Source organism: Phenylobacterium sp. GW821-FHT12F10 (assembly GCF_058806695.1).
On record NZ_JBXAPY010000004.1, the window covers coordinates 56182 to 163238 of the forward strand.

Here is a 107057-nt window from a genome sequence, read left to right on the forward strand (position 1 = left end):
GCAGCGACAGGCCCAGTCCGGAAAAGGCCGCCCGCACCCGTTCGCGGCTCTCGCCGACCGCCTTGTCGCCGAGCCCCACCAGGATGAAGGCGAACTCGCCGCCGGTGAGCTGCACCTCGACATCGACGCGGCGGGCCTCGACCCCCTGGAAGGCCATGGTGACGACGCGCGCGGCCATGTCTCACGTCCTCAATTTGAGCATGATTTATCCACAACCCCAGCACGCGGCGCGGGTCGGATCAAGAACAAAAAAGGAACCTAATGGGAAGATGAGATGATTCCGTCACCTAGGACGGTCTTCTCACCTCACAAGCTAGACCGTGGCGCGAAGGGCTTCAACCCGTTCCCACATCACCACGGTGGCGTCGACGCCGGTGAAGCGCTTCAGGGCGACGGCGCCGGTGGGGGAGGTGACGTTGATCTCGGTGAGGAAGTCGCCGATCACGTCGATGCCCACGAACATCAGGCCCCGGCGCTTCAGCTCCGGCCCGATGATCCCGCACAGCTCGCGGTCGCGGGCGGTCAGCTCCACGGCCTCGGCCCGGCCGCCGACGGCGAGGTTGGAGCGGATCTGGCCGGCGCTGGGCACCCGGTTGATGGCGCCCACCGGCGCGCCGTCCACCAGCAGGATCCGCTTGTCGCCCTTGGTGACCGCCGGGATGTATTTCTGGGCGATCACCGGCTCGCGGCTGATCATCCGGTGCAGGTCCAGCATGGCGTCGAGATTGGGGTCGTCCGCCAGCAGCCGGGCCACGCCCGAGCCGCCGGCGCCGTTCAGGGGCTTGAGCACGATGTCCCCCTGGCGGGCGCGGAACTCGTAGATCGCCTCCAGGTCCGAGGTGATCAGGGTCGGGGGCTGCACGCCGGGGAAGGTGGTGACGAACAGCTTTTCCGGGGCGTTGCGCACCTCGGTGGGGTTGTTGACCACCAGGGTCTTGGGGTGGATGGCGTCCAGGAAGTGGGTGGAGGTGATGTAGGCCATGTCGAAGGGCGGGTCCTGGCGCAGCAGGACGACGTCGAACTCCGACAGGTCGCGCACCTCCCAGGGGCCGAACCGGGCGTGGTCGCCCTTCACGGCCTGGACGGTCACCGACCGGCCCCGCGCCGTCAGGGTCCCGGTCTCCAGGGCCATGCGCTCAGGCGTGTAGACCCACAGGCTGTGCCCCCGCTCCTGGGCCGACAACATCATCAGGAAGGTCGTATCGCCTTCGATATTGATCCCCTCGAGGGGGTCCATCTGCACGGCGACCTTCAAAGACATGGGCGGGCTTCCTGAACGGCTGAGGGGTCTCAGATAGTTCGGGGGGACCCGATGCGCCAGCGCCGAGAACGTGACAGCCTGACGTGGACTGGTTCAGGCGCGCGTCAGGCCGCAAAATTCAAGGCGGGGTTCAGTTCAGCTTCAGGCGCACCCGTTCGCGATGGGCCCGGGCGGCCAGGGCCGCGCCGCCGTCCAGGGAGGAGGCCTGGGCCAGGGCCTGCAGGGCGCCGGCCAGGGCTCCCTGGCCCTCGCGGGCGGCGGCGACGTCCAGCCAGGGGCGGTGATCCAGGGGGTCCAGCAGGGCCCGGCGCAGGGCGGCCCGCTCGGCCCGCGCGAAGTCGCCGGCCGCCGAGGCGCGGGCGAAGATATTGTTCTGCAGCCGGATCAGCACCGCCCGGTCGGGAGCCGGGGCCATCAGCCGGTCCAGCCGGTCGGCGACATTGGGGGTGAGGCCCGCGTGCAGGGCCCGCCGCGTCAGCTCCGAGGGCAGGACCACCCGCCCCTCCGCATAGGGGTCCAGGGCCAGCGGCCCCTCCTGGGTCTCGATGCGCAGCAGGAAGTGGCCGGGGAAGTCGACCCCCTGGACGCTCAGGCCGCACCGGCGCGAGACGTGCAGGTAATAGACCCCGAGCGCCACCGGCAGGCCCTTGCGCCGCTCGGCGACGGCCAGGATGTCGGCGTTGTCGGGGTGCTCGTAGGTGAAGAGGTCGCCCCCCAGGCCCAGGTCGCCGGCCATGGCCTCGGCCAGGGCCTCCTCCGGGCTTTCGCTCGCCAGGCGCTGGGTCAGGCGGTCGACCCCGGCCTCGCCGAGATCGCGGGCGGCCTGGGCGTCCCGGCTGGGATCCTCGTGCAGGGCGCAGGCGATGGCCGCTTCCAGCAGGGGAAAGTCCCCGTCAACGCACTGACCCGCCTGGGTCAGATAGGTCTCGGCGTCCTCACGAGTCATGCAGACAAAACCCTTACGCGCCTCTCCAGGCGTCGGGACTATGTCTCGGAAGTCTGCCGGGCGCGAGGGCGATCAGGTCCAGGCGCACCGCGGCCTTCTGCAGCGCCGGCCGCCGAGCCGCGAGGGTCGCCCCGGCGCGGCGCAGGCGGGCCCGCTGATCGGCGCTCACCGCCTCCAGGGCCGCCAGCATCGTGGTCCTCTGCTTGACCTCCACCACCGCCAGGACCCCGCCGCGCAGGGCCAGCAGGTCGATCTCGGCCTGGGGGGTCTTCAGGCGGAAGCCCAGGATGCGGTAGCCCTTCAGCATCAGCCAGACCGCCGCCCAGATCTCCGCCCGCCGGCCGGAAAGCCGCGCCGCCGCGCCCCGGGCCTGGCGGATCGGGGTCACGGCCTGTCCGCCTTCAGCTCCATGGCCCGGCGATAGAGGTCGCGGCGGGGCAGACCCAGGGCCTTGGCCACCTCGCCGGCGGCGTCGGCCGTGCCCAGGCGCTCCAGGGCCTGGCGCAGGGCGGTGTCGACATCGGCGGCGGTGGCGGCCTCCTCCCGGCCCGGACCCACGACGATGACGAACTCGCCCTTCGGCGCGGAGAAGCGCTTGTCGGCGGCGAGCACGTCCAGGGGCGCGCGGGTGACGGTCTCGTAGAGCTTGGTGAGCTCCCGGGCCACGGCGGCCTCGCGGGGCCCGAAGACCGCGGCCATGTCGGCCAGGCTGGCGGCCACGCGGCTGCCGCCCTCGAAGAAGACCAGGGTGGCGCGCAGGCCGGCCAGCTCCTCGAGGAAGGTCCTGCGCGCCGCGCTCTTGGGGGGCGGGAAGCCGGCGAACAGGAAGCGGTCGGTGGGCAGGCCGGCCACGGAGAGCCCCGCCAGCAGGGCCGAGGCGCCAGGGATCGGATAGACCGGCAGGCCCGCCGCGATCGCCTCGCGGGCCAGGCGGTAGCCGGGGTCGGAGACCAGGGGCGTGCCCGCGTCGGAGACCAGGGCCACCCGCCCACCCTCGCCGAGGATCTGCAGGGCCTTGGGCCCGGCCCGGTCGGCGGAGTGCTCGTCATAGCGCTCCAGCTTCTTGGACAGGCCATAGGCGGCCAGCAGCTTGCCGGCCACCCGGGTGTCCTCGGCCAGGACCAGGTCGGCGGCGGCCAGCACGTCCAGGGCGCGCAGGGTGATGTCGCGCAGGTTCCCGATCGGCGTGGCCACCAGATAGAGGCCCGGCGCCAGGGGCGCGTCGGACAGGGCGGGGGGCGGCGGGCGGGGGGACATGGGCCAAGGCTTCGCCGGTCAGGGCCCCGATGGCAACCCTTCAGGCCAGGGCCAGGCGGCTGGTGACCCAGTTCAGCACCAGGCGGCCGGCCGGGGTGGCGCGCAGGCGGGCGGCGTCCGGCGCGATCAGCCCGGCCTCCGCCAGGTTCGCGACCTCCGGGGTCTCCGGCGTCAGCCCCAGGGCGGCCAGCTCGGCGAAGGGAACCCCCTCCTCGATCCTCAGGCCCGCCAGCAACCGCTCCTCGGCCGCCTGCTGGGGGGTGAGGGTCTCCCGCGTCGACCAGCCCAGGCCGCTCTCGGCGACCTTGGCGATGTAGTCGGCGGGGCGGGCGGCGGCGAAGGTGGCGGTGCGCGCGCCGTCGAGCGTCAGGCGGCCATGGGCGCCGGGGCCCGCGCCCACATAGTCCTGGCCTCGCCAGTAGACGAGGTTATGCCGCGAGCGGGCGGCGACCCCCCGGGCGTGGTTGGACACCTCGTAGGCGGAGAAGCCCGCGGCGGTGAGGGCGTCCTGGGTGACGTCGAACAACTCGGCGGCCAGGTCTTCCCCCGGCGGGACCAGGGTCCCGCGTTTCACGGCGCGGTCGAAGGCGGTGCCGGCCTCGATGGTGAGCTGGTAGGGCGAGAGATGCTCGGCCCCCAGGTCGATGGCCTGGGCCAGTTCGGCGCGCCAGGCGTCCGGGGTCTGGGCGGGGCGGGCGTAGATCAGGTCCAGGGACAGGCGGGGAAAGACCCGGGCCCCCAGGGCCGCGGCGCGGCGGGCCTCCTCGGCGCCATGGTTGCGGCCCAGCATCGCCAGGCTCGCGTCATCCAGGGCCTGGACCCCCAGCGACAGGCGCTGGACGCCAGCGGCGGCGAAGCCCGAAAACCGCCCGGCCTCGGCGTCGGTGGGATTGGCCTCCAGGCTGACCTCCAGGTCGGCGGCCGGGGTCCAGAGGCTGGAGCACAGGGCGATCATCTCGCCCGCCCAGTCGGGGTCCATCAGGGAGGGCGTGCCGCCGCCCAGGAAGATCGAGGTGAGCTCGCGGGGGCCGGTCAGCTCGCGGTGGCGGCGCAGGTCGGCGAGGATGGCGGCCTTCAGGGCGCGCTGTTCCTCCCCCCGGCCGCGGTCGCGCAGGACGTTGAAGTCGCAATAGGGGCAGATGCGGGCGCAGTAGGGCCAGTGGATATAGACCCCAAGCGGCGTCAAAGGATGGCGGCCTTGAGCTTGGCGAAGGCCAGGGCCCGATGGCTCATGGCGTCCTTGGCGGCGGGCGCCATCTCGCCGAAGGTCTCCTGGTGGCCCAGGGGCGTGAAGATGGGGTCATAGCCGAAGCCCAGGGTCCCGCGCCCCGGGAAGGTGAGGGTTCCGTCGATCCGGCCCTCCACCACCACCGCGGGGCCGTCCGGCCAGGCGACGGCCAGTGCGCAGGTGAACCAGCAGGAGGGGTCCTCCGATCCCGAGGCCTCGACCCGTTCGGCCACCTTGCCCATCGCCAGGGCGAAGTCCTTCCCAGGTCCCGCCCAGCGGGCCGAGAAGATGCCCGGCGCCCCGTCCAGGGCGGCCACCGACAGGCCGGAATCGTCGGCGAGCGCGATCAGGCCGCTGGCCTGGGCCGCCGCGCGGGCCTTGAGCAGGGCGTTGCCGGCGAAGGTGGTCTCGGTCTCGTCGGGTTCGGCCAGGCCCAGCTCGCCGGCGCTCACCAGGGGAAACCGGTTCTCCAGGATGGCGGCCAGCTCCTTGAGCTTGCCCGGGTTGTGGGTCGCCACCACCAGCCGCGCGCCGGGTTCGAGCTTGAGCGCCATGGGAAGATCTCCGGTTTCGTCGGGACGGCGGACCATAGTCGCGCGGCGTGACCCGTTCAATTGCAAGGGGTTGGCGCACATGTCGGTCGCCGCGGATGGAACATTACGAATGTTTCATATCGTTTTTCGATAATTTCCTTGATCGAAAAGCGATGCGTCCGTATTGACTAACGACATGGACGGCGACCGGCCGCCCGCACACACAAACAACCGCCCCGGCGGCCAAGATGGAGATGAAGAGATGTTTTCGCCCGTGATGACCTGGATGGACCGCGCCCTGATGCGGGTCGTGGTGGTTCTCGCCGCCCTGCCGGTGCTGGCCTTGGTGACCGAGGCCCTGGTCCGCTAAGCTCCCATGCTGAAGTTTGACGCGTCCCGCCGCCAGCCGCCGCGTTGGCGGCGGAGCCATCCGAGCGGGGAGATAAGGTTGATGCGCGCCCTGGGGCCCGGCTCGGTTTCGAGCTTCCTGAAGATCATCCTCGATGTGGTCTATGTCGCCCTGTGGATCGGGATCGGCGTGGTGGGCCTGCTGATGCTGGCGGCCCTGCTGCTGAGCTTCAATCCCGACCTGATCGGCCGCCTGTCCCTCAGCGTCGAGGGCGCCAAGGTGATCAGCCGCGGCCCGGTCCTGGCCGGCGGCCTGCTGGCGGCGGCCCTCTACATGGCCGGCCTGCAGGTGATCGTCGCCCGCCTGCGTCAGATCTTCGCCACCCTGACCGCCGGCGACCCCTTCCATCCCGACAATGTGCTGCGCCTGCGGGTGATCGGCCTGGCGCTCGGCAGCCTGGAGCTGGTGCGCTACTGCGTCCGCTTCGCCGGCCAGTGGCTCGACCTGGCCCAGACCAAGGACAGCCAGGGCCTCAGCCTGACGGCCTGGTTCTCGGTCCTGGTGGTGTTTGTCCTGGCCGAGGTGTTCCGCGAAGGCGCGCGCCTGCGCCGCGAAGCGGAGCTGACGATCTAATCATGCCCATTCGTGTCCTGCTCGACCGCGTGCTGCTGGAACGCCGCATGTCGCTCACCGAACTCGCCGACCGGGTCGGCGTCACCATCGCCAACCTGTCGATCCTGAAGACCGGCAAGGCCCGCGCCGTGCGCTTCTCCACCCTGGCGGCCCTGTGCCGCGAGCTGGATTGCCAGCCCGGGGACCTGCTGCACTACGAACCCGGTCCCGCCGACGACCTGCCGGACGACGACGAGGGCGGGTAACGGTGGCGTGATGTCGCAGTGCGGCATGTTTTTGCGCGCGCAAGTGCAAAAAACACGACTGAGCACCGCTTAGATATTGCCAGGTAAGGGCTGGGCTCCTATATGCACTGCAACAATTGCTGCGTTGCACAAAGGAGCTCCCCATGGCTCGCGCCCTTGAGAACCTGATCGACCGCCTGATGGCGCCCTTCGCCGAAGAGCTGGCCCGCCTGCCCGCCTCGGCCTTCCGGCAGCTGCTGAACGGTCTCTAAGTTAGTAACCCGCCGCCTTCGGGCGGCGGTCGCGTTCGAAACAGGCGGCCCCCCCAGGGCCGCCTGTTTTGCGTTCCGGCGTCCTACTTGCGGGCCGCGGCCTCGAGCTGCAGTTCGCAGAGCTCGCCGATGCCCTTGCGGGCCAGGGCGAACAGGGCCTCGAACTCGCCCTGGCTGAAGCCCCGCTTCTCGCCGGTGGCCTGGATCTCGACGATGTCGCCGGACCCGGTGAGCACGAAGTTGGCGTCGGCCTCGGCGTTGGAGTCCTCTTCGTATTCCAGGTCCAGGACCGGGGTCCCGTTGTAGATCCCGCAGGAGATGGCCGCGACCTGGTCGGTGATCGGGTCGGCGGTCACTAGCCCTTCCTCCATCAGGTAGTTCACCGCCCGGCGCAGGGCGATCCAGGCGCCGGTGATGGCCGCCGTCCGGGTGCCGCCGTCGGCCTGCAGCACGTCGCAGTCGAGCGAGATCTGGCGCTCGCCCAGCAGGGTCGGGTTGATCACCGCGCGCATGGAGCGGCCGATCAGACGCTGGATCTCCTGGGTGCGGCCCGACTGCTTGCCCTCGGCGGCCTCGCGGCGGCCGCGGGTGTGGGTGGCGCGCGGCAGCATGCCGTACTCGGCGGTGACCCAGCCCTGGCCGCGGCCGCGCATGAAGCCCGGCACCCGGTCCTCCACGCTGGCGGTGATCAGCACCTTGGTGTGGCCGAAGGTGATCAGGCAGGAGCCCTCGGCGTAGCGGTTGACCCCGGTTTCGATGGTCACGGCGCGGAGAAGCTCGGGGGTACGGTCGGAAGGGCGCATGGGAAGGGCTCGGATAAGAGCGCGACGTCTTGCGCCGCAGTGGGTCGGGCTTATCCTAGATCATAGAGGTTCCGTCCATGGTTCTGACCTGCCCACGCCACCAACCTTGACCAGCTCGCTGTTGACCGGCGGGCCGTCGCTCGCCGAACTGGACGAGCGCGCCCGCGACATCTTCCGCCGCGTCGTGGAAAGCTATCTGGAGACCGGCGACCCGGTCGGCTCGCGCACCCTGTCCAAGGGCGGCGTCCACCTGTCGCCAGCCTCGATCCGCAACACCATGCAGGACCTGACCCAGCTTGGCCTGCTGGGGGCGCCCCATGTCAGCGCCGGGCGGCTGCCGACCCATGCCGGCCTGCGGCTGTTCGTCGACGGCCTGATGGAGGTCGGCGATGTCGGCGAGGAGGAGCGGCGGACCATCGAGGCCCGGCTTACCGGCCGCGGCCAGACCTTCGACGACGCCCTCAACGAGGCCAGCGCCATTCTGTCGGGCCTGGCCGGCGGGGCCGGGGTCGTCGTCACCCCGGTGCGCGACGCCGGGGTCAAGCACGTGGAGTTCGTCTCGCTCTCGGCCGACCAGGCCCTGGCCGTCATGGTCTTCGACGACGGCGCGGTGGAGAACCGGCTGATGTCGCTGGCCGCCGGCGTCACCCCCAGCGCCCTGCAGGAGGCGTCCAACTTCCTCAACACCCGCCTGCGGGGCAAGACCCTGGTGGAGGCCGGCCGCGAGATGCGCACCGAGCTGGAGGCCGCGCGCCGCCAGCTCAACGAGACCGCCGCCCGCCTGGTGGAGGACGGCCTGGCCGCCTGGGGCGGGGGCGAGGTGGCCGAGCGGGCCCTGATCGTGCGGGGCCGCGGCAATCTCCTGGCCGACCCGGAAACCCTGGAGGACCTCGAGCGCGTTAGAATGCTGTTCGATGATCTGGAGCAAAAGGAACAGCTCATCGGTCTGCTAGACGGGGTCAACGCGGCCCAGGGCGTGCGCATCTTCATCGGGGCCGAAACGCGACTGTTTTCGCTTTCGGGTTCCGCCGTGATCGCCGCGCCCTATATGACGGGCCGACAGAAGGTGCTGGGCGCGATCGGCGTGATCGGTCCGGCCCGGCTCAACTATGCCCGGGTCATCCCGCTGGTGGACTATACCGCCCGCGTGCTGTCCCAGGTTCGAGAACGCGTGAAGGATTGAACATGTCCGACGATCAAACGCCGGCTGAAGAGCTCAACGAATTCGCCGATGCGGCGGTGGACCAGATCGAGGCCCTGAAGGCCGAGGTCCAGGGCCTGAAGGAACAGGTGCTGCGCTACGCCGCCGAGGCCGAGAACACCCGCCGCCGCGCCGAGCGCGAGGCCAATGACGCGCGCGCCTACGCCATCCAGAAGTTCGGCAAGGACCTGCTGGGCGCGGCCGACAACCTGGCCCGGGCGCTCACCGCGGCGCCCGCCGACAGCGCCGACACGGTGGTGAAGAACTTCGTGGTGGGCGTGGAGATGACCGCCAAGTCCCTGCAGAGCGCCTTCGAGAGCAATGGCCTCAAGAAGATCGAGCCTGACAAGGGGACCAAGTTCGACCCCCACCAGCACCAGGCGATGATGGAGCAGCCCTCCACCGAGGTGGCCGGCGGCGGCGTGATCCAGGTGCTGCAGCCGGGCTATGAGCTGCTGGGCCGGCTGATCCGCCCGGCCATGGTGGTGGTGGCCGCAAAGGGCTCCACGGGTCCGTCCCCCGGCGGCGAGCCGACCGGCGCGACCAATCCGTACGCCGCTCAGGACGCCGCCCACGGCGACGACGACGCCGGCGGGGCGGTGGATACGAAGGCCTGATCTGACCGCTCATCCCGGCGGAGGCCGGGACCCAGGTCGTAGGTCACGACCTGGGATGCTGTCCTGAATGCGGTAGATGAACCTGGGCCCCGGCCTTCGCCGGGGTGAGCGGGGTCTTTTAAGCCTTCGCCTCGGGCTTGCGCATGCGGATCAGGCCTTCCTGGGTGACCGAGGCCACCAGGTCGCCCTTGCGGTCGAAGATCGAGCCGCGCACGAAGCCGCGGCCGCCCGACGCCGAGGGGCTGTCCTGGTGATAGAGGTGCCACTCGTTGAAGTTGGACGGCTTGTGGAACCACATGGCGTGGTCGAGGCTGGCCGACTGCAGGCCCGGCGTCTGCCACTCCACCCGGTGCGGCCGCATGGCGGTCGAGAGCATGTTCATGTCCGACGCATAGGCCATGATCACCTGGTGCATGTGCGGGTCGGTCCCGATCGGGGCGCGGCAGCGGAACCAGACGCTGTTCTCGGCGGGCTTGGGGCCCTTGTTGAAAAAGGGGTTGCCGTCGACGGCGCGCATCTCGATGGGCCGCGGGCGCGACATCATCTTGCGCATCTCCGGCGGGGCCTTCTCCAGCATCTTCTTCTGCTGCTCGGCCTCGCTGGGCAGGTCGTCTGGGCCGGGCACGTCGGGCATCGGCGCCTGGTGCTCGAAGCCCTCCTCCACCACCTGGAAGGAGGCGGCCAGGTTGAAGATCTGCTTGCCGTTCTGGATGGCCACCACGCGGCGCGTGGTGAAGGTGCCGCCGTCGCGGGAGCGGTCGACGTCGAAGACGATGGGAATCTGCGGATCGCCCGGACGGATGAAGTAGCAGTGCAGGGAGTGGCAGACCCGGTCCTCGACCGTCTCATAGGCCGCTAGCAGCGACTGGCCGATCACCTGGCCCCCGAAGATCCGGCCCGGACCCATGGACGGACTGACGCCCCGGAACAGGTTCAGCTCCAGGCGTTCCAGCGACAGGGTCTCGATCAGGCTCTCGGGCGTGTCCATATGGGTCTCGAAATATGCTGCAAGTGCGAAAGGCGACGGATTAGGCCCATAGGGCGGCTCGGGCAAGGCGGTAGAAATCCCCGCCCGCATGGTCCAAAAGCCGCAGATGTCCTTCGACGCCACCGTCCTGACCATGTTTCCCGAGGCCTTTCCGGGCCCGCTCGGCGTCTCGCTGATCGGCACGGCCTGGCGCGAGCAGGGGCTGTGGACCCTGGAAACGGTGGACATTCGGCAATTTTCCAAGGATAAGCGCGGCTTCCTCGACGACACCCCTGCGGGTGGCGGTCCGGGACAGGTGATGCGAGCGGACGTCATCGCCTCCGCGCTGGACAGCGTGGAGCGGCGAGGGCGGCCGCTTTTATATATGAGCGCCCGGGGCAAGCCCCTGACCCAGGCGCGCGTGAAAGAGTGGGCCGCCGGTCCGGGACTGATCGTCCTGGCCGGCCGGTTCGAGGGGGTGGACCAGAGGGTGCTCGACGCCCGAGGGTTCGAGGAGGTCGCCGTCGGCGACGCGGTGCTCGCCGGTGGCGAGGCCGCGGCCCTGGTGACGATCGAGGCGTGCGTACGGCTGGTCCCGGGTGTGTTGGGGCAGGCCGAGAGCTTGAGTGAAGAAAGCTTCGAGGACGGGCTCCTCGAGCATCCGCAATATACGCGACCGCGGACGTTCGAAGGCCTGGATATCCCCGAGGTGCTGCTGAGCGGCCATCACGCCCTGGTGCGGAAGTGGCGGGCTGAGCAGCGAGAAGAGACGACGCGGAAGCAGCGGCCGGACTTGTGGGCGCGGCGAACCGCCAATCAACAGCCAAAGGGCGATTAAGCCCGAAGACCCAAGGACGAAGCGATGAACATCATCCAGCAGCTCGAAGACGAAGAGCGCCAGCGCCTCCTCGCCACCCGCACCATCCCGGACTTCCAGGCCGGCGACACCCTGCGCGTGAACGTGAAGATCAAGGAAGGCGAGCGCGAGCGCGTTCAGGCCTATGAAGGCGTCTGCATCGCCCGTCAGGGCGGCGGCATCAACGAGAGCTTCACCGTCCGCAAGATCTCCTTCGGCGAAGGCGTGGAACGGGTGTTCCCGACCCACTCGCCGATGATCGAATCCATCGAGGTGAAGCGTCGCGGCGTCGTCCGTCGCGCCAAGCTCTATTACCTGCGTGACCGTCGCGGGAAGTCGGCCCGGATCGCCGAACGTTCCTACACCGGCGGTACGGCCAAGCCCGACACCGTGGCCCCGGCGGAAACCGCCGAGGACTAGGTCTTCGGACCTTACGAGTTTCAAGCGGCGGCCCTGGCGACGGGGCCGCCGTTTTCGTTTCAGCCCTCCACCCACGCCTTCCATGCCTTCATCACGGGGGAGAAGTCGGTGGGCTGGGTCGCGTACTGCAGGACCTCCTCATCGAAGGTCACCCAGGGCTGGGCGCTCGAAACCCAGAAGGCCGAGACCGGATGCAGCCAGCTGGTGTCGTCCAGCGTGCCGGGGCGGATGGTGAGGGAATGGGGGCCGCCCGGCGGCTCGGTGAAGATCCGGGTTCCACAGCCGGGGCAGAACCGCTGCGGGATCACCGTCCCGGACGCGGCCTTGCGCAGCCAGGTGGCGGGCTCGCCATGGGTGATCTCGAAATCCTTGCGGAACACCGGCATGGCCATGGAAAACGCGCTGGCCGTCAGCTTCTGGCAGTCGGTGCAGTGGCAGGTGTAGATCGCGATGGGCGGCGCGTTCAGCCGGTAGCGCAGGGCCCCGCAGGCGCAACCGCCGGCGATGGGAAAGCTGGGAAGCCGGCTCATGCGGGGGGCCTTTCAGGGTATTGCGGCAGGCCGTCGTCCAGCTTCAGCCAGGGCAGCCTGGTGCTCGTGAAGATGTGCATGTTCGGCGCGAGCGCGTTCGGATCGTCCAGGGTCGGCAGGCTGATGGCGATGCGAGCCGGTGGGTCGTTCGGCTGGCTGAACACCAGGGTCCCGCAGCGGGCGCAGAAGCGGCGCATCACCCGCTCGGAGGTGGGATGGTCCAGGGTCTGGCCGGAGATCGTCACCTCCTTGAGGGCGAACATGGCTCGGGCGAAGAACGGTGCGCCGCCGGCCTTCTGGCACAGGGTGCAGTGGCAGCAGCGCACGTTCAGCGGCTCGCCGCGCGCGTCATAGCGGACCTGGCCGCAGAGGCAGCCGCCCGTCAGGCTCACCGGCCCTTGCCCAGATAGTCGGCGAACCCCGCCGCCAGGTGGTCGAACATCAGCCGCATGCGCCGGCTGCCCTTCAGGTTCTCATGCATGGCGATCCAGCATTCGAGCTCGAAGGAGAAGGCGTTGGCCAGGACCGGCACCAGGCCGTCGCGCCGGGCGATCTGGTGCTGCACCCCGCCGATCCCCATGCCGGCGCGGATGGCGGAGACCTGGGCGGCGTCATTGTCGGTGCGGAAGGCGAAGACATCGCGGGTGATCGGCCGCGGGAAGTCGATGCCGGCCAGGGCCTCCAGGGCCGGGCGCTCGCGGTCGAAGCCGCAGAGGGTGTGGTTCTCCAGATCCTCCAGGCTCTCGGGCATGCCGCGGCGGTCGATATAGCCCTGGGTGGCGTAGAAGCCGACGCCGAGCATGCCGATCTTGCGGGCCACCAGGGCGCCCTGGGTGGGCCTGGCCATACGCACGGCGATGTCGGCGTCGCGGCGCGACAGGTCCTCGATCTTGTTGGAGAGCACCAGCTCGATGGAGATGTCGGGATGCCGCTCCATGAACCCAGCCAGAATCTGCGGCAGGACCTCGACGCCGACGATCAGGCTGGCGGCGATGCGGATCGAACCCTTCTCGCTGTCGGCCGAGCCCGAGGCGTCGCGCGCGGCGGCGGCGGCGGCGGCGTGCATCTCCTCCAGGTGGGTCTTCAGGCTGATGGCGAGGTCGGTGGGGGTCAGGCCGCGGGGGCTGCGCAGGAACAAAGGCGCGCCCAGCTGCTGCTCCAGGGCCTCGATGTGCCGGCCGATAGTGGGCTGGGTCAGGCCCCGGGCGCGGGAGGCCGCCGACAGGCTGCCGGCCTGCAGCACGGCGTGGAGGCTCTGATAGAGGTCCCAGGTCGGATCGCTCATGCGTCTATGAATAGCTGAGTCACGGATATCCGCAATTTCGTTTGACCTCCCGGTCGCCGATCCTGGGCCTCTGAACAGGAGATGGCGACATGGCGACCTCAGACAAGACCGCCCTGGTGATCGGGGCCACGGGATCGGTGGGCGGTGAGGTGGCCGCGGCGCTGCTGGCGCGGGGCTGGCGTGTGCGCGGCCTGCACCGCGATCCGGCCCGGGCGGCCCGCGAGGCGGTGGGTCTGGAGCGCATCGAATGGGTGAAGGGCGACGCCCCGTCGGCGGCCGAGGTGACCGCCGCGGCCGACGGGGTGAAGGTGATCGTCCATGCCGCCAACCCGCCGGGCTACAGGAACTGGGCGGGCCTGCTCCTGCCGATGATGGAGGCCAGCATCGCCGCGGCCAAGGCCACGGGCGCGCGGATCATCCTGCCGGGCAATGTCTACAACTACGGGCCCGACGCCTTCCCGACGATCACGGAGGACGCCCCGCAGAACCCGAGGACCCGCAAGGGGGCGATCCGGGTGGCGATGGAGCAGAGGCTGCAGGCCGCCGGGGTGCGGAGCCTGGTCGTGCGGGCCGGCGACTTCTTCGGCCCGGTGAGCGGCTCCTCCTGGCTGACCGAGGGGATGGTGGCCAAGGACAGGCCCCTGCGGTCGGTGAGCTATCCCGGCCCGCGCGAGATCGCCCACGCCTGGGCCTACCTGCCCGACCTCGCCGCCGCCATGGCGCGGCTGGCGGAGATCGAGGCCACCCTTCCCGATGTGGCGGTCTACAATTTCGGCGGCCACCAGATCACGGGCGACCAGCTGGTCGCGGCCCTGGAGCGGGTGGCGGGGCGGCGGCTGGCGGTGAAGCGGATTCCCTGGCTGGCCATGCGGGCGGTCGCCCCCTTCGTGGAGACGCTGCGGGAGATGCTGGAGATGCGCTACCTCTGGGAGACCGAGGTGCTGCTGGACAATGGCCGGCTGGTGAAAACCCTCGGCGCGGAGCCGCACACGCCCCTCGAAACGGCGCTCAAGGTCGCGCTTCAGGGTCAAGGTTGCCTGCCGATGGACCAAAAGGCCGCGGCCTGAGGCAAATCCTTGCGCGGGGGTCGCAGAAATCGTCGCCCCGCGCTGGACTTAGGGCCCCCTCCGACCCTACATGCCGCCCATGTCCGGCAAGACCCTTTATGACAAGATCTGGGACGCCCACGTCGTTGCGGAGCAAGACGGCGAGGCCATCCTCTATATCGACCTGCACCTGATCCACGAGGTGACGACGCCCCAGGCCTTCGCCGGCCTGCGGGCCGCCGGCCGCCCGGTGCGCCGTCCCGACCGCACCCTGGCGGTGGCCGACCACAACGTCCCCACGCAGGGCCAGGCGCTCGGCGTCGGCGCGGTGGCCGACGAGGAGGCGCGGCTGCAGCTCCAGACCCTGGAGCGCAACGTCAAGGACAACCGCATCGAGTTCTTCCCGATGGGGGATATCCGCAACGGCATCGTCCACGTGGTGGGCCCGGAGCAGGGCCGCACCCAGCCGGGCATGACCATCGTCTGCGGCGACAGCCACACCTCGACCCACGGCGCCTTCGGGGCGCTCGCCCAGGGGATCGGCACCTCGGAAGTGGAGCATGTGCTGGCGACCCAGACCCTGCGCCAGAAGAAGTCGAAGAACCTGAGGGTGACGGTCAACGGGACCCCGGGTCCCGGGGTCGGGGCCAAGGACTTCGCGCTGGCCATCGTCGGCGCCATCGGCACGGCCGGCGGCACCGGCTCGGTGATCGAATATGCCGGGGAGGCGATCCGCGGCCTGTCCATGGAAGGCCGCATGACCCTGTGCAACCTGGCCATCGAGGCCGGCGCGCGGGCGGGCCTTGTGGCGCCCGACCAGAAGACCTTCGACTACATGATGGGCCGTCCGGCCGCCCCCAAGGGCGCCTCCTGGGAGATGGCTCTGGCCCACTGGAAGACCTTCCAGTCCGACCCCGACGCGGTGTTCGACCGCGAGGTGGTGCTGGACGCCGCCGACATCGCCCCCACCGTCACCTGGGGCACCAGCCCCGAGGACGTGATCCCGGTCACCGGAAACGTGCCGGCCCCCGAGAGCTTCGCCACCCCCGACAAGCGGGCTTCCGCCGAGCGGGCCCTGGACTATATGGGCCTCACGGCGGGGCAGCCGATCACGGAGGCCAAGGTGGACGTGGTCTTCATCGGATCGTGCACCAACAGCCGCATCGAGGACCTGCGGTCCGCCGCCCAGGTGGTGCAGCACGCCTTCCTGAACGGCCGCCTGGTGGCGCCCCATGTGCGGGCCATGGTGGTGCCGGGCTCGGGCCTGGTGAAGGAACAGGCCGAGGCCGAGGGGCTGGACGCCATCTTCAAGGCCGGGGGCTTCGACTGGCGCGAGCCGGGCTGCTCGATGTGCCTGGGCATGAACCCCGACCGCCTGGCGCCCGGGGAACGCTGCGCCTCGACCTCCAACCGCAACTTCGAGGGCCGCCAGGGCCGCGGCGGGCGCACCCACCTGATGAGCCCGGCCATGGCTGCGGCCGCCGCCATCGCCGGCCACATCGTCGACGTCCGCGAGTTCCTGCCGTGATCACGGGCCTGGATCACATCGCGCTGGCGGTGAACGATCTGGACGCCGCAGTCGCCGGCTACCGCGCCCTGCTGGGCCGCGAGCCCAACTGGATCGGCGGCGACGGCGGGGCCCGGCACGCCTGGTTCCAGCTGCCCAACATGGCGCTCGACGTCATCACCCCGCACGGCGAGGGCGCCTTCGGCGACACCATCGCCAAGCACCTGGCCGAGCATGGCGAGGGGATCTGGGCCATCGCCTTCACCGTGGCCGACACCGCCGCCGCCCAGAAACTGGCCGAGCGCCGGGGCCTGCGCGGCAGCGTGCCTGGTCCCACCCGCTCGACCCATGACGACGGCCGCAAGCGCTACTGGACGACCTCGGCCCTGGACGCCGCCGACACCGGGGGCCTCAACATCCTGCTGGTGGACCCGCCCCGCAGCGGCGAGCCCTGGCCGCTGTCGCCCGCCATCGACGGCGAGGCCGCCGCCGTCAGCGAGCTGGACCACGTGGTGATCAACACCGCCAATCCGGACCGGGCCCTGGCCATCTACGGCGCCAAGCTGGGCCTAGACCTCAGGCTGGACCGGTCCAACGACCAGTGGGGCGTGCGTCAGCTGTTCTTCCGCTGCGGCTCGGCGGTGGTGGAGATGGGCGCCAGCCTGAAGACCCCGATGAGCGATGCGCCGGACCGCTTCGGCGGCCTGGCCTGGCGGGTCACCGACGCCGACGCCGCCCAGGTCCGCATCGCCGCGGCCGGCTTCGACGTCTCCGAGGTGCGCAAGGGCCGCAAGCCGGGCACCAAGGTCTTCACCCTGCGCGCCGGCCTCCCCGCCGCCCCGGCCCTCCTCATCCAGCAGAACGCCGAAACCGAGACCGCCTAGATGAAAGCCTTCACCAAGCTCGATGCGCGCATGGCCCCCCTGGCCATGGCCAATATCGACACCGACCAGATCATCCCCAAGCAGTTCCTCAAGACCGTGGAGCGCGAGGGCCTGGGCAAGGGGCTGTTCTACGACTTCCGCTTCGACGAGCAGGGCCGCGAGAAGCCCGATTTCGTGCTCAACCGCCCGGAGTACAGGGGCGCGGGCGTCCTGGTGGCGGGCGACAACTTCGGCTGCGGGTCGAGCCGCGAGCACGCCCCCTGGGCCTTGCTGGATTTCGGGATCAGCTGCGTGATCTCGTCCTCCTTCGCCGACATCTTCTACAACAACTGCTTCCAGAACGGCCTGCTGCCGGTGGTCCTGAAACCCGAAGAGGTCCAGGCCCTGATGGAGGAGGCCAAGGGCGGCAACCACCTGGTGACCGTCGACCTGGAGGCCCAGACCGTGGTCTCGCCGTCGGGCGCGGCCTTCAGCTTCCAGATCGATCCCCAGCGCAAGGCCAAGATGCTGCAGGGCCTGGACGCCATCGGCGAGACCCTGGTCGCCGCCAAGGACATCGACGTCTACGAGACCAAGCGCGCCCTGTCGGAGCCCTGGCTGGAGGGCGCATGACCCTGATCATCGCCGGCACGGTCCGCGTGCCGCCGGAGAACCTGGAGCGCTTCAAGCCCCACATGCTGGCCATGCTCACCGCCAGCCGGGCCGAGGAAGGGTGCCTGGAATACGCCTACGCCCAGGACGTGGCCGATCCCGGCCTGATCCGGGTCTACGAGGCCTGGCGCGACCAAGCCTGCCTCGACGCCCACTTCCAGACCCCGCACATGGCGACGTGGCGCGCCGCCTGGCCCCAGTTCGGGGTTGGCGACCGCAGGCTCATCGCCTACGAGACCGCCTCCGAGCGCGCGCTTTAAAGTTCTCTCCAAGGCTCCTGACATGACCGATCTCCTCCTCCTGCCGGGCGACGGCATCGGACCCGAAGTGACCGCCCAGGTGCGTCGCGTCGCCGAGGTTCTCGCGCCGGAGCTCACGATCGAGGAGCGGCTGTTCGGGGGCGCGAGCTATGACGCCCATGGGACCCCGCTGACCGACGAGGCCCTGGCGACGGCGAAGGCCTCCCGCGCGGTGCTGATGGGCGCGGTGGGCGGCCCGCAGTGGGCCGGGGTTCCCCGCGACAAGCGCCCCGAGGCCGGCCTGCTGGCCCTGCGCGCCGGCATGGAGGTGTTCGCCAACCTGCGCCCGGCCCTGTGCTTCCAGCCGCTGGCCGACGCCTCCAGCCTCAAGCGCGAGGTGGTGGAGGGCCTGGACTTCATGATCGTCCGCGAGCTCACCGGCGGCATCTATTTCGGCAGCCCGCGCTTCATCGAGGACCTGCCGGGCGGCGGCAAGCGCGCCGTCGACACCCAGGTCTACACCACCGCCGAGATCGAGCGGGTGGCGCGCGTCGCCTTCGAGCTGGCCCGCGGCCGCCGCAACAGGGTGACCTCGGCCGAGAAGTCCAACGTGATGGATTCCGGCCTGCTATGGCGCCAAGTGGTCACCGACCTCCACGCCCGCGACTACGCCGATGTCGAGCTGGAGCACATCCTGGCCGACAACGCGGCGATGCAGATCGTCAAGAATCCCAAGCAGTTCGACGTCATGGTCACCGACAACCTGTTCGGCGACATCCTGTCGGACATCTCGGCCCAGCTCACCGGCTCCCTGGGCATGCTGCCCTCGGCCGCGCTCGGCGTGGCGGGCAAGCCCGGCCTCTATGAGCCGATCCACGGCTCGGCGCCGGACATCGCCGGCCAGGGCGTGGCCAATCCGCTGGCCGCCATCCTGTCCTTCGAGATGGCCCTGCGCTGGTCCCTGGACCGCACCGACCTGGCCGACAGGCTGTTCGCCGCCGTCAACAAGGCCCTGGAGACCGGCGCCCGGACGCGGGATCTTGGCGGGACCCTGACCACGGTGCAGATGGGCGACGCGGTCCTGGCGGCGCTCTAGACCCGCCGGTACTCCAGCATCGAGCCGTCCTGGAGCTTGCCCTTCAGGGCGCTCCAGACGCCTGCCTCGTCATAGAAGTCGTCGATCTCCGCCTCGCCGCGCACCGCCCACTGGCGGGGGCCGACCTTGCGGGCCGTCACCTTCAGCAGCTTGCCCTCCTGGGGATTGAACAGGGGACCTGAGAAGACCTCCGGGTTCCAGTGGGTGAAGGGCCGCGCGCCCGCCGGGCCGTTCACCCGGCCCTTGGCGGTCTCGATGACGACGCCGCCCTCGGTGCGCCGGGCGGAGACCCGCTCGGCCTTGCCGTTGGAGTCGGTGGTGGTTTCCAGAGCCGTGAAGCGGCCTCCGGTCCAGCGCTCCACGGCATGGTGGCGATATCGGAACACCGGCACGGGGCCGAGCTTCACGGTCATGCGCACATCGGTGGTGACGGTGGGGGAGGCCGGGTCGCCCGAGAAGCCCATCAGGTGCTCGCCGATCCTGGTCCCGTTGCGCAGGACGGCGAAGGCCAGGCGGCGACTGGCGGGCGCGGCGGCGAGGGCGAGGCCGGGCAGGGCGGCCAGGCCGCCGGCGAGCAGGAGACGTCGATCGATCATGTCGGACCTACGGGCCAGACCCGGCCGCAGATGCGCTCAGAGGGTCAGCCGCCAGGTCTCCGACACCTGCTCGGGGCCAAGATCGGCGTGGGTCCAGGTCTCGGTCAGCTCGAAGCCGGCGGCGGCGTAGATGCCGCGGGCGGCGGTCAGGACCGCATGGGTCCACAGCACCACCTCGCGGTAGCCGGCCGCTCGGGCGAAGGCCAGGCACTCGGCCACCAGCCGCTTGCCCAGGCCCAGGCCGCGGGCGGCGGGGGTGAGCATCAGCAGGCGCAGCTTGGCCTGGCCGGGAGCCTCGCCCTTGACCAGGAAGATCGAGCCCAGGCGCTCGCCGCCGCGTTCGGCGATCCAGCAGCGCTCGAGGTCGGGATCGAAGTTGTCGAGGAAGTCGGCGCAGACCCGGGCGGTGAGCGACTCGATGCGGCTGTCCCAGCCATATTCCCGCGTATAGACCTCGCCGTGCTGGGCGATGATCCAGCCCATGTCGCCTGGCCGGTGCGGGCGCAGGATCACCTCCACGGTGGCGGGCGCCTCCAGCAGGCCCTGGATATCGGTCACCGCCCGGGTCAGGCGCTCGCGCTGGGGACCGTCGAGCCCCGCGATCATTCTGGCCACCACCTGGTCCGACGCCGCGTTCAGGCCCGCGAAGGTCTCTGCGCCCTTGGCCGTCAGGGTGACGGTGATGCTGCGCCCGTCCTCCGGGGAGGGGGAGCGGGCGGTGAGGGCCTCCCGTTCGAACCGCTTGAGGATCCGCGACAGATAGCCCGCGTCCAGGCCGGTGATCGCGCTGATCGCCTTCGGCGTCAGGCCGTCCGGCGCCTGGGCGATCTCGTAGAGCACCCGGCCCTCGGCGACGCTCAGGGGCGTGCCCAGATAGGCCTCCTCCAGCACCCCGATCCGGCGGGTGTAGAAGCGGTTGAAGCCGCGGATGGCGGCGATGGGATCGGGTGGGCTCGGGGTCATGGCGGGCTCCTTCCAGGCCCGAAGGGAACGACATGTATTTGACTGAGTCAACTATATCCTGGGCGCTTGCCAAGCGTCGCCGGGGGCGGCGATATCGTGGCCAGGATTGAGGGAATGCGCCGATGGCCCACTGGCTGATGAAGTCCGAGCCCGAGAAGTTCAGCTACCAGGACCTGGTCCGCGACGGGAAGACCGTCTGGGACGGGGTGCGCAACAACCAGGCCGCCCTCTATCTGAAGGCCATGAAGCTGGGTGACGAGGCCCTGTTCTACCACTCCCAGAAGGGGCTGGAGGTGGTGGGGATCTGCAAGGTCTCCCGAGAGGCCTTCCTCGACCCCAGCGATCCGGCGGGCCGATTCGTGGCCGTGGAGGTGGTTCCGGTCCGGGCGCTGAAGACGCCCGTCACCCTGGCCCAGATGAAGGCCAATCCGGCGCTTGCCGAGATGAAAATGTTCAAGCAGTTCCGCCTGTCGGTCTGTCCGGTCGAGCCGGCCGAATGGAAGGCGATCCTGGCCATGGCCGGCGAGGCCTGAGGATGGCGCGGCTCTGGGCCGGGCTGGGTTTGGCGGTCTGCCTGGCGGGCGCGGCCCGCGCCCAGCCGGTCGAGCCGGCCCCCGAGCCCCCGGCGGTCCCGGCCGCGCCGCCGGCCGCCTGGGCCCAGGCCTCCTCGATGATGACCCGGCTGCTGGAGACCGCCGCGCCGTCGAGCCTGGCGGTCTACACCACCCTGGCCGGCGATCGGGACAGGCAAGGCCTGTCGGTGGGCGCCCTGCAGTGGAATTTCGGCCAGGGGACCATCGCCGACCTGATCGACAGGGTGGCCGACGCCGATGCGCTGGCCGCCGCCGACATGCCCTTCCACGGGGCGGACTTCGTGAAATACGCCCGGCTGTCCCGCGATCCCCTGACCCGGCCCGAGGCCCTGGCCTGGGCCCGCTCGGTGCAGACGGACGGCGTCATCGACCCGGCCTTCGCCATCGAACTGGAGGGGTTCCTGGCCGACCCGGCGGTGGTCGCCGCCCAGGACGCCGGCGAACAGGTGTTTCGCGCCTCGGCCTGGAACCTGGCGACCCGCTGGGCCGCCACCCTGCAGAGCCGGCCCCAGCCGCGCTTTTCGGAATACGCCTTCTTCTACGACATGCGGGTTCAGGCCGGGGCCCGATACCTCGAGGAGATCGAGGCGGTGATGGCCAAGCTCGCCACCTTCAAGGCCGGGGAGACGCGGGATCTCGACTTCACCTCCCGGGCCCGCACGGCGGCGGCCTTCGTGGCCATGAAGAACGACACCCCCTGCGCCATCCCCACCGCCAAGCGGCCCAACCTGGCGCCGGGCCACGTCTGGGACGGTCAGGCCAACTGCGCGGTCTGGCGCACGATGATCGCGGACGGGGAGACGCAGGGGCCCGACCGGGAGCTGCTGGTCCTGGCCTTCCTGCGGGCCTATGTCGGCTCCGACGAGTTCGCGGTGAACCTGTTCAACCGCAAGGGCCTGTTCGCTGTCGGCCGCGGCCTGGCCAACGGCCGCTCCTGCGATTTCCGCCCCCTGTTCGCGGCCCTGGACGCCGGCGAAAGCGTGAGCGCCGACCAGGTGTCGGGGGCGTGTCGAGCCCCGAAGCCCGGGAAGGGCTAGGACGCCGCCGCCTTCTCCCCCAGGGGCACGGTCATCTGGGTCTGGATGACGATGGCCACCAGCTTGCCATCCTCGCCGGTGATGCGGGTCTGCCAGACGCTGGAGGAGCGGCCGATGTGCAGGGCGGTGGATTCACCGATCACCGTCGTCCCCTCCTTGGCCGAGCCCACGAAGTTGGTCTTGCTCTCGATGGTGGTGGTCCGCGAGCCGGCCGGCAGGTTGAGGAAGCCCCCCACGGCGCCGAGCGCGTCGGCGAAGGCCATGATCGCCCCGCCGTGCAGGATGTGGCCGGAGGTGCAGAGGTCGGCCCGCACCACCAGCCTGCCGATGACCTTCTCCTTGGAGGGGTCGGTGACCTCCACCCCCATCAGGTTGGCGAAGGGCATGCCGGTGTTGGGGGTCATGGGGTTTCCTCGTGAGTCGTTTTCTCGCCCGCCACGATAGGCGGCTGCGGCCCGCCGTCCATGACCTGGTGGGTCAGACAGCCGCGGCGGCGCGCGCCCAGCTTGCGATTTCGGGCTCAGGAGCGTAACGGAACGCTCCGCTTGAAGATGAGGAGAGACCCCGATGGGCTACCGCGTAGCCGTCGTCGGCGCCACGGGTAATGTGGGCCGCGAAATGTTGAACATCCTTGAGGAAGTTCAATTCCCCATCGACAAGATCCACGCCATCGCCAGCCGCAAGTCCATCGGGCTCGAGGTCGCCTTCGGCGAGAAGATCATCAAGTGCCAGGACATCGAGCAGTTCGACTTCTCGACCGTCGACATCGTGCTGATGAGCGTGTCCGGATCCTTCTCCAAGGAGTGGTCGCCGAAGATCGGCGCGGCCGGCCCCATCGTCATCGACAATTCCTCGGCCTTCCGGATGGACCCCGAGGTGCCCCTGGTGGTGCCGGAGGTGAACCCCGACGACGTGCTCTGGGCGCACAAGAAGAACATCATCGCCAACCCCAACTGCTCGACGGCCCAGCTGGTGGTGGCGCTCAAGCCCCTGCATGACCGGGCGAAGATCAAGCGGGTGGTGGTCTCGACCTACCAGTCGGTCTCCGGGGCCGGCAAGGAAGGCATGGACGAGCTGTTCGACCAGACCAAGAACGTCTTCGTCCTGGGGGCGACCCCGCCCAAGAAGTTCCCCAAGCAGATCGCCTTCAACGTCATCCCCTTCATCGGGTCGTTCCAGGACGACGGCTACACCGACGAAGAGCAGAAGATGTGGAACGAGACCCACAAGATGATCGACCCGGCCATCAAGCTGACGGTCACCTGCGTGCGCGTGCCCGTGATGGTCGGCCACTCCGAGGCCGTGAACATCGAGTTCCATGAGCATCTGGACGAGGACGAGGCCCGCGACCTGCTGCGCGAGAGCCCCGGCCTGATCGTCATCGATAGCCGCAACGATCAGGGCTACATGACCCCCAAGGAGGCCCAGGGCGAGTTCCCGGTCTTCGTCAGCCGCATCCGCAACGACCCCACCGTCGAGCACGGCCTGAACCTCTGGGTGGTGGCCGACAACCTGCGCAAGGGCGCGGCCCTGAACGCCGTCCAGATCGCCCAGCTCCTGCACGAGCGCGGCCTGATCAAGACCAAGCTTATCGCCTAGCGCCGAGACCGCCTCCTCTCCCGCAAGGCTGAGAGGAGGTGGGACCGCGACGCCCCGTCCGGACTCCGCGAGGGTTGGCGCGAAAGGCTCTTGCCGTCGCCGCCACGGCGCCTAGGTAAGCAACCCGCCGTCGCGCTGACGCTTCGAAAGCCCGCCCGTGACCGACTCCGCCCAGATCAACCGCACGGCGCTCGGCGCGGGCATCCTCTGCTACTTCATCTGGGGCTTCGTGCCCCTGGCCTTCCAGGCTATCGGCCACCTCGGCGTCGGCCCCTGGGAGACGCTGGCCCACCGCACCATCTGGGGCGCGCCGACCGCCCTGATCTTCGTGCTGCTGGCCAGGCAGTGGCGCCAGGCGGTGGCGGTGTTCCGCCAGCCCAGGGTGCTGGCCTGGCTCACCCTGTCGGCGGGGCTGATCGCCGCCAACTGGATCGTCTTCATCTGGGCGGTCAATTCCGGCCGGGTGCTGGAATCCAGCCTCGGCTACTACATCACCCCCCTGATCAACATGGCCGCCGGGACCCTGATCTTCCGCGAGCGCATGGATCGGATCGGGGTCGCCGCCATCGCCTTCGCCGTGGTGGGCGTGGTGATCCAGGCCGTGGCGCTCGGCCACCTGCCGCTGGTCTCCCTGGCGCTGGCCCTCTCCTTCGGCGGCTACGGGGTTGTGCGCAAGCAGGTGGCGGCCGACGCCCAGACCGGCCTGTTCATCGAGTGCCTGCTGCTGGCGATCCCCAGCTTCTTCTTCGTCCTGTGGCTGGAGCATCAGGGTGGCGGCCACTTCCTGGCCTCGCCCGCCACCATCGCCTGGCTGATCGCCTCGGGACCGATCACGGCGGTGCCCCTGGTGCTGTTCTCCTGGGCCGCCCGGCGGATCCCGCTCTCCTTCATGGGCTTCCTGCAGTTCATCGGCCCGACCATCGGCTTCGTGATCGGCGTCAGCCAGGGGGAGGCCTTCACCCCCCTGCGGGCCATCTCCTTCGCCTTCATCTGGGGCGGGGCGGCGGTCTTCACCTACGGCGCCTGGCGCCGCAGCCGCGCGCTGCCGAGCCCGGTGGTGGCCTGACCCACAGGGTCCTGGCGCAGATCCCCCGACCTAGGATCTGGGCCCCGGCCTTCGCCGGGGTGAGCGGACGTCATAAGGACCCGTACGCCGCCTCGATCAGGGCCTTGGGACGGCGGTCGCCGATCAGGTCCGTGGACTGGCGGTTCATGACATAGGCGCCGGCCAGGCCGGTCTCCGGGTCGGCGAAGACGCAGGAGCCGCCCCAGCCCGAATGGCCGAAGGTCTGCTCCCCCGGGCCCCAGACCTTCACCGGGGCGTTGCGCATGAACCCCGCCCCCCAGCTCATCTCGAAGGGCAGCACCAGGTCCTGGCCGCGGATGCGCTCCCGCGACGCCTCGGCGATCAGGGCCGGCGACAGGATCACCTCTCCGTCCAGCCAGCCGTCATCGGCCAGCGCCCCGAACAGGCGGGCCAGGGCCAGGGCGGTGGCGTGGCCGTTGGCCGACGGAATTTCCGTGCGCCGCCACTCCGCCTGGCCGCGGCCGCCGGCCGAGGACCAGGGGGTGAGGAAGGCCGCCCGCGTGGCCTCATTGATGTCGCCGAACCTGGCCGGGCCGTTGGGACGCTGCATGTCGGCGGCGCGGCCGTGCTCGGAATCCGGCAGGCCGATCCACAGGTCCAGATCGAAAGGGACCGCCAGGTCCTGGCGCAGGGCCGTCCCCATGGTCCGGCCGTCCACGCGGCGGAAGATCTCGCCGGCCAGGTAGCCGAAGGTCACCGGATGGTAGCCGCTGGCGGTTCCCGGCGGCCACAGGGGGGCCATGGCCGCCAGCTTGGCGCAGATGGCGTCCCAGTCGAACCACAGGGACGGCTCCATGGGATCGGGGAAGCCGGAAAGGCCGGCCTGGTGGCTCATCACCTGCTCGACGGTGATGGCGCCCTTGCCGGCCTGGGCGAAGTCCGGCCAGACGCTGGCGACGGTCTGGCCGTAGTCCAGCCGGCCTGAGTCCACCAGCCGGGCGATCAACAGGGCGGCGATGGCCTTGGTGCTGGAGAAGATGGTGGTGAGGGTGGTGTCGTCGAAGGCCCGGGTCCGCTGGCGGTCGGCATGGCCCGCCCAGAGGTCCACCAGCACCTCGCCCCGGCGGACCAGGGAGAACCGCGCCCCCAACTCCAGGCCCTGCTCGAAGTTGGCCTCGAAGGCCTCCCGGACCGCGAAGAAGGCCGGGGCGCAGGTTCCGGAGATCTCGGTCAGGCCAGACGCTCCATGCGCACGGTGGGGGAGGCGGCCTTCAGGCGCTGGGACATGGCCACGATGGGCAGTTCGGCGACGTTCCAGATCTGGGCGGCGCTGATGGTCTCGGCCACGCCGCCGACCGCGCGGGCGAGCGCGTAGGAGGTGGTGAGCCCATCGATCAGGGCCGCGCCGAACAGGGCCGAGAGCAGGTCGCCGGTGCCCTTGGGGGCGCTATCGGCCCGCGGGTGGGCGGCCAGCCAGGCCTCCTTCTTGTCGGCGTAGATCACCCCGATCTCGCCGCCGCGCTGCACCGAGGAGACCATCACCGGCCGGCCGAGCAGGCGGGCGGCGTGCAGGGCCTGGGTGGGATCGCGGGTCTCGGCGCCGGTCATGCGCTGCAGCTCCCAGGCGTTGGGGGCGACGATGTCGGCGCGGGGGACCAGGTCGCTGATCACCGCCTCGGCCACGTCGGCGGCGACATAGAGCCCCTTGCCGGCGTCGCCGATGGTGGGGTCGATGATGATGATGGGCTTGCGGGCGCCGGTCTCGCGCGGGGCGGCGCGCACGGCGTCGATGGCCCGGGCCGCGGCGCGCACCTGGGCGGCCGACGCGAAATAGCCGGTGAGCACCAGGTCTGTCTGGGCGAACAGGCCATTGGCCTCGATGCCGTCCAGCATCCCCTCGATGGCCTCGACGGGCACGGCGGCGCCGCCGGGCGCCCCCCAGCCAGGGTGGCGGCCGTAGAGCACGGTGGGGACCACCATGGTGTCGATTCGGAAGGGCGCCAGGGCCTGGGCCTGGGCGGCGCCCCCGACCCGGCTGGCGGCGACATGACTGGAGATGACAAGCGCGAGCGGCATGGCCGGTTTGTTAGCCGAGGGCTTGGAGCCGCGCTAGCTGTAGAACGAAAACGTCATCCCCCGGCGCTTGGGGGGCTCGGCGGACTGGAGATACGCCGGCGCCGGGGGATGACGAAGGTCGAACGCCTAGTAGCGGTAGTGGTCGGGCTTGAACGGCCCGGCCGTGGGCACGCCGATATAGTCGGCCTGCTCCTTGGAAAGCGTGGTCAGCTTGGCGCCGAGCTTGCCCAGGTGGAGCATGGCCACCTTCTCATCGAGGTGCTTGGGCAAGGTATAGACCTTGGTTTCGTACTTCGCGCCATTGGTCCACAGCTCAAGTTGGGCGAGCGTCTGGTTGGTGAAGGAGGCGCTCATCACGAAGCTGGGGTGGCCGGTGGCGTTGCCGAGGTTCACCAGACGGCCTTCCGACAGCAGGATGATCTTCTTGCCGTCGGGGAATTCGACGTGGTGGACCTGATCCTTGATCTTGTCCCACTTGAAGTTCTTCAGGCCGGCGACCTGAATTTCGCTATCGAAGTGGCCGATATTGGCGACGATGGCGTTGTTCTTCATCTTCCGCATGTGGTCGACGGTGAGAACGTCCTTGTTGCCGGTGGCGGTGACGAAGATGTCGCCCTTGTCGGCGACGTCTTCCATGGTCTGGACCTCGTACCCCTCCATGGCCGCCTGCAGGGCGCAGATCGGGTCGATCTCGGTGACGATCACCCGGGCGCCGCCGTTGCGCAGGGAGGCCGCCGAGCCCTTGCCCACGTCGCCGTAGCCGAGGACGACGGCGACCTTGCCCGAGAGCATGACGTCGGTGCCGCGGCGGATGGCGTCCACCAGGCTCTCACGGCAGCCATAGAGGTTGTCGAACTTGGACTTGGTGACGCTGTCGTTGACGTTGATGGCGGGGAAGGGCAGCTCGCCGCGTTCCGACATCTGGTAGAGGCGGTGGACCCCCGTGGTGGTCTCTTCCGACACGCCCTTGCAGGCGTCGCGGATGGCCGAATAGAAGCCCGGCTTCTCCTTGATGTAGCGCTTCATCACCGCGAAGAGGGCTTCCTCTTCCTCGTTCTGCGGGTTGGCCAGGACGGAGATGTCCTTCTCGGCCTTGGGGCCCAGCACGCAGAGCAGGGTGGCGTCGCCGCCGTCGTCGAGGATCAGGTTGGGGTAGCCGCCGTCATGCCATTCGAAGATGCGGTGGGCGTATTCCCAGTACTCCACCAGGTTCTCGCCCTTGATGGCGAAGACCGGGGTGCCGGCCGCGGCGATGGCGGCGGCGGCGTGGTCCTGGGTGGAGAAGATGTTGCAGGAGGCCCAGCGGACCTCCGCGCCCAGGGCTTCCAGGGTCTGGATCAGGACCGCGGTCTGGATCGTCATGTGCAGGGAGCCGGCGATGCGGGCGCCCTTCAGGGGTTGGGCCTTGCCGAACTCGGCGCGCACGGCCATCAGGCCCGGCATCTCGGTTTCGGCGATAGCGATTTCCTTGCGACCGAAGTCGGCGAGGGTGATGTCTTTCACGACATAGTCGGTCATCGGGGTGTCCTGTCGGCGCAATATGCTTTGCGGGCTCTATAGCCGCGCGAGCGCCACCCTGCAACCAACGTATAAAGATATCTTTATATGAGTAGGCTTAACGCCAGAAGACGGGCGCCTGGGCCAGCTTGGCCATCTCCTTGGCCGCGGTCTTCAGGGCCTTGGGGCGGGCGGCCTCGCGGGCGGCCATCAGGTCGCGGGCCGCGGGCGCGTCGTCGGGCGCCAGACGGGCCACCAGGGTGGCGGCCACGGCGCTGTCGTTGAGGGCGCCCAGGCTGTCCTGCAGGGCCTTCAGCCGCTTGATGAACCGCCGGCCCGGCTCGGGGCCGAACAGGGGGGCGAAGGCCTCGGCGGCGTAGCGCAGCTTCTTGGCGGCGATCCGCACCCGGTGGCGGCCGGGATCGTCCAGCTTCTGCAGGTCCTTGCCCAGGCGCAGCACCTTCTTCCAGCGGCGCTCCAGGGCCTTGGCGGCGAAGTCGCGGGCCGAGCGGCGGGCGTGGCGGCTGGCCTCGTCGCGCCAGGCGCCGGTCTCCACCCAGGCCGAGGTCTCCAGCACCAGGTCGCGGAAGCGCTTGGAGGCCACGGCGGCGGCGGCCTTGGCGTGGGCCTGGGCGCGGGCGGCGGCCACCCGCGGCGACAGGGGCGCGTCCTCCCCCACCAGGGCGGCGTTGTCGTGGCTGAAGACGTCTAGGTCGCGCGCCTCGTCGCAGGCCCGCGACAGCCATTTCAGCTCGGCCTTCAGGTGGCGGACCCGGGTGTCCTCCACCACCGACTTGAAGGTGCTCATGGCGCTGCGCATCCGGCGGACCGCCACGCGGAGCTGGTGCAGGGCGTCCTCGCCGTCCAGCTCCCGCAGCACCACGCCGTTGGCGGCGATCTGCACCAGGGCGTTGCGGGCGATGGTCTGGAAGGCTTCCCCGGCGGTGCCGCCGCGCCTCAGCGGCGCCTTGTCGTGCCGCCGCGGCTCGTGGAGGGTCCCGGCGCGCAGCCCCTGGCCCTGGGTCGCCTTGCCGTCGAAGGACAGATAGAGCGGCGCGGTCAGCGAGAGCTGGCGGGCGAGGGCGAACAGGGCCGCCGGATCGCCGGACTTCAGCTCCAGCTCCAGCTCGCACAGGCTGCGGCGGCGGTCGTCGGTGGCGACCTCCCCCTGGTCCAGGGCCAGCTCGATCTGCGCCCCCTCATAGGTGAAGGTCCGCTGCTGGCGGGTGACACGGACGGTGAAGACCGGCGCCAGGGCCTTGCGCTGGGCGGGTTTGAGGGCGGCCTTCACCGCCGGCATGGTGAGGTCCAGCATGTCGCCGGCGATCTTGGCCTCGTGCTCCTCGCGGGCGAAACCGTCGCCGCGCTTCAGGGTCTGGACGCGTTTTCCATTGCTCTCGCGCAGGCGCAGGGAGATGTGGGCGGCCTTCAGATGGCCCTGCGGGGTATCGAAATAGACAGCTGTCAGGTGCTTGGTCTCGGCCTCCCCGACGGGGGCGGCGGCCAGCAGGGCGGGCACATCCTGCGGCTCGCACAGGAACTTCAACTCGATCTCGTCGGCGCCCATGCGCTACATGCTCCCGTGCCCGACTCAAAATGGGCGCCCAGACCCGAGGAGTGCACCATGAACGCCCCCTTCAATCCCGTCCTTGATGAAACGCAACCGCGGCACGATTGGTCGCTGGGGGAGGTGGAGGCGCTCTTCGAGCTGCCGTTCATGGACCTGGTTTTCCGCGCCGCGCAAGTGCACCGGACCTGGTTCGACCCCACCGAGGTCCAGCTCTCCCAGCTCCTGAGCGTGAAGACCGGCGGCTGTCCCGAGAACTGCGGCTATTGCAGCCAGTCCCAGCACTTCAAGACCTCCACCACCGCCAGCAAGCTGCTGGAGGCCGACACCGTGATCGCCGCCGCCGCCGAGGCCAAGGCCGGCGGGGCCCAGCGCTTCTGCATGGGGGCGGCCTGGCGCGACCTGAAGGACCGCGACGTGCCCAAGGTGGCCGCCATGATCGCGGGCGTGAAGGCCTTGGGCCTGGAGACCTGCGCGACGCTGGGCATGCTGACCCGCGACCAGGCCCAGTCCCTGAAGGACGCCGGCCTCGACTACTACAACCACAACCTCGACACCGGCCCGGACTATTACGACAAGGTGGTCACCACCCGCACCTACCAGGACCGCCTCGACACCCTGGAGGCCGTCCGCTCGGTGGGGATGTCCACCTGTTGCGGCGGCATCGTCGGCATGGGGGAGACCCGCCGCGACCGCGCCGGCCTGCTGCACGCGCTGGCCACCCTGCCGGCCCACCCCGACAGCCTACCCATCAACGACCTGATGCCGATCCCCGGCACCCCGCTGGGGGACTCCACTCCGGTGGACGGCATCGAATTCGTCCGCATGATCGCCGTGGCCCGCATCCTCTGCCCCAAGACCGTGGTGCGGCTCTCGGCCGGCCGCGAGCACATGAGCCGCGAACTCCAGGCCCTGTGCTTCCTGGCCGGCGCCAACTCCATGTTCATCGGCGGCCGGCTGCTCACCACCGCCAACCCGGACAAGGACACCGACGCGGCCCTGATGGCCGACCTGGGCCTGAAGCCCATGACCATGGGCGTCTCCGCCTAGGCCTTTTCGGACGGCATGGCGGTGCTAATCTCGCCGCCATGCCCACGCCGCACCAACAGGCCGAAGCCGAACTGACCGCCTACGCCTTGAGCCTGCCGGAGACCGATCTCGCGCCGGGCTGGACCGACACCCGCTACCTGCGGGTGCGGGGCAAGGGCTTCGCCGTGTTCGGCGACAAGGGGCAGGCGCAGGACGCCTTGACCCTGACCTTCAAGCTGCCGATCTCCTACGAGATGATCCAGGACCTGCCCTTCGTGCGGCAGGGTTCGCCCTGGTATCGCCAGAACAGGTGGGCCATCGCCCACTTCGGTCCCGACGACGACATCCTGGCCGAGCTGGACACCCTGAAGGGCTGGCTACGCCAGAGCTACCTGGCCATGGCGCCCAAGCGCCTTGGGCGGCTGCTGACAGAATCCGGCGCCTGATCGATGAATCCTTGGCCGATGTCGGCCCGGGCGATCCTAATTCGTCCTGCGGACTAGCTTGACCCACCCCCCGGCCCTATCTGGCGGGGACCCTCGAACGACCCCGGAGCCTCCGTGCAGCCGATCATATCCGTGAAGGGTCTGTCCAAGACCTATGCCGGGGGCTTCCAGGCCCTGAAGACCATCGACCTGGACATCCGCCGCGGCGAGATCTTCGCCCTGCTGGGCCCCAACGGGGCGGGCAAGACGACGCTGATCAGCATCATCTGCGGCATCGTCAATCCGGGCTCGGGCCAGGTCCTGGCCGACGGCCACGACATCGTCACCGACTATCGCGCCGCCCGCGCCAAGATCGGCCTGGTGCCCCAGGAACTCTCCACCGACGCCTTCGAGAGCGTCTGGGACACGGTGAAGTTCAGCCGCGGCCTGTTCGGCAAGGCGCCCAATCCGGCCTATATCGAGAAGATCCTTCGCCAGCTCTCCCTGTGGGACAAGAAGGACTCCAAGATCATGGCGCTCTCGGGCGGCATGAAGCGCCGGGTGATGATCGCCAAGGCGCTGAGCCACGAGCCGCAGATCCTGTTCCTCGACGAACCCTCCGCCGGGGTCGATGTCGAGCTGCGCCGCGACATGTGGGAGATGGTCCGCGGGCTGCGCGACAGCGGCGTCACCATCATCCTGACTACCCACTATATCGAGGAGGCCGAGGAGATGGCCGACCGGATCGGGGTGATCAGCGGCGGCCAGCTGATCCTGGTGGAGGACAAGGACGTCCTCATGCAGAAGCTGGGCAAGAAGCAGCTGACCCTACACCTGCAGGCGCCGCTCACGGCCCTGCCCAAGGAGCTGGCCGGCGAGCCGCTGGAACTGTCGGCGGACGGGACGGAGCTGGTCTACACCTTCGACACCCAGGGCGAGGAGACCGGCATCGCCGACCTGCTGCGCCGCCTGGCCGGCCACGGCATCGATTTCAAGGACCTCCAGACCAGCCAGAGCTCGCTGGAGGAAATCTTCGTCAGCCTGGTGAGGGCCCCGCGATGAACATCTACGCGATCCGCGCCATCTATCAGTTCGAGCTGGCCCGCACCTGGCGCACGGTGCTGCAGTCCATCGCCTCGCCGGTGATCTCCACCTCGCTCTATTTCATCGTCTTCGGCTCGGCCATCGGCTCGCGGATGACCCAGATCGACGGGGTCAGCTACGGCGCCTTCATCGTGCCGGGCCTGATCATGCTGTCGATCCTGACCGAGAGCATCTCCAACGCCTCCTTCGGCATCTACATGCCCAAGTGGTCCGGCACGATCTACGAGGTGCTGTCGGCGCCGATCTCGCCGATCGAGATCGTCATCGGCTATGTGGGGGCCGCGGCCACAAAGTCGGTGATCCTGGGCCTGATCATCCTGGCCACGGCCCGGTTGTTCGTGCCTTTCAGCATCGCCCACCCCTTCGTGATGATCGCCTTCCTGGCGCTGACGGCGGTCACCTTCTGCCTGTTCGGCTTCGTGATCGGGGTCTGGGCCGACGGCTGGGAGAAGATGCAGATCGTGCCGATGATGATCGTCACGCCGCTCACCTTCCTGGGCGGCAGCTTCTATTCCATCAGCATGCTGCCGCCGATCTGGCAGAAGATCACCCTCTTCAACCCGGTGGTCTATCTGGTCTCCGGATTCCGCTGGGCCTTCTACGACAAGTCCGACGTCGGCGTCGGCGTCAGCCTCGCGGCCACCTTCGGCTTCATGCTGCTGTGTCTGGCGGCCATCACCTGGATCTTCCGCACGGGCTACAAGCTGAAGACCTAGGCGCGGACGCGGCAAACCTCTGGTGTCATCCCGGCCGCAGCGAAGCGGAGGGCCGGGACCCAGATGCGCGGAGCTCTCAGGATAGATCGGTGGGTATGGGTCCCGGTCTTCCGCTGCGCGGAAACCGGGATGACACCCTTTGCTTGTTCGCGAGGTTCGTGGACAATCTTCTTCCGGCAGCGGGAGCCGCGCGGGGCCGGTGATGGTCCGCCTATTCGTCCTCGTCGAAGCGGTCGGCCACCAGCTTGGCCAGGGCCTCCAGGGCCGGTTCAGCCTCGGCGCCGTCGGCCTGGATCTCGATGCAGGCGCCGGGGCCGGCGGCCAGCATCATCAGGCCCATGATCGAGCGGGCGTCCACCACCTGGCCGTCCTTGCAGACCGTCACCTCGGCGTCGAAGGTCGAGGCCATCTTGACGAACTTGGCCGAGGCCCGCGCGTGCAGGCCTCGCTTGTTGACGATCTCGACCGAGCGGCTCGCCGTCATTTCTCGCCGGCCAGCACGTAGGAGGCCACGGAGATGTACTTGCGCCCGGCCTCCTGGGCGTGGGCCACGCAGTCCTGCAGCGGCAGCTTGGTGCGCACGCTGGCCAGCTTGATCAGCATGGGCAGGTTGAGGCCCGCGATCACCTCGGCCTTGGTCTGCTCCATCACCGAGATGGCCAGGTTCGAGGGCGTGCCGCCGAACATGTCGGTGAGCAGGATGACGCCGTCGCCGGTATCCACGCGTCCGCAGGCCGCCAGAATGTCCTGGCGGCGCTTTTCCATGTCGTCTTCCGGCCCGATGCAGATGGAGGCCACCGCAGTCTGCGGGCCCACCACATGCTCCATGGCGAAGACGAACTCCTCGGCCAGACGCCCGTGCGTGACGATCACGAGGCCGATCATGCCAACTCTCTCAACGGGAATCCCCACCCGGCGGCGGCGAAACGCCGGCCGCGAGGCCGCCTAGATACGCTCCTTCTTGGCCGCCTCCAAGATGCTGCAATGCGCGACTCAGTTTCACAGGCGCCGAGGATTCAAGCGGTGCGAGAATTATCAGGGGCACGCTCAACCCGAGGTGCGTCATGAAGGCCCGTTCCGGAATCCGCTCCGGGGTTCCGCAGCGCACCGCCAGGTCGACGCCGCTCCAGGCCAGGGCCGGCTCGGCCACCACGCCCAGGCCGCGCGCCTCGATCCGTCCGGCCAGGGTCTCCGGCGCCCGGCCATAGAGGCGGCCGCCGGAGGTCCAGAGCATCACCCGGTCGTCGGCCACCAGGCGGAAGCCCCGGTCCAGGCAGCGCAGGGCCAGGTCGCTCTTGCCGGCCCCCGAGGCGCCCTCGATCAGGACGCCGCGCCAGCGGCCGCCGCGGAAGGCGGCGATCAGCCCGGCGTGGAGGATCACCGGCGGGCCTCGGGCAGCACCACGGTGAAGCGGGCGCCGGCCACCTGACCATCGGCGCCGGTCCGGTTCTCGGCCCGGATGGTCCCGCCCTGGGCGGCGACGATCTGGCGGGCGATGGACAGACCCAGGCCCGAATTGCCGCCGAAGGCCGCCCCCTTGGGCCGCGAGGTGTAGAACCGCTCGAAGACGGTCTCGAGATTGTCCGGCGGAATGCCGGGGCCGTCGTCCTCCACCGCCACGGTGGCCTCGCCCCGGGCGTGCTCCAGCCGCACCCGGACCTCGCCGTCGCGGGGGCTGAAGGAGCGCGCATTGTCGATCAGGTTGCGGAACACCTGGCCCAGCGGCCCCTCGCGGCCGGAGACCATGATCGGCTCCAGGGTGTCCTGGGCGCTGAACGTCACCCGGGCCTCCCCGGCCTTGGCGGTGTCCTGGTAGAGCTGCACCACCTCGCCGATCAGGTGGCCCAGGTCGAAGGCCTTGGGATCCTCCCGCGACAGCTCGGCGTCCAGCCGGGAGGCGTTGGAGATGTCGGTCACCAGCCGGTCCAGGCGGGTGACGTCCTGCTGCAGGATGGCCAGCAGCCGCTCGCGGGCGGCCGGGTCCTTCACCAGCTCCAGGGTCTCCACCGCCGAGCGCAGGGAGGTGAGCGGGTTCTTGATCTCGTGGGCCACGTCGGCGGCGAACCGCTCGATGGCGTCCATCCGCTCGCTCAGCACGTGGGTCATGTCCTGCAGGGAGCGGGTCAGGTCCCCCAGCTCGTCGTCGCGCCGGGCGATGTCGGGCAAGGAGATGGAGCGGGCCCGGCTGAGCCGCACCCGATCGGCGGCCCGCGCCAGGCGGCGCACCGGCTGGGCGATCAGGTTGTTGAGCAGCAGGGAGGAGGCCAGCGTCACCCCGATGGCGATCAGGATGAAGGGGATCAGGGCCAGGCGCTCGCGGGCGATGATCTCGTCGACGTCGCTGGCCTCGAGCGTCAGGACCCCGAGGACGGCCTGGACGTGCTGGATGGGGATGGAGACCGAGACCACCCGTTCGCCGTCGTCGCCGGCCCGCATGCCGGCCCAGTGCTTGCCGTCCAGGGCCTGGGCCACCTCGTGGGCCAGCGCCTTCTGCACCCCCGGCTGCGGTCCCGGCGGCTTGCGCTCGGAGCGGAACTGCAGGGAGAAGCCGGGGTCGTCCTCCCGGGGCCTGGCCGGCGGCAGCACCTTCCACTCCACCCGGTCGGCCACCCAGTAGCTGTCGGCGATCAGCCGGCCCTTGGAGTCGAACAGCCGCGCCCGCTGGGTGCGGGGGTTGGAGAGCAGCTGCAGGATCTGGCTGGCATAGGCCCCGTCCATCGAGGGCAGGGGTTCGCCCACCGTGGCGGCCTGGTCGATGATGGTGGCCATCAGCTCGCCCTGGGTGGTCAGGCTGTCGATCCGGGCGTTCACCAGGCCCCGGCGCAGCTCGTTGAGCACCAGGGCCCCGATGATCAGGATCGTCAGGCCCAGCAGGTTGAGCACGATGATGAGCCGCCCCAGGCGTGAGCCTGGCAGCCAGCCGAACCATGAGGACAGCCGTCCCGGGTCAGGTCTCGCGGTATCGGTATCCGACGCCATAAAGGGTCTCGATGCCGTCGAACTCGGGGTCGACCTCGCGGAACTTCTTCCGCATGCGCTTGATGTGGCTGTCGATGGTGCGGTCGTCCACATAGACCTGATCGTCGTAGGCGGCGTCCATCAGGTTGTCGCGGCTCTTCACGAAGCCGGGACGCTGGGCGAGCGACTGCAGCAGCAGGAATTCGGTCACCGTCAGCTTCACCGGCTTGCCCTCCCACAGGCAGTCGTGGCGGGCGGGGTCCAGGGTCAGCTTGCCGCGCTTCAGGGCGCGCGCGCTGGTGTCGCCAGGTGTGGCCAGCGCCTCCTCGGCGTCGGCGCCGGCCCGGCGCAGCACCGCCTTCACCCGTTCGATCAGCAGGCGCTGGCTGAAGGGCTTGTGCATGTAGTCGTCGGCGCCCAGGTTGAAGCCGAGGATCTCGTCGATCTCCTCGTCCTTGGACGTCAGGATGATCACCGGCAGGTCGGAGGTCCGGCGCAGGCGGCGCAGCACCTCCATGCCGTCCATGCGGGGCATCTTCACATCGAGGATGGCGAGGTCGGGCGGGTCGTTCTCCAGGGCCGCGAGGCCCGCAGCGCCGTCGTAGTAGGCCTTGACCGTGTGGCCGTGGCTTTCGAGGGCGAGGCTCACCGACGTGACGATGTTCTCGTCGTCGTCCACCAGGGTGATCTTAGCCATGATCGGGGATCAATTCCTTTCAGGAAGCAGCAGCCAAGCTAGTCGCCCCACAGCGTGGCCTCAATGGGGCGGGGGAAACCTCCCCATCCCTATAACGCGTCACCGCGCCCATCGCGCCCAATCGTCGCAGTAAACTGGCTTTAAGTTTGTTGCGCGAACATGGGTCTTACTTCGGGGGATTCCATGAGCGGCGCGCAGGTTCACTACGAGGTCTTCAGCAAGAAGACGCCCGGCGGCGCGTGGGTGCTCGACCTGGCCACCGAGAACCGCGCCGGGGCGCTGGCGACCGCCAACGAGATGATGGCCGCCAAGAAGGCCGCCGCCGTGCGCGTCACCAAGGAGACCCTCGATCCCGAGACCCGCGAGTTCCAGTCCATCGGCATCCTGAACCTCGGCAACAGCGAGGCCCCGAAGAAATCCAAGGTCAAGGAAGACAACGACCCCCTCTGCGTCACCCCCCAGGACCTCTACACCATCCATGCCCGCGACCGGATCGGCCGCCTGCTGGAGGGCTTCCTGGAGCGCAAGGGCGCCACCCCCTTCGAGCTGCTGCACCGCGCCGACCTGGTGGAGGAGCTGGAGGCCTCGGGCACCGACCTGCAGCACGCCATCCAGAAGCTGGCCATCCCCGAGGCCCAGGCCCGCGGCCTGTCGGTCCATGAGCTGATCCGGGTCTTCCAGGGCTTGGTGGAGCGGGCCATCGAGCGCCTGCTCAAGGACAGTCGCAAGGGCGAGCTGCCCAATGTCGACAAGGAAGGCTTCGCCCGCGCCGCCGAACGCGTGTCCCAGCATCCGGAGCGGGCCTACCTGCTGGGCGCCGGGGTGGCGGTCTCCATCGCCCCGGCCCGCAGCTGGACCGAGAAGGTCACCCGCCTGCTGGACCTGGCCGACTCCGCCCCGGTCACCGGCCCGCCGCGGGGCCTGGCCCTGGCGGTCATCGAGCAGCCCCTGTCGGAGATCCTCGGCGCCAAGTCGGGCCTGGACGACATCATCGGCAAGGACCTCGACCTCGGCGCCCGGCTGGCGGCCATGATCCGCCTGGCCGCCTGCGAGCCGGTCGAGGGCCTGATGCGCATGGAGCCCTCGGTGGCCAAGATGATGCCGCCGTTGTCGGAGACCGCCCAGCGCCTGGCCAGGTGGCTGGCCACCGAGGACTTCGGCGCCGTGCGCCTGGCCATCGCCAAGCGGGTGATCCGCGAGCTCACCGGTCCCCGCCGCCTGCGCCCCGGCGACGCCGCCGGCGAGATCGCCGTCATGCGGGCCCTGGCCATGGCGCTCACCGCCGCGGCCGGGACCATGCTCTCCCTGGACGACGTGCAGGAGGCCTTCACCACCCGCTCGCGGATGCTGGTCACCGGCGACTTCGTGGAATCCTATCTCGGCGCCAACAGGTCCTGCCGCGAGGAGGTCGAGGCCCTGATGTGGCTGGTGGAGAACGTCATCGGCGCCGCCAACAAGCGCCAGGCCGGCCGTTACCTGGCCGCCAATGTCAGCGGCATGCGTTTCGAGAAGGAATTCCGCCTCAGCTCCGATTCCCCCGGCGTGAAGCTCGAGGTCCTCGCCAAGCTGCAGAAGCAGGCCGCCCGCAGCGGCCTGGCCGCCGAGGACTACGGCCCCATCCAGGGCAAGATCGGGGAGGTCGGCGGCCTGGTGGAGGCCGATTCCAAGGTGGTCTCCATCGTCGCCAAGTCGGCCCAGGGCCCGGTCCACCGGCTGATGGTGCTGCTGCGGATGGCGATCGGCGAGACCGCCCCCACCGGCCCCACCGCCGACCGCGCCCGCGCCGAGGCCCTCAAGCTGGTCCGCCGCGACGACACCCGCGCCGAACTCGCCCGCGCGCCCGAGCGCATGGGCCAGGTCCGCCAGCTGCTGGCGGCCATGACCAGCGCGGCGGCCTAGAGTCCCAGCACCTCGGCCAGGGCGCCCACCACCCGATCCACGTCTTCGTCGGCCATGCCGGGATAGAGCGGCAGGGAGAGGCAGGTCTCGTACCAGGCCTGGGCGCCGGGCAGGTCCAACGGGCCGTAGCGGTCGCGATAATAGGGCTGGGTGTGGACCGGGATGTAGTGGACCTGGGTCCCCACCCCGCGGGCCTTGAGGTCGTCCACCACCTGGCGCCGCGTCTTGCCGGCGGCGGGGAAGTCGACGAGCACGGTCATCAGGTGCAGGACCGGCTCGCTCCAGTCGGGCCGGGCGGCCGGGCGCACCATCGGCGCCAATGACGCCAGGGACTCCCGATAGCGGGCGGCCAGCGCCCTTCGCCGGGCGGCGAAGCGGTCCAGCTTGGCCAGCTGCGAGAGACCCAGGGCGCAGAGGATGTCGGGCAGGCGGTAGTTGAAGCCCGGCTCCGGCATCTCGTAGATCCAGGGATCGGCCCCCTCCGGCTTCACCATCCCATGGCTGCGCAGGGTCTTCAGGCGCTGGGCCAGGGCCGGGTCATTGGTGGTGACCATGCCCCCCTCGCCGGTGGCGATGGTCTTGACCGGGTGGAAGGAGAAGGTGGCCATGGCCGAGTGGCGCACGTCGCCCACCCTCTCGGCCTGGTTCCCGAAGCTCATGGTGGAGCCGAGCGCGTGCGGCGCATCCTCCACCAGCACGGCGCCGGCGCCCTGGGCCAGGGCCGCCAGGGCCGGGAGCTCGGCCACGTCGCCCCGCAGGTGGACCGGCAGGACGGCCCGCAGCCGGCGGTCGCCGACCCGGCTCAGGGCCTCGGACAGTGTGTCGGGGGTCATCAGGCCGGTGGTGGGGTCGACGTCGGCGAACACCACCTCGGCGCCCACATAGCGGGCGCAGTTGGCGGTCGCCAGGAAGGTGATGGAGGGCGCGATGCAGACCTCGCCGGGCTGCACGTCCAGGGCCAGCATGGCCAGGTGCAGGGCCGCCGTGCCGTTGGCGCAGGCCACGGCGTGGCGGGCCCCCACCGTCTCGGCGAAGGCGGTCTCGAAGGCGTCCACCAGGGGGCCGGTGGTCAGGAAGTCGCCGCGCAGGGCCTGGGCGACGGCTTCGATATCGTCGTCCTCGATGGTCTGGCGGCCATAGGGGAGCAGGGCCGCCGCCATCAGTCGGTCAGCCGCCGGCGCAGGGGCGGGGCCACCGGCGCGGGGTCGTTGATCAGCTCCATCAGGCCCTCGCCGCTCAGCCACTCGTCATTGGTGTCGCTGGCGTAGCAGAAGCCGTCCGGCGCCAGGGGATGGGTCCTGGCGTAGCTCTGCCGGGTGTATTCCACGAAGGCCGGCTCGATGGCGTAGCGGTCCCCGAGGTCGACGGTGGTCCGCGCGTCGTCCACCGAGATCATCATCTCGTGCAGCTTCTCGCCGGGCCGGATGCCGATCACCTTGATGGCCACCCCCGGCGCCATGGCCTGGGCCAGGTCGGTCATCTTCATCGAGGGAATCTTGGGCACGAAGACCTCGCCGCCGCGCATCAGCGACAGGGAGGAGAGCACGAAATCGACCCCCTGGTTCAGGGTGATCCAGAACCGGGTCATGCGCGGATCGGTGATCGGCAGCTCGGTGGCGCCGCGCGCCAGCAGCCGCTGGAAGACCGGGGCCACCGAGCCGCGCGAGCCCACCACATTGCCGTAGCGGACCACGGAGAACTTGCAGCCGATGTCGCCCGACAGGTTGTTGGCCGCCACGAAGGTCTTGTCCGAGGCCAGCTTGGTGGCCCCGTAGAGGTTGGCGGGGTTGCAGGCCTTGTCGGTGGAGAGCGCGATCACCTGCTTCACCCGGTTGGTGAGGCAGGCCCAGACCACGTTCTCCGCGCCCATGATGTTGGTGTGGATGCATTCGGAGGGATTGTACTCCGCGGCCGGCACCTGTTTCAGGGCCGCGGCGTGGATGACGATGTCCACCCCGCGCAGGGCCAGGGTCAGACGCTCCCGGTCGCGGACGTCCCCCAGGAAGAAGCGCATGCAGGTGAGCTGCTCGGCCGGGAACTTCTCGGCCAGGTCGGTCTGCATCTCGCTCTGCTTCAGCTCATCGCGGGAATAGACGATGAGCTTGCGGGGCTTGGCCCGCAGCAGCACGGTCTCGATGAAGCGTTTGCCGAAGGAACCCGTCCCGCCGGTGATCAGGATCACCTTGCCGTCGAGGTCGAGAGAGGTTGGCGCGAAACGGCCCAAGGGCGGGCTCCCATCACAAGCTGCGAATCTTCGCCGCACTGTCGGACGCCGCCCGTAAAGAGACCGCTAACCATAATGCGGCACACCGTCACGGCATGGATCGTCGTCGCCTGCTCCGTCTCGCCGCCCTCGCCGCCGCCCTGCCGGCGGCCGCCCACGCGTCCGGGGGCGGGGAGAAGAGCGAGAAGAAGAAGGGCGGCGGCCTGTCCTATCTGCAGCTGCCCACCCTGACGGCGACCATCATGCGTCCGAACGGCCGCCGTGGGGTCCTGACGGTGGAGACCGGCATCGACATTCCCGACGTCGCCCTGCGGGCCCGCGCCGAACTGCTGGCGCCGCGCTTCCGGGCGGCCTTCGTCCAGGCCCTGCAGATCTACGCCTCGGGGATGAACGCGTCGGGTCCCCCCAACGCCGACTTCATCGCCCGCGAGCTGCAGCGCGAGACCGACCGCGTCCTGGGCAAGCCCGGCGGCCGGCTGCTGCTGGGGACCATCCTGGTCAACTGACCCTTCCCTCCCAGGCCGGGAGGGCGCGGGTCCTAGTTCTTCAGCCCGGCGTGGTGGGCGGCCTCGTCCATGAAGGTGGCGAGCGTCACGTCCAGCTCCGTGACCCCGTCGGCGTCGTGGGTGGCGAGCGTCACCTCGACCCGATTGTAGACATTGAACCACTCCGGATGGTGGTCGAGCTTCTCGGCCATCAGGGCGACCCGGGCCATGAAGCCGAAGGCGGTGTTGAAATCGGGAAACAGGTAGGTCCGGGTGATGGCGTCGCGCGGGCCGCCGAGCGCGCCCCAGCCCGGCAGCTTGGCGAGCGCCGCGGCCGCGCCGATCTTGCCCGGCCGGCTCATGACACCGCCTCGTCGAAGATCAGGCCGGTGGCGGCCGAGAGTTCGGCCAGGGTCTGGTCGACATCCACCACCTTGATGGCCCGCATGCCGAGCGCGGCGGCCGGCTTGCAGTTGATCCCCAGGTCGTCGAGGTAGACGCAGGCGCCGGCCTCCACCCCCAGGGCCTCGCACATCATCAGGTAGATCGCCGGATCGGGCTTGCGCACCCCGGCCTTGGAGCTCTCGATGATGTGGTCGAACAGCGGCATGATCTGGCCCATGGCCCCGGCCGCCCGCTGCGGCGCGTCGGCGCCGGGCGAGTGCATGCTGACCATGTTGTTGGTGATGCAGCCGACCTTGAACTGTTCCTTGCAGGCCTTCAGCGCCGCCACCATGCGCGGCCGCACGACGCCCGACAGCAGGGGCAGGACGTGGCTGCCGGGGATCGGATGGCCGAGCGCCGTGGACTCCTCCAGGAACAGCCTGTCGAACCCCTGGGTGTCGATCTCATTGCGCTCGAACAGCGCCCAGGCGTTGGTGTCGGGATTGGTGGAGTTGACCCGGCGGATCAGGTCCTTGGGCACGCCGTTCTCCGCCTCATAGCGGGCGAAGGCCTCGAAGGGCGAGGAGGTGAACACCCCGCCGAAATCCCAGATCACCGCCTCGACCGCCATCATTCGCTCCGCCTTGAAATGCGGCGCGACGCTAGAGACGCTGAAGGAGACGTGCAAGTTAAGGGGCATGTTTATCGACCGCCTGCCCCGCCCGCTCCGCCTGGCCCTCTACGCCCTGGCCACCGCTATCCTGTTGATGATGTGCCTGGTCCCGCAGGAGGACCTCCCCTCCGCCAACATGGGCGACAAGATCGAGCACAGCATCGCCTGGTTCATCCTGACGGCGACCGGACTGCTGTTGTCGCATCATCGGCCCCGCGCCATCGCCGCCTACGCCATCGGACTGGGGGTCGCGGTGGAGGTGCTGCAGGCGACCATGGGGTTCGGTCGTCACGGCGACTGGCGCGACCTGGTGGCCGACAGCCTCGGCGTGGCCGCCGCCCTGGCTCTCTACGCTCTTGTCCAGAGGCTGCGCCGTCGATGAGCCACCGGCCGTGGGAGGAGGGCGCCGACTTCGCCATCGGCCTGGCGCCCATCGACGAGGCCCACTGGCTCGAGGGCGGCGAAGCCGACCCGGCCGCGCGCAAGGACCCGCTCTATGCCGACCATCGCGATCTGGTCTGGGGCGAAAGGGACGGGTCGCGTCCGGGCCAGATGGCGGTGGCGGGCCTGATCGGGGTGACGCCGACCGGCGACCTGCCGCCGCTCTACGCGGCCTCCCGTACGGTGTCAGACGATCTGGTTCTGGTGGAGAAGTCCGAGGGCCATTGGCGGGTCAGCGCGCTGAGCCTTTCGGCGCCAACCTTCTTCACCGCACGGGAGGTGTTGGGCAAAAGCCTGGCGGAGATCCACGGCCCGGTGAACGGCTTCAACGACCGGTTCCTGGTGCGGCTGGTCCGCATCTTCGATGGTCTGCGCCCGGGCCTGATCCTGCAGCGGCGCAACTGGTCGGTGGTCAATTCCAGCGAAACCTTCACCCCCTTCTCGGGCCCCGTCCGCGCCCGCATCGGCGAGATCTCGCCGGGCGAGGTGGGTCAGGCCCTGTTCACCCGGGTGGAGCGCCAGACGGTGCGCCGGCTGCCGGGGACGGGCGGGGTGCTGTTTTCCATCCGCGTCTGGCTGACCCCGTTCGCCGAGCTGGCGCGGAGCCCGGAACGTCTCGCCGCCTTCGCCCGGGCCTGGCGCGCGGCCGCCCCGGATTTCGCGGCCTATAAGGGTTTTCACCTGTACGCAGACCTGGTGGAGGCCTTTCTTCGCGCCGAGGGTGAAAGTCACAGCGTTAACGGCGCCTGATCCTCAACGTTCTCGCGACCCTTGTTTTCAGGACGCCGGAACAACCCCAATGCGCCTGCGCACCCTCCTTCCCGCCCTGGCCTTCCTGGCCCTGGCCGCCTGCGATTCCAAAGGCCTGCTGCAGACCGCCCAGGCGCCGGCCAAGCCCCAGGCCTGCTGCTGCCAGGCCGCCGCCACCGCCTGCCCGCCCGCCGCGGCCCCGACCCCCGCCGTCGTCCAGCCCCCGGCCATGACGCCGGAGCGCGCGGTCTATGTTCCGCCGGCGCCGCCCAAGGCGGTGCGTCGCCATGCCGTCCGCCGCGTCGCCCACGCCGTCCATCGCGAGGGCGGCTACGCCGAGGTGCGCGAATACGCCTATGCGGGCGGCCGTCCGCCGGCCCCGGCCTATGACGGCTATGTCGAGGTCCCCGACCGCCACATCCGGGGCTACAGCGAGAGCGTCGAGACGCAGGAGACCTATCGGGAGCGCTACTCCGAGCAGTCGGAGAGCTCCAGCAGCCGCTACGCCGAGGGTGGCGGCTATGAGTCCCGCGCGGGCTACGGCGCCCGGGGCGGCCGCGACTGCGACTGCGGTCCGCGCGAGGCCGCCGGCCGCGACCGCTACGGCTTCCTGACCTGGCCCGGCAAGGTCCCCGCCCGGCCCTGAGCCTGGCGCGGGGCTTGCCGTCGAAGATCCTCGGTGTCCCGAGCCGGGACGAGTGGAGACCAAGATGCGATCGCCCAACGGCCCTCTCTTCAAACGCTACGAAATCCTGGCGGTGATCCTGTTCCTCACCGCCGCGGCCGCGCTGGCGAGCTTCAACCTGGTCTATTAGGCCGGGCGACCGCCAACGTGGCGCCGGGCGATGTTGCGTCGCGCAAGTTGTTCACGGCTTAGGCGCCCCGGAGCCTTTCTGCGCAAGGCGTCGCGGTTGTCATTGCATTGCAGCAAATGAAGGCCATAACCCTCATTCTTGCAGGGTCGGGTCGAAACCCGGCGATGTGAGCCAGAGTGAGGCGACTTTAATGATCATGACTTCGATGCGCGTTTTCCCCAGCCTGTTCATCGGTCGCCGGGATTTGGTGGAAGCCGTCCAGATCGACCTGGAGAACACCGCCAATGTCCGCGCCGCCTTCACCTGCGGCGCCTGCGACGAGGTCATCCTCATCGCCGAGGACGAGAGCGCGGCCCGCGAAGTGGTCGTGAAGTGCCGCTGCGGCGAATACAACCAGCTCTAGGCGCGCAAGACCGTCACACTTGCCGTCCAGGATCGTGAGCCTCATGGAAGAGCTCATGACCGCCCCCCGCATCCTGCCCCTCGAGGGCGTCGAGAATTTCCGCGACTATGGCGGCTACGGCTCCCGCCATGGGCGCGTGGCCTCCGGTCGGCTGTTCCGCGCCGCCCATCAGGCGCGGGCGACCCCCGCCGACCTGGCGGCCATCGCGGCGTTGAACCTGGCCACGGTGGTGGACCTGCGCCGCCCCCGGGAGCGGGACAACGATCCCAACCTGCGCCCCGAGGGCTTTTCCGCCGCCCTGATCCAGTGCGACCTGGGCGACCAGGCCGAGGCGCCCCACGTGGCCTTCCTGCGGGAGACCGACCTGACGCCGGAGAGCGCCCGCGCCTTCTTCCTCGACTATTACGACAAGGCGCCCTTCGAGCCGCGGCACCTGGAGCTGTTCGGCCGCTATTTCGCGGCCCTGGCCGCCGACGGGGGCCCGGTGCTGATCCACTGCACGGCGGGCAAGGACCGCACCGGCCTGCTGGCGGCCCTGACCCACCACATCCTGGGGGTCCATGAGGACGACGCGCGGGCCGACTACCTGCTGACCAATGTGGCCGCCCGGGTCGAGGCGCGCCTGCCGACCATCACCGAGGCCCTGGAGAAATCGCTGGGCAAGCGGCCCTCGGAGACCGCGGTGCGCGCCTTCCTGGGGGTCGACGCCAGCTACCTGGACGCCGCCCTGGCCTCCATCCGCGCCCAGAGCGGCTCGGTGGACGCCTATCTCGACCAGATCGGCGCGGACGCGGCGGCTCGGGAAGCCATCCGCGCCCGGCTTATCGCCTAGGTCGCCTCGGCCACCAGGCCGTCAGGCTCCGCCCCCGGCTGACCGGCCGGCGCGGCCTGGGCCGCCCGTTCGCGGCGCCGTTCGCGCAGGATGGACTGGGTGGCCTCGTAGCTCCTCCGGTTGATCTTGTAGCGGCCGTAGAAGAACACCGCGATCAGGCCGGGAATGGCCGCGAAGGGCGCGTCCACCAGGGCCAGGTCCATCAGGGTCTGGCGGTCCACCTGGCCGGGCTGGGCCTTTTCCGGGAAGGCCACGATGTCCAGGGCGACGCCGGCGAAGAAGTGGCCGATGGCGCTGTCGATCTTCGAGAACAGGGCGCGGGTCGAATAGAGCACCCCTTCCTGCCGGTAGCCGTAGCGGACCTCGTTCTCGTCGGCGATGTCGGCCAGGGCCGACATGACGCTGATGCTCATGATGCTGGCCACGCAGGAGCCCAGCCCCGTGAAGACGATGATCAGCGGCAGCAGCATCGGCTGGCCGGGTTCGGGGAACATCCCCAGGATCCGCAGCACAGGGGCGATGGCGGGGATCGTCGAGAGCAGGACGCAGGTGACGATGATGGCGATCTTCTTGTCGAACCGCCCGTGCAGCCGCGCGGCCGTGGCGAAGCCCAGGAAGTAGCCGCTCAGCGTGCCGATCACGAACCAGCGGATCTGCTCCGACGTGAACTCCCAGAAGAAGGTGTTCATGTAGAGCCCCAGCCCCTGGCGGACCCCCAGCATCAGGGACAGGAAGAAGTAGGCGATCAGCAGGTAGACGTAGTTCCGGTTGGAGAAGGCGCTGCCCATGTCCTTCATGAACTCGAAGGGGGTGAAGGCCGGCAGGTGGTCCGGGGTCTTGGGCAGCAGCGGGATGCGGTCGCGGGTGAACCAGGCCGAGGCGAACAGCAGCACCAGTCCCGAGCCGGCGATCGCCATGGCGAAGGGGGCGTAGGCGTGGGGGTTCAGCAGGCCGCGGGGATATTCGGCGGTCTTGTGGAAGAAGAAGGTGAGCGCCACGAAGCTGGCGCCGGCCGCCCCGATCATGCCCAGCAGGTTGTTCCAGCTCATCACCCGGCTGCGCTCGGTATAGTCGCTGGAGAGCTCGCCCCCCAGCGCCAGGTGGGGCACGTGATAGACGGCCATGAACACCCGCAGGGTGACGATGAAGCCTGCGAACCAGACGAACAGCCAGACCGGCGCGAAGGCGGCCGGCGGGTTGAACAGGGCCAGGATGCAGAGGGCCACCGGCACGGGGGCGATGTACATATAGGGGTGGCGGCGGCCGAGCTTGCCCCGCGTGCGGTCCGACAGCGAGCCGACGATGGGGTCGGCGAAGCCGTCCAGCACCAGGCTGACGGTGATGGCCAGGCCCGCCAGCGTCGCGGGCAGGCCCAGGACCTGGTTGTAATAGAACATCGCATAGCCGCCCACGGCGGCCAGCGTGATGCTCTCGGCCCCGGCCCCGAGGCCGAAGAAGAACTTTGTGCGGAGGGGTACGCGCGCGCCTATGTGCGCCGAGCTGGCCATTATGGTTTCCTGCAAAAATGAACGCCGGTCGTCGCGCCGGATGAATGCCCCATGAGAGGGGGCGACCGGGCGGGGTGTCAATCGACGCCGGCGATCACGCTTCCGCGTGCGGCCGCGCGCCCAGGGCGCGGATCACAGGTCAGGCCTTGCGGAGAGGGTCCCCGCGGCCCGAAGGCTCGGCGGAGAATTGGCGCACCCGACACGATTCGAACGTGTGACCTTTGCCTTCGGAGGGCAACGCTCTATCCAGCTGAGCTACGGGTGCGTTTCGGAAACGCGCTTCTAGCGGAAAGCCGCGCGGAACGAAAGGCTCAGGCGTCGATCGGCGCCGGGGCCGAGGTCAGGGAGACGAAGACGTCCTCCAGGTCCGGGTCCTCGGTGGCGATATCCTTGATGTGCAGGCCCGCCCCGCGCACCGCGGCCAGCACCTGCTCCACGCTCGACTGGCCGGTGCGGTAGGACACGGCGAAGGCGCCGGCGGCCCGCAGCTTGGTCTCGAATCCCGGGAGCTCGGGGGCGACCGTCACCGGCTCCTCCGGCGTCACCACCACGTTGCGCACGTCCATCCGGGCCAGCAGGGTCGAGGTGGGCTCGCAGGCCACCACCAGGCCGCGGTTGACGATGGCGATCTGGTCGCAGAGCTCCTGGGCCTCCTCCAGATAGTGGGTGGTGAGGACGATGGTCACGCCCTTCCGGTTCAGCTCCACCACATAGGCCCAGAGCTGCTTGCGCAGCTCGACGTCCACGCCGGCGGTGGGCTCGTCGAGGATCAGGACCGGCGGATTGTGGGTCATGGCCTTGGCCACCATCAGGCGGCGCTTCATGCCCCCCGACAGCTGGCGGACATAGGCGTTGGCCTTGTCGCCCAGGCCCAGCGCATTGAGCAGCTCCAGGGTCCGGCGCTCCTTGGCCGGGACCCCGTACATGCCGGCCTGGACCTCCAGGGATTCCCGCGGGGTGAAGAAGGGGTCGGCGGCGATCTCCTGGGGCACCACCCCGATGGCGGCGCGCGCGTCGCGGGGCCGCTCGTCGATGTCCCGGCCCCAGATGGAGACCGTGCCGGAGGTCTTCTTGGTGAGGCCGGCCAGGATGTTGATGAAGGTCGACTTGCCCGCGCCGTTAGGCCCCAACAGCCCGAAGATCGAGCCGCGCGGGATCGCCAGATCGATCCCCTTCAGGGCCTGCATCTCGTTGGTGGTCTTGGTGGCCGGGTAGGTCTTCACGAGGCCCTTGGCCTCGATGGCGAAGTCGGGAAGGATCATACGGGACTTTTCGAAAACGGCCGCGATTGACGGCGAAAGCTATGGTCGCATACCTAGGCGCGCGCGGACCTGTCGCCAAGCGTTCGCCGCCGGAGAGTTGCATCATGGCCCGCAAAGCCGTTCCCGTCCCCAACCAGGGCGCCCACGCCGAACCCATGCCCGCCAAGCCGGCCCTGGCGCCGAACCTGCCGGCCCCGGAAACGGTGGTGGTGCGGACCGGCCGCATCGCCTGCGACGGTGTCGGCGGGGCGCTGGGCCATCCGCGCGTCTGGTTGGAAATGGGCGAGGCGACCTTCGTCGAATGTCCCTATTGCGACCGCCGCTTCGTGCTGGCCGCCGGGACCGAGGGCCCCGAGGATGAGCGCCTGGCCCCGGGCGTCTATGAAGGCCCGCACGGCCACTAGCTCGGACACTGTTTGAGTCCGGTCTCCGCGAGCATGTCACGGAGGCGCTTCCTATATCGTCCTGACGAAAAGAGGAGACGCCCATGAGCCAAGCCGCCGCCTTCAAGGCCCTGCACTCCGGCCCTGAGATCCTGGTCCTGCCCAACGCCTGGGACGCCGCCAGCGCCGCCGTCATGGAGGACGCCGGCGCCAAGGCCGTGGCCACCTCCAGCGCCGCCATGGCCTGGGCCCACGGCTACGCCGACGGCGATTTCTTCCCCGTCCCCCTGCTGCTGACCGCCATCGCCGAGATCGCCCGCGTCCTGAAGGTCCCGCTGACTGCCGACATCGAGGGCGGCTACACCGACGACCTGTCGGCGCTCGCCGAGACCATCAAGGCGGTGGTGGGCGCCGGCGCCGTCGGGATCAATCTGGAGGACGGTCGGCGCGACCCGGCCCTGCACGCCCGCAAGATCGAGGCGACCCGCAAGGCCGCCGACCAGGCCGGGGTCGCCCTGTTCATCAACGCCCGCACCGACGTCTATCTGAAGGGTCTGATGGAGGGCGCGGCGGCCCAGGCCGAGGTGCTGGCGCGGGCCAGGACCTACGCCGCCGCCGGCGCGGACGGCATCTTCATCCCCGGCCCCACGGACGGCGAGCTGCTGGCCAACTTTGCGCGTGAGATCAGCCTGCCGGTCAACGCCATGGCCCGGCCCGGCCTGCCCAACGCCGCGACGCTGCAGGCTGCGGGGGTGCGACGCCTGTCCTCCGGCGGCGGCCTGTTCGCCGCGGCCTACGGGACGCTCGCCCGGGCCACGGCGGCCTATCTGAAGGATGGCGAGTCCGATCCGCTCGCGCCGCTCTCCGAGGGCCTGCCCAGCTTCAACAAGCGGTTCGGCTGACGCGAGAGCGGCTGGCCCGTGGGCTATTCCCCGTGCGGCTCGGGGTCGCCCACCAGGACGGGGGGGATGGCGATCAGCTTGCCCTCCGCGACCCGCACCTCGGGCACGTTCTCGCGGGTGAAGGGCAGCCACCAGCTGGCGCCCATGGGGGGTTGGACCTCGATCAGGTCGCCGGCCCCGAAGTCCTGGATGGTCTTGACGGTTCCCAGGGCCTCGCCCTCGGGCGTCTCGATGGGCAGGCCGATCAGGTCGGCCAGATAGAACTCGTCCTCGTCCGGCGGCGGCAGGCTGTCGCGGGAGACGAAGAGGGTCAGGCCGCGCAGCGCCTCGGCCTGGTCGCGGGTGTCGACGCCCTTGGCGCGGGCGATGATCGCCCCCTTCACCGGCCGGGCCGCCGTGATGGTCAGGCCCGGAGACCCGTCCTGGCGCAGCAGGACCTTGTAGGTCGCCAGCGCCAGGGGATCCTCGGTGAAGGTGGAGATGCGGATCTCCCCGCGCACGCCGAAGGCTCCGGCGACGCGGGCGACCTGGAGGAGGCGGTCAGCCATGGGACTTACCGCCTCCCGTCCAGGCCTCAGCCTTCGGTCTTTTCTTCAGCGGCGGGCTCGGCGGCGGCGTCAGCGGCCGGAGCCTCTTCGGCGGCCGGAGCGGCTTCCGCGGCGGGGGCTTCTTCGGCGGCGGGCGCCTCGGCGGCCGGGGCTTCAGCGGCCGGAGCTTCCGGAGCGGCTTCGACGACGGGTTCCGGCTCGGGCGCCGGGGCGTTCTTGGCTTCTTCCAGGGCCGCGGCGGCGGCGGCGTCGCGCTGGGCGCGTTCCTCGGTGCGCTCGACGGCCTTCTTGCCGGGCTTGCCCTTGTTGGGGTTGTTGCCGTGTTCCCACTTCACGACGCCGGCCTGGGCCAGGAAGCGCGCGACGCGGTCGGTGGGCTGGGCGCCCTTGGCGATCCAGGCCTGGATGCTTTCCAGCTTCAGGGTGACGCGGGTCGGGTCATCGCGCTTCAGCAGCGGGTTGTAGGTGCCGACCTTCTCGATGAAGCGGCCATCGCGGGGCGAGTGGCTGTCGGCGACGACGATGGAGTAGTAGGGGCGCTTCTTGGCGCCGCCACGGGCGAGACGGATCTTCAGCATGGTTTAGTCCTTGTTATCTCTAGGATTTCTTGAAAGGATTGAAGCCGGGGGGCAGGCCGCCGCCCAGGCCGGGAAGTTTGGGGCCGCCATCGCCGAGGCCGGGCAGCTTGCCCCCGCCCGCGGCCATCTTGCCGAGTTCTTCGAGTTGGTTCTGGTCGGGCATGGCCAGCTTGCCGCCGCCGAGCGCCTTCAGCCGGTCCATGCCGCCGCCGCCGCCCATCATGCCGGCCATGCGGGCGAACCCCTTGCCGCCGTCCTTGCTCATCATCTTGAAGGCGTCGGCCATCTGGCGGTGCTGCTTCAGGAGACGATTGACCTCCGACACGTCGACCCCGGCGCCCTTGGCGATGCGGCGTTTGCGCGACGCGGCCAGGATCTCCGGCTTCTTGCGCTCCAGCTTGGTCATCGAGGAGATGATGGCGGCCTGACGATCGAGAGCCTTGTCGGAGATATTGGCGTCGGCGATCTGCTTCTTGATCTTCTGGACGCCCGGCAGGAAGCCCATCAGGCCCTCCATGCCGCCCATCTTCTTCATCTGGGCGAACTGGTCGGCCATCATGTCGAGGTCGAACTGGCCCTTGGCCAGCTTCTTGGCCATGGCCTCGGCCTTGGCCACGTCCAGGTCGGCGCTGGCCTTCTCCACCAGGGCGACGACGTCCCCCTGGCCCAGGATGCGGCCGGCCACGCGGGCGGCGTCGAAGACATCCAGGCCGTCGATCTTTTCCGAGACGCCCAGGAACTTGATGGGCAGGCCGGTGACCGCGCGCATGGAGAGCGCCGCGCCCCCGCGGCCGTCGCCGTCGGCGCGGGTCAGGACCAGGCCGGTGAGCGGCAGCCGCTCGTGGAAGGCCTTGGCGGTGCGCACGGCGTCCTGGCCGGTGAGGCTGTCGGCCACCAGCAGGGTCTCGGAGGGGTTCGAAATCCGCGCGATCTCGGCGGCCTCGCTCATCATCGCCTCGTCGAGCGTCGTGCGCCCGGCGGTGTCGAGGATGAGGATGTCGTAGCCCTGCAGCTTGGCCGCGCTCATGGCGCGCCGGGCGATGTCCGGGGCGCTCTGGCCAGCCACGATGGGCAGGGAGTCGGCGCCCGCCGCGACCGCCAGGGTCGCCAGCTGCTCCATGGCCGCCGGACGGCGGGTGTCCAGCGAGGCCAGCAGGACCTTCTTGCGGTCCTTGACCAGCTTGAGGGCAAGCTTGGCGGCCGTGGTGGTCTTGCCCGAGCCCTGCAGGCCGGCCATCAGGATCACGGTGGGTGGGTTGAGGCTGATGTTCAGCCCCTCGGCGCTGTCGCCGCCGAGCATCTCCACCAGGCCGTCATAGGTGATCTTCACCACCTGGTCGGCGGGGCGGATCGAGCGGATCACGTCCTGGCCGGCGGCCTTCTCCTTGGCCTTGGCGATGAAGTCGCGCACCACCGGCAGGGCGACGTCGGCCTCCAGCAGGGCCACGCGGACCTCGCGCAGGGCCTCGTCGATGTCCTTTTCGGACAGCACGCCGCGACCGGAGAGCCGGTCGAAGACGGATGACAGCCGATCGGTTAGCGCGTCGAACAAGTTTCGCTCCTGTGGCCCAAACGCAATCGACCCCCGTGGACGATCACGTCGACGGGGGGCCTCGCCGCTCTCGTCCCAGATAAGACCTGGGGGTCGTAGCGGTAGAGGGCGCGATTGCTCTGCGCCGGAAGGGCGCGCTTATGCGCTCGGAGGGCCGAAAGGTCAAGGAATGGGGCGGTTGCGCCTCAACTGCGCAGCAGCCAGGTCCCGTCGGCGCCCTGGCAGGCGGTGTAGCGGCGGGTCTCGGCGCCGCCGCCCTGCGGATTGATGTGGGCCTCGAACACCCGGCAGAGCGGGCGGCTGTCGGTGTCGATATAGACGCCGGGAGAGGCGTAGATCGGCCAGGCCACGGTCTCGGGCACATAGCCGATCCCCACGCCGTCGCGGGCGGCCAGCAGCCAGCCCGTGCCGCTGACCCGGGCCAGGACGTCGAAGTCCTCGCCGTCCTTCAGATCGGCCAGCTTCCGGCCGGTGACGGCCGGCGTCGCGCGCAGGGCGATGACGGCGCGGGCGGTGTGGCGGCCCTCGGCGACGTCGTAGTGGGCGGAACGCTTCACGCCCTTGGCCAGGCGCGCGCCGCGCAGCGGCGCCGGCGCGGCATAGCTTGCCGGGTCGAGGGAGGTCTTGCCGTCATAGGGCTTGGTCTCGAGGACGCGGACGGCGCCGGAGGTGCCGGTCGTCTCATTGTCCCAGACCTGATAGCCGCCGGCGTCCAGGGCCGCATCGATGGCGGCGAGCGCCCGGGACTTGTCGGTCGCTTGCAGCTTGCAGACGGCCATGCCCTTGGCGTGGCCGACGCGGGCGCCGGCGGCGGCCTTTCCCGACGGGGGACAGTCCAGCATGGCCGACAGCGGCGCCGGCGGCGCGGGGCGTGCGCCATTCTGGGCCAGGGCGGCGGTCGGCAGCAGGGCCAGGAAGCCCAGGATCGCGGCGGTGGCAGGCGGAAAGCGCATCTGGACGGGCCCCAAGCTCAGTGTCGATACCGACTTCCGTGCATTTTTCGCGCCAGGAATTCCCGTCGCAATTGTACTTCTTCGACCCTGTCTCGCCTTTGCGGCGAAATCCAGTCGGGGGCGCCCAAAATGGGGAGGGCGTTCTCCGGTCAGGTGGTGGGGAAGCCCTTGTCGATCAGATAGGCTTTCACGTCGGGATCGCGGCCGCGGAAGCCGCGATAGGCCTCGGCGGGATCGACAGTGTTGCCGATGCTCATGATCCTGTCGTGCAGGCGCTTGGCGACGGCCTTGTCATAGGGGCCCGTGGCCTCCGTGAAGGCCCCGTAGGCGTCGTGGGCCAGGACCTCCGACCAGAGGTAGCTGTAATAGCCGGCCGAATAGCCGTCGCTGGCGAAGATGTGCTGGAACTGCGGGGTGCGGTGGCGCATCGGCAGCTCCTTGGGCATGCCGAGCTTGGCCAGCTCCTCGCGCTCGAAGGCGTCGGGGTCGATGTCGGCGTCCCCGGCCAGGTGCAGCTTCATGTCGATGAGGGCCGAGGACAGGTACTCGGTGACGTCGAAGCCCTGGCGGAAGGTGTGGGCCTTCTCGATCTTGGCGATCAGGGCCGGCGGGATCGGCTTGCCGGTCTTGTGGTGCAGGGCGAAGCGGTTGAGCACCTCCGGCGTCGCCAGCCAGTTCTCGTTCACCTGGCTGGGGAACTCCACATAGTCCCGCGGCACAGCGGTCCCCGACAGGGAGGGATAGTTCACGTCGGAGTTCAGGCCGTGCAGGGCGTGGCCGAACTCGTGGAACATGGTGGTGGCGTCGTCCCAGGAGATCAGGATCGGTTCGCCGGGCGCGCCCTTCACGAAGTTGGCGTTGTTGGAGACGATGGTGGTGATCTTGCCGCGGAACTTCTCCTGGGTGCGGTAGGCGTTCATCCAGGCGCCCGAGCGCTTGCCGGCCCGCGCATAGGGATCGAAGTACCAGAGGCCGACATGGGCCCCGTCGGCGCCCTTCACCTCCCAGACCTTGATGTCGGGATGGGCGACCGGGACATCGGTCACCGGGTGATAGGTGAAGCCGTAGATCTGGCCGGAGGCCCAGAACATTCCCTCCCGCAGCTTGTCGAGCTGCAGGTAGGCCTTCACCTCGTTCATATCGAGGTTGTAGCGCTCGGCGCGGACCTTCTCGGCGTAGTAGCGGTAGTCCCAGGGTTCGATGCGCAGGCCGGCATGTTCCTTGTCGGCGATGGCCTGCATCTCGGCCACCTCCTCGCCCACCCGGGCGATGGCCGAGGGCCAGACCCGCATCATCAGGGCCATGGCGTTGTCCGGGGTCTTGGCCATGGCGTTCTCGAGCCGCCAGTGGGCGTGGGTCGGATAGCCCAGCAGCCGGGCCCGCTCGACCCGCAGCTTGAGGATCTTCTTGATGACGGCGTTGTTGTCGTGGGAATCGCCGTTGTCGCCTCGGCTGTAGAAGGTCCGCCAGACCTTCTCGCGCAGGTCCCGCCGGGTCGAATAGGTCAGGAAGGGATCGATGGAGGAGCGGGTGTTGAGCACCGCGAACTCGCCCTTGTGGCCGCGTTCCTCGGCCGCCGCGGCGGCGGCGTCGCGCACGTCCTTGGGCAGGCCCGAGAGCTCGGCCTCGGTGCGGAGATAGAGGACGTAGTCGGTCTCGTCGGCCAGCAGGTTCTGGTTGAAGGTGGTGAAGTGGTTGGCCAGTTCCTGGTTGATGGCGCCGACCCGGGCCTTGGCCTCCGGCGACAGCTTGGCGCCGGCGCGCACGAAGCGGTTCCAGTAGAGCCAGCTCAGGCGCTGCTGTTCCGGCGTCAGGCCGGAGGTCTCCCGCGCCTCGTAGACCGCCTCGATGCGTTTGAAGAGCGGGGCGTTCTGCAGGATCTTGTCGCCATGGGCGGCGTCCTTGGGCGCCATCACCTTCTCCACCGCCCGCATCTCCGGGGTCGAGAGCGTGCCGCTCCAGATGCCGTAGAGGGTGTCGACCCGGTTCTTGGCGTCGCCGGTGCGCTCCAGGGCCGCGATGGTGTTCTCGAAGGTCGGCGGCGCGGGGTTGGCGGCGATGGCGTCGATCTCCGCCAGTTCCAGCCCCATCGCCGCCTCGATGGCCGGGGCGAACTCGGCCACCTTGACCTTGTCGAAGGGCGGGACGCCGCCATAGGGCCCGGTCCAGGGGGCGGTGAGGACATCGGCGTCGGCGGCGAAGCTCACGGCCGGGACCAGGGACGTGGCGGCCAGGGCGCTGGTCGCGGCGAGAAAGGTGCGCCGATGCATGGAGACTCCGGGGATTGGCTCAAGGTGCGGCGACCTTAGGCAGGATGTAACCGGACGTCACATGACAGGCGCGTAATGTCGGCCGCTCAGGCGCGGGCGGCCTCGAAGGCCTCACGGCTGATCTGCAGCGCCTCCTCAGCGGTCAGGCCGAAGGCGATCAGCATCAGGGCCACCAGGTCCACCGCGTGCTCGGGGCCGGCCTCGCCCATGACGATGTCGCGCTGGGCCATGCGGAAGCCGCCGAACACCAGGTTGCGGGCGGCGGCGACGTCGCAGTCGCGGAACCGGCCGGTGGCGACGGCGGCCCTGTGGATGGCGGCGAAGCGGGCCTCGAACACCGCCTGGCGCGGCAGGGCCGTGGCCTCGATCTTCAGGGCCAGCCAGCCGCGCACAGGGTCGGCGACGAAGGTGGCCAGGATCCTGTGGACCACTGCGGCCAGCAGGGCGGCGGGATCCTCGATGCCGGTCAGGGCGGGGCCCAGGGTCCGGTTCAGCTCCTCGGAGATCTGGCTGTTGAGATGGTGCAGCAGGTCTTCGATGGTCGGGAAGTAATTGTAGAAGGTGCCGCGCGAGACGCCGGCGGCGGCCACGAAGTCCTCGATGGAGGCGCTCTCGTGCCCCTTCTCCAGGATCACCGAGACGGCGGCCTCGATCAGGCGCGCGCGGGTTTGCGCGCGGCGGCTTTCGGCCGCCGCGGCGCGCGCTTCGAGATTGACCCGCATGGGCCGCCGAGGGGTCAGGCGGCCTCGCTCAGGTACTGCTTCAGGGCCTGGGCGGCGCCCTGGGAGGTGGGGTCGTTCTGGGCCTCCAGCGCGCCGATCTCCTGGGTCAGGGCGGCGGTGATCTCGCGGTGGGCCAGGGGCGAGAGTTGCAGCATGGCCGAGGCGGAGGCCCGGGCCAGGGCCAGGGCCGTGGCCAGTTCGGTCTCGAGGGCGGGGTCGTCGGCGGTCGCGCCGGAGCGCGTGGCGAAGGGGAGGGACATGGCTGTGAGGATCTCGGGGAGGAGAGGGAGGACCCTGCGTGGGGGCGCAGACCGGATTTGGCGGTGACGGTTATGTCAGACTGACAAAGCCGTCAATCCGAAATAACGATGGTTTACATTTCCCCGCCCCCCGACGGGATGCTGGACGCTGTCCCCCAAGGCGGCTAAGCGCGATCCATGGCCATTGGCGTGTTCGATTCCGGGGTTGGGGGGCTGACGGTTCACCGTCGGCTCGTCGACCGCTTCCCCCTCGCGGATTTCATCTACCTGGCCGACCAGGCCAACACCCCCTATGGCGGCCGGGAGGGCGAGGAGATCGTCGACCTCACCCGGGCCGGCTGCGAGAAGCTGTTCGATCGCGGCTGCGACCTGGTGGTCCTGGCCTGCAACACCGCCTCCGGCGTGGCCCTGCGCCGCCTGCAGCAGACCTGGCTGCCGGGCTACCGCAAGGCCCTCGGCCGGCCGGTGAACGTGCTGGGCATCATCGTCCCCACCATCGAGGCGGCCACCGGCCTGCCCTGGGAGCACGAGGCCGACCGCCGCGGCGAGAAGGTGGAGAAGCTGGACGTGCTGGCGGTCTTCGCCACCCCGGCCACCGCCCGCTCCCGGGTCTACGAGATCGAGATCGACAAGCGCCGCCAGGACGTGGCGGTCTTCTGCGAGCCCTGCCCGGACCTGGCCCCGATGATCGAGAAGGGCGCCGGGGCCGTGGAGCTGGCCACGGTGGTGGAGGCCCACGTCAAGGCGGTCAGCACCCGCATCGGCCGTCCGCCGGACCGCGCCATCCTCGGCTGCACCCACTACGAGATGGTGGCCGACATGTTCCGCGCCGCCCTGCCGCCGGGCACCCCGCTGATCCACCAGCCCGCCGCCACCGCCGACGCGCTGGAGGCCTATCTGGCCAAGCACCCGGAATATACCGCCGGCGACTCCGGCCGGCGCATCTTCCTCACCACCGGCAAGCCCGGCGCCCAGCATTTGCTGGTTGAGACCTTCTGGGGGGCGCCGCTAAGCTTCGAGCAGGCTTAGGGAGGCTTCCCATGAAGACGGGTCTGGCGGCGCTCGCCGCCGTGCTCTGCGTGACCGGCGCCGCCCGCGCCGAGGTCGCCGACCAGTCGCCCCAGGGCTTCGAGGTCCGCCATGTCGTCAGCATCGCCGCGGCGCCGGCCAAGGTGCGGGCCGCGATGCTGGAGCCCGGCAGGTGGTGGAACCCCGCCCACAGCTGGTCGGGCGACGCCCGCAACCTCTCCATCGACCTGGCGACGGGCTGCTTCTGCGAGAAGCTGAAGGACGGCTTCGTGCGGCACATGACGGTGGTCTACGCCAGCGACAGCGCCCTGCGGCTCTCGGGCGCGCTCGGCCCCCTGCAGTTCACCGGCGCCAGCGGTCACATGGCCTTCAACCTCAAGGCCGGCGCGGGTCCCGCCACCACCGTCCTGACGGTCACCTACGATGTCGGCGGCTACGCCAAGGGCGGCCTGGCCGAACAATGGGCCAAGCCCGTGGACGGTGTGATCGGCGAGCAGGTGGGGCGTCTGAAGGCGCTGATCGAGACCGGCAAGCCGGACCAGGCGCCTGGGGATTGATCATAGAGATAATCTATCTCGACGACTTATATTATCAATTTCCCCAATGCTGCGGCGCCATATAGACAGCGGGCTCCTTCCCGAACCAACCAGGAGCTCGCGTTGTCCCTCATCAATACCGAAATCAAGCCCTTCACGGCCGAGGCCTTCCAGAACGGCAAGTTCATCACCGTCTCGGACGCCGATCTGAAGGGAAAGTGGTCGGTGGTGTTCTTCTATCCGGCCGACTTCACCTTCGTCTGCCCCACCGAGCTTGAGGACCTGGCCGACAACTACGCCGAGTTCCAGAAGCTGGGCGTGGAGATCTACTCTGTCTCCACCGACACCCACTTCGCCCACAAGGCCTGGCACGACACCTCGGAAGCCGTGAAGAAGATCAACTACGTCATGGTGGGCGACCCCACCGGCAAGATCTCGCGCAACTTCGAGGTCATGATCGAGGAGGCCGGCCTGGCCGACCGCGGCACCTTCGTGGTCGACCCCGACGGCAAGATCCAGATCGTCGAGATCACCGCCGGCGGCATCGGCCGCGACGCCCTCGAGCTGCTGCGCAAGGTCAAGGCCGCCCAGTACGTCGCCTCCCACCCCGGCGAGGTCTGCCCCGCCAAGTGGCAGGAAGGCGAGAAGACCCTGGCCCCGTCCCTGGACCTGGTCGGCAAGATCTAAAGCCTGCCCGCGCCGCCGCCGTCCGCCTCGCAAGGGGGCGGCGGCGGCGCACCTTCCTCCCCATTTCCTGCGTCCCTATCGGAGCCCCGTCATGTTGGACCAAGGCCTGAAGTCCCAGCTCAAGACCTATCTGGAGAACCTCCGCCATCCGGTGGAGCTGATCGCCAGCCTGGACGCCTCGGCCAAGTCGGCGGAACTGAAGGCCCTGCTGGACGACATCGTCGAGGCCTCGGAGAAGGTGCTGCTGCGCCTCGACGGCCAGGACGCCCGCAAGCCGTCCTTCGCCGTCCGCGCCGCCGGCGCCGACGCCCGCGTGACCTTCGCGGGCCTGCCCATGGGCCACGAGTTCACCTCCCTGGTCCTGGCCCTGCTGCAGGCCGGCGGCCACCCGCCCCGCGTCGAGCCCGAGGTCATCGAGCAGATCAAGGCGCTGGAGGGCGACTACAGCTTCGAGACCTATTTCTCGCTCTCCTGCCAGAACTGCCCCGACGTGGTGCAGGCGCTCAACCTGATGAGCGTGCTGAATCCCCGCATCCGCCACGTGGCCATAGACGGCGCCCTGTTCCAGGACGAGGTGGCGGCCCGCAAGATCATGGCGGTGCCCACCGTCCTGCTGAACGGCCAGCCCTTCGCCCAGGGCCGGATGACGGTCGAGGAGATCCTGGCCAGGCTGGACACCGGCGCCGCGGCCCGCGGCGCGGCCAAGCTCGCCGCCAAGGGGGTCTTCGACGTCCTGGTGGTGGGCGGCGGCCCGGCCGGCGCGGCCGCGGCGGTCTACGCCGCCCGCAAGGGCATCGTCACCGGCCTGGCGGCCGAGCGCTTCGGCGGCCAGGTGCTGGACACCATGGCCATCGAGAACTTCATCTCCGTCCCCCACACCGAGGGCCCCAAGCTGGTCTCGGGCCTGGAGCAGCACGTCAAGGCCTATGACGTCGACGTCATGAACCTGCAGAAGGCCGCCAAGCTCATCCCGGCCAAGGCGGCCGGCGAGCTCAGCGAGATCGTGCTGGAGAGCGGCGCGACCCTGCGGGCCAAGACCGTCATCCTGGCGCCCGGCGCCCGCTGGCGGCAGATGGGCGCGCCCGGCGAGGAGCAGTACCGCAACCGGGGCGTGGCCTACTGCCCGCACTGCGATGGTCCGCTCTACAAGGGCAAGCGCGTGGCGGTGATCGGCGGCGGCAATTCCGGCGTCGAGGCGGCCATCGACCTGGCGGGCATCGTCGCCCACGTGACCCTGATCGAGTACGACAGCCAGCTCCGCGCCGACGCCGTACTGCAGCGCAAGCTGGCCAGCCTGCCCAACGTCACGGTCATCACCTCGGCCCTCACCACCGAGGTCCTGGGGGACGGCGAGAAGGTCACCGGCCTCACCTATCGCGACCGGCCCACCGAGGCGGTCCACACCGTCGAGCTGGAGGGAATCTTCGTGCAGATCGGCCTGGTCCCCAACACCGAGTGGCTGCAGGGGGCGCTGGCGCTCAGCCCGCGCGGCGAGATCGAGGTCGACGCCCATGGCGCCACCTCGGCGCCCGGGGTGTTCGCGGCCGGCGACGCCACCACCACGCCCTTCAAGCAGATCGTCATCGCCGCCGGCGACGGCGCCAAGGCCGCTCTCTCGGCCTTCGACTATCTGATCCGCCTCCCCGCCGAGGCCAGGGAAGCGGTGGCGGCCTGAGACCGGTGTGGGGGCATGGCGCCTATGGGTTTCCCATAGACTGAGCCTATGATCGCGCCATGCTCCCCACCATCCGCCAACTCCAGTACCTGAAGCTGCTCGCCGAGCACGGAGCCTTCGGCAAGGCGGCCGAGGCCGCCCACGTCACCCAGCCGACCCTGTCGGCGGGCATCCAGGAGCTGGAACGCACCCTGGGCGCCCCGGTGGTGGACCGCGCCCGCTCCGGCGTCATCCTGACGGCGGTGGGGGAGGCGGCGCTGAGCCGCGCCAACATCATCCTCAACGAGGCCGAGGAACTGGTGCAGGCCGCCAAGAACGCCAGCCAGCCCCTCACCGGGCGCTTCCGCCTGGGGGTCATCCCCACCATCGCCCCCTTCCTGCTGCCCAAGGCCCTGCCCCTGCTGCGGGCGCGCTTCCCCAAGCTGCGTCTCTATCTTCGGGAGGACCTGACCCAGCGCCTGATCGCCGCCCTCAAGGCCGGCCAGCTGGACGCGGCCCTGATCGCGCTCCCCTTCGACATGGCCGGCCTGGCCCACGCCCACGTCTCCGACGACGAACTGCTGGCCGCCATCCCCGCCGATCATCCCCTGGCCAACCGGCTGGAATTCCCCCCCTCGGCCATGGAGGGGGAGGACCTGATCCTGCTGGAGGACGGCCACTGCCTGCGCGACCATGTGCTCTCGGCCTGCGGCCTGAAGCCCCCCAAGGCCACCGGCGACGAGGAGGCCTTCGCCGCCACCTCCCTGCCGACCCTGGTGCAGATGGTGGGGTCGGGCCTGGGCGTCACCTTCCTGCCGGCCATGGCGGTGGAGGCGGGCCTGACCCAGGCCGCCCACGTCGCGGTGCGCCATCTCCAGGCCGAGCACCCGAGCCGCGAGATCGTGGTGGCCTGGCGGGCCGGCTCCAGCCGCGGCGCCGAGGGCCGCCTGCTGGCCGAGACCCTGCGGGACGCCTGAACGGCGAAGCCGCAATTGAGCCAGATCATGGTTGGGCCCGATGGGCCGCGTCAGACGTTGCCACCACGGGGTTCCCCCCAATCCATCGGAGCAACAAGATGCAACTACCCAAGGGCACGACCGTCGCCGTCGCGGACGGCGTGACGCTTCACCTCTACCGGAACGCCGGCGACGAGGTTCATCCCAAGCTGACGGCCCTGCCGCCGGCCACCCTGGGCCACGTCAACCGCAGCTCCGGCGACCACCACTATTCCAGCTCGGCCAACCCGAACGACGGCCAGCAGCGCGAGGACGGCTTCGCCGCGGCCACGGCGGCCTGGCTGAACGAGCAGGCCCTGGGCGGCAAGATCGAGCACCTCTACATCATCGCCGCCCCCAAGACCCTGGGCGAGCTGCGCCGCCACTATCACAAGGCCCTGGAGGGCAAGCTGCTGGGGGAACTGGCCAAGGACCTCACCGGCCACGTGGTGGGCGACATCGAGACCGCCATCGCCCACGCCTGATCCCGGCCGGGGCGGGCCCAGGCTCGCCCCGGATCGCGACTGTCGATCTATTTCGATATATCTCTATTGCATTCCGGCGCGGGTTAGATATATCTGCAATATCGATATGTCTAAATAGGATCGAAAATGCATAGACACTTCTCTCACCGACACGAACATCGCAGCCGCCACGGCTTTGGCGGCCACCTGCGCGAGCACCTCCGGGGCGGACGCGGCGAGCGCGGCGGCCGCATCGGCCGCCTGCTGGAGCACGGGGACCTGCGGTTCCTGGTCCTGGCCCTGCTCGCCGAGAAGCCCCGCCATGGCTACGACGTCATGCGCGAGCTCGAGGAGCGCACCGGCGGGGCCTACCGGCCCAGCCCCGGCGTCATCTACCCCACCTTCTCCCTGCTGGAGGACGAGGGCTTCGTGGTCCCCGTCGCCGCCGAGGGCGGTCGCAAGGCCTATGAGGCCACCCCGGCCGGCAAGGAGGCGCTGGAAGCCAACCGCGCCGCGGTGGACGCCATCTTCGCCCGCCTGGACGAGGCGGCCGAACATTCCTCCGGCGCCCGGCCCAAGCTGCAGCGCGCCATGCAGAACCTCGGCGTCGCCCTTCGCCTGCGCATGCAGCGCGGCGGTGTCACCGAGGATCAGGTGGACGCCATCGCCGGCATCCTCGACGAAGCCGCGGCCCGCATCGAGCGGACCTGAGCCCGGCTCATCCCGGGTTCGAGGCGAGCTCGCGGGTGAAGAACAGCGCCAGGTCGTCGTCCACCATGACCTCCTGCATCGGCGTCACGGGGATCGTGTTCCAGGCGATCCCCCGCCCGTCGGGCAGATAGCCCCGCAGCACATAGAGCCGCTGGGCCGGACCGTAGTCGCGATAGAGCCCGACCCCGATGCCGGCGGTCGGGCTGCGGGTGGCGATCAGGGCCTCGGCGGCGTCCATCAGGGCGGTGCCGATCCCGCGCCGGCGGAATTGGGGCAGGACGTTGAAGTCCTGGATCTCCGGAATCCCCGCCTCGCGGAACGGCGCATACTGCGGGACCCACATCACCGTCACATAGCCGGCGAATTCCCCGTCCAGGCGGGCTGTCAGCACCGGCCGGTCGTCGGCGGTCTGTTCGTCCAGGTAGCGGGCGAACTGGGCCTCCGGCTTGTCCCAGCCGATGGCGGCGAAGGCCTGGGCGATGCGCGGCGGATCCTCCGCCGTCAGGGGCGTGATCTCCAGCATCAGTCCATCAGCTTCTGGGTCAGGTAGACATAGTGCCGGGCCCAGCGGCGGGCGTTCAGCTCCGGATCGGCGTCGTTGGCGTGGCCGCCGAAGGTCTGCTCGTAATAGAGGTAGGGGATGCCCATGGCCTCCAGCCGGGCCGCGAACTTCCGCGCATGGCCCGGATGGACCCGGTCGTCGCGGGTGTTGGTGGTGATATAGGGCTCGGGATATTTCACGCCGGGCTTGAGGTTCTGGTAGGCCGAGTACTTGGCGATGAAGGCGCGGTCCGCGGGCACGTCCGGGTCGCCATATTCCCCGATCCACGAGGCCCCCGCCGACAGCTTGTGATAGCGCAGCATGTCGATCAGCGGGCTCTCCACCACCACGGCGTTCCACAGCTCCGGGTGCTGGGTCATGGAGACCGTGGTCAGCACCCCGCCGTTGGACCGGCCATAGATGCCGAGCCGGCGGGCCGAGGTGATCTTGCGGGCCGCCAGGTCGCGGGCCACGGCGGCGAAGTCGTCGAAGGACAGCTGGCGCGTCTCCCGCAGCACGCTGTCGTGCCAGGCCGGCCCGAACTCGCCGCCCCCGCGGATATTGGCGATCACATAGGCGCCGCCCCGCTCCAGCCAGATCTTGCCCATCTCCGGCAGGTAGATCGGCGGCTTGGCCACCTCGAAGCCGCCATAGCCGTACATGAGGGTGGGCAGCGACCCGTCGCGCTTCGCGCCCTTCGGCAGGACCACGAAATAGGGAATCTTGGCCCCGTCCGAGGAGGTGGCCCAGTACTGCTTCACCTCGTGGGTCGCGGCCTTGAACCGGGCGGGCAGGGTCTTGACCGGAACCGCCGTCCCGGCGGCCGCGTCGGCCAGCCACAGGCTGGTGGGATCGAGGAAGCCCTCGGCGGCGACGAAGACCTGGTCGTCGTCCCCGGAGGCCGAGCGGATCGTGAAGGTGGCGTCCTTGGGCAGGGCCAGGCGTGTGGCCGTCCACTTGCCGTCCTTCAGGTCATAGACATCGACGGCGCCCTTCACCTCGTCCAGCAGGTTCACCACCAGCCGCCCCTGGGTGTCGTCCACCTCGGTGATGGCCTGGCGCGGGCCGGGCTGGAAGATCAGGACCGGCTTCGCGCCGCCGGCCTTCAGGGCCTGCAGATCATAGGCGATCAGGGCCCCCGCGCCATAGCCGCCCCAGGCCTCCTTCAGCTCGAAGACCGCCTGGCCGTCGACATAGGCCTGGTATTCGGCCTTGCGGGGCAGGGCCACCGGGATCGTCCGGCCGGCCTCCAGCAGCACGAATTCGTTCTCGAAGAAGGTGATCCCGCGCCGCGCCATCAGGCCGTCGGCCTTGCCGCCCGCGCCGCGCAGGACGATGGGGGAGACCCCGACGTCGCTCTTCTGGCCGCGATAGACCTCGCGGGCCTGGCCGTCGCGGGTCAGGGTCTTGACGATATAGGCGTAGCCCGAGGGGGTCTCGTCGCCCGGCGTCCAGATGCGGTCGGCCACCAGGGTGTCGGGATCGAGCCAGTCGAAGCCCTGCTTGCCCTCGGCCAGGCGGAAACCGCCGGTCACGAAGGCCTTCTTGGCGGTGTCGAACTCGCGCACCTCGACGGCGTCGCCGCCGCCGTCGGAGAGCTCCACCAGGCACAGGGTCTGGGCGGGCTTCAGGCAGGTCGCCCCCTTCCAGATCCAGTTCTTGCCCTCGGCCTTGGACAGCGCGTCCAGGTCCAGCAGGGTGTCCCAGGCGGGCTCGGCGCTGCGATAGGAGGCGAGCGTCGCGTGGCGCCAGACCCCGTGCACGTGGGCGTCGTCCTGCCACAGGTTGTCGACCCCCCCGGCCCGGAACACCGGCCACGGAATGCGGTCCTTGGCGGTGAAGATGGCGCGCGCCTCACCCAGATAGTTCGCGTAGCGGGGATCGGCCTCCAGCCGCTTGGCCGACTTGGCGTTCTGGCCCTCGACCCAGGCCATGGCCCTGGGCGCATCGATGTCCTCGAGCCAGGTGAAGGGGTCCGCGGGGGCCTGGGCATGGGCCGGGCCGGCCAGCAGGAGGGCGCCGGTCAGCGCCGCGCAAAGCATTTTCATGGGCCAAATCTAGGACCGCGCGGCAGGGTCTGTCTCGCCAAAGGTGATCGCCGGCGATTTCTCGCCTATATAGCCGCCATCATGAGCCGTCCGTTCCTGAAGATGAACGGGCTCGGCAACGACTTCGTCGTGGTCGAGGCCCGCTCCGCCCCGTTTGCGCCCAGCGCCGACGAGGTGCGCGCCATCGCCTCGCGCGAGGGCGGGATCGGCTGCGACCAGCTGGTCTCCATCGACCCCTCGTCCCGCGCCGACGCCGCCGTCCGCTTCTGGAACGCCGACGGCGAGGAGGTGGGCGCCTGCGGCAACGCCAGCCGCTGCGTGGGCTGGCTGCTGATGGAGGCTTCCGGCAAGGACGTGGCCACCTTCGAGACCCGGGGCGGCCTGCTCACCGCGCGGCGCGCGGGCGACAAGCGGGTCAGCGTCGACATGGGGGTCCCGGGCCTGGCCTGGAACCAGATCCCCCTGGAGGAGGAGATGGACACCCGGGGCATCGAGCTCCAGGTCGGCCCCATCGACGCCCCCCTGCTGCACACCCCGGGCTGCGTCTCCATGGGCAACCCGCACGTGGTCTTCTTCGTCAACGACGCCGAGACCGCGCCGGTGCGCGAGGTCGGCCCGATGATCGAGCACCACCGGCTGTTCCCGGAGGGCGTCAATGTCGGCTTCGCCCAGATCAAGGCCCGCGACCGCATCCGCCTGAAGGTCTGGGAGCGGGGCGCCGGCCTCACCAAGGCCTGCGGCACCGGCGCCTGCGCGGCCCTGGTGGCGGCCAGCCGCCGCGGCCTTACCGACCGCAAGGCCACCCTGGAGCTGGACGGCGGCGATCTGACCATCGAGTGGCGGCAGAGCGACGACCACGTGATCATGACCGGTCCACTGGAACTCGAGTTCACGGGGACCCTGCCGTGAGCGACAAGCTGGATATCGTCACCTTCGGGTGCCGCCTCAACGCCTATGAGAGCGAGGTCATCCGCGCCCGGGCCATCGAGGACGGGCTGGAGAACGCCATCGTCTTCAACACCTGCGCGGTGACCGGCGAGGCCGTGCGCCAGGCGCGCCAAGCGATCCGCAAGGCCCGCCGCGAGCGCCCCGACGCCCGGTTGATCGTCACCGGCTGCGCGGCCCAGATCGACCCCGCCGCCTTCGCCGCCATGACCGAGGTGGACCTGGTGCTGGGCAACGCCGAGAAGTCGGCGGCCGGCGCCTATGGCGCCGCCGCCCCGGAAGGCCGGGTGCGGGTCAACGACATCATGAGCGTGCGGGAGACCGCCGGCCACCTGATCGACGGTCTGAAGGACCGGGCGCGGGCCTATGTCGAGGTCCAGAACGGCTGCGACCACCGCTGCACCTTCTGCATCATCCCCTTCGGCCGTGGAAATTCCCGCTCGGCGGCCGCCGGCGAGGTGGTGGAGCAGGTCCGCAAGCTCACCGCCCAGGGCTATCTCGAGGTGGTGCTCACCGGGGTGGACATCACCAGCTGGGGCGCCGACCTGCCGGGCCAGCCGACCCTCGGCCAACTGGTGGCCCGCATCCTGAAGCTGGTCCCCGAGCTGCCGCGCCTGCGGCTCTCCTCCATCGACGCCGCCGAGATCGACCCCGATCTGATGCGCTGCCTGGCGGAGGATCCCCGGCTGATGCCCTACCTGCACCTGTCGCTGCAGGCCGGCGACGACATGATCCTGAAGCGGATGAAGCGCCGCCACAGCCGCGCCGACGCCCTGAAGCTGATCGCCGATGTCCGCGCGGTTCGCCCGGACACAGCCTTCGGCGCCGACTTCATCGCCGGCTTCCCGACGGAGACGGAGGCGATGTTCGAGAACACCCTGCGCCTGGTCGAGGACGGCGGGCTGTCCTTCCTGCACGTCTTCCCCTTCAGCCCCCGTCCCGGCACGCCGGCCGCCCGTATGCCGCAGCTCCAGCGCCCGGTGATCAAGGACCGCGCCGCCCGCCTGCGCGCCGCCGGCGAGCGGGCGCTTGAGCGCCACCTGCAGCGCCAGGTCGGCCGGACGATCACCGGCCTGGTCGAGCGCGACGGGGTCGCCCGGGCCGAGGACTTCACCGAGATCGCCTATGTCGGCGAGGCCGCCGTGGGGTCGATCGTACCGATGCGGATCACCGGCTATGAGGGCGCGCGCGCCCTGGCGGAGGTCGCGGTCCTGGAGGCGGCGGAATGAGCGGCGAGACCGGCGGATGCCAGTGCGGGGCGGTGCGGTTCCGGGTGGACGGCGCGCTGGGCCGGCCCAGCCTCTGCCACTGCCGCATGTGCCAGAAGGCCTTCGGGAGCCTCTTTGGCCCCCTGGTGTCGGTGAAGATCGCCGACCTGGTCTGGACGCGCGGCGCGCGCAAGATCTTCGCCAGCTCCAACAAGGTCGACCGCGGCTTCTGCGCCGACTGCGGCACGCCGCTCACCTTCGAGTGGAGCGAGACCCTCATCGACCTGGCCATCGGGGCCTTCGACGATCCCGCGCCGCTCAAGCCCGTGGTCCAGATGGCCGTTGAGGCGGCCGTGCCGTGGGTCAATGACCTGCCCGGCCTGCCGACCCCCAGCGCGCAGGAGCGCGGAAAGATGGCGGCGCACTACGCCGCCATTGTCAGCCATCAGCATCCCGATCACGACACCGACGTGTGGCCGCCGGCGACCTGAGGCGTCCGTAGAGGACAAGGAAACCCCACGTGCCTCAGGACTCCAGGGATCTGGCCAGCAAGGTCGCCCACGTCACCTTCGCCTTCTGGGTGATGAAGATCTGCGCCACCACGGCCGGCGAGACCGGCGGCGACCTGCTCTCCATGACGCTGAAGGTCGGCTACCTGGCCAGCACCCTGATCCTGCTGGGCTTCTTCCTGGTGGTCCTGGTCTTCCAGCTGCGGGCCAAGGCCTTCCATCCCTTCCTCTACTGGGCGGTGATCCTGGCCACCAGCACGGCGGGCACGACGATGTCGGACTACATGGACCGCAGCCTGGGCCTCGGCTACGCCGCCGGCGCGACGATCCTGGTGAGCCTGCTGGCGGCCGTCCTGCTGACCTGGCGCCTGACCCTGGGCTCCATCGCCGTGGACCATATCCGCGACCCGCGGGCCGAGAGCTTCTACTGGGCCGCCATCCTGGTCTCCAACACCCTGGGCACGGCCCTGGGGGACTATCTCGCCGACAGTTCGGGCCTGGGCTACGGGCTCAGCAACCTGCTGATCGCCGGCGGCATCGCGGTCACGGTGATCGGCTGGCGGTTCACGACGATCTCGCGGACGGTGCTGTTCTGGATCGCCTTCGTCCTGACGCGGCCCTTCGGCGCCACCATGGGCGACCTGCTCACCAAGGCGCCGGAGAAGGGCGGCCTGGGGATCGGCACGATCGGCTCGACCCTCGTCCTGCTGTCGGTGCTGGTCCTGGTGCTGATCTTCAGCACCCGACGCGAACGGAGCCTGGCGGCCGCCTAGTCCTCCGGCGTCCCGCGGCCCGGGAATCCCGGCAGGGCCCAGCCCTTGAGGATCGCGCCGGTGCGGATGGCGAAGGCCACGGCGAATCCCGCCAGGCCGGCGGGGAAGCCCGGAACCCCGAACATCTGCAGGACCACGAAGGCGCAGGCGCCCAGCAGGGCGGCGGTGACATAGATCTCGCGCTTCAGCAGGATCGACGGTTCGTGGGCGAGCACATCGCGGATCACCCCGCCGAAGCAGGCCGTCAGCGTCCCCATCACCACCGCCGAGAAGGGTGGCGCGCCCAGGGAGGCCGCCTTGGCCGCCCCCACCACGCAATAGGCGGCCAGGCCGAGCGCATCGAGCCACAGCAGCACCCGCATCCGCCCCTTGCCCGCCCCGAACACCCAGACCGCCATGGCCGCGGCCAGGCAGGCCAGGATGTAGGCCGGCTTCTGCACCCAGAAGACCGGCGCCCCGATCAGCAGGTCCCGCAGGGTGCCGCCGCCGACCCCGGTCACGGCGGCGAAGAAGCCGAAGGTGACGATGTCGTGCTTGCGCCGCGCGGCGGCCAGGGCCCCGGTGGCGCCGAACACGGCCACGGCGGCATAGTCCAGCCAGGTCAGGGTGGCGGTGAGGGCGTCCATTCCCCATCCTCTATCGCGCACGCCGAGGAGCCGCTAGAAGCCGCCTATGACTGAACCCAAGAAGGGCTGGTTCCAGCGCCTCGCCGGCGGCCTCACGCGCTCGTCCAAGGCGCTGACCGAACAGGTGGCCGCCACCTTCACCAAGGCGCCGCTCGACCAGGCCAAGCTCGACGAGCTGGAGGAGATGCTGATCGAGGCCGACCTCGGTCCGCACTCGGCCGCCCGCATCACCCAGCGCTTCTCCGACGCCAAGTTCGGCAAGAGCGTCGACGAGATGGAGATCAAGGAGGCGCTTGCCGAGGCGATCGGTGACGAGCTTTCCAGCCGCCAGGGGACCTTCGATCCGCTGTCCGGGCCCAAGCCCTATGTGGTGCTGTTCATCGGGGTCAACGGCTCGGGCAAGACCACGACCCTGGGCAAGATCGCCGCCGACCTGACGGGCAAGGGCGCCAAGGTGCTGGTGGTGGCCGGGGACACCTTCCGCGCCGCCGCCGTCGAGCAGCTCAAGGTCTGGGCCGAGCGCGCCGGGGCCGACTTCATGTCGCGCCCGCCCAATTCCGACGCCGCCGGCCTGGCCTTCGACGCCATCGCCCACGCCAAGGAGAAGGGCCACGACGTGGTCCTCATCGACACCGCCGGCCGCCTGCAGAACAAGCAGGGCCTGATGGACGAGCTGCTGAAGGTCATCCGGGTGGTCAAGAAGCTCGACCCCGAGGCCCCGCACGAGACCCTGCTGGTGCTCGACGCCACGGTGGGCCGCAATGCGCTGGCCCAGGAGAACATCTTCGGCAACCAGATCGGGGTGTCGGGGATCGTGATGACCAAGCTGGACGGCACCGCCCGCGGCGGGGTCCTGGTGCCGGTGGCCCAGGCGTCTGACAGCCCCATCAAGCTCATTGGCGTCGGGGAGGGGATCGAGGATCTTCAGCCCTTCAACGCCCGGGCCTTCGCCCGTTCCCTCGTCGGTCTGGAGGACGCATGACCCTGTCGCCTGGCGCCAAGAAGTTCGTCACCGGATTCGTCGACTACGGATGGCCGGTGGGCTTCGTCATCGCCTATTTCATCACCCACGACACGGTCCAGGCGACCTGGGGCATGGTGGCCGGCGCGGCGCTGGCCCTGGTCATCGGCTTCGTTGTGGAGAAGCGCGTCGCCCCCATGCCCCTGGTGGCGGGGCTGATCGCGGTGCTGTTCGGCTGCCTGACCCTGTTCTTCCACGACGACCGGTTCATCAAGGTCAAGCCGACCGTGACCTCGGTGGCCTTCGGCCTGTTCCTGATCGGGGGCATGGTGCTGCGCAAGAACCCGCTGAAGATCCTGCTGGGCAAGGCCTTCCAGATGCCCGACGAGGGCTGGCGCAAGCTGACCTGGCGCTACGGGATCTTCTTCCTCTGCGTGGCGGGCCTGAACGAATTCATCTGGCGCACCCAGCCGGACGCCACCTGGGTGCTGTTCCGCTTCCCGGGCCTCTCCATCATCCACGTCCTGTTCGGCTTCTCCCAGGTGCCGCTGATGATGAAGTACGCCAAGATCGACGAGCCGCCGCCGGTGCCGCCCATCGAATAGGGCGTCCACGGACGGCTGTCGTCAAAACGACGCGAACGGATTATAATCTCCCGGCCCGAGCCAATCCGAAAGGCGGGGAACTCCATGTCGAAATCGAAGTCTGGCAAGTCAGGCGGGCTCCCGGCCCTCGACCGGTCGCCGAGCCACCTGCTGCACCGCGCCCTGCAGCTGTCCCTGGATCTCTACGCCGAGGCCTTCGGAGCCGGCGGGCCGACCCAGCGCCAGTACGCCGTGCTGGCGGCGGTGGAGGCCCATGAGGGCCTCACCCAGACCGACCTGGTCAGGATCACCGGCATCGACCGCTCCACCCTGGCCGACATGGCCGCCCGCATGATCACCAAGGGTCTGCTGGAGCGCCAGAGGTCCGCCGCCGACGCCCGGGCCAACGCCGTCAGCCTCACCGCCGCCGGCCGCGAGCTGCTGGAGGAGGCCAAGCCGAAGATGGCCGAGGTCGACGCCAAGCTGCTGAAACTGCTGTCCTCGGGCAAGCGCGAGGGCCTGGTCGCCGTCCTGCGCGACCTGATCGCCGCCGGCGAGGCCGCGGCCCAGCCGCCGGTCGAGAAGCCCGCCAGGAAGGCCAAGGCCGAAAAGCCCGCCAAGCTCAAGAAGGCCAAGCCGGAGAAGGCGCCCAAGGCCGCCAAGCCCGCGAAGGCCGAGAAGCCGGCCAAGCCGGAGAAGGCCCCCAAGCCTGAAAAGCCCAAGAAAGAGAAGAAGGCCAAGAAGGCGGCCTGATCCCTCCGGGACCTGTTTCTAGACCTTGATGTCCAGCAGCGAGCCCGGCCGCAGGATCCGCTCGGGCGGATCGGCGGGCAGGTTGGTGGGGATGCGGCCCAGGGGCTGGGCCCGGGTCGTGGGCTGCGCGGCGGCGGCCGAGGTCGGCGCCTCCTGCTGGCCGAGCGCGGCCTGGAAGAAGGCGCGCTGACCCGCATTGCGGGGCGCCTCGGGCCGCTGGATCGGTTGGGCGGTCTGCGGGAAGCCGGGTCGGATCGGGAGCGCCACGTCGGGCCTTATGGTTAATGCGCGGTCAACGATATGGCGCGGTTCGCCTCAATGTAAGGTTAACGCGGGGCCTTCGCCCAGAGATCCCGCGCGTCTTTTTCCGTCAGCGGCCCGGTGTGCTTGGCCAGGATCATGCCGTCGGCGCCCACCAGATAGGTCTCCGGCACCCCGGTGACCCCCAGCTCGATGCCGGCGCGGCCGTCGCGGTCCACCAGGCGCGCGCCGTAGGGGTCTCCCAGGCGGGCCAGGAAGGCCTTGGTGTTGTCGGGCGCGTCCTTGTAGGCGATCCCCACCAGGGGGACCCCCTGGGCCTTCAGGGCCACCAGCACCGGCTGCTCGATCTCGCAGGGGGCGCACCAGGAGGCGAAGATGTTCACCAGCACCGGCCCCTTGGCCGCCTCGCGCAGGCGCACCGGCCGGCCGTCGTCCAGGCTGGGCAGGACCAGGTCCGGAGTCGGCTTGCCCACCAGGGCCTGGGGCTCGACCCGGGGGTCGTGCTTGAGGGCGAACAACCCGAACAGCAGGGCGAGCGCCACCAGGGCGATCAGCGGCAGCAAGGCCAGGCCGCGGTTCACGCCTCGCGGTCCCTGGAAAGCTCCTGCGCGCGTTTGCGCCAGCGGCGCGCGTGGTTGAGGCTGGAGACGATCATGCCGAGGAAGGCGATGGCGGTCAGGCCATAGGCGGGCCAGATGAAGGCGGCGTAGGCGCCGGGATCCAGGTCGAGCATGGTCAGCCCCTCGCCGCGCGCAGGGCGGCGGCCTCGGCGCGGCGGCGCCAGACCTCGCCGCGGATGCGCACCAGCCACAGGGATCCGAAGGCCGCCATATAGGCCAGGCCCAGCAGCAGCAGCGGATAGAGGTATTCCACCGTCATGGTGGGGCCGCCCTTGCGGAACACCGAGGCGCCCTGGTGCAGGGTGTTCCACCAGTTCACCGACCAATGGACGATGGGCAGGTTCACCACCCCCACCAGGGCCAGGATCGCTCCGGCGCGGGCCGCCTTGGCCTCGTCGTCCAGGGAGGCGCGCAGGGCCATGTAGGCCAGATAGAACAGCAGCAGGACCAGGACCGAGGTCAGGCGCGCGTCCCAGACCCACCAGGTCCCCCACATCGGCCGGCCCCACAGCGAGCCGGTGGCGAGCGCCAGGACCGTGAAGGCCGCGCCCAGGGGGGCGGCGGCCTGGGCCGCGGCGTCGGCGAGCGCATGGCGGAAGACGAGCGCCAGGAAGCTCGCCCCGCCCAGGCAGGCATAGACGAACATGCTCATCCAGGCGGCGGGGACATGGATGAACATGATCCGCACGGTGTCGCCCTGCTGGTAGTCCTCCGGGGCGGTGAAGCCCAGCCAGAGGCCGGCCAGGGCCAGCAGCACGGCGATGACGCCGAACATGGGCGCGGCCCAGCGCGAGAACGCCATGAAGCGCTCGGGGTTCGACAGGAAGGCCGGCGCCGGGATCATGCTGGCGAATTAGACCCCGGCGCCGCTTCGGGCAAGCCGGGGTCTGCTTCTGGAGCGTGACAGCCTGAAGTGGATACCGGTTCAGGCGCCCGTCACGCGCTAAACATAAGAAACCACGCCCTAGCCGCGGCCGCCCATGCGGTGGCCGCCGCCGTGGCCCTTGCCGCCGTGGCCACCCATCGGGCCCAGGGCGTCGAAGGCCTTCTTCTGGGACGGCGACAGCTGGCTGTAGAAGCGCATCGTCGCGTCGGCGCGGCGGCCGAACTGGACCTGGCGCTCAGCCATGCGGGCCTTCATGTGGTCCAGGCGCTGCGGCGTGGTCATCCCCGCCCGCTCGCCGCGCTCGGCGCGCATCCTGTCCCGCATCCCGGCCGGCGGGGCCATGGATTGCAGAAAGGCGTTCAGGGCCGGTTCCTGGGCCGGGGTCAGCTGCAGGGTGTCGCGCAGGTGCTGGGCGCGGCGAGCGGCCATTTCGGCCGGGTCGCGATGCATGCGCTCGCCGCGATCCTGGCGCGGGCCGGCGTCCTGGACGCCCGACATCATGCCGGCGGGCGGGGCAGGCTGGGCCAGGGCGGCGCCGCCAAGGCTGAGGATCGCGGCGCCGACCAGCAGCGGGGTGGTGAATTTCATGGGGTCTCGGACTCCGGGTTGTTACGCCCCTCAGGACCTTCAACGCGGGCCCCCGCGATTTCCGTCGCCGGAAAATTCAGGACAGGGCGTTGCGGCAGGCCGCGGCCATGGCCAGCGGTCCGAGCGCCACCGCCGCGGCGGCGTAGGCGCACAGCAGGGCCAGGCCCGCATGCCAGGGCAGGCCGTTGCCAAAGGCGTCCAGGGCCGCGCCGCCGAAAATCACCGGCGGCACGAACAGGGGCAGGACGATCACGGCGGTCAGCAGGCCGCCGCGCCGGGCTCCCAGGCTGAGGGCCGCCCCGATCCCGCCGGTGAAGGCGAAGGCCAAGCCTCCCACCAGAGCGCAGGCGAAGATCAGGGGGGCGAGCTCGGGCTTGGCGCCCAGCGCGATGGCCGCCACGGGGGCGGCGAGCGCCAGGGGCGCGCCCGTGGCGATCCATTGGCCCAGGCACTTCAGGGCGCAGACGATCTCCAGGGGCAGGGGCGAGAGCACGATCAGGTCGAGCGCCCCATCCTCGTAGTCGCGCTCGAACAGCCGCTCCAGGGAGAGCAGGGCCGCCAGCGCCAGGGCCACCCAGGCCATGCCGGTGGCGATGGCCGCCAGCCGGGCGGGTTCCGGGCCGGTGGCGAGCGGCAGCAGGGTCGCGGTCCCGGCGTAGAAGCCGAGCGAGACCAGCGGCCCGCCGCCCTTGCCCCAGGCCAGCGCCACCTCGCGGGCCAGCAGGGCGCCGGCCCGGCTCACGCGCCGATCTCCAGGGCCTTGGCCGGGACGGGCAGGGGATCGTGCACGGCGGCGACGATCAGGCCGCCACCGGCCAGATGGCCAGCCATGATCTGGCCGAATCGCTCGCGCCAGCCGGCGTCCAGCGGGCTCAGGGGCTCGTCCAGCAGCCACAGGGGGCGGGGAGCGGCGATGAGCCGCGCCAGGGCCAGGCGGCGCCTCTGCCCGGCCGACAGGCGCCGGATCTCCAGGTCCAGCAGGTTGACCAGTTCCAGGGTCCTGACCGCCGTCTGCGTCGATTCCGGGGTCCCGCCGGTCCAGGCGCTCCAGAAGCTGAGCTCCTCGCGGGCGGTGCGGGCCGGCTTGAGCCCGTCGAGGTGGCCGATCAGGTGCAGGCCCCGGGCCCGGGCCTCCGTGGGATCGAGCGCCCCGAAGCCCACCGCCCCGGCCTCGGTCTCGACGAGGCCGGCGATGGTGCGCAGCAGGCTGGTCTTGCCCGCGCCGTTGCGGCCGGTCAGGGCGGCGGCCTGGCCTGAGTCGAGGGTCAGGTTCAGGCCCTCGAAAAGCAGGCGCCCCCCCCGCCGAACGGCCAGGTTTTCGAGGCTCAGGCGCGAGATCACGGGCGCGGGGTTCCCACTGCATGGACGTGAGCCAAGCCAGGGTCTATGACGCGCGCGGCCGACGCCGCCTTGGGGGGCGTACGCGGCGCGGGGGCGGACGCTGTGTGTCCGCTTCGAAAAGCGCGCGATCCCCGAAGCGGTGATGTAGCGGCCGTGAACAGAGGAAGGATCCCTTATATGGCGTCGATCGACAGCCTGAAGACCCGCCGCGAACTGACGGTGGGCGACAAGACCTACGTCTACTACAGCCTTCCCGCCGCCGAGGAAGCCGGACTTTCGGGCGTTTCGCGCCTGCCGGCCTCCATGAAGGTGCTGCTGGAAAACCTGCTCCGCAACGAGGACGGCCTCTCGGTCGGCTCCGACGACCTCACGGCGCTCGCCGCCTGGCTGGTGAACAAGGGCTCCGTCGAGCACGAGATCAGCTTCCGCCCGGCCCGGGTCCTGATGCAGGACTTCACCGGGGTGCCCGCGGTCGTGGACCTGGCCGCCATGCGCGACGCCATGACCCATCTCGGCGCCAATCCCGAGAAGATCAACCCGCTGAACCCCGTCGACCTGGTCATCGACCACTCGGTGATGGTGGACCACTTCGGCACCGCCAAGGCCTTCGGCGAGAACGTCGAGCGCGAGTACGAGCGCAACATCGAGCGCTACCGCTTCCTGCGCTGGGGCTCCTCGGCCTTCAACAACTTCCGCGTCGTGCCGCCCGGCACCGGGATCTGCCACCAGGTGAACCTGGAATACCTGGCCCAGACCGTCTGGACCCTGGACGAGGCCGGTGAGACCACCGCCTATCCCGACACCGTCGTCGGCACCGACAGCCACACCACCATGGTCAACGGCCTGTCGGTCCTGGGCTGGGGCGTGGGCGGCATCGAGGCCGAGGCGGCCATGCTGGGCCAGCCGATCCCCATGCTGATCCCCGAGGTCATCGGCTTCCGCGTCACCGGCGCCATGCCGGAGGGCGCGACCGCCACCGACCTGGTGCTCACCGTCACCCAGATGCTGCGCAAGAAGGGCGTGGTGGGCAAGTTCGTGGAATTCTACGGCCCCGGCCTCGCCGGCCTGACCCTGGAAGACCAGGCCACCATCGCCAACATGGCCCCGGAATACGGCGCCACCTGCGGCTTCTTCCCGGTGACCAAGGCCACCATCGACTACCTGACCGCCACCGGCCGTGAGCCCCACCGGGTCGCCCTGGTGGAAGCCTACGCCAAGGCCCAGGGCCTGTGGTTCGAGCCCGGCGACGCCGATCCCGAATTCACCGACACCCTGGAGCTGGACCTCGGCACGGTCATGCCGTCCCTGGCCGGCCCCAAGCGTCCCCAGGACCGGGTCCTGCTCTCCGAGGCCGCCGCCGAGTTCAAGTCGGCCCTGGGCAAGGAGTTCGGCAAGGCCGATCCGGAAAGCGCCGAACAGCGCATCCCCGTGGCCGGCGAGAAGTTCGACGTCGGCAACGGCGACGTGGTCATCGCCGCCATCACCTCCTGCACCAACACCTCCAACCCCTCGGTGCTGATCGCCGCGGGCCTGGTGGCCAAGAAGGCCATCGAAAAGGGCCTGAAGGTGAAGCCCTGGGTGAAGACCTCGCTCGCCCCCGGCTCCCAGGTGGTGACCGACTATCTGAAGAGCGCGGGCCTCACCAAGAGCCTCGACGCGCTTGGCTTCAACCTGGTGGGCTACGGCTGCACCACCTGCATCGGCAATTCCGGCCCCCTGCCGGAAGCCATCTCCGAGGCGGTGCAGAAGGGTGACCTGGTCGCCTGCTCGGTGCTCTCGGGCAACCGCAACTTCGAAGGCCGGGTGAACCCCGACGTGCGGGCCAACTACCTGGCCTCGCCGCCCCTGGTGGTGGCCTACGCCCTGGCCGGTTCGATGAACATCGACCTGGCCACCGAGCCGCTCGGCGAGGGCAAGGACGGCAAGCCGGTCTATCTGAAGGACATCTGGCCGACCTCGGAAGAGATCGCCACCCTGCAGCGCAAGCACGTCACCCAGAAGATGTTCGCCACCCGCTATTCGGACGTCTTCAAGGGCGACAAGAACTGGCAGGGCATCAAGGTGGCTGGCGGCCAGACCTACGCCTGGGACATGGGCTCCACCTATGTGCAGAACCCGCCCTACTTCCAGGACATGAAGATGGAGCCGGCCCCGGTGACCGACATCGTCGAGGCGCGGGTTCTCTCCGTGTTCGGCGACTCGATCACCACCGACCACATCTCGCCCGCCGGTTCGATCAAGGCCACCTCGCCGGCCGGGGTCTATCTGCGCGAGCACCAGGTGCCGACCACGGAGTTCAACTCCTACGGCGCCCGCCGCGGCAACCACGAGATCATGATGCGCGGCACCTTCGCCAACATCCGGATCCGCAACAAGATCACCCCGGACATCGAGGGCGGGGTCACCAAGCACTTCCCCTCCGGCGACGTCATGGCGATCTATGACGCGGCCATGCGCTACCAGGGCGAAGGCCGTCCGCTGGTGGTGTTCGCCGGCAAGGAATACGGCACCGGCTCCTCCCGCGACTGGGCGGCCAAGGGCACCAAGCTCCTGGGCGTGCGCGCGGTGATAGCCGAGAGCTTCGAGCGCATCCACCGCTCGAACCTGGTGGGCATGGGCGTCCTGCCGCTGCAGTTCCTGCAGGAAGGCTGGCAGAAGCTGAACCTGACGGGCGAGGAGATCGTCACCATCCGTGGCCTGACCGAGCTCTCGCCCCGCCGCCAGCTGACGGTGGAGATGTACCGTCCGTCGGACGGCCGCATCGCCCGCTTCCCGGTCCGTTGCCGGATCGATACGCCCACCGAGCTTGAGTACTTCAAGAACGGCGGCGTGCTGAACTACGTGCTGCGCAACCTCGCCAAGTCCGCGGCCTAAGGTGTTCCCGACCAGGCGGCGCCGACCCGACGCCGCCTGGTCACACCTTGTTGAAACCTTCCTCCAACGAAGTCCGGTTAAGTGCGCGCCAATGCGTAACGTCGCGCTTTTCAGCCTGCTGGTCGCCGCCCTGCCGTTTTCCGCGCAGGCCCGGCCGCCGGTGGTGGTCGAACTCTACACCGCCCAGGGGTGCGCCTCCTGCGGCGAGGCGAACGCCTATGTCGGCAAGCTGGCCGACCGGCCCGGCGTGCTCGCCCTGACCTTCCCGGTGGACTACTGGGACTATCTCGGCTGGCCCGACACCTTCGCCAAACCCGAATTCGCCGAGCGCCAGAAGGCCTATGTGGCCCGGCTGGACCTGCGGGAGCCCTATACGCCCCAGGTGGTGGTGGACGGCCGCGCCCAGGCCGGCGGCCTGCAGAGCGAGAAGATCGACAAGCTGGTGGCCGACGCCGCCCAGGCGCCCCGCCGCGCCCCGGACATGGCCTTCATCGGCCAGCGTCGGGTGGATGTGGGCTTCGGGACTCCGCCGCGGGGCGGGGCCGAGGTCTGGGTGATCCGCTATGATCCGCGCGAGCAGGACGTCACCGTCCGCAAGGGCGACAACAAGGGCCAGACCGTGCCGCACAGGAATGTGGTGGTGCAGATCAAGCGCCTGGGCCCCTGGCGCGGCCAGCCCACCGCCTACCGCCTGCCCCAGGCGCCCGCCGAGGGCCTGGCCACCGCGGTCATCGTCCAGGCCGCCCGTGGCGGCCGCGTGGTGTCCGCCGTCCGCAGGGACTGACGCCGACCTCCAGACATGACGAAGCCCGCACGGTGGAGGGGGGGGTGCCGTGCGGGCTCGTCTTGGGGCTCTTACTTGGAGAGAGCTAGGTGTCGGCTGGCCGAAGCCCGCGATCCAGGGGGGCTGGGGGGGCTGTTCAGGATCCGGGACCAGCGAGGTTCCGACCAACCGACAATGACTTTATCGGTGGCGCATCAGGCGGCGGCTGGGCCGGATTAAGGTCTTTTCACGGCGCAAGGTTACGGTTGTTTTAGAATGGCCCGGGGCGTTGCAGGCGGGACACGCCGGCCCGCGCGCGCCGGCATTTGTCGAACGGCGCGGATTGGGTCTAACCTGCGCCTTGCATGGCGTTGGATCAGCCCCACCAGACCCCCTCGGCCGCGAGCGTCTTCTTCGAGCGCCGCGAGTTCCAGCGCATCCTCAACCTCTATGGCCGCATGGTCGCCGCCGGCGAATGGCGCGACTACGCCATCGACGCCCAGACCGAGGCCTGCTCCTTCTCGGTGTTCCGCAGGGCCACCGAGGCGCCCCTCTACCGCATCGAGAAGCGCCCGGCCCTGGCCCAGCGCCAGGGGGCCTGGTCGGTGATCGGCCAGGGTGGGGTGATCCTCAAGCGCGGCCACGACCTGGACCAGGTGCTGCGGGTCTTCGACAAGGGCCGCTTCAAGGTGGTGGATTAGCCAAACAAAAACCCCGGCGGTTTCCCGCCGGGGCTCTCGAAGGTCGGTCCTGGTCGGGCCTTAGCGGCGGCTGCCGAACAGGGCGAGCAGGAACTGGAACATGTTGATGAAGTCCAGGTACAGCTGGAGCGCGCCGAAGTTGGTGGCCACGCTCATGGCCGACTCGTTCCCGCCCAGCTCGTAATAGGTCATCTTCAGGCGCTGGGTGTCGTAGGCCGTCAGACCCGCGAAGATGAGCAGGCCGATCACGTTGATCAGCAGCGCCATCACCGAGTTCTGCAGGAACATGTTGATCAGCATGGCGCCGATCAGGCCCCAGGCCCCCATGATCAGGAAGCTGCCGAAGCCGGTCAGGTTCTTCTTGGTGGTGTAGCCCACCAGGGAGAGGGCCCCGAAGGCCGTGGCGGTCAGCAGGAAGGTCGAGGCGATGGAGGCGCCGGTATAGCGCAGGACCAGCACGCCCATGGAGGCGCCGATCAGGCTGACGATCGCCCAATAGGTGATGCCGGCCGCCTTGGGGGTGACGTTCTTGGTGAAGGAGGAGAACAGGATGACCGCCAGCGGGGCGAAGGCCACCACCATGCCGAGGATCGAATAGCCCACCCGGCCATTGGCCACGGTGAACATCAGATCGCGGACCGGGGCGAAGGATCCCGTCAGGTAGGCCAGGCCGGCGGACAGCAGGAGGCCCACGGCCACCTTGTTGTAGACGCCGAGCATGAAGCTGCGAAGTCCCGCGTCCACCGACATGTCGGCGCGATCCGCGGGGATCGTGCGAGCAGCGCCGCGGTTGAAGTCGCTCATCTGAGCATAGCCCTTTGTTGCAACGCCCCAGGTGGGCGCACCTCCGAATATCGGGTTCCGCGGCCTCAAGCGCAAGCGGGCGCCCGATTACGATTGCGTCAGGCGATCTTGCCCTGCTCCGGAGGCGGCTTAGGCTGGGGCCCATGATCCGCCTTTTCGCCGCCGTCGCCGTCCCGCCCGAACTGGGGGAGGGGCTGCAAGCCCGCCAGACCGGCCTGGCCGGCGCCAACTGGCGGCCGCTGGAGGCCTTCCATATCACCCTGCGGTTCTTCGGCGACGTGCGCGAGGACATGGCCGACGACCTGCATCTGGAGCTGGAGCGCATCTTCGCCGCCCCCATGACCCTGGAGCTGGAGGGGGTCGGCTCGTTCGGCGAGGGCCCCGAGCTGCACGCCGTCTGGGCCGGGGTGAGGGAGAGCGAGGCTCTGCGCCGCCTGGCCAAGGCCTGCGAGACCGCCGCCCGGCGCGCCGGCCTGGCCCCCGACAGCCGCGCCTACCGCCCGCACGTGACCCTGGCCTATCTGCGCCGCCCCGATCCCGCCGAGGTCGCGGCCTGGCTGGCCGCCAACGCCCTGCTGAAGTCGCCGCCCTTCCAGGTCAGTCACTTCGGGCTCTATTCCAGCAAGCTGCTCAGCGGCGGGTCGCGCTATCAGCTGGAGCAGATCTACAGGTTGCGGTGACACTGAACCCGTTCGTCCCGGCGAACGCCGGGATGCGGGTCGTAGGTCACGGCCTGCGCCAGGAATCCTGAATGCGGCGGCTGTATCAGGGTCCCGGCCTTCGCCGGGATGAGCGGATGGGGACTACGCCTTGACCGCGTAGTCCTTGAGGATTCCCAGGGGCACGATGGCCAGGGTCTCCTCGTGGGTCGCCTCCAGCACCAGGTGCGGGGCGGCCCCGGCGTCCAGGGCCTCCTTCCAGCGCGGCGCGCAGAGGCACCAGCGATCGCCGGGCTTCAGGCCCGGAAAGGCGTAGTCGGGGACCGGGGTGGAGAGGTCGTTGCCCATGGATTTCGAATAGGCCAGGAATTCGGCGGTCATCACCGCGCAGACGGTGTGGATGCCGGTGTCCTGCGGCCCGGTCTCGCAGCAGCCGTTGCGGAAGAAGCCGGTGACGGGATCGAGCGAGCAGCTCTGCAGCTCGCCGCCCAGCACGTTTTTTGCATCCTCGTCGTATCGAATGGTCATGGGGCCATCCTAGCCCTTAAGAGGGGGGATCGCCCATGCAAAACGGAGCCCGCCCGTGATCGCCGCCCGGCCTCGCCGCAGCGCCCTCTATATGCCCGCCGCCAACGCCCGGGCCATCGAGAAGGCCCGCGACCTGGCCTGCGACGTGGTGATCCTGGATCTGGAGGACGCCGTCGCCCCCGACGCCAAGGACCTCGCCCGCGACCAGGCCGCGGCCGCGGTGAAGGCCGGCGGTTTCGGCCGCCGCGAGGTGGTGATCCGGGTCAATGGCCTCGACACCTCCTGGGGCGCCGCCGACCTGGCCGCGGCCGCCGCCGCCCGTCCGGCCGCCATCCTGGCGCCCAAGGTCTCCAGCCCCGCCGACGTGGCGGCCTATGACCGGGCCCTGACCGGCGACACCCGCCTGTGGGTGATGATCGAGACCTGCGCCTCCCTGTTCGCGTTGAATGAGATCGCCGCCTGCGCCGCCGCCAGCCGCCTTGAGACCCTGGTCATCGGGACCAACGACCTGGCCAAGGAGATGCGCTGCCGCCTGACCGTCGAGCGCGCGCCCCTGGCCGGCCCCCTGTCCCTCAGCGTCGCCGCCGCCCGCGCCCACGGCCTGACCATCCTGGACGGCGTCTTCAACGGCATCGAGGACGACGAGGGCCTGGCCCGTCAATGCGCGCAAGGGTCGGAGTTCGGCTTCGACGGCAAGACCCTGATCCATCCCCGGCAGATCGAGGCGGCCAACGTCGCCTTCTCTCCGGCCCCGGACGAGATCATGTGGGCGCGCAGAATTGTCGAGGCCTTCGATTCGCCGGAAAACGCCGCTAAGGGCGTGCTTCGCGTCGAGGGACGCATGGTGGAGCGGTTGCATCTGGCCGAGGCGCAGCGTCTGATCGCTGTGGCCGAGGCGATCGCCGCGGCGTGAGGCAGGATTTGGAAACCCGGGTGTCGAGAACTGGACGGATCGCGGCGCTCCTGGCGACCGTGGCCCTGAGCGCGCCGCCGGCCCTGGCCCAGGAGGCCGACCCCATCGGGGCCCTGCTGGAGCAGACCCAGACCGCCCCGCCCCCGGAGCCCACCCCCCAGCCGCCGGCCCCGGCTCCTGCGGCCGAGACCCCGGCCGCCTCGCCCCCGCCCTCGACCACGCCGCCGGTGAGCACCGCCCCGCCCCCGGTCTACAACCGGCCGCCGGTCCAGGCGCCTCTGCCCTATGTGGCGCCGCAGCCCTATACGCCGCCCGCCTACACACCCCCGGCCTATACGCCCCCGGCCTACGTCCCGCCGGCCACGCGCCGGCCGCAGCTCACCGCGCCGGTCCATATCGACGAGATCGGCAAGACGCCTGAGGGCCCGCCGACGGCCACCGACCTGAACTACGAGGCGCGCATGCGCTCGTCCTTCAACTCCGCCCAGGGGATGCAGGGGCCGCTGGACGGGGCCTGGAGCCTGCGCGCGGGGGGTTCGGAACTCTATGACCTGCAGCTGGTGGACACCGGCAGCGGCAGCCTTGAGGGCGCCTGGCGCGATCCGCGGCGGCGCGGGGCGGTGGACGCCTCGGGCTTCATCGATTCCATCAGCCGGGTGGGCGGCCAGCTCACCATCCGCATCACCCCCCGACCCGGCGCCGACCCCTCCATCATCATGCTGAGCGCCGACGTGAACGGAAGCTGGTCGGGCGAACTCAACGAACGTGGCGAGCACCGCTCGGTGACCCTGCGGCGGAACTAGAGCCCCAGCGCCCGCCGCGCGGTCTCGACGGCGTAGGCCGCCACGTCGGCGGCGTAGGGCTCGGCGGTCCCAAAGCCCCAGACCGGCCCGGGCCAGGCCGGATCGTCCCGCCGGCGGCCCACCACATGGACGTGGAGCTGCGGCGTCACATTGCCCAGGGCGCCGACGTTCAGCTTCTCCACCGGCACGCCCAGCGCCTCCCCCAGCACCTGCAGGGCCCGGCCCGCGCGGACGATCTCCTCCATCAGCACCGCCCGGTCGCCGGCCGCCAGGTCCTCCAGCTCCCGCAGCCGCTCGCCCCGGGGAATCAGCACGAGCCACGGATAGCGGACGTCGTCCTGCAGGCGGACCTGGCACAGCGGAAGGTCGCCGACCGCATGCGAGGTGGCGATGAAGGCGGGGTCGATCTGATCCATGGCGCAGGATGACCACGCGTCCGCGCCGCGGCAAAGGGCCTAAACTCCGCGCGCGGCATTGCGGCAGGGCGGTGGTTTGAGCTACGGGGACCCCCGACCTGGCGTACCTGTCGTCCCGCCACAGCAATCGGAGCAGCTCCATGACCACCAAGACCCCCATCCGCGTGGCGGTCACCGGCGCGGCCGGCAACATCGGCTACGCCCTCCTCTTCCGCATCGCCTCGGGCGAGATGTTCGGCAAGGACCAGCCGGTCATCCTGCAACTGCTGGAAATCCCGGTCGAAGGCCCGCAGAAGGCCCTGAAGGGCGTGGCCATGGAGCTGGAGGACTGCGCCTTCCCGCTGCTCCAGGACATGGTGCTGACCGGCGAGGCCGAGGTGGCCTTCAAGGACGTGAACTGGGCCCTGCTGGTGGGCTCCAAGCCCCGCGGCCCCGGCATGGAGCGCGCCGACCTGCTGAAGGACAACGGCAAGATCTTCATCGCCCAGGGCAAGGCCATCGACGCCGTCGCCGCCGACAACGCCCGCGTGGCGGTGGTGGGCAACCCCTGCAACACCAACGTGATGATCGCCGCCAGCCAGGCCAAGCGCCTGCCGAAGGACCGCTTCACCGCCATGGTGCGCCTGGACGAGAACCGCGGCCGCGCCCAGCTGGCCAAGAAGGCCGGCGTCTCGATCAACGAGGTCAGCGAGCTGTTCATCTACGGCAACCACAGCCCGACCATGTTCGCCGACTTCACCCACGCCAAGATCGGCGGCAAGGACGCCGCCTCGGTGATCGGTGACGAGGCCTGGCTGAAGACCGAGTTCCTGCCCACCGTCGGCAAGCGCGGCGCGGCCATCATCGAGGCCCGCGGCCTGTCCTCGGCCGCCTCGGCCGCCAACGCCCTGATCGACCACGTCCGCGACCTGAACACCGTCGGCGCCATCCACTCGGTCGCCGTCAACAGCGAGGGCCGCTACGGCTTTGCCGAGGGCGTCTGGGCCGGCATGCCGGTCAAGACCACCGCGCCCGGCGCCTATGAGGTGCTGACCAGCTACGAGATGGACGATTTCGCCAAGAGCAAGATCGCCCTGACCAATGACGAGCTCGTCGGCGAGCGTGACACCGTGAAGGACATGCTGGGCTGAGCCCGGCTCTCAGCCCACCGGGGCTGAGATTTCCGCGACCGCTTGATGGACCCCGCTCGGCGCAGGCCGGGCGGGGTTTTCCTTGGGCGAAAGCTGGGCGATGCGCGCCTCGTAGAGGCTAGCCAGGGCCTCGGGCGAGGTCTTGGCGGCGGCCTCGCGGGCCGCCAGCCAGCGGGCCTGGTCGCGGGCCAGGGCCGGATAGGCCGCCCCCGAAGACAGGGCGCCGCGATAGGCCTGGGCCATCCGGCGGTCGGCCTGCGCCAGGGCCGGGTCGACGCAGACCATCTGGTCGGCCAGGGTCCGGGCCGTGCGGCAGTCGAAGCTGGGCGCCTCGACATAGGCCGCGTCCACCACCTCCCCGGTCGCCGCGACGGCGGGGTCGTCGGGGGAGACCCCGACATCCATCAGGCTGGTGGGGGGCGCGATCGTCTCCTCGGGCTTGGCCAGGACGATGCGGACCTGCGGCGGCGCCGGCGCGGCGGCCACCGGGCGGGGGGCGGCCTGGCGCAGGGCCTGCGCCGCGGCGCGGCGATCGACATCGGCCCGCAGCCAGAGGCCGAGGCCCATGCCCATCACGCAGGCGACGCTGACCGCCGCGGAGATGTGGACCGGATTGATCTGCAGGTGGGGGTGGGCGGTCTCGGCCTCGGTCGGCCGGAAGATCATCGGGGTCTCGTGGAACTCCGGCGCGCGGTGGCGAAGGAGGCTAAGGGGGGAAAACATGGTGAACGTCCTGGCGTATTCTGGTCCGCCGCGGCCGCCCCGGATTGTCCCCGATGTGCGCCCGCCCTCTCGAACCGACGCCGATACCCATATTGGGGTTAACCTGAATTGTGGCTGAACGGCGCCGTTAATTTCGCGCCTGGATAGAATTGTCTTCAACCCAGAGGGGCGGGCCTCAGCGATCCTCCGCCGCCAGGGACACCTCGTCGTTCAGCTCCTGGATGCGCTGGTCATAGAGGTCGCTCACCGCCTCGGGGGCGTCGCGGGCGGCGTCCTCGCGGGCGTCCAGCCAGCGCTGCTGTTGCCGGCGCAGCCGCCAGGCCGGGATGCCGGAGTCCAGGGCCCGGCGCCAGGCGGTGGCCAGCCGTCGGTCCTGGGCGGCCAGGGCGGGGTCCTCGCAGATCAGGGTCTCGGCGGCGCTGGCCGCGCCGGCGCAGTCGAAGCTGGGGCCGCGGGCGGCCGGCCGGGCCGGGGGCGCCTCCACCTGGCGGACGGGGATCGGCTCGGCGGCCGGCGCCGGGGCGGCGATCCGGGGCGCCTTGAGCCCCGCCGGCAGCAGCTCCAGCTTGCCGCCCTCGACGGCGGGCAGGGGCTCGTCGCGGTCGATCTCGATCTGCATCTGGCTCACCGGCTGCATCGAGCCGGGCGCGCGGTTGTCGGCGGCGAGCTGCGGCCGCGCCAGCAGGCCGAAGGCCAGGCCAAGGACGCAGGCCCCGCCGATCCCGGCCAGCACCATGGGCTTGGCGAAGACGGCCTTGGCGCCGCGCGACGGCGGAAGAACGGTGGAGCTCGGCGGGGTCTCGATGGTCATGGCGTCTTCCCTGGTCCCAGCCTCCTTGAATCCCCGAGGCGTCCTATCGTTGCGGCGGACGGCTGAACCGCGACTGAACCGGCCGTTGATAAGCCTGGCCGCCTGCCGGTATGTCGGCTGCGTACGGGAGACATCCATGACCGCCATCGGCCCGACCCTGGAAACCGAGCGCCTGATCCTGCGTCCGCCCTGCGCGGCGGACTTCGCGCCCTGGTGCGCCTTCATGGCCGACGAGCAGGCCGCCCGGCACATCGGCGGCCTGCAGACGCCCTCGGTGGTCTGGCGGGCCCTGTGCTCGGTGACCGGCGCCTGGACCATCAGCGGCTTCTCCATGTTCAGCGTCATCGAGAAGGCCACCGGCGACTGGGTCGGCCGGCTGGGCCCCTGGTATCCCGAGGGCTGGCCGGGAACCGAGGTCGGCTGGGGGATCGTCCGCGATCGCTGGGGCAAGGGCTATGCGACGGAGGGCGCCATCGCGGCCACCGACTGGGCCTTCGACAACTTCGACTGGCATGAGGTGGTGCACACCATCGACCCCGCCAACACCGCCTCGGCGGCGGTGGCCCGGCGCCTGGGATCGACCATCCTGCGTCAGGCGCGGATGCCGGCCCCCTATGAAGACCTCACCGTCGATGTCTGGGGCCAGAGCCGGGACGACTGGATGGCCGGGCGGGCTTCCCGCTAGATCCAGCCGGCCTCGCGGATCAGCCGCGCGTAGGTGCGGCTGACCGGAACCTCCGAGCCGTCCTTCAGGGTGAGCGTCGCCCGCCCGTCGCCGCGCCGCGCGTCGGCCACCGCGTCGCGGGCGACCCACCAGGAGCGGTGCACCTGCGCGCCCTCGATCCCCTCCAGCTCGGCCACGGCGTCGGCCAGGCGCATCAGGATCAGGTCCTGGCCCCTGGAGGTGTGCAGCCGCAGGTAATGGTCCTGCGCCTCCACCGCCCAGACCTCGGCCCCCCGCAGCTTCAGGGGCAGGCGCTCGAGGAACTTGGGCGGGGTCGGGTCGCCGGTCTCCTGCGCGCCCGTCTGGCTCAACAGATAGGCGTGGCGGTTCAGGCCGACGGCCAGGGCGGTGAAGGCCTGACAGCAGACGAAGGTCACCGCGACATAGGCCGTGAGATTGTCGATCAGGGCGGCGTCATGGCGGATGACATAGGTCGCCCCCCACACGAAGGCGCCCATGAACGGGGTCATGACCGTGGCGGAGATCGCGCCCTGCAGCCACCGGCGGGCGTTCAGCCCCGGCAGCATCCTCACCGTGCCGCGAAAGCACAACAGGCCCAGGATGGCGCCGATCCAGGCGAGGGGCAGCGTGTAGGCCAGCCTCAGGATCAGGGGGCTTCCCATGGTCCCGAAGGCGCCGATGAACGCCAGGAAGCCGCCGACCGCGCTCGATCCGGCCAGGGTGCGCGCGACCGTGGCCCAGGTCACGGGGTCCGCCCGCGAAGCGTGAACGGCGGGCGGCCGCGATTGGCGCAGGCGATCTGTCATTCGACGCATCGGCCTTTGCGCATCGGGGGCCCCGGTCTCCACACAGCATCACAGGAATGCGGCCGCGCCGATGCGGCCCTCAGATGCGGAGATAAAGGATGTCGCTGGTTTCGCAAATCTCGGGCCCGAGCCGGGTCCAGCGCCTGCGCCGGCTGGCGCTGCCGGTGGCCGTCGTCGGCCTGGTGGCGGCGCTCGCCCCCTACGCCGGGGCCATCGGTCGCCTGGCCGCCCGCGGCCGCCTGCACGGCCCCGACTGGGCCCTGCTGGCCGCCCAGCCCCTGGTGATCAAGCTGCACATCGCCGGCGCCCTGTCGGCCCTGCTGATCGGGGCGGTGCTGATGACCCAGCGCAAGGGCGCGGCCTTCCATCGCACGGCCGGCTGGCTGTGGGTCGCCGCCATGTCCCTGGCCGCCGGCGCCTCGATCTTCATCACCGGGATCAACGGCGATCACTGGTCCCTGATCCACCTGTTCACCGGCTGGACCCTGATCGCCCTGCCCATCGCCGTGCTCGCCGCGCGGCGCCATCAGGTGAAGGACCACCGCCGGTTCATGATGGGCCTGTTCTATGGCGGCCTGGTGATCAACGGCTTCATCGCCTTCATCCCCGGCCGCACCATGTGGAATGTCTTCTTCGCCTGAGACCCCGCGAGGTCTTGGTTTGGTCAAGCTTCGGCCATGATGCGCGCAGAGGGGAGGGGCGTCCCTCCTCCAGGCGTCAGCCATGGCCGACTTCATCTTCCACGATCCCTCCGGCCGCCGGGCCCGGCGCGCCGAACTGGCGGGGGGGCTCGGCCTGGCCCTGCTGGCGGCCCTGGTGGCGGCCTTCTTCGCCACCCTGGCCTTCGCCCCCACCCTGCCGGCCCTGCACCTGAAGGATCCCCGGGTGCTGCGCGGCCTGCACGTGGAGACCGCCCACCGCCTGAGGGGCCATCGCGCCTGGACCCGGGTGCCCCATCCCCGCCACCCCGGCGTGGCCGGCCCCGCCCGGCCCCTGAACGTCGGCTTCTACGTCTCCTGGGACGAGAGCTCCCGTGAATCCCTGGCCCGCCACGTCGAGGCCCTGGACGTGGTGGCCCCGCAGTGGATCGCCCTGGACGGCGCCCGGGGCCGCCTGGCCCTGACCGCCGACCCCCAGGCCGAGGCCATCATCAAGGGCGCCCGCAAGCCGCCCTCCCTGTTGCCGGTGGTGCACAACGCCCAGGATTCGGTGTGGAACGGCCCCGAGGCCGACGCCGTGATCCTCGATCCCGCCGCCCGCCACGCGCTCACCGCCAACCTGACGGCCCTGGCCAAGGCCCATGGCTACGCCGGCTATGTCTTCGACCTGGAGAACCTGTCGCCGCGGGCGGCGGCCGCGTATCCGGCTTTCCTGGCCGAAGTCCGCGCGGCCCTGAAGCCCCAGGGCCGGGAGCTCTGGGTCACCGCCCCCTTCGCCGACGACTCCTGGCCCCTCAAGCGGCTGCAGGCCGCCGCCGACGTCCTGGTGCTGATGGCCTACGACCAGCACTGGGGCACCGGCGACGCCGGGTCCCCGGCCGGCCAGGCCTGGTTCCAGACCTGGACCGCCGAGCGCCTGGGCCAGCTCGATCCGGCCCGCACCATCCTGGCCCTGGGCGCCTACGGCTATGACTGGACCCTGCCGGCCCCCGGCAGGCCCGGGCGGGCGGAGGCGGTGACCTTCAACGAGGCCACCCAGCTCGCCCACGACGCCGGCGCCTCGGTGGCCATGGACCCCGACGCCCTCAATCCCCGCTTCGCCTATGCCGACGACGCCGGCGCCCGGCACGTGGTCTGGTTCCTCGACGCCGCCACCCTGCACAACCAGCTCCGGGTCGCCGACCCCTACCATCCCCTGGGCTACGCCCTCTGGCGGCTGGGGGCGGAGGATCCCGACGTCTGGGGCCTGCTGCCCCACGCCTATGGCAAGCTCTCCATCCAGGGACTCGACACCCTCAGCCCCGGCCAGGACGTCAATTTCGACGGAACCGGCGAGGTGCTCCACGTCGCCGCCACCCCACAGGCCGGCAAGCGGACCCTGGAGACCGACCCCCGCAGCGGCCTGATCGCGGCCGAGACCTACACGGTCATGCCCACCTCCTATGTGATCGACCGCTACGGCGCCCGGCCGGGCCTGGTGGCGCTCACCTTCGACGACGGCCCCGATCCCCGCTGGACCCCGAAGATCCTCGACATCCTCAAGGCCAAGCACGCCCCGGCCACCTTCTTCGTGATCGGCGAGAACATGGAGAAATATCCCGGCCTGGTCCGCCGCGAGGTGGCCGAGGGCCAGACCGTCGGCGGCCACACCTGGACCCATCCCAACATCGCCGAGGTGCCCAGGCAGGAGGCGCGGCTGGAGCTGAACGCCACCCAGCGCCTGTTCGAGACCCTGACCGGCAAGTCCCTGCGCCTGTTCCGGCCGCCCTATTTCGGCGACGCCGAGCCCTCCACCCCCAGCGAGGTCGAGCCCCTGCTGACCGCCCAGGCCCTGGGCTATCTCACCGTCGGCCTGCGCATCGACCCCGACGACTGGAAGAAGCCCGACGCCCACCGGATCGTCACCCGCACCCTGGAACGTCTGGCCGACACCGAGCGGCCGGGCCAGGTGGTGCTGCTGCACGACTCCGGCGGCGACCGCAGCCGCACCGTGGCGGCCCTGCCCGAGCTGATCGACCAGCTCCGCGCCCACGGCTACCGCCTGGTGAGCGTGGCCGAACTGGCCGGCATGACCCAGGCCCAGGCCCTGCCGCCGACCTCACGCACCTCGGCCGAGATGCTGCTGGACCGGGTGGGCTTCGGCTTCTTCCACGGGGCGCAGCTCACCCTGCGCTGGCTGTTCCTCACCGCCATCGGCCTGGGGGTCGCCCGCCTGCTGATGCTGGGGGTCCTGGCCCTGGTCCACCGCGCCGGGATCGAGCGCCGCACCCCGCCGATGAGCGACGGCGAGCAGGGGCCGCCGGTCACCGTCCTGATCCCCTGCTTCAACGAGGAGAAGGTCATCGTCGCCTCGGTGGCCCGGATCCTCAACTCCAACTGGCCGCGGCTGGAGGTCATCGTCCTGGACGACGGCTCGGCCGATCGCACCGCCCAGGTGGTGCGCGAGGCCTATGCCGACGAGCCCCGCGTGGCCCTGATGTCCTTCCCCAACGGCGGCAAGGCCCAGGCCCTGAACCGCGGCCTGGCCGTGGCCCGGGGCGAGATCGTGGTGGCGCTCGACGCCGACACCCTGTTTCCCCCCGACACCATCGGCCAACTCGCCCGCTGGTTCGCCGACCCCCGGGTGGGGGCGGTGGCCGGCAATGCGGTGGTGGGCAACCGCCGCAACCTGATCACCCGCTGGCAGGCCCTGGAATATGTCACCGCCCAGAACCTGGAGCGCCGGGCCCTGGCCGCCCTGGGCGCCGTCACCGTGGTTCCCGGCGCCGTGGGCGCCTGGCGCAAGTCGGCCCTGGCCGAGCTGGGGGGCTATCCCGCCGACACCCTGGCCGAGGACCAGGACCTGACCCTGGCCGTCCAGCGGGCCGGCTGGCGGGTGGAGTTCGATCCCGAGGCGCGGGCCTATACCGAGGCGCCGGAGACCGTGTCGGGCCTGCTCAAGCAGCGGTTCCGCTGGTCCTTCGGCACCCTGCAGTGCCTGTGGAAGCATCGGGCCGGCCTGTTCGACCGACGGCGTCCGATCCTCGGCTTCGTCGCCCTGCCGCAGATCTGGCTGTTCCAGATCCTGCTGACCGTGGTGGCGCCCCTGGTGGACCTGGCGGTGGTCTGGAGCCTGGGCGCCTCGGTCTATGCGGCGGCCTTCCACCCCGTGCAGTGGTCCCCCGACGACCTGGCCCGGCCGCTGTTCTACTGGGCGGCCTTCATCTTCCTGGACCTGTCGGCCGGCGCGCTCGGCATGGCCCTGGAGCGCCGCGCTCCCTGGAGCGACCTGATCTGGCTGCCGGCCCAGAGGTTCGGCTACCGGCAGTTGATGTACTACGTGGTGCTCAAGTCGATCCGCACCGCCGTCCGGGGCGCCAAGGTGGGCTGGGGCAAGCTGGAGCGGACCGCCAATGTCGCTGCGGAAGGCGTGCGCTAGGGTGTGTTCCGCCTTGAAGAACACGGGCTCGGGCAATTGGACGCGCGCGTATTTTTCTGACCGTGGCGCGGTTGCAACGGTCCGGAACGGCGCTTATACCCCGGCTTCTCGCCGCACTGGGCGGGCCCAAACAGCGCGTTTCGCGACCTCATGAATATACACGAGCATCAAGCCAAAGCCGTCCTCTCCGAGTTCGGCGTGGCGGTCCCGCGTGGTTATCCGGCCTTCACCGTGGAGGAGGCCGTCAAGGCCGCCGAAACCCTGGGCGGACCGGTCTTCGTGGTGAAATCCCAGATCCATGCCGGCGGTCGCGGCAAGGGCAAGTTCGAGGGCCTCGGCCCCGACGCCAAGGGCGGCGTGCGGGTGGTCAAGAGTATCGACGAGGTCCGCGCCAACGCGACCGAGATGCTCGGCCGGGTGCTGGTGACCCATCAGACGGGTCCCAAGGGCAAGCAGGTCAACCGCCTCTACATCGAGGAAGGCGCGGCCATCGCCAAGGAATTCTACCTGTCCCTGCTGGTGGACCGCGAAACGAGCCGGGTCTCGGTCGTGGCCTCCACCGAGGGCGGCATGGACATCGAGGACGTGGCCCATTCCACGCCCGAGAAGATCATCACCTTCTCCATCGACCCGGCCACCGGGGTCTGGAACCACCACGGCCTGAAGCTCTCCAAGGCGCTCGGCCTGAAGGGCGACCTCTCCAAGCAGGCGTCCAAGCTGCTGCGCCAGCTCTATACGGCGTTCCTGGCCAAGGACATGTCGATGCTGGAGATCAACCCGCTGATCGTCACCGCCGACGACCAGCTGCGCGTCCTCGACGCCAAGGTCTCCTTCGATAGCAACGCCCTCTACCGCCACCCCGACATCGTCGCCCTGCGCGACGAGAGCGAGGAGGATCCCAAGGAGATCGAGGCCTCGAAGTTCGACCTCAGCTACATCGCCCTCGACGGCGAGATCGGCTGCATGGTCAACGGCGCGGGCCTGGCCATGGCCACCATGGACATCATCAAGCTCTACGGCGCCGAGCCCGCCAACTTCCTGGACGTCGGCGGCGGCGCCGACGAGGCCAAGGTGACGGCGGCCTTCAAGATCATCATGGCCGACCCCAACGTGAAGGGCATCCTGGTGAACATCTTCGGCGGCATCGCCCGTTGCGACGTCCTGGCTCAGGGCGTGGTGGCCGCGGTCAAGCAGGTGGGCCTGACGGTTCCCCTGGTGGTCCGCCTGGAGGGCACCAACGCCGAGTTGGGCAAGAAGATCATCAACGAGAGCGGCCTGAACGTCATCGCCGCCAACGATCTCTCCGACGGCGCCGAGAAGATTGTCAAAGCCGTGCGAGGGGCCGCCTGATGTCCATCCTCATCGGCAAGAACACCAAGGTCATCTGCCAGGGCCTCACCGGCGCCCAGGGCACCTTCCACTCCGAGCAGGCCATCGCCTTCGGCACCAAGATGGTCGGCGGCGTCACCCCCGGTAAGGGCGGCTCCACCCACATCGGCCTGCCGGTCTTCGACACCGTCGACGAGGCCGTCCGCGCCACCGGCGCCGACGCCAGCGTGATCTATGTCCCGCCGGCCTTCGCCGCCGACTCCATCCTGGAAGCCATCGACGCCGGCGTTCCCCTGGTGATCTGCATCACCGAGGGCATCCCGGTGGCCGACATGATCCAGGTGAAGCGCGCGCTCAGCGGCTCAAAAACCAGGCTGATCGGCCCCAACTGCCCCGGCGTCCTGACCCCGGAAGCCTGCAAGATCGGCATCATGCCGGCCAATATCTTCAAGAAGGGCTCGGTGGGTGTTGTCTCGCGCTCGGGCACGCTTACCTACGAAGCCGTGTTCCAGACCACCCAGGTGGGCCTGGGCCAGACCACGGCCGTGGGTATCGGCGGCGACCCCGTGAAGGGCACCGAGTTCATCGATATCCTCGACATGTTCCTGAAGGATCCGGAGACGGAATCGATCATCATGATCGGCGAAATCGGCGGCTCCGCGGAAGAAGACGCGGCTGAATTCATTAAAAATTCAGCAACCAAGAAGCCTATGGTCGGGTTCATTGCGGGACGCACCGCGCCGCCTGGTCGGCGCATGGGTCACGCGGGCGCGATCATCTCCGGCGGCAAGGGCGGCGCCGAGGACAAGATCGCCGCGATGGAGGCTGCGGGCATCCGCGTGTCGCCGTCTCCGGCGAAGCTGGGCGAAACCCTCCTTGAGGTCCTCAAGGGCGCATAGACCATTCCCGCCGAAGTGGGGGCCGGTTCGGCGCCGGGAATGGTCTCACTTATGGCTCTTGACCGAACGCCAGGGCGTTCGGTCGGGGCGCGAATTTAAAGCGTAGGGCGGTCCGCGCTCGGCTCCTTTGATGAAGCGCCGCGGCCCCCCGGGAAAGCGGACGAAATGGCGGACGACGCAGGTCTGATCAACGAGGTGCTCGCCGAGACCTCCTTCCTCTATGGCGGCAACACCGCCTTCGTGGAGGACCTCTATGCGAAGTGGGCGTCCGACCCCAACGCGGTCGAGCCCTCCTGGCGGGCCTTCTTCGCCTCCCTGCAGGACCGCGCCGACGAGGTGAAGGCCGCGGCGGTGAAACCCGGCTGGACCCAGAAATCCGCCCCCGCCGCCCGTCCCGACTGGCTCTCGGCCATCGACGGCCTGTGGCCGGCGGTGGAGGCCAAGGTCGGCGCCAAGGTGGCCGAGCGCGCCGCCCCGACAACCACCCCCGAGGCCGTCCGCGCCGCGACCCTGGATTCCCTGCGCGCCATCATGATGATCCGCGCCTACCGGATGCGCGGCCACCTGCGGGCCAATCTCGATCCCCTGGGCATCGCCATCCCGGAGGGCGACGCCACCGAGCTGGACCCGGCCTCCTACGGCTTCACCGAGGCCGACTACGACCGCCCGATCTTCCTCGACTTCGTGCTGGGCCTGGAGACCGGGACGGTCCGCGAGATCCTGGCCATCCTGCGCCGCACCTACTGCAGCGACATCGGCGTGCAGTACATGCACATCTCCGACCCGGCCCAGAAGGCCTGGCTGCAGGAGCGCATCGAGGGCCGCGACAAGGAGATCAACTTCACCAAGGAGGGCAAGGTCGCCATCCTCAAGAAGCTGATCGAGGCCGAGGGCTTCGAGAAGTTCCTGCACAAGCGTTTCCCCGGCACCAAGCGCTTCGGCCTGGACGGTGGCGAGGCCATGGTCCCGGCGCTCGAGCAGATCATCAAGCGCGGCGGCGCCCTGGGGGTGAAGGACATCGTCATCGGCATGCCCCACCGGGGCCGCCTGAACGTCCTGGCCGCCGTGATGGCCAAGCCCTACCAGGTCATCTTCCACGAGTTCCAGGGTGGCTCGAGCCTGCCCTCGGACGTGGAGGGCTCCGGCGACGTGAAGTACCACATGGGCGCCTCGTCGGACCGGTCCTTCGACGACAACAACGTCCACCTGTCGCTGACCGCCAACCCGTCGCACCTGGAGATCGTCAACCCGGTGGTGCTGGGCAAGGCCCGCGCCAAGCAGGCCAACCTGCTGCGCGAGAACCCGGATTCCGGCCGCACCCACGTCCTGCCCCTGCTGCTGCACGGCGACGCCGCCTTCGCCGGCCAGGGGGTGATCGCCGAGTGCTTCACCATCTCGGGCGTGAAGGGCTACCGCACCGGCGGCACCATCCACTTCATCGTCAACAACCAGATCGGCTTCACCACCGCCCCGGCCTTCAGCCGCTCGTCCCCCTATCCGTCGGACGTGGCCCTGATGGTGGAGGCCCCGATCTTCCACGTGAACGGGGACGACCCCGAGGCCGTGACCTATGTCGCCAAGGTGGCCACCGAGTTCCGCCAGCAGTTCGGCAAGGACGTGGTCATCGACATGTTCTGCTACCGCCGGTTCGGTCACAACGAGGGTGACGACCCGACGATGACCTCGCCCTTGATGTACGCCAAGATCAAGGACCACCCCTCGACCCGCGAACTCTATTCCCGCCAGCTGATCGGCGAGGGCGTCATCACCGAGGCCGACGTCGCCGGCTGGATGCAGGAATTCGACGACTTCCTCGACCGCGAGATGGAGTCGGGCAAGACCTACAAGGCCAACAAGGCCGACTGGCTGGACGGCAAGTGGGCGGGCCTGGCCCTGCCCGACGGCGACGACCGCCGCGGCGACACCAGCGTGCCCCTGCAGAAGCTGCTGGACCTCGGCACCCGGATGACCGCCATCCCCGAGGGCCTCGACGTCCACAAGACCGTCAAGCGCGCCATCGACAACCGCCGCGTGGCCATCGAGACCGGCGAGGGGCTGGACTGGGGCACGGGCGAGCACCTGGCCTTCGCCACCCTGCTGGACGACGGCTTCCCGGTCCGCCTGGCCGGCCAGGACAGCGTGCGCGGCACCTTCGTGCAGCGCCACTGCGACCTGATCGACCAGACCACCGAGGCCCACTACCAGCCGCTCTCCAACCTGCGCCCCGGCCAGGCCCACTTCGAGGTGATCGACTCCGCGCTCTCCGAAGAGGCGGTGCTAGGCTTCGAGTACGGCTTCTCCCTGGCCGACCCCAAGACGCTCGTGCTGTGGGAAGCCCAGTTCGGCGACTTCGCCAATGGCGCCCAGGTGGTCATCGACCAGTTCATCTCCTCGGGCGAACGGAAATGGCTCCGCATGAGTGGGCTGGTTCTCCTGCTGCCCCACGGCTACGAGGGCCAGGGCCCGGAGCACTCCTCGGCCCGCCTGGAGCGCTTCCTGCAGCTCTGCGCCGAGGACAACCTCCAGGTCGTCAACTGCTCGACGCCCGCCAACTACTTCCACGTCCTGCGCCGCCAGATGCGCCGGGAGTTCCGCAAGCCCCTGGTGGTGATGACGCCCAAGTCGCTGCTGCGGCACAAGAAGGCGACGTCGCGGCTGGTGGACATGGCCGAGGGCTCGTCCTTCCACCGCGTCCTGCACGACGACGCCGAGCGCGGCGTCAACACCGCCGTCAAGCTGGTGGAGCCGGAGAAGATCCGCCGCGTCGTGCTGTGCTCGGGCAAGGTCTATTACGACCTGCTGGACGCGCGCGAGGAGAAGGGCGTCGACGACGTCTATCTGATGCGCCTGGAGCAGTTCTATCCCTGGCCGGTGAAGTCGCTGTCCACCGAACTGTCGCGCTTCCCCAACGCCGAGCTGGTCTGGTGCCAGGAAGAGCCCAAGAACATGGGCGGCTGGACCTTCGTCGACCCGTGGCTGGAGCTCACCCTCGACCGGCTGAAGATCAAGGCCAAGCGGGCCCGCTATGTCGGCCGCCCGGCCTCGGCCTCCACCGCCGCCGGCCAGATGAGCCGGCACATGAAGGAACTGCAGACCTTCCTCGCCGAAGCCTTCGCCTGAACCGTCCGACCGCAAGAACAGAGAGAACCTTCCCCATGGCCGATATCATGACGCCCGCGCTCGGCGAATCCGTCACCGAAGCGACAGTGGCGCGCTGGGCCAAGAAGCCCGGGGACGCGGTCCGGAAGGACGAGATCCTCGTGGAGCTGGAGACCGACAAGGTCAGCCTCGAGGTCGCCGCCCCCGCCGACGGGGTGCTGGACACCATCAGCGCCGAGGAAGGCGCCACCGTCGTCCCCGGCGCGGTTCTGGGTCACGTGATCGAGGGCGCCGCCGCCGCCAAGCCGGCCGCCGCCGCCCCGAAGGCCGAAGCCCCGAAGGCCGCCGCGCCGGCCCCTGCGCCGGCTCCGGCCCCCGCGCCGGCCCCCAAGCCCGCCCCGGCCCTCGCCGCCGCCGCGCCGCTTGCCCCGTCGGCCCAGCGCATCGTGGCCGAGAACAGCCTCGACGCGGGCGCCATCGCCGGCACCGGCAAGGCCGGCCGGGTCACCAAGGGCGACGCCCTGGCCGCCCTGGAGGCCCGCGCCAACGCGCCCGCCGCCCCGGCCGTCGCCATCGCGCCGCGCGAAATCCATGAGCGTGAGGAGCGGGTCCGCATGACCCGCCTGCGCCAGACCATCGCGCGCCGGCTGAAGGAGGCCCAGAACGCCGCGGCCATGCTGACGACCTTCAACGAGGTCGACATGACCAACGTCATGGCCCTGCGCACCAAGTACAAGGACGTCTTCGAGAAGACCCACGGGGTGAAGCTGGGCTTCATGAGCTTCTTCGTGGCCGCCGTGGTCCACGCCCTGAAGCAGGTCCCGGAGGTCAACGCCGAGATCGAGGGCCAGGACATCATCTACAAGAACCACTACGACATCGGGGTCGCCGTCGGCACCGAGCGCGGCCTGGTGGTTCCCGTGGTCCGCGACGCCGACGCGCTCGGCCTGGCCGGCGTGGAAAAGGCCATCGGCGCCCTGGGCAAGAAGGCCCGCGACGGGGCTCTGGCCATGGAAGACCTGCAGGGCGGCACCTTCACCATCTCCAACGGCGGGGTCTACGGCTCGCTGATGTCCACCCCGATCCTCAACGCGCCGCAGTCGGGCATCCTGGGCATGCACAAGATCCAGGACCGCCCCATGGCCATCGGCGGCCAGGTGGTGATCCGCCCGATGATGTACCTGGCGCTCAGCTACGACCACCGCGTGGTGGACGGCCAGGGCGCGGTGACCTTCCTGGTCCACGTCAAGGACGCCATCGAGAACCCGGAACGCCTGCTGCTGGATATCTAAGGGGCGCTCGCCACCCCATATCCTCCCCGGCATCTCTCAATTCGGAAGACCAGGCTCATGGCCCAATACGACGTCGTCATCATCGGGGGCGGTCCCGCCGGCTACAACGGCGCCATCCGCGCGGGCCAGCTCGGTCTGTCGGTGGCCGTGGTGGAGAAGCGCGCGACGCTCGGCGGCACCTGTCTGAACGTCGGCTGCATGCCCTCCAAGGCCCTGCTGCACGCCTCCGAGCTCTATGAGCTGGCCAGCAAGGACTTCGCCGTCCTCGGCATCGAGGTGGCCCCCAAGCTCAACCTGCCTCAGATGATGAAGCAGAAGGCCGAGAGCGTGACGGCGCTGACCAAGGGCATCGAGTTCCTGTTCAAGAAGAACAAGGCCGACTGGATCAAGGGCATGGGGCGCATCGCCGGCCCCGGCAAGGTGGAGGTCACCGGCCCCGACGGCTCGGTCACCGTGCTGGAGACCAAGAACATCGTCATCGCCACCGGCTCGGAGCCCTCGGGCCTGCCCGGCGTGGCCGTCGACAACAAGCGCATCGTCGATTCCACCGGCGCGCTCTCCCTGCCCGAGGTTCCCAAGAGCCTGATCGTCATCGGCGCCGGCATCATCGGCCTGGAGCTGGGCTCGGTCTGGCGCCGCCTGGGCGCCGAGGTCACGGTGGTGGAGTTCCTCGACCGCATCACGCCCGGCATGGACGCCGAGACCGCCAAGACCTTCCAGCGCTCGCTCACCAAGCAGGGCATGGCCTTCAAGCTGGGCTCCAAGGTCACCGGCGCCAAGGCTGGCAAGTCCAACGTCACCCTCACCGTCGAGCCGGTGGCCGGCGGCGAGGCCGAGACGCTCACCGCCGACTACGTCCTGCTGGCCATCGGCCGGCGTCCCTATACCGACGGCCTGGGCCTGGAGACCGTGGGGATCGTTCCCGACAAGCGCGGCTTCATCGAGACCGACCACTTCGCCACCTCGGCCCCCGGCGTCTGGGCCATCGGCGACGCCATCCACGGCCCCATGCTGGCCCACAAGGCCGAGGAGGACTCCGTGGCGGTGATCGAGACCATCGCCGGCAAGTACGCCCACGTGGACTACAACCTGGTCCCCAGTGTCGTTTACACCTATCCGGAGGTCGCCTGGGTCGGGAAGACCGAGGAGCAGCTGAAGGAGGCCGGGGTCGCCTACAAGGTGGGCAAGTTCCCCTTCACCGCCAACAGCCGCGCCAAGATCAACCACGAGACCGAGGGCTTCGCCAAGATCCTGGCCGACGCGGCCACCGACGAGATCCTCGGCGTCCACATCATCGGCCCCCAGGCCGGCGAGATGATCGGCGAGTACTGCGTGGCCATGGCCTTCCGCGCCGCCAGCGAGGATGTGGCCCGCACCGTCCACCCCCACCCGACCCGCTCCGAGGCCGGCCGCCAGGCCGCCATGGGCGTCGAGGGCTGGACCATGCAGGCCTGATGATGTTCGTCCGCCCGGTCCGCCGGGAGGAGCTGCCGATCGCCGCGGCCATCTACCAGAAGGTCCTGCGCGAGACCTTCACCTGGCTGCCGGCCGCGCGCCACAACGCCCAGGTCTTCCTGCGCGACGCCGCCGAGGAGGCCGTCTATGTGGCCGTCCTCGACCACCGCATCGAGGGCGTCGCGGCCCTCCATGTCCGCGACAGCTTCCTGCACTCCCTCTATGTGGCCCGCCGCGGCGCCGGGATCGGCAAGGCCCTGCTGGACCATGCCGCGGCCCAGGCGCCCGGCCCCCTGTCGCTGAAGTGCCAGACCGCCAACACCCGCGCCCAGGCCTTCTACCGCCGCGAGGGCTTCGGCGTCACCGACCGGGGCGACGACGGCGTCCCCTGGGTGCGCATGGCGCGCTATTAACTTAAGGGCCCGCGGCCCCGGTGGTAGCCTCCCGCCAAAGGGAGTAACGCCCATGTCCGCCCTGTTCATCGCCGCCGTCCTCGCCGCCCAGCCCGCGCCCCTCAGCGCCAGCGCCTGCCCGGACTATTTCCGCCCGACCCCGGCCAAGGGCGAGACCTTGAAGCCACAGAAGCTGGGCGACCTGCCCAAGGCCGCCCTCATCCTGCCGGTCCTGCGCACCGTCCAGGGCTGCCCGGTTCCCACCGTGGTCCGCGACGTGGCGCAGGGCGACGGGCGCTTCGCCAAGCCCTGATCCCCCTTGATGTAGGCTCGAAAATCGGTCCCTTGGTCGGCAAAGCGTCCGGGGAAGGAAACCGATGGAACTCGTGCTGATCCGCCATGGCCTGCCGGTGCGCAGCGCCGAGAGCTCCGATCCGCCCCTGCACGACGAGGGCCACGACCAGGCCCGCAAGGTGGCCGACTGGCTGGCGGGCGAGCGCTTCGACGCGGTCTATTCCAGCCCCATGCGGCGCGCCATCGAGACCGCCGCCCCCCTGCTGGCGGCCAGCGGCCACGAGCTGCGCCACCACGACGGCATCGCCGAGTTCGACCGTGACTCCGGCGCCTATGTCCCCATGGAGGAGCTCAAGCGCGAGGACTACGCCGCCTGGAAGGCCATGGCCGACGGCGACCACGGGGTCGATATCGGACAGTTCCAGCAGGCCGTCGTCTCGGCCCTGGAGGAGATCATCGAGGCCCATCCCGGCCAGCGGGTGGCGGTCTTCTGCCACGGCGGGGTGATCAATGTCTGGACCGCCCACGTGCTGGGCATGGCCCCGCGGCTGTTCTTCGAGCCCCGCTACACCAGCCTGCACCGCTACATGTGCGCCCGCAGCGGCCAGCGGAACATCCTCAGCCTCAACGAGACCGCGCACCTCCGCTAGGCGTGCGGATGGGCCGAGTTGTACGCGGTGAGCAACGCCGCGGCGTCCACGTCGGTATAGCGCTGGGTCGTCGATAGCGAGGCGTGGCCCAGCAGCTCCTGGATGGAGCGCAGGTCCGCGCCGGCCCCCAGCAGGTGGGTGGCGAAGGAGTGGCGCAGCGCATGGGGCGTGGCGCTGGCGGGCAGGCCCAGGCGGCCCCGCAGCCCCTGCACCGTCGCCTGGACGTGGCGGGGGCTCAGCGCCCCGCCCCGCTTGGCGCGGAACAGCGGCTCATCCGGAGACAGCACGAAGGGAACCGCCGCCAGATAGGCGTCCACCGCCTCGCGCACGGCGGGCAGCACTGGCACGATCCGCGTCTTCGACCCCTTGCCGACGATGCGCAGCGAATCCCCCAGCGGCGCGTCCGAGCGCTTCAGGGACAGCCCCTCGGAGATCCGCAGGCCGCAGCCATAGAGCAGGGTCAGCACCGCCTCGTCGCGGGCCACCTCCCAGTCCTCGCGGTCGGGGTCCATCGAGGGTTCGGCGATCAGCCCGCGGGCCTGGTCCTCGGTGACCGGCCGCGGGGCGGAGGGCTTCACCCGGGGCCCGCGCACCAGGGCCAGGTGCGGGTTCGGCGTCTCGTGGCGGCGGTCCAGATAGCGGTGGAAGGTGCGGATCGCCGACAGGGACTGGGACAGGGACCGCGGCGACAGGGGATGGTCGCCCGACCTCAGATGCGCCAGCCAGGCGCGGATCTCGCCCGCGGTCAGCTCACCGCAGGCCTTCAGCGTCAGGGTCTCGCCCCGGTAGCTCTCTTGAAAGGTGATGTAGCGGCCCACCGCGAAGCCATAGGCCTCCACCGTGCGCGGCGAGGCGCGGCGTTCCTGGGCCAGGTGGACCAGCCACTGCGCCAGGGCCGCGCGGGCGGTGGTCACAGGACCGGCCATCGCTCCGCCGTGCGTTCCACCACCCGGGCCAGGAAGGCCACCAGCTCGGCGCCCATGTCCTCGGTGAAGCCGTGCGCGTCGGCCGAGCCGAAGGCCAGCAGGCCGGTGCGGGCCGGCTCCCAGATGGCCATGCGGACCATGGCCATGGACTTGATCTCCGGGGCGCGCTCGCCGAACAGGCCCAGAGCCGTGGGCTGGAACCCCATCAGGGCCACCCGCTGGTGACCGATCACCAGGTCGATCTGCCCCTCGGCCATCACCCGCCAGCCGGCCGGCGTGCGGTCGGGGCCCTCGAGCGCCACCACCCCGGCGGCCAGGCCGAAGCGCAGCTGGGCCAGCTCGTCCACCCGGCGCGCCAGGTCGGCGTGGTTGCGGGAATCCAGCAGGTCGACGACCGCGCCGTGGGTCTGGGCCTGGGCGGCGAAATTGGCGCGCGCCGTGGCCTCCAGGTGCTTGCGGGCCTTGGACTCCTTCTTGTGGGCCTCGTGCACGCGGGCGAGCGCCGCGGGGCCGAAGTCCACCACATTGGCCGCGTCCGGCCGCAGGCCCAGTTCGGCCATCAGGGCCGTGTCGGTCAGCAGGAAGTCGGGGTTGTCGGAAAGGAAGCGGCGCACCGCGTCGGGGCCCAGCGTCTGATCCTTCAGCCCGACCCCGAGATCCATGCGTCCGCCCCTGTGGTTCTACAGAATGGACTGGCCCGTTTTGGCCCAGTCGCTCATGAACTGTTCAAGACCCTTCTCGGTTAACGGGTGCTTGAAGAGGTCCAAGAAAACCCCAGGCGGTATCGTCGCACAGTCGGCGCCGGCGAGCGCCGCGGCGGTCACGTGGGCCGGATTGCGGATCGAGGCGGCCAGGATCTCGGTGTCGAACTCGTAGTTGTCGTAGATGGCGCGGATCTCGCTGATCAGCTCCATGCCGTTGGCGCCGTGGTCGTCCAGCCGGCCGACGAAGGGCGAGATGTAGGTGGCGCCGGCCTTGGCGGCCAGCAGGGCCTGGGCGGCCGAGAAGCACAGGGTCACATTGGTGGAGATGCCCTGCACCGCGAACTCGGCGGTGGCGATCAGGCCTTCGCGGGTCAGGGGCACCTTGACCACGATATTGGTGGCGATGGCGGCGAGCTTGGCGCCCTCGGCCAGCATGCCGGCCACGTCGGTGGCGGCGACCTCGGCGCTCACCGGGCCCTCGACGAGATCGCAAATCTCGGCGATGACCTCCAGCATGGGCCGGCCGGACTTGGCGATCAGGGTGGGATTGGTGGTGACGCCGTCCACCAGGCCCGTGCCGGCCAGGTCCTTCAGGACCGCGGTGTCCGTGGTGTCGAGAAAGAGCTGCATGAAGGGCCTCTGCGCGGGAATGAACCGGGCTTCCTTAGCCTTTGCGCCCCGGCGCGGCCAGCCTATGTGCGGGGCGTGATGCGCCAACCCCCGCTCATCCCGGCGAAGGCCGGGCCCCAGATTCACCTCGGAGGGTCCGTGCCTGGATCACCGGGGAAGGCTGTGGGTTCCACGGGATTGCGGAGTGGGTTTCACCTGGGTCCCGGCCTTCGCCGGGATGAGCGGGGCAAAATATGACCCGCCGCATCGCCTCTATCCTCCTGCCCATGCCCCTGCCGGAGGCCTTCGACTACGAGGAGCCCGAGGGCATGGGCCTCCAGGTCGGCGACCAGGTGGCCGCCCCCCTCGGCCCCCGCCTGCTGCGCGGCGTGGTCACCGCCCTGCGCGACGGGACCGGCGGCAACCGGCCCCTGAAGGCGGTGGAGGCCAGGCTCGACGATCCGCCCCTGCCCGAGCGCGCCCTGGAGTTCATCCAGTGGGCCGCCCGCTATTCGGTGGACTCGCCGGGCGCGCCGCTGGCCATCACCCTGCGCGGCGCCCGCGCCCAGAAGGCCAAGCCTGAAAAGGTCGTGGAGGCCACCGGCGCCCAGCCCGCCCGCGCCACCCCGGCCCGCACCAAGGTGCTGGAGACGGTGGCGACCCAGGCCCTCTCGCCGCCGGATCTGGCGCGGGCCGCGGGGGTCTCCTCGGGGGTCATCAAGGGCCTGGTGGACGAGGGCGTCCTGGCCGTGCGCCGGGTGGAGGCGCCGGTCGCCTTCGATCCCCCCGACCTGACCCTCGCCGGCCAGCCGCTCAATCCCAGCCAGGACGCCGCGGCGAAGATGCTGGTGGCCATGCTGGGGGAGGGGGGCTTCAATGTCGCCCTGCTGGACGGGGTCACCGGCTCGGGCAAGACCGAGGTCTATCTGGAGGCCGTGGCCGCCGCCCTGGCCGCCGATCCGCAGGCCCAGGTGCTGATCCTGCTGCCGGAGATCGCGCTGACCCAGGCCGTCATCGCCCGGGTCGCCGCCCGCTTCGGCGCCGCGCCCGCCGAATGGCACTCCGACATCACCCCGCCCGCCCGCCGCCGGGTTTGGGAAGCTGTAGCGACAAGCCAGTGCCGCATCGTCATCGGCGCCCGCTCGGCCCTGTTCCTGCCCTTCGCCAAGCTCGCTCTCATCGTCGTCGATGAGGAGCACGACGCCTCCTACAAGCAGGAGGAGGGCTTCATCTACCAGGCCCGGGATCTCGCCGTGGCCCGCGGCAAGATCGAGGACGCCGCCGTGATCCTGGCCTCGGCCACCCCGTCGCTCGAATCCCTGCGAAACGCCGAGCTGGGCCGCTATCGCTGGCTGCGGCTGTCCTCGCGCCACGGGACCGCCGTCCTGCCCGACATCACCCTGGTGGACATGCGCGAGACCCCGCCGGAGACCGGCCGCTGGCTCTCGCCGCCCCTGGTCAAGGCCATGGGGGAGACCTGGGCGCGGGGCGAGCAGACCCTGCTGTTCCTGAACCGGCGCGGCTACGCCCCCCTGGTGCTCTGCAAGGCCTGCGGCGAGCGCATGACCTCCCCTGACACCGACAGCTGGCTGGTGGAGCATCGTTATTCCGGCCGCCTGGTCTGCCACCTGACCGGCTTTTCCATGCCCAAGCCGGCGGCCTGCCCCCACTGCGGCGCCAAGGACAGCCTGGTCTCCATCGGGCCGGGGGTGGAGCGGGTGGAGGAAGAAGCCAAGGCCCTGTTCCCCGAGGCCCGGGTCAGCGTCTTCTCCTCCGACACCGCCTGGGACGCGCGGGAGGCCAAGCGGCTGATCGAGGCCATGGAGGACGGACAGATCGACATCCTGGTGGCGACGCAAGCCGCCGCCAAGGGCCACAACTTCCCGGGCCTGACCCTGGTGGGCGTGGTGGACGCCGACCTCGGCCTGCGCGGCGGGGATCTGCGGGCCGCCGAGCGCACCTACCAGCTCCTGGCCCAGGCCACCGGCCGCGCCGGCCGCAAGGACCGTCCCGGCCGCGCCATGCTGCAGACCTACGCGCCGGAACACCCGGTGATGCAGGCGCTCAAGGCCCAGGACCGCGACGCCTTCACCACCGCCGAGCTGGAGGAGCGCGAGATCGCCGGCCTGCCCCCCTATGGGCGGCTGGGCGCCATCATCGTCTCGGGGCCAGACCCGGCCCAGCTGGAGGCCTTCGTGGAAAAGATGGCCCAGGTGGCGCCCAACGCCGAGGGCGTCGCCGTCTACGGCCCCGCCGACGCCCCCCTCGGCCTGATCCGCGGCCGCCGCCGCAAACGCTTCCTCATCCGCGCCGACCGCACGGTGGACCTGTCGGCCTATCTCGCCGCCTGGCGCGCGAGGTTCCGGCCGCCGGGGATGATCCGCGTCGCCATCGACGTGGACCCGTACAGTTTTCTTTAGGCCCCAAAGCCGCTCATCCCGGCGTGCGCCCCGCCACCGGCGCGACGATCACCGGCGAGTCCGCCGGCAGGCCCAGTTTCTGCCGCGCAATCGGCAGGTCGCGGGCGCTGCGGTCGTTGAGGTCGATGCGCCAGCGGGCCCCCTGGCCCAGGGGGCCGCTGTTGATCGGGCTCATGCGAATCTCCGCCAGATAGGTGGTCTGGCCGGGCTCCACCTCGAAGGGGATCACGTCCCAGCTCTGGACATAGAAGCCGAGCGCCATTTCCGCCCGGATGGACCAGATCTCGTATTGGCCCGGCGGCAGGCGCAGCGCCGCCACCTGTCCTGTGTAGGGGGCGTACTTCGGATGCAAGCTCGGCCCGGCCTTGATGGCCAGGAACTCCTTGGTCGTGCCGCCAGGCTCGGTGAAATCGACGCCGTGCCCGAGGTGATAGTAGACGGAGCCTAGGCTCTTGCGGGTCCCAGCCTGCCGGATGTCGATCATGTTGTGGTTGCTGGTGGCGGCCGTGACCGACAGCACCAACTGGCCCGCGTCCGGCCCGGCATACTTCCCGAAGCCAGCCGCGAGAGCCGACCCACTGAACGCCAGGGTGATCAGGCCCGCCAGGGCCGCCAGTGTCGTGCGCATGTTCAGGCCTCTCCCGTTTCCGCGGCGATATCCCCGCCCGGTTCCGCCGCCTTGGCCGCCGCGATGGGCCGCTCGCGCAGGGTCGCCACGGGGATGAACAGCATCAGCACGAAGCCGCAGAGCAGGGAGCACAGGGCGAAGATCATCCCGTGGACGATGGCGACGGAGAAGCTGGTGCGGATGGTCCGCTCCATCGCCACCTGCTTGGGGTCGGCGGCCCGGGCGGCGGCCTGCTCGGGGTGCAGGTTGCGCTCCATGGCCATCTTCTGCAGGTCCGAGAGCTCCAGGTGGCGCACCACGGCGCCGGGTTCGCTCGGCGCGTGCTTGGCCAGTTCGCTGGCCAGGCCCGAGGTCAGCAGGGCGCCGAACAGGGCCACCCCCATGGTCGAGCCGATCTGGCGGACGAACTGGCCG

At 70.0% G+C, this 107057-nt stretch carries 120 protein-coding genes and 1 tRNA gene (2 of these 121 only partly in view); 62 read left to right on the forward strand and 59 right to left on the reverse strand.

What is annotated here, in order from left to right:
* The 7 genes from AC1RN5_RS19510 to rdgB form a co-directional block, all read right to left on the reverse strand.
* Positions 1-178, reverse strand: the start of a protein-coding gene (locus AC1RN5_RS19510; RefSeq protein ID WP_493043094.1) for a YifB family Mg chelatase-like AAA ATPase. 1358 nt of this gene lie to the left of the window's left edge; the window shows 178 of its 1536 coding nt (coding positions 1-178); its start codon is at positions 176-178; its stop codon lies beyond the left edge, outside the window.
* Positions 179-313: 135 nt separating this feature from the next.
* Positions 314-1261 (reverse strand): glutathione synthase, encoded by a 948-nt coding sequence (gene gshB / locus AC1RN5_RS19515; RefSeq protein ID WP_493043096.1) that lies wholly within the window; start codon positions 1259-1261, stop codon positions 314-316.
* A gap of 130 nt (positions 1262-1391) precedes the next feature.
* The gene (locus AC1RN5_RS19520; RefSeq protein WP_493043097.1) at positions 1392-2207 is read right to left on the reverse strand and encodes a transglutaminase family protein; all 816 of its coding nucleotides are present in this window, start codon (positions 2205-2207) and stop codon (positions 1392-1394) included.
* Positions 2208-2220: 13 nt separating this feature from the next.
* Entirely contained in the window at positions 2221-2595 is a 375-nt protein-coding gene (locus AC1RN5_RS19525; protein WP_493043099.1) for a YraN family protein, read from the reverse strand.
* Positions 2592-3464, reverse strand: a complete 873-nt coding sequence (rsmI, locus tag AC1RN5_RS19530) for a 16S rRNA (cytidine(1402)-2'-O)-methyltransferase (protein WP_493043101.1) — start codon at positions 3462-3464, stop codon at positions 2592-2594. The genes AC1RN5_RS19525 and rsmI overlap by 4 nt, the downstream gene beginning before the upstream one ends.
* 40 nt (positions 3465-3504) lie before the next feature.
* Positions 3505-4650, reverse strand: coding sequence for a radical SAM family heme chaperone HemW (gene hemW / locus AC1RN5_RS19535; RefSeq protein ID WP_493043104.1), 1146 nt, complete (start codon positions 4648-4650; stop codon positions 3505-3507).
* Complete coding sequence (rdgB, locus tag AC1RN5_RS19540; protein WP_493043106.1) at positions 4647-5246, reverse strand: RdgB/HAM1 family non-canonical purine NTP pyrophosphatase; 600 nt, start codon at positions 5244-5246, stop codon at positions 4647-4649. Before rdgB ends, hemW begins: the two co-directional genes overlap by 4 nt.
* A 430-nt stretch (positions 5247-5676) precedes the next feature.
* Between rdgB and AC1RN5_RS19545 the strand changes: the two genes are divergently transcribed.
* Together AC1RN5_RS19545 and AC1RN5_RS19550 are read left to right on the forward strand one after the other, a co-directional pair.
* On the forward strand, positions 5677-6207 hold the full coding sequence (locus AC1RN5_RS19545; RefSeq protein ID WP_421933528.1) for a DUF2975 domain-containing protein: 531 nt from the start codon (positions 5677-5679) through the stop codon (positions 6205-6207).
* Positions 6208-6209: 2 nt separating this feature from the next.
* Positions 6210-6452 (forward strand): helix-turn-helix domain-containing protein, encoded by a 243-nt coding sequence (locus tag AC1RN5_RS19550; RefSeq protein ID WP_493043110.1) that lies wholly within the window; start codon positions 6210-6212, stop codon positions 6450-6452.
* A gap of 334 nt (positions 6453-6786) precedes the next feature.
* Here AC1RN5_RS19550 and rph read toward each other — a convergent pair whose 3' ends face one another.
* Positions 6787-7506, reverse strand: coding sequence for a ribonuclease PH (rph, locus tag AC1RN5_RS19555; protein WP_493043114.1), 720 nt, complete (start codon positions 7504-7506; stop codon positions 6787-6789).
* 106 nt (positions 7507-7612) lie between these two features.
* Between rph and hrcA the strand changes: the two genes are divergently transcribed.
* Complete coding sequence (gene hrcA, locus AC1RN5_RS19560) at positions 7613-8689, forward strand: heat-inducible transcriptional repressor HrcA (protein WP_421933525.1); 1077 nt, start codon at positions 7613-7615, stop codon at positions 8687-8689.
* Positions 8690-8691: 2 nt separating this feature from the next.
* Positions 8692-9324, forward strand: a complete 633-nt coding sequence (grpE, locus tag AC1RN5_RS19565) for a nucleotide exchange factor GrpE (RefSeq protein ID WP_493043117.1) — start codon at positions 8692-8694, stop codon at positions 9322-9324.
* A 118-nt stretch (positions 9325-9442) separates the two neighbouring features.
* Here the strand turns inward: grpE and tesB are convergent, their stop codons facing one another.
* Positions 9443-10312 carry an acyl-CoA thioesterase II gene (gene tesB, locus AC1RN5_RS19570; protein WP_493043120.1) on the reverse strand — a complete coding sequence of 290 codons (870 nt, stop codon included), beginning with the start codon at positions 10310-10312 and terminating at the stop codon, positions 9443-9445.
* A gap of 106 nt (positions 10313-10418) precedes the next feature.
* Between tesB and trmD the strand changes: the two genes are divergently transcribed.
* Positions 10419-11129, forward strand: a complete 711-nt coding sequence (gene trmD, locus AC1RN5_RS19575) for a tRNA (guanosine(37)-N1)-methyltransferase TrmD (RefSeq protein WP_493043123.1) — start codon at positions 10419-10421, stop codon at positions 11127-11129.
* Positions 11130-11153: 24 nt separating this feature from the next.
* Positions 11154-11567, forward strand: a complete 414-nt coding sequence (gene rplS, locus AC1RN5_RS19580; protein ID WP_493043126.1) for a 50S ribosomal protein L19 — start codon at positions 11154-11156, stop codon at positions 11565-11567.
* A 59-nt stretch (positions 11568-11626) separates the two neighbouring features.
* Here the strand turns inward: rplS and AC1RN5_RS19585 are convergent, their stop codons facing one another.
* Genes AC1RN5_RS19585 through AC1RN5_RS19595 form a run of 3 tightly spaced genes read right to left on the reverse strand, consistent with a single transcriptional unit; the run spans position 11627 to position 13382 of the window.
* On the reverse strand, positions 11627-12097 hold the full coding sequence (locus AC1RN5_RS19585; protein WP_493043127.1) for a GFA family protein: 471 nt from the start codon (positions 12095-12097) through the stop codon (positions 11627-11629).
* The gene (locus tag AC1RN5_RS19590) at positions 12094-12489 is read right to left on the reverse strand and encodes a GFA family protein (protein ID WP_493043129.1); all 396 of its coding nucleotides are present in this window, start codon (positions 12487-12489) and stop codon (positions 12094-12096) included. The genes AC1RN5_RS19585 and AC1RN5_RS19590 overlap by 4 nt, the downstream gene beginning before the upstream one ends.
* Complete coding sequence (locus tag AC1RN5_RS19595) at positions 12486-13382, reverse strand: LysR family transcriptional regulator (protein ID WP_493043131.1); 897 nt, start codon at positions 13380-13382, stop codon at positions 12486-12488. Before AC1RN5_RS19595 ends, AC1RN5_RS19590 begins: the two co-directional genes overlap by 4 nt.
* A gap of 89 nt (positions 13383-13471) precedes the next feature.
* Here AC1RN5_RS19595 and AC1RN5_RS19600 point away from each other — a divergent pair, with 89 nt between their 5' ends.
* The 6 genes from AC1RN5_RS19600 (at position 13472) to leuB (ending at position 18805) form a co-directional block, all read left to right on the forward strand.
* Positions 13472-14449, forward strand: a complete 978-nt coding sequence (locus AC1RN5_RS19600) for an NmrA family NAD(P)-binding protein (RefSeq protein ID WP_493043134.1) — start codon at positions 13472-13474, stop codon at positions 14447-14449.
* Between the two features lie 79 nt (positions 14450-14528).
* Positions 14529-15956 carry a 3-isopropylmalate dehydratase large subunit gene (leuC, locus tag AC1RN5_RS19605; protein WP_493043136.1) on the forward strand — a complete coding sequence of 476 codons (1428 nt, stop codon included), beginning with the start codon at positions 14529-14531 and terminating at the stop codon, positions 15954-15956.
* On the forward strand, positions 15953-16819 hold the full coding sequence (locus tag AC1RN5_RS19610; protein WP_493043137.1) for a VOC family protein: 867 nt from the start codon (positions 15953-15955) through the stop codon (positions 16817-16819). The genes leuC and AC1RN5_RS19610 overlap by 4 nt, the downstream gene beginning before the upstream one ends.
* Positions 16820-17431 carry a 3-isopropylmalate dehydratase small subunit gene (gene leuD, locus AC1RN5_RS19615; RefSeq protein ID WP_493043139.1) on the forward strand — a complete coding sequence of 204 codons (612 nt, stop codon included), beginning with the start codon at positions 16820-16822 and terminating at the stop codon, positions 17429-17431.
* Positions 17428-17730, forward strand: coding sequence for a putative quinol monooxygenase (locus AC1RN5_RS19620; protein ID WP_493043141.1), 303 nt, complete (start codon positions 17428-17430; stop codon positions 17728-17730). Before leuD ends, AC1RN5_RS19620 begins: the two co-directional genes overlap by 4 nt.
* A gap of 22 nt (positions 17731-17752) precedes the next feature.
* Positions 17753-18805 (forward strand): 3-isopropylmalate dehydrogenase, encoded by a 1053-nt coding sequence (gene leuB, locus AC1RN5_RS19625; protein ID WP_493043142.1) that lies wholly within the window; start codon positions 17753-17755, stop codon positions 18803-18805.
* Here the strand turns inward: leuB and AC1RN5_RS19630 are convergent.
* Complete coding sequence (locus AC1RN5_RS19630) at positions 18802-19401, reverse strand: DUF6134 family protein (protein WP_493043144.1); 600 nt, start codon at positions 19399-19401, stop codon at positions 18802-18804. The two genes, leuB and AC1RN5_RS19630, sit on opposite strands and share 4 nt — an antisense overlap.
* Before the next feature lie 36 nt (positions 19402-19437).
* On the reverse strand, positions 19438-20364 hold the full coding sequence (locus AC1RN5_RS19635) for a bifunctional helix-turn-helix transcriptional regulator/GNAT family N-acetyltransferase (protein ID WP_493043145.1): 927 nt from the start codon (positions 20362-20364) through the stop codon (positions 19438-19440).
* 122 nt (positions 20365-20486) lie between these two features.
* On the opposite strand from AC1RN5_RS19635, the gene AC1RN5_RS19640 reads away from it, so the two are divergent.
* A complete protein-coding gene (locus AC1RN5_RS19640) occupies positions 20487-20897 on the forward strand; it encodes an EVE domain-containing protein (RefSeq protein WP_493043147.1) in 411 nt (136 codons plus the stop codon).
* 2 nt (positions 20898-20899) lie between these two features.
* Complete coding sequence (locus tag AC1RN5_RS19645; protein ID WP_493043149.1) at positions 20900-21994, forward strand: hypothetical protein; 1095 nt, start codon at positions 20900-20902, stop codon at positions 21992-21994.
* On the opposite strand, the gene AC1RN5_RS19650 is transcribed toward AC1RN5_RS19645, so the two are convergent.
* Entirely contained in the window at positions 21991-22398 is a 408-nt protein-coding gene (locus AC1RN5_RS19650; RefSeq protein ID WP_493043150.1) for a PaaI family thioesterase, read from the reverse strand. The genes AC1RN5_RS19645 and AC1RN5_RS19650 overlap by 4 nt on opposite strands.
* Before the next feature lie 163 nt (positions 22399-22561).
* Here AC1RN5_RS19650 and AC1RN5_RS19655 point away from each other — a divergent pair, with 163 nt between their 5' ends.
* The gene (locus AC1RN5_RS19655; protein WP_493043151.1) at positions 22562-23593 is read left to right on the forward strand and encodes an aspartate-semialdehyde dehydrogenase; all 1032 of its coding nucleotides are present in this window, start codon (positions 22562-22564) and stop codon (positions 23591-23593) included.
* A gap of 157 nt (positions 23594-23750) precedes the next feature.
* A complete protein-coding gene (rarD, locus tag AC1RN5_RS19660) occupies positions 23751-24659 on the forward strand; it encodes an EamA family transporter RarD (RefSeq protein WP_493043153.1) in 909 nt (302 codons plus the stop codon).
* Positions 24660-24729: 70 nt separating this feature from the next.
* Here rarD and AC1RN5_RS19665 read toward each other — a convergent pair whose 3' ends face one another.
* The 4 genes from AC1RN5_RS19665 to AC1RN5_RS19680 all read right to left on the reverse strand — a co-directional run bounded on the left by AC1RN5_RS19665 (position 24730) and on the right by AC1RN5_RS19680 (position 29760).
* On the reverse strand, positions 24730-25854 hold the full coding sequence (locus AC1RN5_RS19665) for a serine hydrolase domain-containing protein (protein ID WP_493043640.1): 1125 nt from the start codon (positions 25852-25854) through the stop codon (positions 24730-24732).
* Positions 25851-26696, reverse strand: coding sequence for a PfkB family carbohydrate kinase (locus AC1RN5_RS19670; RefSeq protein WP_493043155.1), 846 nt, complete (start codon positions 26694-26696; stop codon positions 25851-25853). The genes AC1RN5_RS19665 and AC1RN5_RS19670 overlap by 4 nt, the downstream gene beginning before the upstream one ends.
* A gap of 126 nt (positions 26697-26822) precedes the next feature.
* Positions 26823-28214 (reverse strand): adenosylhomocysteinase, encoded by a 1392-nt coding sequence (ahcY, locus tag AC1RN5_RS19675; RefSeq protein ID WP_493043157.1) that lies wholly within the window; start codon positions 28212-28214, stop codon positions 26823-26825.
* 97 nt (positions 28215-28311) lie between these two features.
* Positions 28312-29760: a CYTH and CHAD domain-containing protein gene (locus tag AC1RN5_RS19680; protein ID WP_493043158.1), complete on the reverse strand. Its 1449-nt coding sequence runs from the start codon at positions 29758-29760 to the stop codon at positions 28312-28314.
* A 57-nt stretch (positions 29761-29817) separates the two neighbouring features.
* Here AC1RN5_RS19680 and bioB point away from each other — a divergent pair, with 57 nt between their 5' ends.
* The 4 genes from bioB to AC1RN5_RS19700 all read left to right on the forward strand — a co-directional run bounded on the left by bioB (position 29818) and on the right by AC1RN5_RS19700 (position 33034).
* Positions 29818-30810: a biotin synthase BioB gene (gene bioB, locus AC1RN5_RS19685; RefSeq protein WP_493043160.1), complete on the forward strand. Its 993-nt coding sequence runs from the start codon at positions 29818-29820 to the stop codon at positions 30808-30810.
* 38 nt (positions 30811-30848) lie between these two features.
* Positions 30849-31235: an MmcQ/YjbR family DNA-binding protein gene (locus AC1RN5_RS19690; RefSeq protein WP_493043161.1), complete on the forward strand. Its 387-nt coding sequence runs from the start codon at positions 30849-30851 to the stop codon at positions 31233-31235.
* Positions 31236-31313: 78 nt separating this feature from the next.
* Positions 31314-32276 (forward strand): ABC transporter ATP-binding protein, encoded by a 963-nt coding sequence (locus AC1RN5_RS19695; protein ID WP_493043642.1) that lies wholly within the window; start codon positions 31314-31316, stop codon positions 32274-32276.
* Positions 32273-33034 (forward strand): ABC transporter permease, encoded by a 762-nt coding sequence (locus AC1RN5_RS19700; protein WP_493043165.1) that lies wholly within the window; start codon positions 32273-32275, stop codon positions 33032-33034. The genes AC1RN5_RS19695 and AC1RN5_RS19700 overlap by 4 nt, the downstream gene beginning before the upstream one ends.
* A 211-nt stretch (positions 33035-33245) precedes the next feature.
* On the opposite strand, the gene AC1RN5_RS19705 is transcribed toward AC1RN5_RS19700, so the two are convergent.
* Genes AC1RN5_RS19705 through chvI form a run of 5 tightly spaced genes read right to left on the reverse strand, consistent with a single transcriptional unit; the run spans position 33246 to position 36689 of the window.
* On the reverse strand, positions 33246-33518 hold the full coding sequence (locus AC1RN5_RS19705; RefSeq protein ID WP_493043167.1) for an HPr family phosphocarrier protein: 273 nt from the start codon (positions 33516-33518) through the stop codon (positions 33246-33248).
* The gene (locus AC1RN5_RS19710; RefSeq protein ID WP_493043170.1) at positions 33515-33919 is read right to left on the reverse strand and encodes a PTS sugar transporter subunit IIA; all 405 of its coding nucleotides are present in this window, start codon (positions 33917-33919) and stop codon (positions 33515-33517) included. The genes AC1RN5_RS19705 and AC1RN5_RS19710 overlap by 4 nt, the downstream gene beginning before the upstream one ends.
* Positions 33920-33929: 10 nt before the next feature.
* Positions 33930-34415 carry an HPr kinase/phosphorylase gene (locus AC1RN5_RS19715; protein ID WP_493043171.1) on the reverse strand — a complete coding sequence of 162 codons (486 nt, stop codon included), beginning with the start codon at positions 34413-34415 and terminating at the stop codon, positions 33930-33932.
* Complete coding sequence (gene chvG, locus AC1RN5_RS19720) at positions 34412-36013, reverse strand: two-component sensor histidine kinase ChvG (RefSeq protein WP_493043173.1); 1602 nt, start codon at positions 36011-36013, stop codon at positions 34412-34414. The genes AC1RN5_RS19715 and chvG overlap by 4 nt, the downstream gene beginning before the upstream one ends.
* The gene (chvI, locus tag AC1RN5_RS19725) at positions 35982-36689 is read right to left on the reverse strand and encodes a two-component response regulator ChvI (RefSeq protein ID WP_421933495.1); all 708 of its coding nucleotides are present in this window, start codon (positions 36687-36689) and stop codon (positions 35982-35984) included. Before chvI ends, chvG begins: the two co-directional genes overlap by 32 nt.
* 183 nt (positions 36690-36872) lie before the next feature.
* On the opposite strand from chvI, the gene AC1RN5_RS19730 reads away from it, so the two are divergent.
* Positions 36873-38588, forward strand: coding sequence for a hypothetical protein (locus tag AC1RN5_RS19730; RefSeq protein WP_493043176.1), 1716 nt, complete (start codon positions 36873-36875; stop codon positions 38586-38588).
* Here AC1RN5_RS19730 and pseC read toward each other — a convergent pair.
* Together pseC and pseB are read right to left on the reverse strand one after the other, a co-directional pair.
* Positions 38585-39748 carry a UDP-4-amino-4,6-dideoxy-N-acetyl-beta-L-altrosamine transaminase gene (gene pseC / locus AC1RN5_RS19735; RefSeq protein WP_493043177.1) on the reverse strand — a complete coding sequence of 388 codons (1164 nt, stop codon included), beginning with the start codon at positions 39746-39748 and terminating at the stop codon, positions 38585-38587. The two genes, AC1RN5_RS19730 and pseC, sit on opposite strands and share 4 nt — an antisense overlap.
* Positions 39748-40812: a UDP-N-acetylglucosamine 4,6-dehydratase (inverting) gene (pseB, locus tag AC1RN5_RS19740; RefSeq protein ID WP_421933489.1), complete on the reverse strand. Its 1065-nt coding sequence runs from the start codon at positions 40810-40812 to the stop codon at positions 39748-39750. Before pseB ends, pseC begins: the two co-directional genes overlap by 1 nt.
* Before the next feature lie 95 nt (positions 40813-40907).
* Here pseB and AC1RN5_RS19745 point away from each other — a divergent pair, with 95 nt between their 5' ends.
* Positions 40908-41318, forward strand: coding sequence for a Tat pathway signal protein (locus AC1RN5_RS19745; protein ID WP_493043180.1), 411 nt, complete (start codon positions 40908-40910; stop codon positions 41316-41318).
* A gap of 32 nt (positions 41319-41350) precedes the next feature.
* Here AC1RN5_RS19745 and AC1RN5_RS19750 read toward each other — a convergent pair whose 3' ends face one another.
* Positions 41351-41659, reverse strand: a complete 309-nt coding sequence (locus AC1RN5_RS19750; protein WP_493043182.1) for a 4a-hydroxytetrahydrobiopterin dehydratase — start codon at positions 41657-41659, stop codon at positions 41351-41353.
* Positions 41656-42312, reverse strand: coding sequence for an HAD-IA family hydrolase (locus AC1RN5_RS19755; RefSeq protein WP_493043184.1), 657 nt, complete (start codon positions 42310-42312; stop codon positions 41656-41658). Before AC1RN5_RS19755 ends, AC1RN5_RS19750 begins: the two co-directional genes overlap by 4 nt.
* A 67-nt stretch (positions 42313-42379) precedes the next feature.
* Between AC1RN5_RS19755 and AC1RN5_RS19760 the strand changes: the two genes are divergently transcribed.
* From AC1RN5_RS19760 to AC1RN5_RS19780, 5 genes are all read left to right on the forward strand, one after another.
* Positions 42380-42736 (forward strand): VanZ family protein, encoded by a 357-nt coding sequence (locus AC1RN5_RS19760; protein ID WP_493043186.1) that lies wholly within the window; start codon positions 42380-42382, stop codon positions 42734-42736.
* Positions 42733-43545, forward strand: a complete 813-nt coding sequence (locus AC1RN5_RS19765) for a heme-dependent oxidative N-demethylase subunit alpha family protein (protein ID WP_493043187.1) — start codon at positions 42733-42735, stop codon at positions 43543-43545. The genes AC1RN5_RS19760 and AC1RN5_RS19765 overlap by 4 nt, the downstream gene beginning before the upstream one ends.
* Positions 43546-43594: 49 nt before the next feature.
* Positions 43595-44191, forward strand: coding sequence for a hypothetical protein (locus AC1RN5_RS19770; protein ID WP_493043189.1), 597 nt, complete (start codon positions 43595-43597; stop codon positions 44189-44191).
* A gap of 374 nt (positions 44192-44565) precedes the next feature.
* Positions 44566-44763, forward strand: a complete 198-nt coding sequence (locus tag AC1RN5_RS19775; RefSeq protein ID WP_493043191.1) for a hypothetical protein — start codon at positions 44566-44568, stop codon at positions 44761-44763.
* A gap of 55 nt (positions 44764-44818) precedes the next feature.
* Positions 44819-45595: a tyrosine-protein phosphatase gene (locus AC1RN5_RS19780; RefSeq protein WP_493043193.1), complete on the forward strand. Its 777-nt coding sequence runs from the start codon at positions 44819-44821 to the stop codon at positions 45593-45595.
* On the opposite strand, the gene AC1RN5_RS19785 is transcribed toward AC1RN5_RS19780, so the two are convergent.
* The 3 genes from AC1RN5_RS19785 to AC1RN5_RS19795 all read right to left on the reverse strand — a co-directional run bounded on the left by AC1RN5_RS19785 (position 45592) and on the right by AC1RN5_RS19795 (position 48365).
* Complete coding sequence (locus AC1RN5_RS19785; protein WP_493043198.1) at positions 45592-47103, reverse strand: MFS transporter; 1512 nt, start codon at positions 47101-47103, stop codon at positions 45592-45594. The two genes, AC1RN5_RS19780 and AC1RN5_RS19785, sit on opposite strands and share 4 nt — an antisense overlap.
* 188 nt (positions 47104-47291) lie before the next feature.
* Positions 47292-47368 (reverse strand) — tRNA-Arg (locus tag AC1RN5_RS19790).
* 46 nt (positions 47369-47414) lie between these two features.
* Positions 47415-48365: an ABC transporter ATP-binding protein gene (locus tag AC1RN5_RS19795; RefSeq protein ID WP_493043199.1), complete on the reverse strand. Its 951-nt coding sequence runs from the start codon at positions 48363-48365 to the stop codon at positions 47415-47417.
* Positions 48366-48520: 155 nt separating this feature from the next.
* Here AC1RN5_RS19795 and AC1RN5_RS19800 point away from each other — a divergent pair, with 155 nt between their 5' ends.
* Both AC1RN5_RS19800 and AC1RN5_RS19805 read left to right on the forward strand, forming a co-directional pair.
* Positions 48521-48769 carry a zinc-finger domain-containing protein gene (locus AC1RN5_RS19800; protein WP_493043644.1) on the forward strand — a complete coding sequence of 83 codons (249 nt, stop codon included), beginning with the start codon at positions 48521-48523 and terminating at the stop codon, positions 48767-48769.
* 83 nt (positions 48770-48852) lie between these two features.
* A complete protein-coding gene (locus AC1RN5_RS19805; protein ID WP_493043201.1) occupies positions 48853-49650 on the forward strand; it encodes an isocitrate lyase/PEP mutase family protein in 798 nt (265 codons plus the stop codon).
* 23 nt (positions 49651-49673) lie between these two features.
* On the opposite strand, the gene rimM is transcribed toward AC1RN5_RS19805, so the two are convergent.
* The 7 genes from rimM to AC1RN5_RS19840 form a co-directional block, all read right to left on the reverse strand.
* Positions 49674-50198, reverse strand: coding sequence for a ribosome maturation factor RimM (gene rimM, locus AC1RN5_RS19810; protein ID WP_493043202.1), 525 nt, complete (start codon positions 50196-50198; stop codon positions 49674-49676).
* A gap of 26 nt (positions 50199-50224) precedes the next feature.
* Positions 50225-50776, reverse strand: coding sequence for a 30S ribosomal protein S16 (gene rpsP, locus AC1RN5_RS19815; RefSeq protein WP_493043204.1), 552 nt, complete (start codon positions 50774-50776; stop codon positions 50225-50227).
* Between the two features lie 19 nt (positions 50777-50795).
* Complete coding sequence (gene ffh, locus AC1RN5_RS19820; protein WP_493043205.1) at positions 50796-52328, reverse strand: signal recognition particle protein; 1533 nt, start codon at positions 52326-52328, stop codon at positions 50796-50798.
* A 185-nt stretch (positions 52329-52513) separates the two neighbouring features.
* Complete coding sequence (locus AC1RN5_RS19825; RefSeq protein ID WP_493043207.1) at positions 52514-53281, reverse strand: hypothetical protein; 768 nt, start codon at positions 53279-53281, stop codon at positions 52514-52516.
* A 149-nt stretch (positions 53282-53430) separates the two neighbouring features.
* Positions 53431-55551: a M3 family metallopeptidase gene (locus AC1RN5_RS19830; protein ID WP_493043210.1), complete on the reverse strand. Its 2121-nt coding sequence runs from the start codon at positions 55549-55551 to the stop codon at positions 53431-53433.
* An 86-nt stretch (positions 55552-55637) separates the two neighbouring features.
* Complete coding sequence (locus AC1RN5_RS19835; protein WP_493043211.1) at positions 55638-56273, reverse strand: TetR/AcrR family transcriptional regulator; 636 nt, start codon at positions 56271-56273, stop codon at positions 55638-55640.
* A gap of 14 nt (positions 56274-56287) precedes the next feature.
* Positions 56288-56533: a hypothetical protein gene (locus tag AC1RN5_RS19840; protein WP_493043213.1), complete on the reverse strand. Its 246-nt coding sequence runs from the start codon at positions 56531-56533 to the stop codon at positions 56288-56290.
* A 177-nt stretch (positions 56534-56710) separates the two neighbouring features.
* Here AC1RN5_RS19840 and AC1RN5_RS19845 point away from each other — a divergent pair, with 177 nt between their 5' ends.
* The 7 genes from AC1RN5_RS19845 to AC1RN5_RS19875 all read left to right on the forward strand — a co-directional run bounded on the left by AC1RN5_RS19845 (position 56711) and on the right by AC1RN5_RS19875 (position 62609).
* Positions 56711-57562 carry a glutamate racemase gene (locus AC1RN5_RS19845; RefSeq protein ID WP_493043215.1) on the forward strand — a complete coding sequence of 284 codons (852 nt, stop codon included), beginning with the start codon at positions 56711-56713 and terminating at the stop codon, positions 57560-57562.
* An 11-nt stretch (positions 57563-57573) separates the two neighbouring features.
* Entirely contained in the window at positions 57574-58119 is a 546-nt protein-coding gene (locus AC1RN5_RS19850) for an ATPase (RefSeq protein ID WP_493043217.1), read from the forward strand.
* Between the two features lie 102 nt (positions 58120-58221).
* Complete coding sequence (gene ahpC / locus AC1RN5_RS19855; protein WP_493043219.1) at positions 58222-58785, forward strand: alkyl hydroperoxide reductase subunit C; 564 nt, start codon at positions 58222-58224, stop codon at positions 58783-58785.
* A 91-nt stretch (positions 58786-58876) separates the two neighbouring features.
* A complete protein-coding gene (gene ahpF / locus AC1RN5_RS19860; protein WP_493043220.1) occupies positions 58877-60460 on the forward strand; it encodes an alkyl hydroperoxide reductase subunit F in 1584 nt (527 codons plus the stop codon).
* A 59-nt stretch (positions 60461-60519) separates the two neighbouring features.
* Positions 60520-61416, forward strand: coding sequence for a hydrogen peroxide-inducible genes activator (locus AC1RN5_RS19865; protein ID WP_493043222.1), 897 nt, complete (start codon positions 60520-60522; stop codon positions 61414-61416).
* Positions 61417-61514: 98 nt separating this feature from the next.
* Positions 61515-61919, forward strand: a complete 405-nt coding sequence (locus AC1RN5_RS19870; protein ID WP_493043224.1) for a host attachment family protein — start codon at positions 61515-61517, stop codon at positions 61917-61919.
* 126 nt (positions 61920-62045) lie between these two features.
* Positions 62046-62609: a PadR family transcriptional regulator gene (locus AC1RN5_RS19875; protein WP_493043225.1), complete on the forward strand. Its 564-nt coding sequence runs from the start codon at positions 62046-62048 to the stop codon at positions 62607-62609.
* A gap of 7 nt (positions 62610-62616) precedes the next feature.
* Here the strand turns inward: AC1RN5_RS19875 and AC1RN5_RS19880 are convergent, their stop codons facing one another.
* Both AC1RN5_RS19880 and AC1RN5_RS19885 read right to left on the reverse strand, forming a co-directional pair.
* Positions 62617-63132 (reverse strand): GNAT family N-acetyltransferase, encoded by a 516-nt coding sequence (locus tag AC1RN5_RS19880; RefSeq protein ID WP_493043226.1) that lies wholly within the window; start codon positions 63130-63132, stop codon positions 62617-62619.
* A complete protein-coding gene (locus AC1RN5_RS19885; RefSeq protein ID WP_493043228.1) occupies positions 63132-65198 on the reverse strand; it encodes a prolyl oligopeptidase family serine peptidase in 2067 nt (688 codons plus the stop codon). The genes AC1RN5_RS19880 and AC1RN5_RS19885 overlap by 1 nt, the downstream gene beginning before the upstream one ends.
* An 81-nt stretch (positions 65199-65279) precedes the next feature.
* On the opposite strand from AC1RN5_RS19885, the gene dapF reads away from it, so the two are divergent.
* From dapF to AC1RN5_RS19905, 4 genes are read left to right on the forward strand one after another with little or no spacing between them, the layout of a single operon-like run.
* Positions 65280-66107 carry a diaminopimelate epimerase gene (gene dapF / locus AC1RN5_RS19890; protein WP_493043229.1) on the forward strand — a complete coding sequence of 276 codons (828 nt, stop codon included), beginning with the start codon at positions 65280-65282 and terminating at the stop codon, positions 66105-66107.
* Entirely contained in the window at positions 66104-67372 is a 1269-nt protein-coding gene (gene mtaB, locus AC1RN5_RS19895; RefSeq protein WP_493043231.1) for a tRNA (N(6)-L-threonylcarbamoyladenosine(37)-C(2))-methylthiotransferase MtaB, read from the forward strand. The genes dapF and mtaB overlap by 4 nt, the downstream gene beginning before the upstream one ends.
* Positions 67369-67842 carry a GFA family protein gene (locus AC1RN5_RS19900; RefSeq protein WP_493043232.1) on the forward strand — a complete coding sequence of 158 codons (474 nt, stop codon included), beginning with the start codon at positions 67369-67371 and terminating at the stop codon, positions 67840-67842. The genes mtaB and AC1RN5_RS19900 overlap by 4 nt, the downstream gene beginning before the upstream one ends.
* 29 nt (positions 67843-67871) lie before the next feature.
* A complete protein-coding gene (locus AC1RN5_RS19905; RefSeq protein WP_493043234.1) occupies positions 67872-68633 on the forward strand; it encodes a COG4705 family protein in 762 nt (253 codons plus the stop codon).
* On the opposite strand, the gene AC1RN5_RS19910 is transcribed toward AC1RN5_RS19905, so the two are convergent.
* Positions 68630-69259 (reverse strand): trimeric intracellular cation channel family protein, encoded by a 630-nt coding sequence (locus AC1RN5_RS19910; RefSeq protein WP_493043237.1) that lies wholly within the window; start codon positions 69257-69259, stop codon positions 68630-68632. The two genes, AC1RN5_RS19905 and AC1RN5_RS19910, sit on opposite strands and share 4 nt — an antisense overlap.
* Before the next feature lie 46 nt (positions 69260-69305).
* Between AC1RN5_RS19910 and ftsY the strand changes: the two genes are divergently transcribed.
* The 3 genes from ftsY (at position 69306) to AC1RN5_RS19925 (ending at position 71557) form a co-directional block, all read left to right on the forward strand.
* Complete coding sequence (ftsY, locus tag AC1RN5_RS19915) at positions 69306-70241, forward strand: signal recognition particle-docking protein FtsY (protein WP_304699338.1); 936 nt, start codon at positions 69306-69308, stop codon at positions 70239-70241.
* A complete protein-coding gene (locus AC1RN5_RS19920) occupies positions 70238-70825 on the forward strand; it encodes an inner membrane-spanning protein YciB (protein ID WP_493043242.1) in 588 nt (195 codons plus the stop codon). Before ftsY ends, AC1RN5_RS19920 begins: the two co-directional genes overlap by 4 nt.
* A gap of 84 nt (positions 70826-70909) precedes the next feature.
* Positions 70910-71557 carry a MarR family winged helix-turn-helix transcriptional regulator gene (locus AC1RN5_RS19925; RefSeq protein WP_493043244.1) on the forward strand — a complete coding sequence of 216 codons (648 nt, stop codon included), beginning with the start codon at positions 70910-70912 and terminating at the stop codon, positions 71555-71557.
* Positions 71558-71575: 18 nt separating this feature from the next.
* Here AC1RN5_RS19925 and AC1RN5_RS19930 read toward each other — a convergent pair whose 3' ends face one another.
* The 7 genes from AC1RN5_RS19930 to ccmA form a co-directional block, all read right to left on the reverse strand.
* Positions 71576-71824 (reverse strand): hypothetical protein, encoded by a 249-nt coding sequence (locus tag AC1RN5_RS19930; RefSeq protein ID WP_304699335.1) that lies wholly within the window; start codon positions 71822-71824, stop codon positions 71576-71578.
* Between the two features lie 59 nt (positions 71825-71883).
* Positions 71884-72399, reverse strand: a complete 516-nt coding sequence (locus AC1RN5_RS19935; protein WP_493043247.1) for a DsbE family thiol:disulfide interchange protein — start codon at positions 72397-72399, stop codon at positions 71884-71886.
* The gene (gene ccmD / locus AC1RN5_RS19940; RefSeq protein WP_421933452.1) at positions 72396-72551 is read right to left on the reverse strand and encodes a heme exporter protein CcmD; all 156 of its coding nucleotides are present in this window, start codon (positions 72549-72551) and stop codon (positions 72396-72398) included. The genes AC1RN5_RS19935 and ccmD overlap by 4 nt, the downstream gene beginning before the upstream one ends.
* Before the next feature lie 2 nt (positions 72552-72553).
* Complete coding sequence (gene ccmC / locus AC1RN5_RS19945) at positions 72554-73282, reverse strand: heme ABC transporter permease CcmC (protein ID WP_304699332.1); 729 nt, start codon at positions 73280-73282, stop codon at positions 72554-72556.
* 120 nt (positions 73283-73402) lie between these two features.
* Positions 73403-73912: a Spy/CpxP family protein refolding chaperone gene (locus AC1RN5_RS19950; protein WP_493043248.1), complete on the reverse strand. Its 510-nt coding sequence runs from the start codon at positions 73910-73912 to the stop codon at positions 73403-73405.
* 76 nt (positions 73913-73988) lie between these two features.
* A complete protein-coding gene (gene ccmB, locus AC1RN5_RS19955) occupies positions 73989-74654 on the reverse strand; it encodes a heme exporter protein CcmB (protein WP_493043251.1) in 666 nt (221 codons plus the stop codon).
* Positions 74651-75253, reverse strand: coding sequence for a heme ABC exporter ATP-binding protein CcmA (gene ccmA / locus AC1RN5_RS19960; RefSeq protein WP_493043252.1), 603 nt, complete (start codon positions 75251-75253; stop codon positions 74651-74653). The genes ccmB and ccmA overlap by 4 nt, the downstream gene beginning before the upstream one ends.
* A 177-nt stretch (positions 75254-75430) precedes the next feature.
* Between ccmA and acnA the strand changes: the two genes are divergently transcribed.
* From acnA to AC1RN5_RS19975, 3 genes are all read left to right on the forward strand, one after another.
* Positions 75431-78127, forward strand: a complete 2697-nt coding sequence (gene acnA, locus AC1RN5_RS19965) for an aconitate hydratase AcnA (protein WP_493043254.1) — start codon at positions 75431-75433, stop codon at positions 78125-78127.
* 91 nt (positions 78128-78218) lie between these two features.
* Positions 78219-78911 carry a DUF1223 domain-containing protein gene (locus tag AC1RN5_RS19970; RefSeq protein WP_493043256.1) on the forward strand — a complete coding sequence of 231 codons (693 nt, stop codon included), beginning with the start codon at positions 78219-78221 and terminating at the stop codon, positions 78909-78911.
* 344 nt (positions 78912-79255) lie between these two features.
* Positions 79256-79591 (forward strand): DUF2794 domain-containing protein, encoded by a 336-nt coding sequence (locus AC1RN5_RS19975; RefSeq protein ID WP_493043259.1) that lies wholly within the window; start codon positions 79256-79258, stop codon positions 79589-79591.
* 60 nt (positions 79592-79651) lie between these two features.
* Here the strand turns inward: AC1RN5_RS19975 and AC1RN5_RS19980 are convergent, their stop codons facing one another.
* Positions 79652-80395, reverse strand: coding sequence for a Bax inhibitor-1/YccA family protein (locus tag AC1RN5_RS19980; protein ID WP_493043261.1), 744 nt, complete (start codon positions 80393-80395; stop codon positions 79652-79654).
* A 143-nt stretch (positions 80396-80538) separates the two neighbouring features.
* On the opposite strand from AC1RN5_RS19980, the gene thpR reads away from it, so the two are divergent.
* The gene (gene thpR / locus AC1RN5_RS19985) at positions 80539-81075 is read left to right on the forward strand and encodes an RNA 2',3'-cyclic phosphodiesterase (RefSeq protein WP_493043263.1); all 537 of its coding nucleotides are present in this window, start codon (positions 80539-80541) and stop codon (positions 81073-81075) included.
* Between the two features lie 123 nt (positions 81076-81198).
* On the opposite strand, the gene AC1RN5_RS19990 is transcribed toward thpR, so the two are convergent.
* The gene (locus AC1RN5_RS19990; RefSeq protein ID WP_421933441.1) at positions 81199-81582 is read right to left on the reverse strand and encodes a DUF2237 family protein; all 384 of its coding nucleotides are present in this window, start codon (positions 81580-81582) and stop codon (positions 81199-81201) included.
* Between the two features lie 55 nt (positions 81583-81637).
* Between AC1RN5_RS19990 and AC1RN5_RS19995 the strand changes: the two genes are divergently transcribed.
* A complete protein-coding gene (locus tag AC1RN5_RS19995) occupies positions 81638-82495 on the forward strand; it encodes an HpcH/HpaI aldolase/citrate lyase family protein (protein ID WP_493043265.1) in 858 nt (285 codons plus the stop codon).
* A 20-nt stretch (positions 82496-82515) separates the two neighbouring features.
* Positions 82516-83298, forward strand: coding sequence for a hypothetical protein (locus tag AC1RN5_RS20000; RefSeq protein ID WP_493043268.1), 783 nt, complete (start codon positions 82516-82518; stop codon positions 83296-83298).
* Here AC1RN5_RS20000 and AC1RN5_RS20005 read toward each other — a convergent pair.
* Positions 83295-83714: an HIT domain-containing protein gene (locus AC1RN5_RS20005; RefSeq protein WP_493043271.1), complete on the reverse strand. Its 420-nt coding sequence runs from the start codon at positions 83712-83714 to the stop codon at positions 83295-83297. The two genes, AC1RN5_RS20000 and AC1RN5_RS20005, sit on opposite strands and share 4 nt — an antisense overlap.
* A gap of 140 nt (positions 83715-83854) precedes the next feature.
* On the opposite strand from AC1RN5_RS20005, the gene AC1RN5_RS20010 reads away from it, so the two are divergent.
* Positions 83855-84844 (forward strand): malate dehydrogenase, encoded by a 990-nt coding sequence (locus AC1RN5_RS20010; protein WP_493043273.1) that lies wholly within the window; start codon positions 83855-83857, stop codon positions 84842-84844.
* 9 nt (positions 84845-84853) lie between these two features.
* On the opposite strand, the gene AC1RN5_RS20015 is transcribed toward AC1RN5_RS20010, so the two are convergent.
* Together AC1RN5_RS20015 and AC1RN5_RS20020 are read right to left on the reverse strand one after the other, a co-directional pair.
* Positions 84854-85567, reverse strand: coding sequence for a lysozyme inhibitor LprI family protein (locus AC1RN5_RS20015; RefSeq protein WP_493043274.1), 714 nt, complete (start codon positions 85565-85567; stop codon positions 84854-84856).
* A 175-nt stretch (positions 85568-85742) separates the two neighbouring features.
* Positions 85743-86378 carry a lysozyme inhibitor LprI family protein gene (locus tag AC1RN5_RS20020; RefSeq protein ID WP_493043276.1) on the reverse strand — a complete coding sequence of 212 codons (636 nt, stop codon included), beginning with the start codon at positions 86376-86378 and terminating at the stop codon, positions 85743-85745.
* Positions 86379-86514: 136 nt separating this feature from the next.
* Between AC1RN5_RS20020 and AC1RN5_RS20025 the strand changes: the two genes are divergently transcribed.
* The gene (locus tag AC1RN5_RS20025; RefSeq protein WP_493043279.1) at positions 86515-87063 is read left to right on the forward strand and encodes a GNAT family N-acetyltransferase; all 549 of its coding nucleotides are present in this window, start codon (positions 86515-86517) and stop codon (positions 87061-87063) included.
* Here AC1RN5_RS20025 and AC1RN5_RS20030 read toward each other — a convergent pair.
* Positions 87060-87809 carry a LytTR family DNA-binding domain-containing protein gene (locus AC1RN5_RS20030; RefSeq protein WP_493043281.1) on the reverse strand — a complete coding sequence of 250 codons (750 nt, stop codon included), beginning with the start codon at positions 87807-87809 and terminating at the stop codon, positions 87060-87062. The two genes, AC1RN5_RS20025 and AC1RN5_RS20030, sit on opposite strands and share 4 nt — an antisense overlap.
* Positions 87810-87967: 158 nt before the next feature.
* Between AC1RN5_RS20030 and AC1RN5_RS20035 the strand changes: the two genes are divergently transcribed.
* The 10 genes from AC1RN5_RS20035 (at position 87968) to AC1RN5_RS20080 (ending at position 101356) form a co-directional block, all read left to right on the forward strand.
* The gene (locus AC1RN5_RS20035; RefSeq protein WP_493043283.1) at positions 87968-88510 is read left to right on the forward strand and encodes a DUF2306 domain-containing protein; all 543 of its coding nucleotides are present in this window, start codon (positions 87968-87970) and stop codon (positions 88508-88510) included.
* Positions 88511-88592: 82 nt separating this feature from the next.
* Entirely contained in the window at positions 88593-91946 is a 3354-nt protein-coding gene (locus AC1RN5_RS20040) for a trifunctional glycoside hydrolase family 18/polysaccharide deacetylase/glycosyltransferase family 2 protein (RefSeq protein ID WP_493043286.1), read from the forward strand.
* A 150-nt stretch (positions 91947-92096) separates the two neighbouring features.
* Positions 92097-93296, forward strand: a complete 1200-nt coding sequence (sucC, locus tag AC1RN5_RS20045) for an ADP-forming succinate--CoA ligase subunit beta (protein ID WP_421933430.1) — start codon at positions 92097-92099, stop codon at positions 93294-93296.
* Positions 93296-94174: a succinate--CoA ligase subunit alpha gene (sucD, locus tag AC1RN5_RS20050; protein WP_493043288.1), complete on the forward strand. Its 879-nt coding sequence runs from the start codon at positions 93296-93298 to the stop codon at positions 94172-94174. Before sucC ends, sucD begins: the two co-directional genes overlap by 1 nt.
* A 165-nt stretch (positions 94175-94339) precedes the next feature.
* Positions 94340-97294, forward strand: coding sequence for a 2-oxoglutarate dehydrogenase E1 component (locus AC1RN5_RS20055; RefSeq protein ID WP_493043290.1), 2955 nt, complete (start codon positions 94340-94342; stop codon positions 97292-97294).
* A gap of 35 nt (positions 97295-97329) precedes the next feature.
* Positions 97330-98565 carry a 2-oxoglutarate dehydrogenase complex dihydrolipoyllysine-residue succinyltransferase gene (odhB, locus tag AC1RN5_RS20060; RefSeq protein WP_493043292.1) on the forward strand — a complete coding sequence of 412 codons (1236 nt, stop codon included), beginning with the start codon at positions 97330-97332 and terminating at the stop codon, positions 98563-98565.
* Between the two features lie 57 nt (positions 98566-98622).
* The gene (lpdA, locus tag AC1RN5_RS20065; protein WP_493043294.1) at positions 98623-100020 is read left to right on the forward strand and encodes a dihydrolipoyl dehydrogenase; all 1398 of its coding nucleotides are present in this window, start codon (positions 98623-98625) and stop codon (positions 100018-100020) included.
* Positions 100020-100433 carry a GNAT family N-acetyltransferase gene (locus AC1RN5_RS20070; protein WP_493043296.1) on the forward strand — a complete coding sequence of 138 codons (414 nt, stop codon included), beginning with the start codon at positions 100020-100022 and terminating at the stop codon, positions 100431-100433. The genes lpdA and AC1RN5_RS20070 overlap by 1 nt, the downstream gene beginning before the upstream one ends.
* 52 nt (positions 100434-100485) lie before the next feature.
* Positions 100486-100725, forward strand: a complete 240-nt coding sequence (locus AC1RN5_RS20075) for a hypothetical protein (protein ID WP_493043297.1) — start codon at positions 100486-100488, stop codon at positions 100723-100725.
* 64 nt (positions 100726-100789) lie between these two features.
* Entirely contained in the window at positions 100790-101356 is a 567-nt protein-coding gene (locus AC1RN5_RS20080) for a histidine phosphatase family protein (protein ID WP_493043298.1), read from the forward strand.
* On the opposite strand, the gene AC1RN5_RS20085 is transcribed toward AC1RN5_RS20080, so the two are convergent.
* Genes AC1RN5_RS20085 through fsa form a run of 3 tightly spaced genes read right to left on the reverse strand, consistent with a single transcriptional unit; the run spans position 101353 to position 103616 of the window.
* Positions 101353-102282 (reverse strand): tyrosine recombinase XerC, encoded by a 930-nt coding sequence (locus AC1RN5_RS20085; RefSeq protein ID WP_493043300.1) that lies wholly within the window; start codon positions 102280-102282, stop codon positions 101353-101355. The genes AC1RN5_RS20080 and AC1RN5_RS20085 overlap by 4 nt on opposite strands.
* Positions 102267-102944 carry a DUF484 family protein gene (locus tag AC1RN5_RS20090; protein WP_493043302.1) on the reverse strand — a complete coding sequence of 226 codons (678 nt, stop codon included), beginning with the start codon at positions 102942-102944 and terminating at the stop codon, positions 102267-102269. Before AC1RN5_RS20090 ends, AC1RN5_RS20085 begins: the two co-directional genes overlap by 16 nt.
* A gap of 18 nt (positions 102945-102962) precedes the next feature.
* Entirely contained in the window at positions 102963-103616 is a 654-nt protein-coding gene (gene fsa, locus AC1RN5_RS20095; protein WP_493043304.1) for a fructose-6-phosphate aldolase, read from the reverse strand.
* Between the two features lie 233 nt (positions 103617-103849).
* On the opposite strand from fsa, the gene AC1RN5_RS20100 reads away from it, so the two are divergent.
* Entirely contained in the window at positions 103850-106015 is a 2166-nt protein-coding gene (locus AC1RN5_RS20100) for a primosomal protein N' (protein WP_493043305.1), read from the forward strand.
* A gap of 13 nt (positions 106016-106028) precedes the next feature.
* On the opposite strand, the gene AC1RN5_RS20105 is transcribed toward AC1RN5_RS20100, so the two are convergent.
* Both AC1RN5_RS20105 and AC1RN5_RS20110 read right to left on the reverse strand, forming a co-directional pair.
* On the reverse strand, positions 106029-106643 hold the full coding sequence (locus tag AC1RN5_RS20105) for a hypothetical protein (RefSeq protein WP_493043307.1): 615 nt from the start codon (positions 106641-106643) through the stop codon (positions 106029-106031).
* A 2-nt stretch (positions 106644-106645) separates the two neighbouring features.
* Positions 106646-107057 carry the end of an MDR family MFS transporter gene (locus tag AC1RN5_RS20110; RefSeq protein WP_493043309.1) on the reverse strand. The gene runs 1256 nt beyond the window's last position, so only the last 412 of its 1668 coding nucleotides appear in the window; its start codon lies off the right edge, out of view; the stop codon is at positions 106646-106648.

Excerpts from the sequence above, each read along its gene's own strand:
- AC1RN5_RS19640 (WP_493043147.1), top strand. The coding sequence starts at position 20,487 with ATGGCCCACTGGCTGATGAAGTCCGAGCCCGAGAAGTTCAGCTACCAG.
- AC1RN5_RS19780 (WP_493043193.1), top strand. The coding sequence starts at position 44,819 with ATGACCGCCCCCCGCATCCTGCCCCTCGAGGGCGTCGAGAATTTCCGC.
- AC1RN5_RS19805 (WP_493043201.1), top strand. The coding sequence starts at position 48,853 with ATGAGCCAAGCCGCCGCCTTCAAGGCCCTGCACTCCGGCCCTGAGATC.
- AC1RN5_RS19920 (WP_493043242.1), top strand. The coding sequence starts at position 70,238 with ATGACCCTGTCGCCTGGCGCCAAGAAGTTCGTCACCGGATTCGTCGAC.
- AC1RN5_RS20070 (WP_493043296.1), top strand. The coding sequence starts at position 100,020 with ATGATGTTCGTCCGCCCGGTCCGCCGGGAGGAGCTGCCGATCGCCGCG.
- sucC (WP_421933430.1), top strand. The coding sequence starts at position 92,097 with ATGAATATACACGAGCATCAAGCCAAAGCCGTCCTCTCCGAGTTCGGC.
- AC1RN5_RS19650 (WP_493043150.1), bottom strand. The coding sequence starts at position 22,398 with ATGACCCCCAACACCGGCATGCCCTTCGCCAACCTGATGGGGGTGGAG.
- rimM (WP_493043202.1), bottom strand. The coding sequence starts at position 50,198 with ATGGCTGACCGCCTCCTCCAGGTCGCCCGCGTCGCCGGAGCCTTCGGC.
- AC1RN5_RS20090 (WP_493043302.1), bottom strand. The coding sequence starts at position 102,944 with ATGGATCTCGGGGTCGGGCTGAAGGATCAGACGCTGGGCCCCGACGCG.
- AC1RN5_RS19900 (WP_493043232.1), top strand. The coding sequence starts at position 67,369 with ATGAGCGGCGAGACCGGCGGATGCCAGTGCGGGGCGGTGCGGTTCCGG.
- AC1RN5_RS19690 (WP_493043161.1), top strand. The coding sequence starts at position 30,849 with ATGCCCACGCCGCACCAACAGGCCGAAGCCGAACTGACCGCCTACGCC.
- AC1RN5_RS19545 (WP_421933528.1), top strand. The coding sequence starts at position 5,677 with ATGCGCGCCCTGGGGCCCGGCTCGGTTTCGAGCTTCCTGAAGATCATC.
- fsa (WP_493043304.1), bottom strand. The coding sequence starts at position 103,616 with ATGCAGCTCTTTCTCGACACCACGGACACCGCGGTCCTGAAGGACCTG.
- ahpF (WP_493043220.1), top strand. The coding sequence starts at position 58,877 with ATGTTGGACCAAGGCCTGAAGTCCCAGCTCAAGACCTATCTGGAGAAC.
- rph (WP_493043114.1), bottom strand. The coding sequence starts at position 7,506 with ATGCGCCCTTCCGACCGTACCCCCGAGCTTCTCCGCGCCGTGACCATC.
- AC1RN5_RS19520 (WP_493043097.1), bottom strand. The coding sequence starts at position 2,207 with ATGACTCGTGAGGACGCCGAGACCTATCTGACCCAGGCGGGTCAGTGC.
- AC1RN5_RS19655 (WP_493043151.1), top strand. The coding sequence starts at position 22,562 with ATGGGCTACCGCGTAGCCGTCGTCGGCGCCACGGGTAATGTGGGCCGC.
- AC1RN5_RS19970 (WP_493043256.1), top strand. The coding sequence starts at position 78,219 with ATGCGTAACGTCGCGCTTTTCAGCCTGCTGGTCGCCGCCCTGCCGTTT.
- rsmI (WP_493043101.1), bottom strand. The coding sequence starts at position 3,464 with ATGTCCCCCCGCCCGCCGCCCCCCGCCCTGTCCGACGCGCCCCTGGCG.
- AC1RN5_RS19550 (WP_493043110.1), top strand. The coding sequence starts at position 6,210 with ATGCCCATTCGTGTCCTGCTCGACCGCGTGCTGCTGGAACGCCGCATG.
- AC1RN5_RS19850 (WP_493043217.1), top strand. The coding sequence starts at position 57,574 with ATGAAGACGGGTCTGGCGGCGCTCGCCGCCGTGCTCTGCGTGACCGGC.
- AC1RN5_RS19975 (WP_493043259.1), top strand. The coding sequence starts at position 79,256 with ATGGCGTTGGATCAGCCCCACCAGACCCCCTCGGCCGCGAGCGTCTTC.
- AC1RN5_RS19730 (WP_493043176.1), top strand. The coding sequence starts at position 36,873 with ATGAGCGGCGCGCAGGTTCACTACGAGGTCTTCAGCAAGAAGACGCCC.
- AC1RN5_RS19785 (WP_493043198.1), bottom strand. The coding sequence starts at position 47,103 with ATGGCCAGCTCGGCGCACATAGGCGCGCGCGTACCCCTCCGCACAAAG.
- ahcY (WP_493043157.1), bottom strand. The coding sequence starts at position 28,214 with ATGACCGACTATGTCGTGAAAGACATCACCCTCGCCGACTTCGGTCGC.
- AC1RN5_RS20080 (WP_493043298.1), top strand. The coding sequence starts at position 100,790 with ATGGAACTCGTGCTGATCCGCCATGGCCTGCCGGTGCGCAGCGCCGAG.
- AC1RN5_RS19990 (WP_421933441.1), bottom strand. The coding sequence starts at position 81,582 with ATGACCATTCGATACGACGAGGATGCAAAAAACGTGCTGGGCGGCGAG.
- AC1RN5_RS19585 (WP_493043127.1), bottom strand. The coding sequence starts at position 12,097 with ATGAGCCGGCTTCCCAGCTTTCCCATCGCCGGCGGTTGCGCCTGCGGG.
- AC1RN5_RS19925 (WP_493043244.1), top strand. The coding sequence starts at position 70,910 with ATGTCGAAATCGAAGTCTGGCAAGTCAGGCGGGCTCCCGGCCCTCGAC.
- AC1RN5_RS19705 (WP_493043167.1), bottom strand. The coding sequence starts at position 33,518 with ATGACGGCGAGCCGCTCGGTCGAGATCGTCAACAAGCGAGGCCTGCAC.
- AC1RN5_RS19840 (WP_493043213.1), bottom strand. The coding sequence starts at position 56,533 with ATGTCCCTCCCCTTCGCCACGCGCTCCGGCGCGACCGCCGACGACCCC.
- rpsP (WP_493043204.1), bottom strand. The coding sequence starts at position 50,776 with ATGCTGAAGATCCGTCTCGCCCGTGGCGGCGCCAAGAAGCGCCCCTAC.
- AC1RN5_RS19825 (WP_493043207.1), bottom strand. The coding sequence starts at position 53,281 with ATGCGCTTTCCGCCTGCCACCGCCGCGATCCTGGGCTTCCTGGCCCTG.
- chvI (WP_421933495.1), bottom strand. The coding sequence starts at position 36,689 with ATGGCTAAGATCACCCTGGTGGACGACGACGAGAACATCGTCACGTCG.
- gshB (WP_493043096.1), bottom strand. The coding sequence starts at position 1,261 with ATGTCTTTGAAGGTCGCCGTGCAGATGGACCCCCTCGAGGGGATCAAT.
- leuD (WP_493043139.1), top strand. The coding sequence starts at position 16,820 with ATGAAAGCCTTCACCAAGCTCGATGCGCGCATGGCCCCCCTGGCCATG.
- trmD (WP_493043123.1), top strand. The coding sequence starts at position 10,419 with ATGTCCTTCGACGCCACCGTCCTGACCATGTTTCCCGAGGCCTTTCCG.
- AC1RN5_RS19845 (WP_493043215.1), top strand. The coding sequence starts at position 56,711 with ATGGCCATTGGCGTGTTCGATTCCGGGGTTGGGGGGCTGACGGTTCAC.
- AC1RN5_RS19620 (WP_493043141.1), top strand. The coding sequence starts at position 17,428 with ATGACCCTGATCATCGCCGGCACGGTCCGCGTGCCGCCGGAGAACCTG.
- AC1RN5_RS19765 (WP_493043187.1), top strand. The coding sequence starts at position 42,733 with ATGAGCCACCGGCCGTGGGAGGAGGGCGCCGACTTCGCCATCGGCCTG.
- AC1RN5_RS20075 (WP_493043297.1), top strand. The coding sequence starts at position 100,486 with ATGTCCGCCCTGTTCATCGCCGCCGTCCTCGCCGCCCAGCCCGCGCCC.
- bioB (WP_493043160.1), top strand. The coding sequence starts at position 29,818 with ATGAACGCCCCCTTCAATCCCGTCCTTGATGAAACGCAACCGCGGCAC.
- AC1RN5_RS19875 (WP_493043225.1), top strand. The coding sequence starts at position 62,046 with ATGCATAGACACTTCTCTCACCGACACGAACATCGCAGCCGCCACGGC.
- AC1RN5_RS19755 (WP_493043184.1), bottom strand. The coding sequence starts at position 42,312 with ATGGCGGTCGAGGCGGTGATCTGGGATTTCGGCGGGGTGTTCACCTCC.
- AC1RN5_RS19830 (WP_493043210.1), bottom strand. The coding sequence starts at position 55,551 with ATGCATCGGCGCACCTTTCTCGCCGCGACCAGCGCCCTGGCCGCCACG.
- AC1RN5_RS19910 (WP_493043237.1), bottom strand. The coding sequence starts at position 69,259 with ATGGACGCCCTCACCGCCACCCTGACCTGGCTGGACTATGCCGCCGTG.
- rdgB (WP_493043106.1), bottom strand. The coding sequence starts at position 5,246 with ATGGCGCTCAAGCTCGAACCCGGCGCGCGGCTGGTGGTGGCGACCCAC.
- lpdA (WP_493043294.1), top strand. The coding sequence starts at position 98,623 with ATGGCCCAATACGACGTCGTCATCATCGGGGGCGGTCCCGCCGGCTAC.
- leuC (WP_493043136.1), top strand. The coding sequence starts at position 14,529 with ATGTCCGGCAAGACCCTTTATGACAAGATCTGGGACGCCCACGTCGTT.
- AC1RN5_RS19670 (WP_493043155.1), bottom strand. The coding sequence starts at position 26,696 with ATGCCGCTCGCGCTTGTCATCTCCAGTCATGTCGCCGCCAGCCGGGTC.
- AC1RN5_RS19950 (WP_493043248.1), bottom strand. The coding sequence starts at position 73,912 with ATGAAATTCACCACCCCGCTGCTGGTCGGCGCCGCGATCCTCAGCCTT.
- AC1RN5_RS20055 (WP_493043290.1), top strand. The coding sequence starts at position 94,340 with ATGGCGGACGACGCAGGTCTGATCAACGAGGTGCTCGCCGAGACCTCC.
- AC1RN5_RS19745 (WP_493043180.1), top strand. The coding sequence starts at position 40,908 with ATGGATCGTCGTCGCCTGCTCCGTCTCGCCGCCCTCGCCGCCGCCCTG.
- AC1RN5_RS19775 (WP_493043191.1), top strand. The coding sequence starts at position 44,566 with ATGCGCGTTTTCCCCAGCCTGTTCATCGGTCGCCGGGATTTGGTGGAA.
- AC1RN5_RS20010 (WP_493043273.1), top strand. The coding sequence starts at position 83,855 with ATGACCACCAAGACCCCCATCCGCGTGGCGGTCACCGGCGCGGCCGGC.
- chvG (WP_493043173.1), bottom strand. The coding sequence starts at position 36,013 with ATGGCGTCGGATACCGATACCGCGAGACCTGACCCGGGACGGCTGTCC.
- AC1RN5_RS20015 (WP_493043274.1), bottom strand. The coding sequence starts at position 85,567 with ATGTTTTCCCCCCTTAGCCTCCTTCGCCACCGCGCGCCGGAGTTCCAC.
- AC1RN5_RS19595 (WP_493043131.1), bottom strand. The coding sequence starts at position 13,382 with ATGAGCGATCCGACCTGGGACCTCTATCAGAGCCTCCACGCCGTGCTG.
- AC1RN5_RS19835 (WP_493043211.1), bottom strand. The coding sequence starts at position 56,273 with ATGCGGGTCAATCTCGAAGCGCGCGCCGCGGCGGCCGAAAGCCGCCGC.
- AC1RN5_RS20040 (WP_493043286.1), top strand. The coding sequence starts at position 88,593 with ATGGCCGACTTCATCTTCCACGATCCCTCCGGCCGCCGGGCCCGGCGC.
- AC1RN5_RS19800 (WP_493043644.1), top strand. The coding sequence starts at position 48,521 with ATGCCCGCCAAGCCGGCCCTGGCGCCGAACCTGCCGGCCCCGGAAACG.
- AC1RN5_RS19630 (WP_493043144.1), bottom strand. The coding sequence starts at position 19,401 with ATGATCGATCGACGTCTCCTGCTCGCCGGCGGCCTGGCCGCCCTGCCC.
- thpR (WP_493043263.1), top strand. The coding sequence starts at position 80,539 with ATGATCCGCCTTTTCGCCGCCGTCGCCGTCCCGCCCGAACTGGGGGAG.
- AC1RN5_RS19885 (WP_493043228.1), bottom strand. The coding sequence starts at position 65,198 with ATGAAAATGCTTTGCGCGGCGCTGACCGGCGCCCTCCTGCTGGCCGGC.
- dapF (WP_493043229.1), top strand. The coding sequence starts at position 65,280 with ATGAGCCGTCCGTTCCTGAAGATGAACGGGCTCGGCAACGACTTCGTC.
- sucD (WP_493043288.1), top strand. The coding sequence starts at position 93,296 with ATGTCCATCCTCATCGGCAAGAACACCAAGGTCATCTGCCAGGGCCTC.
- AC1RN5_RS19700 (WP_493043165.1), top strand. The coding sequence starts at position 32,273 with ATGAACATCTACGCGATCCGCGCCATCTATCAGTTCGAGCTGGCCCGC.
- ccmC (WP_304699332.1), bottom strand. The coding sequence starts at position 73,282 with ATGATCCCGGCGCCGGCCTTCCTGTCGAACCCCGAGCGCTTCATGGCG.
- AC1RN5_RS20105 (WP_493043307.1), bottom strand. The coding sequence starts at position 106,643 with ATGCGCACGACACTGGCGGCCCTGGCGGGCCTGATCACCCTGGCGTTC.
- AC1RN5_RS19680 (WP_493043158.1), bottom strand. The coding sequence starts at position 29,760 with ATGGGCGCCGACGAGATCGAGTTGAAGTTCCTGTGCGAGCCGCAGGAT.
- odhB (WP_493043292.1), top strand. The coding sequence starts at position 97,330 with ATGGCCGATATCATGACGCCCGCGCTCGGCGAATCCGTCACCGAAGCG.
- AC1RN5_RS19760 (WP_493043186.1), top strand. The coding sequence starts at position 42,380 with ATGTTTATCGACCGCCTGCCCCGCCCGCTCCGCCTGGCCCTCTACGCC.
- AC1RN5_RS19600 (WP_493043134.1), top strand. The coding sequence starts at position 13,472 with ATGGCGACCTCAGACAAGACCGCCCTGGTGATCGGGGCCACGGGATCG.
- AC1RN5_RS20085 (WP_493043300.1), bottom strand. The coding sequence starts at position 102,282 with ATGGCCGGTCCTGTGACCACCGCCCGCGCGGCCCTGGCGCAGTGGCTG.
- AC1RN5_RS19710 (WP_493043170.1), bottom strand. The coding sequence starts at position 33,919 with ATGATCGGCCTCGTGATCGTCACGCACGGGCGTCTGGCCGAGGAGTTC.
- AC1RN5_RS19980 (WP_493043261.1), bottom strand. The coding sequence starts at position 80,395 with ATGAGCGACTTCAACCGCGGCGCTGCTCGCACGATCCCCGCGGATCGC.
- AC1RN5_RS19865 (WP_493043222.1), top strand. The coding sequence starts at position 60,520 with ATGCTCCCCACCATCCGCCAACTCCAGTACCTGAAGCTGCTCGCCGAG.
- AC1RN5_RS19645 (WP_493043149.1), top strand. The coding sequence starts at position 20,900 with ATGGCGCGGCTCTGGGCCGGGCTGGGTTTGGCGGTCTGCCTGGCGGGC.
- AC1RN5_RS19870 (WP_493043224.1), top strand. The coding sequence starts at position 61,515 with ATGCAACTACCCAAGGGCACGACCGTCGCCGTCGCGGACGGCGTGACG.
- AC1RN5_RS20020 (WP_493043276.1), bottom strand. The coding sequence starts at position 86,378 with ATGACCATCGAGACCCCGCCGAGCTCCACCGTTCTTCCGCCGTCGCGC.
- AC1RN5_RS19795 (WP_493043199.1), bottom strand. The coding sequence starts at position 48,365 with ATGATCCTTCCCGACTTCGCCATCGAGGCCAAGGGCCTCGTGAAGACC.
- acnA (WP_493043254.1), top strand. The coding sequence starts at position 75,431 with ATGGCGTCGATCGACAGCCTGAAGACCCGCCGCGAACTGACGGTGGGC.
- AC1RN5_RS19635 (WP_493043145.1), bottom strand. The coding sequence starts at position 20,364 with ATGACCCCGAGCCCACCCGATCCCATCGCCGCCATCCGCGGCTTCAAC.
- ftsY (WP_304699338.1), top strand. The coding sequence starts at position 69,306 with ATGACTGAACCCAAGAAGGGCTGGTTCCAGCGCCTCGCCGGCGGCCTC.
- rplS (WP_493043126.1), top strand. The coding sequence starts at position 11,154 with ATGAACATCATCCAGCAGCTCGAAGACGAAGAGCGCCAGCGCCTCCTC.
- grpE (WP_493043117.1), top strand. The coding sequence starts at position 8,692 with ATGTCCGACGATCAAACGCCGGCTGAAGAGCTCAACGAATTCGCCGAT.
- leuB (WP_493043142.1), top strand. The coding sequence starts at position 17,753 with ATGACCGATCTCCTCCTCCTGCCGGGCGACGGCATCGGACCCGAAGTG.
- AC1RN5_RS19750 (WP_493043182.1), bottom strand. The coding sequence starts at position 41,659 with ATGAGCCGGCCGGGCAAGATCGGCGCGGCCGCGGCGCTCGCCAAGCTG.
- AC1RN5_RS19770 (WP_493043189.1), top strand. The coding sequence starts at position 43,595 with ATGCGCCTGCGCACCCTCCTTCCCGCCCTGGCCTTCCTGGCCCTGGCC.
- AC1RN5_RS20005 (WP_493043271.1), bottom strand. The coding sequence starts at position 83,714 with ATGGATCAGATCGACCCCGCCTTCATCGCCACCTCGCATGCGGTCGGC.
- AC1RN5_RS19880 (WP_493043226.1), bottom strand. The coding sequence starts at position 63,132 with ATGCTGGAGATCACGCCCCTGACGGCGGAGGATCCGCCGCGCATCGCC.
- tesB (WP_493043120.1), bottom strand. The coding sequence starts at position 10,312 with ATGGACACGCCCGAGAGCCTGATCGAGACCCTGTCGCTGGAACGCCTG.
- pseC (WP_493043177.1), bottom strand. The coding sequence starts at position 39,748 with ATGGCGGCGGCCCTGCTCCCCTATGGCCGCCAGACCATCGAGGACGAC.
- AC1RN5_RS20100 (WP_493043305.1), top strand. The coding sequence starts at position 103,850 with ATGACCCGCCGCATCGCCTCTATCCTCCTGCCCATGCCCCTGCCGGAG.
- ccmD (WP_421933452.1), bottom strand. The coding sequence starts at position 72,551 with ATGCTCGACCTGGATCCCGGCGCCTACGCCGCCTTCATCTGGCCCGCC.
- AC1RN5_RS20025 (WP_493043279.1), top strand. The coding sequence starts at position 86,515 with ATGACCGCCATCGGCCCGACCCTGGAAACCGAGCGCCTGATCCTGCGT.
- AC1RN5_RS20035 (WP_493043283.1), top strand. The coding sequence starts at position 87,968 with ATGTCGCTGGTTTCGCAAATCTCGGGCCCGAGCCGGGTCCAGCGCCTG.